This is a genomic window from Paenibacillus pasadenensis DSM 19293 (genome assembly GCF_000422485.1).
Lineage (GTDB): Bacteria > Bacillota > Bacilli > Paenibacillales > Paenibacillaceae > Paenibacillus_O > Paenibacillus_O pasadenensis.
Genome location: NZ_AULW01000030.1, coordinates 1 through 115343, shown reverse-complemented (window position 1 = coordinate 115343; position 115343 = coordinate 1). Strand labels below are relative to the sequence as shown.

General features: G+C 63.9%; 98 protein-coding genes (1 of these 98 running past the window's edge). 16 read left to right on the top strand and 82 right to left on the bottom strand.

Annotated features, from left to right (window positions below):
- The 9 genes from H582_RS0105440 to H582_RS0105395 all read right to left on the bottom strand — a co-directional run.
- A protein-coding gene (locus H582_RS0105440; RefSeq protein WP_028597722.1) for a toxic anion resistance protein crosses the window boundary here: on the bottom strand, positions 1 to 438 show its 5' end (the start). 702 nt of this gene lie to the left of the window's left edge; only the first 438 of its 1140 coding nucleotides appear in the window; it begins with the start codon at positions 436 to 438; its stop codon lies beyond the left edge, outside the window.
- Positions 439 to 480: 42 nt separating this feature from the next.
- Positions 481 to 2166, bottom strand: a complete 1686-nt coding sequence (locus tag H582_RS0105435) for a VWA domain-containing protein (RefSeq protein WP_028597721.1) — start codon at positions 2164 to 2166, stop codon at positions 481 to 483.
- A gap of 12 nt (positions 2167 to 2178) precedes the next feature.
- Positions 2179 to 2907 (bottom strand): hypothetical protein, encoded by a 729-nt coding sequence (locus H582_RS0105430; RefSeq protein WP_028597720.1) that lies wholly within the window; start codon positions 2905 to 2907, stop codon positions 2179 to 2181.
- Between the two features lie 231 nt (positions 2908 to 3138).
- Positions 3139 to 3339, bottom strand: coding sequence for a hypothetical protein (locus H582_RS26115; protein ID WP_043110956.1), 201 nt, complete (start codon positions 3337 to 3339; stop codon positions 3139 to 3141).
- A gap of 279 nt (positions 3340 to 3618) precedes the next feature.
- Positions 3619 to 3801 (bottom strand): hypothetical protein, encoded by a 183-nt coding sequence (locus tag H582_RS0105420; protein ID WP_028597719.1) that lies wholly within the window; start codon positions 3799 to 3801, stop codon positions 3619 to 3621.
- 18 nt (positions 3802 to 3819) lie between these two features.
- Entirely contained in the window at positions 3820 to 5427 is a 1608-nt protein-coding gene (gene aceB / locus H582_RS0105415) for a malate synthase A (protein WP_028597718.1), read from the bottom strand.
- A complete protein-coding gene (gene aceA / locus H582_RS0105410; RefSeq protein ID WP_043110955.1) occupies positions 5424 to 6740 on the bottom strand; it encodes an isocitrate lyase in 1317 nt (438 codons plus the stop codon). Before aceA ends, aceB begins: the two co-directional genes overlap by 4 nt.
- 654 nt (positions 6741 to 7394) lie before the next feature.
- Positions 7395 to 8723, bottom strand: a complete 1329-nt coding sequence (locus H582_RS0105400; protein ID WP_028597715.1) for a DRTGG domain-containing protein — start codon at positions 8721 to 8723, stop codon at positions 7395 to 7397.
- 30 nt (positions 8724 to 8753) lie between these two features.
- On the bottom strand, positions 8754 to 9635 hold the full coding sequence (locus H582_RS0105395; protein ID WP_028597714.1) for a helix-turn-helix transcriptional regulator: 882 nt from the start codon (positions 9633 to 9635) through the stop codon (positions 8754 to 8756).
- Between the two features lie 189 nt (positions 9636 to 9824).
- Here H582_RS0105395 and H582_RS0105390 point away from each other — a divergent pair, with 189 nt between their 5' ends.
- Positions 9825 to 10892, top strand: coding sequence for a Gfo/Idh/MocA family protein (locus H582_RS0105390; protein ID WP_028597713.1), 1068 nt, complete (start codon positions 9825 to 9827; stop codon positions 10890 to 10892).
- Positions 10893 to 11117: 225 nt separating this feature from the next.
- Here H582_RS0105390 and H582_RS0105385 read toward each other — a convergent pair whose 3' ends face one another.
- Positions 11118 to 12056, bottom strand: coding sequence for a tyrosine-type recombinase/integrase (locus H582_RS0105385; protein ID WP_228551860.1), 939 nt, complete (start codon positions 12054 to 12056; stop codon positions 11118 to 11120).
- Positions 12057 to 12168: 112 nt separating this feature from the next.
- Positions 12169 to 12591: an ArsR/SmtB family transcription factor gene (locus H582_RS0105380; RefSeq protein WP_084136675.1), complete on the bottom strand. Its 423-nt coding sequence runs from the start codon at positions 12589 to 12591 to the stop codon at positions 12169 to 12171.
- A 182-nt stretch (positions 12592 to 12773) separates the two neighbouring features.
- Here H582_RS0105380 and H582_RS26110 point away from each other — a divergent pair, with 182 nt between their 5' ends.
- Positions 12774 to 15158, top strand: a complete 2385-nt coding sequence (locus H582_RS26110) for a heavy metal translocating P-type ATPase (protein WP_043110954.1) — start codon at positions 12774 to 12776, stop codon at positions 15156 to 15158.
- A gap of 107 nt (positions 15159 to 15265) precedes the next feature.
- Here H582_RS26110 and H582_RS0105370 read toward each other — a convergent pair whose 3' ends face one another.
- Positions 15266 to 15778, bottom strand: coding sequence for a hypothetical protein (locus H582_RS0105370; protein ID WP_043110953.1), 513 nt, complete (start codon positions 15776 to 15778; stop codon positions 15266 to 15268).
- A 194-nt stretch (positions 15779 to 15972) separates the two neighbouring features.
- Here H582_RS0105370 and H582_RS0105365 point away from each other — a divergent pair, with 194 nt between their 5' ends.
- Both H582_RS0105365 and xerS read left to right on the top strand, forming a co-directional pair.
- Entirely contained in the window at positions 15973 to 17112 is a 1140-nt protein-coding gene (locus tag H582_RS0105365; protein ID WP_028597709.1) for a metallophosphoesterase, read from the top strand.
- Positions 17113 to 17277: 165 nt separating this feature from the next.
- Positions 17278 to 18366: a tyrosine recombinase XerS gene (gene xerS, locus H582_RS0105360; protein ID WP_028597708.1), complete on the top strand. Its 1089-nt coding sequence runs from the start codon at positions 17278 to 17280 to the stop codon at positions 18364 to 18366.
- Positions 18367 to 18473: 107 nt separating this feature from the next.
- Here the strand turns inward: xerS and H582_RS0105355 are convergent, their stop codons facing one another.
- Entirely contained in the window at positions 18474 to 18995 is a 522-nt protein-coding gene (locus H582_RS0105355; RefSeq protein WP_028597707.1) for a hypothetical protein, read from the bottom strand.
- Between the two features lie 167 nt (positions 18996 to 19162).
- Between H582_RS0105355 and H582_RS0105350 the strand changes: the two genes are divergently transcribed.
- A complete protein-coding gene (locus H582_RS0105350; protein WP_028597706.1) occupies positions 19163 to 20140 on the top strand; it encodes a YpdA family putative bacillithiol disulfide reductase in 978 nt (325 codons plus the stop codon).
- A 159-nt stretch (positions 20141 to 20299) separates the two neighbouring features.
- On the opposite strand, the gene H582_RS0105345 is transcribed toward H582_RS0105350, so the two are convergent.
- From H582_RS0105345 to H582_RS31600, 5 genes are all read right to left on the bottom strand, one after another.
- Positions 20300 to 20953 (bottom strand): MOSC domain-containing protein, encoded by a 654-nt coding sequence (locus H582_RS0105345; RefSeq protein ID WP_028597705.1) that lies wholly within the window; start codon positions 20951 to 20953, stop codon positions 20300 to 20302.
- A 173-nt stretch (positions 20954 to 21126) separates the two neighbouring features.
- Positions 21127 to 22746 carry an amino acid permease gene (locus tag H582_RS26105; RefSeq protein WP_043110952.1) on the bottom strand — a complete coding sequence of 540 codons (1620 nt, stop codon included), beginning with the start codon at positions 22744 to 22746 and terminating at the stop codon, positions 21127 to 21129.
- 22 nt (positions 22747 to 22768) lie between these two features.
- Positions 22769 to 23380: a DUF3298 and DUF4163 domain-containing protein gene (locus H582_RS0105330; protein WP_028597703.1), complete on the bottom strand. Its 612-nt coding sequence runs from the start codon at positions 23378 to 23380 to the stop codon at positions 22769 to 22771.
- Positions 23381 to 23456: 76 nt separating this feature from the next.
- Positions 23457 to 24179, bottom strand: a complete 723-nt coding sequence (locus tag H582_RS0105325) for a phosphonate ABC transporter ATP-binding protein (RefSeq protein WP_028597702.1) — start codon at positions 24177 to 24179, stop codon at positions 23457 to 23459.
- A 127-nt stretch (positions 24180 to 24306) separates the two neighbouring features.
- Positions 24307 to 24639: a hypothetical protein gene (locus H582_RS31600; protein ID WP_153783556.1), complete on the bottom strand. Its 333-nt coding sequence runs from the start codon at positions 24637 to 24639 to the stop codon at positions 24307 to 24309.
- 44 nt (positions 24640 to 24683) lie between these two features.
- On the opposite strand from H582_RS31600, the gene H582_RS0105315 reads away from it, so the two are divergent.
- Positions 24684 to 25436 (top strand): HAD family hydrolase, encoded by a 753-nt coding sequence (locus H582_RS0105315; protein WP_028597700.1) that lies wholly within the window; start codon positions 24684 to 24686, stop codon positions 25434 to 25436.
- 97 nt (positions 25437 to 25533) lie between these two features.
- On the opposite strand, the gene H582_RS0105310 is transcribed toward H582_RS0105315, so the two are convergent.
- The gene (locus H582_RS0105310) at positions 25534 to 25728 is read right to left on the bottom strand and encodes a hypothetical protein (protein ID WP_028597699.1); all 195 of its coding nucleotides are present in this window, start codon (positions 25726 to 25728) and stop codon (positions 25534 to 25536) included.
- 204 nt (positions 25729 to 25932) lie between these two features.
- On the opposite strand from H582_RS0105310, the gene H582_RS26100 reads away from it, so the two are divergent.
- Entirely contained in the window at positions 25933 to 27759 is a 1827-nt protein-coding gene (locus H582_RS26100) for an ABC transporter substrate-binding protein (RefSeq protein WP_052332988.1), read from the top strand.
- On the opposite strand, the gene H582_RS0105300 is transcribed toward H582_RS26100, so the two are convergent.
- The 15 genes from H582_RS0105300 to H582_RS0105230 form a co-directional block, all read right to left on the bottom strand.
- Positions 27720 to 30158, bottom strand: a complete 2439-nt coding sequence (locus H582_RS0105300) for a type IA DNA topoisomerase (RefSeq protein WP_028597698.1) — start codon at positions 30156 to 30158, stop codon at positions 27720 to 27722. The genes H582_RS26100 and H582_RS0105300 overlap by 40 nt on opposite strands.
- Positions 30159 to 30222: 64 nt before the next feature.
- Positions 30223 to 31386, bottom strand: a complete 1164-nt coding sequence (locus H582_RS29815) for a glucosaminidase domain-containing protein (protein ID WP_052332987.1) — start codon at positions 31384 to 31386, stop codon at positions 30223 to 30225.
- Positions 31387 to 31621: 235 nt separating this feature from the next.
- Positions 31622 to 32716 (bottom strand): alpha/beta hydrolase, encoded by a 1095-nt coding sequence (locus H582_RS0105290; protein ID WP_240478943.1) that lies wholly within the window; start codon positions 32714 to 32716, stop codon positions 31622 to 31624.
- On the bottom strand, positions 32697 to 33533 hold the full coding sequence (locus H582_RS0105285; protein WP_240478942.1) for a sugar phosphate isomerase/epimerase family protein: 837 nt from the start codon (positions 33531 to 33533) through the stop codon (positions 32697 to 32699). The genes H582_RS0105290 and H582_RS0105285 overlap by 20 nt, the downstream gene beginning before the upstream one ends.
- Positions 33534 to 33543: 10 nt before the next feature.
- Positions 33544 to 34932, bottom strand: coding sequence for an ABC transporter substrate-binding protein (locus H582_RS0105280; RefSeq protein WP_028597695.1), 1389 nt, complete (start codon positions 34930 to 34932; stop codon positions 33544 to 33546).
- Between the two features lie 337 nt (positions 34933 to 35269).
- Complete coding sequence (locus H582_RS0105275) at positions 35270 to 36799, bottom strand: glycoside hydrolase family 43 protein (protein WP_028597694.1); 1530 nt, start codon at positions 36797 to 36799, stop codon at positions 35270 to 35272.
- A 49-nt stretch (positions 36800 to 36848) separates the two neighbouring features.
- A complete protein-coding gene (locus H582_RS0105270; protein WP_028597693.1) occupies positions 36849 to 37796 on the bottom strand; it encodes a carbohydrate ABC transporter permease in 948 nt (315 codons plus the stop codon).
- Between the two features lie 15 nt (positions 37797 to 37811).
- Entirely contained in the window at positions 37812 to 38714 is a 903-nt protein-coding gene (locus H582_RS0105265; protein ID WP_028597692.1) for a carbohydrate ABC transporter permease, read from the bottom strand.
- Positions 38711 to 41260 carry a DUF5696 domain-containing protein gene (locus H582_RS0105260; protein ID WP_028597691.1) on the bottom strand — a complete coding sequence of 850 codons (2550 nt, stop codon included), beginning with the start codon at positions 41258 to 41260 and terminating at the stop codon, positions 38711 to 38713. Before H582_RS0105260 ends, H582_RS0105265 begins: the two co-directional genes overlap by 4 nt.
- A gap of 18 nt (positions 41261 to 41278) precedes the next feature.
- Positions 41279 to 41914 carry a Yip1 family protein gene (locus H582_RS0105255; protein WP_028597690.1) on the bottom strand — a complete coding sequence of 212 codons (636 nt, stop codon included), beginning with the start codon at positions 41912 to 41914 and terminating at the stop codon, positions 41279 to 41281.
- On the bottom strand, positions 41895 to 43358 hold the full coding sequence (locus H582_RS0105250; protein ID WP_028597689.1) for an NHL repeat-containing protein: 1464 nt from the start codon (positions 43356 to 43358) through the stop codon (positions 41895 to 41897). The genes H582_RS0105255 and H582_RS0105250 overlap by 20 nt, the downstream gene beginning before the upstream one ends.
- A gap of 17 nt (positions 43359 to 43375) precedes the next feature.
- Positions 43376 to 44251, bottom strand: a complete 876-nt coding sequence (locus H582_RS0105245) for a carbohydrate ABC transporter permease (protein ID WP_028597688.1) — start codon at positions 44249 to 44251, stop codon at positions 43376 to 43378.
- A 1-nt stretch (position 44252) separates the two neighbouring features.
- Positions 44253 to 45215 carry a carbohydrate ABC transporter permease gene (locus H582_RS0105240; RefSeq protein ID WP_028597687.1) on the bottom strand — a complete coding sequence of 321 codons (963 nt, stop codon included), beginning with the start codon at positions 45213 to 45215 and terminating at the stop codon, positions 44253 to 44255.
- Positions 45216 to 45232: 17 nt separating this feature from the next.
- The gene (locus H582_RS0105235; RefSeq protein ID WP_028597686.1) at positions 45233 to 48130 is read right to left on the bottom strand and encodes an extracellular solute-binding protein; all 2898 of its coding nucleotides are present in this window, start codon (positions 48128 to 48130) and stop codon (positions 45233 to 45235) included.
- Positions 48131 to 48216: 86 nt separating this feature from the next.
- Positions 48217 to 49605, bottom strand: coding sequence for an ABC transporter substrate-binding protein (locus tag H582_RS0105230; protein WP_028597685.1), 1389 nt, complete (start codon positions 49603 to 49605; stop codon positions 48217 to 48219).
- 266 nt (positions 49606 to 49871) lie between these two features.
- Here H582_RS0105230 and H582_RS0105225 point away from each other — a divergent pair, with 266 nt between their 5' ends.
- The gene (locus H582_RS0105225) at positions 49872 to 50627 is read left to right on the top strand and encodes a helix-turn-helix domain-containing protein (RefSeq protein ID WP_028597684.1); all 756 of its coding nucleotides are present in this window, start codon (positions 49872 to 49874) and stop codon (positions 50625 to 50627) included.
- A gap of 126 nt (positions 50628 to 50753) precedes the next feature.
- On the opposite strand, the gene H582_RS0105220 is transcribed toward H582_RS0105225, so the two are convergent.
- From H582_RS0105220 to pdhA, 17 genes are all read right to left on the bottom strand, one after another.
- On the bottom strand, positions 50754 to 51773 hold the full coding sequence (locus H582_RS0105220; protein ID WP_028597683.1) for an endo-1,4-beta-xylanase: 1020 nt from the start codon (positions 51771 to 51773) through the stop codon (positions 50754 to 50756).
- Between the two features lie 52 nt (positions 51774 to 51825).
- Positions 51826 to 52707, bottom strand: coding sequence for an ABC transporter ATP-binding protein (locus tag H582_RS0105215; protein ID WP_028597682.1), 882 nt, complete (start codon positions 52705 to 52707; stop codon positions 51826 to 51828).
- A gap of 3 nt (positions 52708 to 52710) precedes the next feature.
- Entirely contained in the window at positions 52711 to 55566 is a 2856-nt protein-coding gene (locus H582_RS0105210; protein WP_028597681.1) for an ABC transporter permease, read from the bottom strand.
- A gap of 58 nt (positions 55567 to 55624) precedes the next feature.
- Complete coding sequence (locus H582_RS0105205) at positions 55625 to 56680, bottom strand: efflux RND transporter periplasmic adaptor subunit (protein WP_240478941.1); 1056 nt, start codon at positions 56678 to 56680, stop codon at positions 55625 to 55627.
- Positions 56643 to 57371, bottom strand: coding sequence for an ABC transporter ATP-binding protein (locus H582_RS0105200; RefSeq protein ID WP_373864107.1), 729 nt, complete (start codon positions 57369 to 57371; stop codon positions 56643 to 56645). Before H582_RS0105200 ends, H582_RS0105205 begins: the two co-directional genes overlap by 38 nt.
- A 187-nt stretch (positions 57372 to 57558) precedes the next feature.
- Positions 57559 to 59025, bottom strand: coding sequence for a glycoside hydrolase family 43 protein (locus H582_RS26090; protein ID WP_052332985.1), 1467 nt, complete (start codon positions 59023 to 59025; stop codon positions 57559 to 57561).
- A 75-nt stretch (positions 59026 to 59100) separates the two neighbouring features.
- The gene (locus tag H582_RS0105190) at positions 59101 to 60732 is read right to left on the bottom strand and encodes a response regulator transcription factor (protein WP_028597678.1); all 1632 of its coding nucleotides are present in this window, start codon (positions 60730 to 60732) and stop codon (positions 59101 to 59103) included.
- Between the two features lies 1 nt (position 60733).
- Positions 60734 to 62473, bottom strand: coding sequence for a sensor histidine kinase (locus tag H582_RS0105185; protein WP_028597677.1), 1740 nt, complete (start codon positions 62471 to 62473; stop codon positions 60734 to 60736).
- Between the two features lie 78 nt (positions 62474 to 62551).
- Positions 62552 to 62725: a hypothetical protein gene (locus H582_RS32730; protein WP_240478940.1), complete on the bottom strand. Its 174-nt coding sequence runs from the start codon at positions 62723 to 62725 to the stop codon at positions 62552 to 62554.
- Positions 62722 to 64203 (bottom strand): extracellular solute-binding protein, encoded by a 1482-nt coding sequence (locus H582_RS26085; RefSeq protein WP_240478939.1) that lies wholly within the window; start codon positions 64201 to 64203, stop codon positions 62722 to 62724. Before H582_RS26085 ends, H582_RS32730 begins: the two co-directional genes overlap by 4 nt.
- A gap of 179 nt (positions 64204 to 64382) precedes the next feature.
- Entirely contained in the window at positions 64383 to 65870 is a 1488-nt protein-coding gene (locus H582_RS0105175) for a glutamate synthase subunit beta (protein WP_028597676.1), read from the bottom strand.
- Positions 65871 to 66068: 198 nt separating this feature from the next.
- Complete coding sequence (locus H582_RS0105170; RefSeq protein ID WP_240478938.1) at positions 66069 to 66566, bottom strand: dihydrofolate reductase; 498 nt, start codon at positions 66564 to 66566, stop codon at positions 66069 to 66071.
- Positions 66567 to 66574: 8 nt separating this feature from the next.
- A complete protein-coding gene (gene thyA / locus H582_RS0105165) occupies positions 66575 to 67369 on the bottom strand; it encodes a thymidylate synthase (RefSeq protein ID WP_028597674.1) in 795 nt (264 codons plus the stop codon).
- A 1596-nt stretch (positions 67370 to 68965) separates the two neighbouring features.
- The gene (gene lpdA, locus H582_RS0105160) at positions 68966 to 70381 is read right to left on the bottom strand and encodes a dihydrolipoyl dehydrogenase (RefSeq protein ID WP_028597673.1); all 1416 of its coding nucleotides are present in this window, start codon (positions 70379 to 70381) and stop codon (positions 68966 to 68968) included.
- A 4-nt stretch (positions 70382 to 70385) separates the two neighbouring features.
- Positions 70386 to 71720 (bottom strand): dihydrolipoamide acetyltransferase family protein, encoded by a 1335-nt coding sequence (locus tag H582_RS0105155; protein WP_028597672.1) that lies wholly within the window; start codon positions 71718 to 71720, stop codon positions 70386 to 70388.
- A gap of 132 nt (positions 71721 to 71852) precedes the next feature.
- Complete coding sequence (locus tag H582_RS0105150) at positions 71853 to 72830, bottom strand: alpha-ketoacid dehydrogenase subunit beta (protein WP_028597671.1); 978 nt, start codon at positions 72828 to 72830, stop codon at positions 71853 to 71855.
- 69 nt (positions 72831 to 72899) lie between these two features.
- Complete coding sequence (gene pdhA / locus H582_RS0105145; RefSeq protein ID WP_174817673.1) at positions 72900 to 73976, bottom strand: pyruvate dehydrogenase (acetyl-transferring) E1 component subunit alpha; 1077 nt, start codon at positions 73974 to 73976, stop codon at positions 72900 to 72902.
- Positions 73977 to 74276: 300 nt separating this feature from the next.
- Here pdhA and H582_RS0105140 point away from each other — a divergent pair, with 300 nt between their 5' ends.
- Complete coding sequence (locus H582_RS0105140; protein ID WP_028597669.1) at positions 74277 to 75008, top strand: alpha/beta hydrolase; 732 nt, start codon at positions 74277 to 74279, stop codon at positions 75006 to 75008.
- 85 nt (positions 75009 to 75093) lie between these two features.
- Here H582_RS0105140 and H582_RS0105135 read toward each other — a convergent pair whose 3' ends face one another.
- Complete coding sequence (locus H582_RS0105135) at positions 75094 to 75582, bottom strand: arsenate reductase/protein-tyrosine-phosphatase family protein (RefSeq protein WP_028597668.1); 489 nt, start codon at positions 75580 to 75582, stop codon at positions 75094 to 75096.
- On the bottom strand, positions 75582 to 76232 hold the full coding sequence (locus H582_RS0105130) for a trimeric intracellular cation channel family protein (RefSeq protein WP_028597667.1): 651 nt from the start codon (positions 76230 to 76232) through the stop codon (positions 75582 to 75584). The genes H582_RS0105135 and H582_RS0105130 overlap by 1 nt, the downstream gene beginning before the upstream one ends.
- 134 nt (positions 76233 to 76366) lie before the next feature.
- Between H582_RS0105130 and H582_RS0105125 the strand changes: the two genes are divergently transcribed.
- Positions 76367 to 77020 carry a thiamine diphosphokinase gene (locus tag H582_RS0105125; RefSeq protein ID WP_028597666.1) on the top strand — a complete coding sequence of 218 codons (654 nt, stop codon included), beginning with the start codon at positions 76367 to 76369 and terminating at the stop codon, positions 77018 to 77020.
- Between the two features lie 21 nt (positions 77021 to 77041).
- Here H582_RS0105125 and H582_RS32725 read toward each other — a convergent pair whose 3' ends face one another.
- Both H582_RS32725 and H582_RS26080 read right to left on the bottom strand, forming a co-directional pair.
- Entirely contained in the window at positions 77042 to 77605 is a 564-nt protein-coding gene (locus H582_RS32725) for a hypothetical protein (protein ID WP_240478936.1), read from the bottom strand.
- A gap of 85 nt (positions 77606 to 77690) precedes the next feature.
- Complete coding sequence (locus tag H582_RS26080) at positions 77691 to 79082, bottom strand: endonuclease MutS2 (RefSeq protein WP_240478935.1); 1392 nt, start codon at positions 79080 to 79082, stop codon at positions 77691 to 77693.
- Positions 79083 to 79629: 547 nt separating this feature from the next.
- Between H582_RS26080 and H582_RS0105110 the strand changes: the two genes are divergently transcribed.
- A complete protein-coding gene (locus H582_RS0105110; protein ID WP_028597665.1) occupies positions 79630 to 81381 on the top strand; it encodes an ABC transporter ATP-binding protein in 1752 nt (583 codons plus the stop codon).
- A complete protein-coding gene (locus H582_RS26075) occupies positions 81362 to 83233 on the top strand; it encodes an ABC transporter ATP-binding protein (protein WP_084136663.1) in 1872 nt (623 codons plus the stop codon). The genes H582_RS0105110 and H582_RS26075 overlap by 20 nt, the downstream gene beginning before the upstream one ends.
- A 209-nt stretch (positions 83234 to 83442) precedes the next feature.
- On the opposite strand, the gene H582_RS0105100 is transcribed toward H582_RS26075, so the two are convergent.
- Genes H582_RS0105100 through H582_RS0105085 form a run of 4 tightly spaced genes read right to left on the bottom strand, consistent with a single transcriptional unit; the run spans position 83443 to position 86530 of the window.
- The gene (locus H582_RS0105100) at positions 83443 to 84276 is read right to left on the bottom strand and encodes an MBL fold metallo-hydrolase (protein ID WP_028597664.1); all 834 of its coding nucleotides are present in this window, start codon (positions 84274 to 84276) and stop codon (positions 83443 to 83445) included.
- A gap of 2 nt (positions 84277 to 84278) precedes the next feature.
- Positions 84279 to 84947 carry a GNAT family acetyltransferase gene (locus H582_RS0105095; RefSeq protein WP_028597663.1) on the bottom strand — a complete coding sequence of 223 codons (669 nt, stop codon included), beginning with the start codon at positions 84945 to 84947 and terminating at the stop codon, positions 84279 to 84281.
- A 32-nt stretch (positions 84948 to 84979) separates the two neighbouring features.
- Positions 84980 to 85645, bottom strand: a complete 666-nt coding sequence (locus H582_RS0105090) for a GNAT family N-acetyltransferase (protein ID WP_028597662.1) — start codon at positions 85643 to 85645, stop codon at positions 84980 to 84982.
- A gap of 24 nt (positions 85646 to 85669) precedes the next feature.
- Positions 85670 to 86530 (bottom strand): carbon-nitrogen hydrolase family protein, encoded by an 861-nt coding sequence (locus H582_RS0105085; protein ID WP_028597661.1) that lies wholly within the window; start codon positions 86528 to 86530, stop codon positions 85670 to 85672.
- 191 nt (positions 86531 to 86721) lie between these two features.
- Here H582_RS0105085 and H582_RS0105080 point away from each other — a divergent pair, with 191 nt between their 5' ends.
- Complete coding sequence (locus H582_RS0105080; protein WP_028597660.1) at positions 86722 to 87204, top strand: C40 family peptidase; 483 nt, start codon at positions 86722 to 86724, stop codon at positions 87202 to 87204.
- A 193-nt stretch (positions 87205 to 87397) separates the two neighbouring features.
- Here H582_RS0105080 and H582_RS0105075 read toward each other — a convergent pair whose 3' ends face one another.
- The 13 genes from H582_RS0105075 to metH all read right to left on the bottom strand — a co-directional run bounded on the left by H582_RS0105075 (position 87398) and on the right by metH (position 105576).
- Positions 87398 to 88771 carry a HAMP domain-containing sensor histidine kinase gene (locus H582_RS0105075; RefSeq protein WP_028597659.1) on the bottom strand — a complete coding sequence of 458 codons (1374 nt, stop codon included), beginning with the start codon at positions 88769 to 88771 and terminating at the stop codon, positions 87398 to 87400.
- The gene (locus tag H582_RS0105070; protein WP_028597658.1) at positions 88768 to 89466 is read right to left on the bottom strand and encodes a response regulator transcription factor; all 699 of its coding nucleotides are present in this window, start codon (positions 89464 to 89466) and stop codon (positions 88768 to 88770) included. The genes H582_RS0105075 and H582_RS0105070 overlap by 4 nt, the downstream gene beginning before the upstream one ends.
- 32 nt (positions 89467 to 89498) lie before the next feature.
- A complete protein-coding gene (locus H582_RS0105065) occupies positions 89499 to 91055 on the bottom strand; it encodes an ABC-F family ATP-binding cassette domain-containing protein (protein WP_028597657.1) in 1557 nt (518 codons plus the stop codon).
- A gap of 106 nt (positions 91056 to 91161) precedes the next feature.
- Positions 91162 to 92787 (bottom strand): serine/threonine-protein kinase, encoded by a 1626-nt coding sequence (locus H582_RS29810; RefSeq protein WP_052332984.1) that lies wholly within the window; start codon positions 92785 to 92787, stop codon positions 91162 to 91164.
- A gap of 116 nt (positions 92788 to 92903) precedes the next feature.
- Complete coding sequence (locus H582_RS0105055; RefSeq protein WP_028597656.1) at positions 92904 to 93920, bottom strand: SAM-dependent methyltransferase; 1017 nt, start codon at positions 93918 to 93920, stop codon at positions 92904 to 92906.
- A complete protein-coding gene (locus tag H582_RS0105050; RefSeq protein ID WP_043110951.1) occupies positions 93917 to 94708 on the bottom strand; it encodes an ABC transporter ATP-binding protein in 792 nt (263 codons plus the stop codon). The genes H582_RS0105055 and H582_RS0105050 overlap by 4 nt, the downstream gene beginning before the upstream one ends.
- Before the next feature lie 40 nt (positions 94709 to 94748).
- The gene (locus tag H582_RS0105045; RefSeq protein ID WP_028597654.1) at positions 94749 to 95597 is read right to left on the bottom strand and encodes a deoxyribonuclease IV; all 849 of its coding nucleotides are present in this window, start codon (positions 95595 to 95597) and stop codon (positions 94749 to 94751) included.
- 2 nt (positions 95598 to 95599) lie between these two features.
- Positions 95600 to 96418, bottom strand: a complete 819-nt coding sequence (locus tag H582_RS0105040; RefSeq protein WP_028597653.1) for an Fpg/Nei family DNA glycosylase — start codon at positions 96416 to 96418, stop codon at positions 95600 to 95602.
- Between the two features lie 49 nt (positions 96419 to 96467).
- Positions 96468 to 97316 (bottom strand): HAD-IIA family hydrolase, encoded by an 849-nt coding sequence (locus H582_RS0105035; protein WP_052332982.1) that lies wholly within the window; start codon positions 97314 to 97316, stop codon positions 96468 to 96470.
- Positions 97313 to 98632: a ribonuclease H-like domain-containing protein gene (locus tag H582_RS0105030; protein ID WP_028597651.1), complete on the bottom strand. Its 1320-nt coding sequence runs from the start codon at positions 98630 to 98632 to the stop codon at positions 97313 to 97315. Before H582_RS0105030 ends, H582_RS0105035 begins: the two co-directional genes overlap by 4 nt.
- A complete protein-coding gene (locus H582_RS0105025) occupies positions 98629 to 100911 on the bottom strand; it encodes a DEAD/DEAH box helicase (RefSeq protein WP_028597650.1) in 2283 nt (760 codons plus the stop codon). The genes H582_RS0105030 and H582_RS0105025 overlap by 4 nt, the downstream gene beginning before the upstream one ends.
- Before the next feature lie 212 nt (positions 100912 to 101123).
- Positions 101124 to 102074, bottom strand: a complete 951-nt coding sequence (rnz, locus tag H582_RS0105020) for a ribonuclease Z (RefSeq protein WP_028597649.1) — start codon at positions 102072 to 102074, stop codon at positions 101124 to 101126.
- A gap of 61 nt (positions 102075 to 102135) precedes the next feature.
- Positions 102136 to 105576, bottom strand: a complete 3441-nt coding sequence (gene metH, locus H582_RS0105015) for a methionine synthase (RefSeq protein WP_028597648.1) — start codon at positions 105574 to 105576, stop codon at positions 102136 to 102138.
- 156 nt (positions 105577 to 105732) lie between these two features.
- On the opposite strand from metH, the gene H582_RS0105010 reads away from it, so the two are divergent.
- Positions 105733 to 106275: a 1,2-dihydroxy-3-keto-5-methylthiopentene dioxygenase gene (locus H582_RS0105010; protein WP_028597647.1), complete on the top strand. Its 543-nt coding sequence runs from the start codon at positions 105733 to 105735 to the stop codon at positions 106273 to 106275.
- Positions 106276 to 106493: 218 nt separating this feature from the next.
- Here the strand turns inward: H582_RS0105010 and H582_RS0105005 are convergent, their stop codons facing one another.
- The 5 genes from H582_RS0105005 to H582_RS29805 form a co-directional block, all read right to left on the bottom strand.
- Positions 106494 to 107279: an HAD family hydrolase gene (locus H582_RS0105005; protein WP_028597646.1), complete on the bottom strand. Its 786-nt coding sequence runs from the start codon at positions 107277 to 107279 to the stop codon at positions 106494 to 106496.
- Positions 107280 to 107318: 39 nt separating this feature from the next.
- Complete coding sequence (locus H582_RS0105000) at positions 107319 to 107846, bottom strand: hypothetical protein (protein ID WP_028597645.1); 528 nt, start codon at positions 107844 to 107846, stop codon at positions 107319 to 107321.
- 64 nt (positions 107847 to 107910) lie between these two features.
- Complete coding sequence (locus H582_RS0104995) at positions 107911 to 108909, bottom strand: aldo/keto reductase (protein ID WP_028597644.1); 999 nt, start codon at positions 108907 to 108909, stop codon at positions 107911 to 107913.
- 1 nt (position 108910) lies between these two features.
- Positions 108911 to 109105: a DUF896 domain-containing protein gene (locus H582_RS0104990; RefSeq protein WP_028597643.1), complete on the bottom strand. Its 195-nt coding sequence runs from the start codon at positions 109103 to 109105 to the stop codon at positions 108911 to 108913.
- Positions 109106 to 109263: 158 nt separating this feature from the next.
- Positions 109264 to 109746 carry a LysM peptidoglycan-binding domain-containing protein gene (locus H582_RS29805; RefSeq protein ID WP_084136657.1) on the bottom strand — a complete coding sequence of 161 codons (483 nt, stop codon included), beginning with the start codon at positions 109744 to 109746 and terminating at the stop codon, positions 109264 to 109266.
- 207 nt (positions 109747 to 109953) lie between these two features.
- On the opposite strand from H582_RS29805, the gene lexA reads away from it, so the two are divergent.
- Positions 109954 to 110577, top strand: a complete 624-nt coding sequence (gene lexA / locus H582_RS0104980) for a transcriptional repressor LexA (protein WP_028597642.1) — start codon at positions 109954 to 109956, stop codon at positions 110575 to 110577.
- Positions 110578 to 110739: 162 nt separating this feature from the next.
- Here lexA and H582_RS26060 read toward each other — a convergent pair whose 3' ends face one another.
- From H582_RS26060 to H582_RS0104965, 3 genes are all read right to left on the bottom strand, one after another.
- Positions 110740 to 111318 (bottom strand): hypothetical protein, encoded by a 579-nt coding sequence (locus H582_RS26060; protein ID WP_052332980.1) that lies wholly within the window; start codon positions 111316 to 111318, stop codon positions 110740 to 110742.
- 176 nt (positions 111319 to 111494) lie between these two features.
- A complete protein-coding gene (locus tag H582_RS32720; RefSeq protein ID WP_240478946.1) occupies positions 111495 to 111707 on the bottom strand; it encodes a DUF6171 family protein in 213 nt (70 codons plus the stop codon).
- Between the two features lie 63 nt (positions 111708 to 111770).
- Positions 111771 to 113270 carry an alpha-N-arabinofuranosidase gene (locus tag H582_RS0104965; RefSeq protein WP_028597640.1) on the bottom strand — a complete coding sequence of 500 codons (1500 nt, stop codon included), beginning with the start codon at positions 113268 to 113270 and terminating at the stop codon, positions 111771 to 111773.
- Between the two features lie 173 nt (positions 113271 to 113443).
- On the opposite strand from H582_RS0104965, the gene H582_RS0104960 reads away from it, so the two are divergent.
- On the top strand, positions 113444 to 114385 hold the full coding sequence (locus H582_RS0104960; RefSeq protein ID WP_028597639.1) for an ArsR/SmtB family transcription factor: 942 nt from the start codon (positions 113444 to 113446) through the stop codon (positions 114383 to 114385).
- Between the two features lie 113 nt (positions 114386 to 114498).
- Here the strand turns inward: H582_RS0104960 and H582_RS0104955 are convergent, their stop codons facing one another.
- Together H582_RS0104955 and H582_RS26055 are read right to left on the bottom strand one after the other, a co-directional pair.
- Positions 114499 to 114957, bottom strand: coding sequence for a GNAT family N-acetyltransferase (locus H582_RS0104955; RefSeq protein ID WP_028597638.1), 459 nt, complete (start codon positions 114955 to 114957; stop codon positions 114499 to 114501).
- A gap of 164 nt (positions 114958 to 115121) precedes the next feature.
- The coding region (locus H582_RS26055; protein WP_043110950.1) for a hypothetical protein at positions 115122 to 115343 on the bottom strand (222 nt) is incomplete at its 5' end.

Below are 115343 nucleotides of genomic sequence, written 5' to 3'. Positions count from 1 at the left end.
GATATCGGCGATGACCGCATCGGCTTTCTCGAAGCGGAGGAAGTACGCGCGCAGCGGATTGAACAGCTTGCCGAGCAGGCCGGTCTTGGCGAAGTCGACCGCGCTCGGATCGAGATCCTTGAGCTGCGTATGCAGCTCCGCCAGCCCTTTCGCCACCGGCCCGCCCTCGTCGCCGGCTTTGGAGAGGCTGCCGACCGTCACCTGCAGCAGAGCGTTTTTGCCCGACGACGTCTTCATCGTCGCCATGCCGAACTGCTCGATCGTCTGCAGGATCTCCTTGCGCTTCTCGAACGAGTCCAGATCCAGCTCCATGATCGCCGAGACGTTCGACTCGGCCTGCGCCTGCAGCTGCTTCACTTCCTCCGGCACCGGCTTCACTTCCTGCTCGATGGCCGTCTTGATCGCTTCGGGACTCGGGACTTCCAGGGAAAATGCCATGCGTTCATCCTCCTCCAGGGGTATCGGCGCCGCGCGCCGCGATTACATCTGCACGTTGAACAGGTTTCCGATCTTGTACACGACATCGTCGGTATCGGCGTTGATGCTCGCCGCCTCGTTGATGCCGGAAATGCTCTCGAGCGCCTTGATGTTGGCGTTGTAGCCGATCGTATAGATCGGAATCTGATACGCTTCGATCAGATCGCGGATGTCCTTGAGCGAGCTGCCCTTGTTCGTCTCGCCGTCGCTCAGCACGAAGATGAGCGGCCGCGCGTTCGGATCGGTCTGCTTGTAGTCCTCCAGCAGCTTGATCGCCGCCAGGATGCCGTCAAACGTCGCCGTGCCGCCGCTCGCCTGCAGGCTGTCGACCGCGCCGACGAACATCGACTGCTGGTTCGTATCGTACTTGGCGATCGGCAGCCGGATGCTGACGCGGTCGGAATACGAGACGAGCCCGATGCTGTTGTCCTTGCCGAGATACTTCTGGCCTTTGACAAGCGACTCCTTCAGCCGGTTGAGCGGCTCGCCCGCCATGCTGCCGGAGACGTCGGTGACGAACACGGCCGCGATCGGCTTCGCTTCGTTCTTCTTCTCCTTCCACAGCTTCTGCGCGGAGGCCAGCAGCGCACCGTCGACGGCGGGCAGCTCCGGCTGGTAGCTGTCCAGCCCGTTGAAGCCTTTGTCGGACGCCGCCTTCTGCTGCTGGGCGCCGAGGGCGAACTCGGCGAACTTGCGGGCGATCTCCAGCTTCTCCGGGCCGATGTCGCCGAGCGCGTAGAGCGGGCTGTCGTGGCGGACGCCGAACGGCGTGAACACGTAGCCGCTTTTGAAGTCGTCCGCATTGACGAACGTCTGGTATTCCAGCACGAACGCGTCCAGCCGGCCCGACTTGGCCGCCTCCCGCATCTGGATCGTCGTCGAGGCAGTGAACGGCACGTTCGCCTGGAACTTCTGGAACCCTTGGACGGCCGTCTCGCTGAGCAGGTCGGAGCTGTCGAACGTATAGAGCGCGGTCAGCAGGAAGTTCAAGCCCGTCGAGCTGGCGAAAGGATCGGTATAGCCCATCGACAGCTTGTTCTCGGCGATCGCGTCGGTGACGGTCTTGACGTTGACCGCGCCGTAGTCGCCGACGATCTCGTCGTACTTGGCCTTGGCCATGACGATGCCGGGCACGTTGCCCGCCAGCCGCTTGGCGACCAGCTCCGTCTTGACGCCGCTGGCCTTGACCATCTCGCCCCACAGCTCGTTGGACGGCGTGAAGGCGTCCGGCACATGCTTGCCGCTGCGGATATAGTCGGCCGCCGTGCCGGAGGCGATGTTGCGGATCTGCACCGACGCCGGCTTGCCGCCGGCCTGGATGCCGGCCTTGTTGAACGCCTCGCCGACCTCCGTCAGCCAGCCATCGACGCCGCTGCCCGATTTCTCCGTGGAGGAAAAGATCTCCAGGAACGTATCGGTCGTCGGCTCCACGGCGATCGGGAACTTCGAGATGTCCGGCAGCGAGGCCGCGACATCGACCGGATCGAGATCGATCTGGCCTTTGACCGGCGGCTCGGTCGTCACGCCGAGCTTGCCGTACAGCTTGGCAAGCTTCGAGGCGGCGCCCTCGGCGCTCACCTGCTGATCGGTCTTGCCGAGATTGGAGGTGAACTGGATGCCATAGTAGACAAGCGCGAAGACGGCGAGGATGAGGACGATGGATACGAATGCAAAACGGCCTTTTCTCATGGCGGACGCCCCCTATGCGTAGTATTTGGTCGAGCGGATCAAGGCGTCCAGCTCCTGCATGCCCGGCAGCTCGTCGATCGTGCCGGGGTGCTGCTGGTCGAGGCGGGTCAGCTCGAGGAGCAGCTGGTTCAGCTTGAGCAGAATTTCTTCGTTGTGGCCAAGCGTCGCTTTCAGAAACTCATGCTGCTCGCGGATCAGCTCGAGCCGGCGCTGCTGCAGGTCGCGGGAGAGCGAGCGGCTGCCGGACTTCAGCTCCGCCTCCGTCTGCTCGTAGAGGGCGAGCCGGCTGAGCACCGCTCGCAGGTTGCGGCGGAACAGCTCCTCCACTTCCAGGATGACGCCGCTGAACTTGCGGTAGCTCAGCTCCTCGGGCTCGAAGCGCTGCGCGAGCAGCCGATGGAGCGACTGCTTGCGCTTCTCCATCCGGTCCAGCTGCTCCAGCGCCAGCTCCAGCTCGGCCGCGACCGTGCGGACGCGGCGGAACGCGCCAAGCGCGGCGGCGTAATGCTCGACCGTCTCGAGCTTGGCGGGAGCGGCAGGCGCAGGCGGACGTTGAAGCAAGGCATAGGCGCCGTATAGAAGCGCGAGTCCGCTGGCGGCCAGAACGGCCGCTCCGAGGGCGGAGGAGAAGGCGGAGCCTCCGAAGCGGACGTTCATCAAGCCGGGAGAAAAGACCGCGACGTTGGCGGCGGCCACGCCGAGGGTGAGGGCGAATGCCCGGGCGAGCTTGGTTGCGGCCAATGGTTCGACCTCCTGCCTGCAAGGAATTAGGATCGTTTACTACTAAGCGATAAGGTTTCTTTTCCTACGGCGCATCCAGCAGAATGGTTGCAAAGGAATCGAATTCCTTTACAAGCTCCGTCTCCCAAAACGGATGCTTGGCGCCAATTCATGAAAATTATACCATAGCTCCGTCTGCCTGGATGCAGAAAAGTCCCGTCCGCATAGGGCGGACGGGACTTGCGGACGAGCTCAATCGGCGATCACGATGATCAGGGCGGCCACGCTGGCGACGGCAGTGACGATATAAAGCAAGGAGAGCCGCGCCCAGCGGCCGCCGTGCTTGCGGTCGTAGTCCGGATCGGCCTGCCGGTTCTCGCGGGAGAAGCCGACGGCAAGCGTAGCGCCGATCGCGGTCAGGATGACCAGAGCGACTAGAATGTAAGGCAGCATGGAATTCCCCCTCGTGGAAGCGTTTCTATGCCCTCAGTATAGCAGATCGAGACGCCGGAAAGACCCCCTGGCTGTGAAGGCTTCGCGAACAAAGCCGCTTGCCGGCAGGCCGGTCCGACCGGCTGCAAAAACCGGCTTCGGTTGGCCGGCTCGACCGGCCGCAAAAGCCGGTTTTCTTCAGGCCGGCGCGGGCGGCCGCCAAGACCGGCTTGCGGTTGGCCAGAGCGACCAGCCCGGCCGCAAGCCGAAAAAAAGCCGCCCTTAGGGGCGGCTGCGGCTTCAGCGGCTGTAGTAATACTGCTTGATGTAATAGTGGGAGTCGCTCAGCCCCGTCTGCTTGCGGCAGTCGGGACAGATGAGCTCGCCGCGGGCGGGAGCGTTGCTCTCGCAGGAGAAGCACAGCTCCGGCGCCTCCGCAGAGGAAGCGCCTGGGTCGGCTTGGCGGATCGGGTCGGTCGTCATCGTGGATCGTCTCCTTTGTCAGTCGGATTGGTCCTGCAGATGCGGGTAGGCTCTCGTCGTCAAAAATTCAGGCAGCGTCTGCTCCAGCGTCATCTCGCGGAACAGGTCGGCCGCCAGCCGCAGCGACTCGAGCCGTCGCGGCGGCTCAAGCCCGGCCTCGAGCGGCTCCAGCTCCTCGGCCAGCCACCGCTCCAGCAGCTCCGGGGCGAGCCGCCTGCCGTCCGCCAGCTTCGCCTCCGGCAGATGAAGCCATTGCCACAGCTGAGCGCGGGAAATCTCGGCCGTCGCGGCATCCTCCATCAGGCCGCGGATCGGCACGGCTCCGATCCCGTCCAGCCAGGCGGCGACATACTGGACGCCGACCGACAGGTTGGCGCGCACGCCCTCCTCCGTGATCGGGCCTGCCGGAGCCTGCAGCAGCTCGGCCGCCGTCACGTCGCCGCCACCCGGCATCGCGCCGAGCTGGTTCGGCCCCGGCATAAACGCGTCGAATACGTCCCGCGCCACCGTCACGAGCGCCGGATGCGCCACCCAGGTGCCGTCGTGTCCGAGCCGCGCCTCGCGCTGCTTGTCGCGGCGGACCCGCTCCAGCGCCAGCTCGTTGGCCTTTGCGTCGTGCTTGACGGGGATGAACGCCGACATCCCCCCGATGCAGTGCGCGCCGCGCTTATGGCAGGTGCGGATCGCCAGCCGCGCGTAGGCGTCCATGAACGGCGACTCCATCGTCACCAGGCTGCGGTCCGGCAGGATCGCGTCCGGGTGGCGGCGCAGCTTTTTGATATACGAGAAGATATAGTCCCAGCGGCCGCAGTTGAGGCCGTCGACATGCTCTCTCAGCGCATGCAGGATCTCCTCCATCTCGAACGCCGCCGGCAGCGTCTCGATCAGCACCGTCGCCCGGAAGAAGCCGCGCGGCAGGCCGAGCCGCTCCTCCGCATGGACGAAGGCATGCGCCCAAAGCGCCGCTTCCTCCATGCTCTCCAGCTTGGGCAGGTACAGGTAGGCGCCTTCTCCTCTCTGCCGCAGCGCAGGCGCGTTATGCCAGGCGAACAGGCCGAAGTCGAACAGGCTCGCCGAGATCGGCCGGCTGCCGAGCCGCGCATGCTTCTCCTCCATATGCCAGCCGCGCGGCCGCATTTTCAGCACGGCCGGACGCTCCGCCAGCTCCAGCCGCCTGCCGTCCGGCGTCTCGTGGCACAGCGTGCGCGCCAGCGCGTCCCGGATGTTGCGCTGGCCGCCGACGACGTTGCGCCAGGTCGGGGCGTTCGCGTCCTCCAGGTCGCACATGAATACGCTGGCGCCGGAGTTGAGCGCATACAGGACCATCTTGCGGTCGCCCGCCGGGCCGGCGATCTCTACGCGCCGGTCCTGCAGCGCCGGAGGCGGCGGAGAGATCCTCCACGAGCCGGAGCGGATCGGCGCCGTATCGGCGCGAAAATCCGGCTTCGCCCCGCGGTCGAACGCCTCCTGCTTGCGCGCCCGCTCCTCGAGCAGCGCGCGGCGCCGGTCTCCGAACCGCTGCTCCAGCTCGCCGACAAAAGCAAGCGCTTCGGCCGTCAGCATCGCCTGCAGCTCCGGCTTCAGCGGCGGGGCGGCCAGCTGCAGCCGGTTGTCGATCTCCCTCATGCTCCCGCCTCCTCGCTGGCTGCCGCCGCGAACTGCGCCGCCTCGGTCGATCCGGCGAGGGCGGCGGTGCTCGCCGTCCCGCCGCTCACGACGCCCATCACCTCGTCGAAATAGCCGGTGCCGACCTCCCGCTGATGGCGCGTCGCCTCGTAGCCCGCCGGCTCGGCGGCGAATTCGGCCTGCTGCAGCTCGGAGTAGGCGGCCATGCCGCGCTCCCGGTAGTCTCTCGCCAGCGTGAACATGCTGTAATTGAGCGCATGGAAGCCCGCGAGCGTGACGAACTGGAACTTGTAGCCGAGCCGTCCGAGCTCCTGCTGGAAGCGCGCGATTTCCTCGTCGCTCAGCTTCTTCTTCCAGTTGAAGGACGGCGAGCAGTTGTAGGCGAGCGGCTTGCCGGGATGCATCTCGTGGATCGCTTCCGCAAAGCGGCGCGCCTCCTCCAGATCCGGCTCCGACGTCTCGCACCAGACGAGGTCGGCATACGGCGCGTAGGCGAGGCCGCGCGCGATCGCCTGCTCGATGCCCGGCCGCACTTCATGGAATCCTTCCGGCGTGCGGACGCCGGTGCGGAACGGATCGTCGGCCGGATCCGCGTCGCTCGTCAAGAGCCGGGCGGCGTGGGCGTCGGTGCGGGCGATCAGCACCGTGTCGACGCCGAGCACGTCGGCCGCCAGCCGGGCGGAGACGAGATGGCGCACCGCCTGCTGCGTCGGCAGCAGCACCTTGCCGCCGAGATGGCCGCATTTCTTTTCCGAGGAGAGCTGATCCTCCAGATGCACGCCCGACGCGCCGGCCTCGATCATCGCCTTCATCAGCTCGAACACGTTCAGCGCGCCGCCGAAGCCGGCCTCGGCGTCGGCGACGATCGGCAGCAGGAAGTCGATGTCGTCGCGGCCTTCGGCATGCTGGATCTGATCCGCCCGCTGCAGCGCTTGATTGATCCGCTTCACGACGCTCGGCACGCTGTTGGACGGGTACAGGCTCTGATCGGGGTACATCTGTCCGGACAGATTGGCGTCGGCGGCGACCTGCCAGCCGCTCAGGTAGATCGCCTTGAGCCCCGCCTTCGCCTGCTGCACCGCCTGGTTGCCGGTCAAGGCGCCGAGCGCCGGCACATACGGCTCGCTCTGCAGCAGCTCCCACAGCCGGGCGGCGCCGCGCGCGGCCAGCGTATGCTCGACGAGCACGGAGCCGCGCAGCTTCAGCACGTCGTCGGGGCCGTATGGCCGTTGCACTCCCCGATAGCGGGGCGAGCTCCAGCGCTCCAGCAGCCGCTCCCTCTCCTGCTCGATCGTTCGGCTCGGTCCGCTCATGTCCACGCGCCTCCTTCCTCCAGCTCCAGCACGCCGGAGCCCTCGCAGCGCGGGCAGCGCTCGTACGCGCCTTCGGCTGCCTCCTCCGGGCGTCGCCACGCAGATCCTCGCGCCTCAGATTCCTGCGCCTCAGGACCTCGCAGCCGAGGACCTCGCGCCCCTGAGGCGTCCCAGCCTCCTTCGAGCAGCTGGAATTCCAGCTCTCCATGACCTTCGCAATGCGGACAATCCATCCGAGCCATCTCCAATCTGTATGAGTTTGTTTCATGTTCTTGTGGCTATTATATAACAGCAATCAAGAAATGTTCAATACTGTTTTAGACTATTTTTATGTTGTTATAGTACAGTTTGGAGAATGCGTCTTCGCGACTGTTCTTGCTGCCCAGACTTAGCCTCTGCGCGGCACGAGAGAGGGTCGCTGCGAAACGCCCCTGCTCGTTGAATAGGGCCGTCTGAGGCTCATGGAAGGGGAGGACGCCAGCTGCCGCAGGGACGTTTAAAAAGAAAAAACGAGACGAAGCCGCTGCATCGCAGCTTCGTCTCGTTCTCTTAATTGGCGATTCAAGTTGGAATCGTACAAGCTATGGTCCGCAGCGGCGCGGCTCTCTGACGGCATGACGGGATGCTGCCATGCCTCTGCCGCGTCAAGCCGCCTCACGGCTCCATCAGCCTCGCCGTCAGCATCGACTGGGCGACCTTGCGCCCGTCGGCATATACCTGGATCTCGATCTTGCAGAACTTGCGGCTCAGCTCGATCAGCTCCGGGTACAGGCGGAGCGTCTGGTCGATCTCCACCGGCGCGAGGTAGTAGACCGACTGGCTGTCGGCGATCAGGTTGCCGCGCCGATGATCGCGCAGCGCCCGCGCCGCGGCATGATGGACGAGCCCGGCGAGCACGCCTTCCGACAAGTGCCCCATCGGGCTGCTGAACAGCGCTTCGGCCGGCCCTTCGTAATAAAGGCGTCCGTCCGCTTCCTGCCCGGAGACGAAGCGGCGGCGGATCTGGTCCTCCAGCGTCTCGCCGTTCTGCGGCTGATGCTGGATCTGCTGCATCGCCTGCAGCACGTCCTTGCGGCTGATGACGCCGCTCAGCCTCCCTTCCGCATCGACGACCGGCAGCAGCTCGATCGACTCTGCGACCATGCGGTGCCCCGCCGTCGCGACCGACGTCTGCGGCGTGCATGTCTTCGGCTGAGGCGTCATCCGCTCGGCGATCGGCTCGGCGGGCGAAGCGCCGATGAGATCCTTCGTCGTCACCATGCCAACCGGGCGCCGCTCGCGGTCGACGACCGGGAAGCGGTTGTGGTTCGTCTGCTCGATGACGGCCATCGCGTCGGCGACGGTCGCTTCTTCCGGCAGCGACGCGACGGGCTCGTCCGCATTCATGATGTCCGCGACGAGCACGATCTGCTTTTTGATCAGCCGGTCGTAGATCGCGCGGTTGATGAGCGCGGCGACCGTGAACGTATCGTACGCGCTGCTCAGGATCGGCAGCTCCAGCCGGTCGGCGAGCGCGACGGCTTCCGGCGTCGCGCCGAAGCCGCCCGTCACGAGCACCCCGGCTCCGAGCGAGAGTGCGCTCAAATGCGCCTTTTCGCGATTGCCGACGATGAGCAGGTTGTCCGGCTCGATATAGCCCATCATCGCCTCGAGCTGCATCGCGCCGATGACGAACTTGCTGAGCGGCTTGCCGAGGCCCGCCTCGCCGCCGAGCACCTGGCCGTCGACGATCGCGACGATCTCTCCGAACGTCAGCCGGTCGATCTTCTCGCGCTTGCTGCTGTCGACGCGCACCGTGCCGGTCCGCAGCTTCGTGCTGACGATGCCGCGCGCCTCGGCGTCCTTGATCGCCCGATAGGCGGTGCCCTCGCTGACGTCCATCGCCTGGGCGATCTTCCGCACCGAGACGCGCGCGCCGACCTCCAGCTTTTCCATATAGGCGATCAGCTGCTCATGCTTGGTGGAAAAATCCGCTTCTGCCATGCCCGCTTCCCTCCGCATCGTTGGTGCTGCTCACGGCTGCCCGCCGCCGGGTCCGAGCTTTTTCGCTTCCGACGGCGTCATGCCGTTGTACCGCTTGAACAGCTTGGTGAAATAGTTCGCGTTGCCGCAGCCGACGCGCTCCGCCGCCTCGGCGACGCTGCAGTCCTCCTGGCGAAGCAGCCGCATCGCCTCCTGCATGCGCACCTGGTTCACATAGTCGATGTACGTGCTGCCCGTCAGCTTCTTGAACACTTTGCAAAAATGGAACGGATCCATCCGCACGCGCGCCGCCGCGTCCTCGATCGTATGCTTGTCCGCGCAGCTCGCCTCCACATGGCGGAGCAGCTGCTTGAAGCGCTCCTGCCGCAGCTGCGCCTCTCGCGGCCTCGCCGGCGCGGGAGCGGGCTGCGCGGCCGCCGCGCGCGCCAGCAGCAGCAGCAGGCCGGTCCGCGCTAGCAGCCGCCCGCCCGCCGTGCCGGCGGCGATGTCGGCGATGACGCGCTCCGCGAGCTCCGTCTCCCCGCTCGCGCCGAGCGGGTGAAGCCGCCCTTGGCCGTCCAGATAAGGCTGGAGCAGCTCCGCATAGCCGGGATCGCCGCTCCAGTCGCGCAGCAGCGCGCCGCTGAACACGACCGATACGTATTCGGCCGCTCCGCCGAAGCGGCTGTAGCCGGCATGCAGGTCGCCCGCCTGCACGAGCAGCACGGTTCCCGGCTCCGCCTCGAACGGCTCGCTGTTCAGATGGAAGACCGCCTTGCCCCGCCGCATGGCGATCAGCTCGAAATGCTCATGCCAATGCAGGAACAAAATATTCTGTCCCGGAGCCGTATCCTCGGCACGGTTGACGTAGACCTTGGCCGGAAACAGCGGATCGAGCGGATTGCGCTCCCGCAGCCGGATTCCATCCTTCATGCGATGCACCGCCAAGATAAGAGTGGTATTCCCCAAGATCGGCTAGAGCCGCGCCGATTGACAGCGCTTATACTAAGCCTGATTGAGTTCATCATAAACCAACATCGGCACGGTCAGCAAGGCAGATCGTTCTCGGTCCGCTGCTGCCCTGGCCGACAACCGGATTCCCTAGAGGAGGCTCTCATCCCCATGAACCGAACCTTATCTTCCCCGCGCCGCCGGATCGTCGTCGCCGGCTGCGGCGGCATGGCCCATACCTGGGTCGAGTATGCTTTGACCCGCGACGACGCCGACATCGTCGGCCTTGTCGACGTCCGCCTCGAGGCGGCAGAGGGCATGCGGGACAAGCACGGCCTGAGCTGCGGCGTCTACACGGACCTGGAGCAGGCGATTGCGGAAAGCGGCGCCGATCTCGTCTTCGACGTGACCATTCCGGCGAGCCATCATGTCATCAGCCAGACGGCGATGCGGCTCGGCTGCGACGTCTTCACCGAAAAGCCGCTGGCCGAAAGCTGGGAAGCCTGCCTCGACGTCGTCCGGACCGCCTCCGAGACGGGCCGCATGCATGCCGTCATGCAGAACCGGCGCTTCGACCCGCGCATCCGCGCCTTCCGCAAGCTGATCGCCGGCGGCGCGATCGGCACGCCGGGCTTCGCCGGAGCGGACTTTTTCATCGGCGCCCACTTCGGCGGCTTCCGCGACCTGATGGACAGCCCGCTCATCCTCGACATGGCGATCCATACGTTCGACCAGGCGCGGCTGCTGCTCGGCGCCGATCCCGTGTCCGTCTACTGCCAGGAGTTCAACCCGCCCGGCTCCTGGTACAAGGGCGCGGCTTCGGCGCTGTGCATCTTCGAGATGTCGGACGGCAGCGTATTCAGCTACCGGGGCTCCTGGTGCTCGGAAGGAGCTCCGACCTCCTGGGAAGCCCAGTGGCGCGTCATCGGCTCGACCGGAACGGCGCTCTGGGACGGCGAAGGCTCGCCTTACGCGGAAGTCGTCGATCCCGCCGGCCAGGAGCAGGCGTTCATCCGCAGCTCGCAGCGCATCGACACGTCTCCTGACGAGGCGGGCGAGCCGTGGCATCACCGCTGCATCGCCGAGATGTTCGACGCGCTGCATGGCGGCCGTCCCTCGGAGACGGACTGCCGCGACAACCTGCTCAGCATGGCGATGGTGTTCGGCGCGATCCGCAGCTCCGCCGAAGGCCGCAAGGTGGCCATCTCCGAGCTGCTGCCGAGCGGATCGCTCGGTTGACAAGCGCTTCAACGACAGACAGGTCCGGCCTCAGCCGAACCTGTCTTTTTAATTCGCCTCATCTACTTTCCCGTTCCTGTCTCTTCGCACTCTTCCTTTGAACACGAAAACGTCCTCCTCGACAGAGCGGAAACCGCTATAACCGAAGTCTCCCCCCGGCACGCCCATTACGCCTTTCCGGTTTTTCGCTGTCATGCCCCGTCCATCCGGCAAGCCTTGGCCCGCTCAGCGAGGACGGCCCTCCCGCAGCTCCGGCAGCTTGGCGGACATGCGCTCCATCGCCGTCTTCATCTGCGCGTTGTCGATATGCGTGTAGATCTGCGTCGTCTCGATGCTCGCATGGCCGAGCAGCTCCTGCAGCGTGCGGATGTCCGTGCCGCTGCGGATCTGCATCGTCGCGAAGCTGTGGCGCAGCTTGTGGCTCGACAGCTTCTTCATCGCCAGCTCCGGCCGCTCGCCCTGCAGCCGCTCCAGCGTGCGGTCCGCGATCGTCTGGATCATGCGGACCGACAGGCGGCGTCCGAGCTGGCTGACGAACATCGGCTGCTCCTTGCCTTGCCGCATCCGGCCGCGGCTGTCGTCCTCCAGGCGCCGCAGCAGCCGGGCGAGACTGTCCGGCAGCGGCAGATAGCGCCATTTCCGTCCTTTGCCGAGCACCGACAGCGTCCCGTCCGGCTTGAGATCGAACGAGTTGAGCCGATGGATCTCCCCGACCCGCAGTCCGGCGTACGCCATGAGCAGCAGGATCGACAGATTCCGTTCCTGGTGCTTGCCTCCGACATGCCCGAACAGCTCCTGCAGCTGCTCCTCGTCCAAATAGACCGGCATGCGGTTTTTCTGCTGGCGCGACTTGGGCGTGAGCGCGGCCGGATTGGCCTGCAGCCGGTCCATCTCGTTGAGCGCCCGATAGAACGCCCGCAGGGAGCTCAGCTTGCGGTTGCGCGCCTCGTCTCCCGCTCCCCGCTCGCGGCTCGCGGACAGATAGCGCATGATGTCCAGCTTGCCGCTGCGCTCGAGCGCTTCGGGATACAAGGACGCGAGATAGAGACGCACGTCGGCGACATACGCCCGTTCCGTCGACAGCGTCATGCCCTGGTTCTTCATCCAGATGCGGAACAGCTCCAGCTCCTCGCCATAGGCCTCTTGCAGCTCATGCACCGTCACGGACAACCTTCCCCACTCCTTCTCGTTCCTGCTAAAAGTCTCTTAAAATCGAAGTTGCGTAAAATATGTATTTCACGCAACTTTTGAGCCGGGAAAAACGGCATTCCTGAGCTCAGGAATGCCGGACATGCTCGAGCGTCTGTCGGAACACTTGTTCGACGTGATCGTCGTCGAGCGAATAGTACACCGTCTTGCCTTCCTTGCGGCGCTTCACGATCCGCATGTTGCGCAAATAGCGCAGCTGATGGGAGACGGCGGATTGGTTCATTCCGAGCAGCACGGTCAGATCATGCACGCACAGCTCGCTGTGCATGAGCGCGTCGACGAGCTTGACCCTTGTCGGATCGCTCAGCGCCTTGAGCCAGTCGGCCAGCTGCAGCGCGGAGCGGTCGTCGAGCATCGCCGCCTTGACCGCGCTTAGATCGCGGGGCTGCTCGGGCGCCGCGTGCTCGCCCTCCAGCTCGGACGGCTCGTCCTCGCGCCAAGCGGCCTCCTCCACCTCGGCCCCTGCCTGGCTTTTCGCATCCGTATTCATCCGCCTCTGCCTCCGATCCGTATCCATTGACCTTCATTATACCAATCGCCGGCATTAAACGGAAGTTTTACGGACATCATTAATTTTTAGGGATAATTGTCCCAATCGGTTGACCATTCCAGCAAACAATCATATCATATGAGCAAGTATTCATGCGTATGGTCAAGGAAGGAAGATGCCCCTTGCTGGAATATCGGGTAAAAGGACTCAGCTGCGGCAACTGCGCCGCCGATCTGGAGCGGCAGATCCGCAAGCTTCCTCATGGCGATACGGCCGCGCTTCATTTTTCATCCGCGCGCCTCGTCATGGATGAACGCGTGCCTATGGACAAGGTGCGCAAAATACTGAAGACCGACGGCGCTTCGATCCTCGCGGAACGATCGGCTTCGGCCGTTCCAGAAGAAGCCCCCGCCTCCTGCTGCGGGGCGGGACACTCTCATGAGCATGGCCACGATGCAGATGCCCACGATGGGGTCCATGATGATGACAGCAATGATGCACATGGCCACGCTCACGGGCACGGTCACGCTGGAGTCCATCATGATGTTGACAGCAGGCACGAACATAGCCACGGCCAAGCGGACCTTCGCAAGCATGTCGCCCAAGCGCAGGAGCAAGACCAGGCAAGCGCTCCTGGACACGCGCACGGTCATGATCATGACCACGATCACGACCATGCCTCCGGTCGCGGCATCTACGCGCAGCTCGGCATCAGCCTCGCGCTGCTGCTGGCCGCCGTCCTGCTCGGCGACCGCGTGCCGTCCGCCGTCTCCATCCCGCTCTATCTCGGCGCGATCGCGCTCAGCGGCTGGCGGACGTTCTGGAAAGGGCTGCGCAATCTGGCGAGCCTCCGCTTCACGATCGACACGCTCATGACCGTCGCGCTCATCGGCGCCGTCGCCATCGAGGAGTGGAAGGAAGCAGCGCTCGTCGCGATCCTGTTCGGCGTCAACGAGCTGCTCGAAGGGCTCGGCATGAACCGCGCCCGCGAGTCGATGGACCGCCTGCTCGAAGCGGCGCCGAAGGAAGCGATGCTGCTGGAGGACGGCGCGACGCGGCGTATTCCCGTGTCCCGCCTGTCCGCCGGCCAGACGGTGCTGGTCGCCGCAGGCTCGCAAATCCCTTCCGACGGCGTCATCGTCACCGGCAGCAGCTCCGTCAACGAAGCCGCCATCACCGGCGAGCCGATCCCGGTCGACAAGAAGCCCGGCGACGCCGTATTCGGCGGCAGCCTCAACCAGGAGGGCAGCCTGACGGTCCGGATCGAAAAATCGTACTCGGAGTCCTCCCTGGCGAAAATTCTCCAGCTCGTCCAGGAGGCGCAGGAGTCCAAGACGCCGACCGAGCTGTTCATCAACCGCTTTTCCCGCTACTATACGCCGGCGATCATGATCATCGCCGTGCTGGTCATGCTCGTCCCGCCGCTGCTGCTCGGCGGCGAGTGGCGCCACTGGCTGTACGAAGGACTCGCCGTGCTCATCGTCGGCTGCCCGTGTGCGCTCATCCTCTCCTCGCCGGTCGCGATCCTCGCCGGCATTACGCGCCTCGCGCGGGAAGGCATCCTGGTCAAAGGCGGCGCCCATCTCGAGCAGCTCGGCCGCATCCGCATCATCGCCTTTGACAAGACCGGCACGCTGACGAAGGGGCATCCGCATGTGGCCGAGGCGGCGAGCTGGGACGACCGCTTCCTCCCGGTCGCGGCCGCGATGGAAAGCGGCTCCGCCCATCCGCTCGCCAAGGCGGTGCTCGCCTACATCGAGGAGCGCGGCATCGCCTACGAGACGGCGGAAACGACGGCCGTACCCGGCAAAGGGCTCGCTGCCGCGCTCGGCGGCACGAAGTACTCGCTCGGCAGCCCCGCTGCGCTGGAGGAGCTCGGCATCCTCCCGCATGCGGAGGCGGCCGAGGCGCTCCGAGCGTACCGCGAGCAGGGCTTGACGCTCGTCGCGCTGGCGGACGAGAGCCGGCTGCTCGGCCTGTTCGGCATCTCCGACGAGCTGCGGCCGGAGACGCCCGGCGTCGTCCGCGAGCTGCGCCGCGCCGGCATCGCCCGCACCGTCATGCTGACCGGCGACCATGAAGCCGCCGCCCGCCGCATGGCCGCGGCAGCCGGCGTCGACGAGACGGCAGCCGGACTGCTGCCCGCGGACAAGGTCGAGCGCGTCAACCGGCTCAAAGCCGCAGGCAAGGTCGCGATGATCGGCGACGGCATCAACGACGCGCCGGCGCTCGCCGCCTCCGATCTCGGCATCGCCATGGGCAAAGGCACGGACAGCGCGATCGAGACGGCCGATCTCGTGCTCATGCAGGATCATCTCGGCAAGCTGCCCGAGGCGATCCGCACCGCCAAGCGCACGAACCGGATCATCCGCTTCAATCTTGCGGTCGCGCTCGGCCTCAAGCTCGTCGCTCTGCTGCTGACGATCCCGGGCTGGCTCACGCTCTGGATCGCCATCCTGTCGGATATGGGCGCGACGATCTTCGTCTCGCTCGTCAGCCTGCTGCTGCTCGTCCCTTCCCGCCGCTCGGCGGAAGAGCCGGCGTCTGCACCAGCCGTCGCGGAATGAGGATGGAATGAGCGCAGAAAATAAAAATCCTTCGGCCGCTTGAGGGCCGAAGGATTTTTTGATTAAACTGGTCGAGCGATGCATCAGCCGATGCTCCATGGGGTGCATCAAGGAATGAACTGCTGCACGATCTTCGTCACGACGCCGTCCTTGACCGTCAGATGATACGGGAAGTCGGCGAGGTCGAGCACGTCGTTCTTGGCATACAGCTTGGCGAACTCGTCGAGAGCGACCGGCTCGTTCCACTGCGTCTCCAGCTCGGCCGGGTCTCCCGTGCGGTCATACAGCTGCATGAGCACGGCTGCATCCGGCGAGATCTCGTACGTAGTCGCCGTCGTATCGTCATTGACGATATAATAGCCGTCCGGAGCGCCGTCCAGGCCGCTGTCCGGCTCATGCTTCAGGAACTGCTCGTCGGCTTCCTTGCCTTCGTACCATTCGATCGGATCGACCGTTATGTACCATTTGCCTTCTTTATGGGTGATGGATTCGATATAGTCGGTTTGGGTGTCGGCCGTCTTTTGCACCGGCTGATAGTCTCCGCCTACGGCATTGGCCGTGGAGATGAAATAGAACAGGATCGAGGCGGTGGCGAGAATGCTGATGAGACTTTTTTTCATGTGGCTCGTCTCCCTTTCGCAAAGCTAGGACTTGTGACAAGAGCTTGACGTTCATTACCCTTGCTCGCAAGGGGTGAATCAGCTGTTGGTACCATTATAAACGGGCCGGCTGCGAGATAAGTTGCAACAAAGTTACAAAACCAGTTACGCTAGTCTACGAAGCCCGATTGACAGCCAAAAAGGAGAATGCCCGCATGAGCCGCAGATGGCTTGCCCTCGTATCCGTCATCGTGATCTACGCCGCCCTGATCTATTATATCGGGTGGAATCTCTCGCTATTCCTCGCCAGCCAAGGCTTGTCGCCGGGAATCGGCATGTGGACGGCCGTCGTGCTCGCGTCCGTCTCGTACTTCCTCGCGATGGCGCTCGTCCGCTTCTGGGGAGCGCTGCCGGCGCGCTTGTTCAAAGCCGCCGCCTCCTACTCCATCGCCGCGCTGGAATACCTCATCCTGCTGCTGCCGCTCGCCGATCTCGGCTGGCTCGCCGCCCGCGCTGCAGGCGTCTCGTTCGACGCTTATGCCGGCGCCGCCGGCTGGACCGTGCTGCTGCTCCTGCTCGTCCTGCTCGCCTGGGGCACGCGCAACGCGTTCAGCCCGATCGTGCGGCGCCACAGCGTGCAGGTGGACAAGCCGATGGCGGATCGGGACAGCGTGACGCTGCTCGTCGCGTCCGACATCCATCTCGGCGACATCGTCGGCAAGCGCCATCTGAGAAAGCTTGTCCGCATCAGCCAGGAGCTGCGGCCGGACTTGATCCTGCTGCCGGGCGACGTGCTCGACGACAGCGTCAAGCCTTTCCTCCATCTGCGCATGGCGGAGGTCATCTCGCAGCTGAAGGCGCCGCTCGGCACGTACGCGGTGCTCGGCAACCACGAATATTATGGCGGAGACATCCCCGCCTACGTCGGGGCGATGAAGCAGGCGGGCATTCCGGTGCTGCAGGACGAATGGATCGATGCGGGAGGCATCGTCATCGCCGGCCGCAAGGACCGCACCGCCGAGTCGCTGCCCGGCGCAGGCCGGCTGCCGACAGCCGAGCTGCTGCGCGATATCGACTCCTCGGCGCCGATCGTGCTGCTGGACCATCAGCCGTACGGCTTCGCCGAAGCGGCCGCGGCCGGCGCGGACGTCCTGCTGTGCGGCCATACGCATCGCGGCCAGTTCGCCCCCAACCATCTCGTCACGCGCCGCCTGTTCGAGCTCGATTGGGGCTACATGCGCAAGTCGCTCACGCATGTGTTCGTCTCCTCCGGCTTCGGCAGCTGGGGACCGCCGGTCCGGCTGTTCAGCCGCAGCGAGGCGCTGCTCATTACGTTGACGTTCCGTTCATCCTGATCGATCATCTTGGTTTGGTCTGACCGCCCGGTTTTACCGAGCGGTTTTTTAAATGCCGTTAAAGGTTTACATAACTATCCTTAGAAAGTAAGCATGCCGCACGGAAGCTTGTCGGGGGAAACGGCAGTTGCTACAATACGGAGGAAAAGATTGGAGGAGCCGCTCATGAACATCTTGAAGGTGAAGGACCGCATGGAGCTGGATCGGCGCGTTCCCTCCATGCCGTGGTATATCGAGAAATTCATCAACTACAAGCTGCCCGACCTCTCCCCCTCCTCGCTGCTCGAATACGTGCGGGACTATGAGGCCTTCCTCGGCTGGCTGATCGCCGAAGGCTTGGCGGAAGGCCCCGCCCTGTCCGATGTAAAGCTCGAGGAGCTCGAGAAGCTGCGCATGGACAGCATCGACGGCTACCGCATGTTCCTGGCGTCCAAGCCGCTGCACGCCAACAGCCGCACGACCGTCTCGCGCAAGCTCAGCTCCCTCCGCTCGCTCTTTCATTATTTGAGCCAGATCGCCGAGGACGAGGACTTCTATCCGCTGCTCAAGCGCAACGTGATGGCCAAGGTCGCGATCAAGCGCACGCATAAGCCCAAGGATACGGCCGCCAAGCTCGAGGGCAAGCTGCTGCAGGAGGAGGAGCTCGACGAATTCCTCCGCTTCGTCAAGTCCGAGTACGGCCAGGATCCCGCGCTCAGCAAGCAGGCGCTGCACGCCTTCGAGAAAAATTCGACGCGCGACTGCTGCATCGTCAGCCTCATCCTCCACTCCGGCCTGCGCGTCTCCGAGGTCGTCAACCTGAACGTCGACGATCTTGATCTCAAAAAAAAGCTCGTCTATGCGTACCGCAAGGGCAGCAACGACGATACGTTCAAGACGCCGGTCTATTTCCGCCAGCAGGCGGTGGAGGACCTGCAGGCCTACCTGCAGCTGCGGGACAGCCGCTACGCCGCTCCCCGCAAGGAGAAGGCGCTGTTCCTCGCCGTCGCCAACGGCAAGACGGAAGGCTCGCGCATGACAAAAAGGGCCATCCAGGAGATGGTCCTCAAGTACGCCAAGCGGTTCGGCAAGCCGTATCTGTCCGTGCACAAGCTGCGGCATTCGTTCGCGACGGATTATTATTTGCGCAACGACCTGTACAAGACGCAGGAGCAGCTCGGTCACGCTTCGCCGGACACGACCCAGATCTATGCCCATCTGACGGACAAGACGATGCAGGAAGCGATCGACCGCGAACGGAACCGGGAAGGCTAGCCTCCCGGTCCCGCCGGATTCGCGGCGAAGCCGCAGCCTGGCGGTCGAACAGCTGCGCCAAAGCCGCAGTTCCTAGCGGTCTAGCAGCTGCGCTGAAGCCGCAGTTCCTAGTGGTCGAACAGCTGAGGCTGCGCGCCTTCTTCGACCGCGTAGTCGAAGTCCTCGATGTCGAATACCTGCACCGGCACCTCCGCCTCGATCAGCCGATCCTGGAACTCGTATTGATCCGACAGGATCGGAATATCGAACTTGGAGGCCGTCAGCAGCAGCTCTGTCTCCACCGGATCGAAATATTCTCCATAATGCGCATTGTCCACCGCGTTCACGACCGTAAACTGGATGCGGTCGTTCAGGATGAGCGGAGAGCTCTCCCTCCACGGCACCGTCAAAGCGCGCTCGATCTTCTTGCGGTTGAGCGAATCCTCGAAAAATAGGATCAGCTCGCCGATCTTGCCCCGCACGAAAGCGTCCTCGGTCGGATCGTCCATGACGGGCTCCGGGCTGTCCTTCATCTCGTATAGCTCCAGAACCGTGGAGTAAGGCAGCACGAAGTCAACCGGCAGGCTCGGAACGAGCAGCTGTCCATAAGTCGCCACCATGACCGCTTCAATCACAAATCTCCGCTGCATTCCAGATCCCCCTCTATAAGCCACATAACCGTGTTAGTGAATCCATTATACATGAAATCCCCTCTGCGCCATAGAGAAAGCCTGCGGTTGCCTCCAAAATCAGGCGAAGGTACAATAGCTAGTACAGCAGGCGCCGGCAAGGCGTCCGAACGGAGGTTGAAGGTACGTTGCAGCAGGAACAAGTCATCATCATCGGCGCCGGACCATGCGGCCTGGCCGCGGCTCTCGAGCTGCGAGCCCGCGGCATCGACGCGCTCATCATCGAAAAAGAGAATCTCGTCCACTCCATTTCCCAGTACCCGACCTACCTGAGCTTCTTCAGCTCCCCGGAGCTGCTGGAGATCGGCGGCGTGCCGTTCACGACCGCGCAGGAGAAGCCGACGCGGCTGGAGGCGCTCAACTACTACCGCACCGTCGCGCTGCGCGGCGGCGTCCGCGTCCACGCCTACGAGAAGGTCGAGTCCGTCGTGCCGCAGCCGGACGGCTTCGCGCTGAGCACGCGGACGAGGCATGGCGAGGAGCGGGCCTACCGCTGCGCGGCGGTCGTCGTCGCCACCGGCTACTTCGATCATCCGAACCGGATCGGCATTCCCGGCGAGGACTTGCCCAAGGTCAGCCACTTTTTCCGCGAAGCCCATCCGTATACCGGCATGGACGTCGCGATCATCGGCGGCAGCAACTCGGCCATCGACGCCGCGCTGGAGCTTGAGCGGGCCGGGGCCAAGGTGACGGTCGTCTACCGCAAGCCGGCTTATTCCCCATCGATCAAGCCGTGGGTGCTGCCCGTGTTCGAGAGCCTCGTCCGCAAAGAGCGAATCCGCATGCTGTTCCACTCCCGCGTCGTCGAGATCGCGCCCGCGAGCATCGTCGTGCAGAGCGAGGACGGCGAGCAGGCCAAGCTGCCGAACGATTTCGTGCTCGCGCTGACCGGCTTCCATCCGGATCGCGACTTCCTCCGCTCCATCGGCGTGGCAATCGAGCCGGAGGGCTATCCATACTTCGACTCCGACACGATGCAGACGAACGTGCCGGGCGTCTACCTCGCCGGCGTCGTCGCCTCTCGGCATGAAGCGAACGAGATCTTCATCGAGACGGGACGCTTCCACGGCGTCAAGATCGCCGATCATCTGCTCGCAAGAGCATGATCGAAGCCAATTCTGGACCGGTCCGCGCTCGCGGCCGGTCTTTTTCGGTTTCGGCCGTCTTTTAGTTAAGAGGATTAATGGTTTACATAATTCGACTTACAAAGGTAACGCCTCCGTAAAATGGCCCTTATCCAAAAGGGCCCTCTGAACCCGGCTTCGTCAAAGCGATTCGAGCCGGGAGGACAAGACCGTCCGCCAGCTGTCGGCCAGCTCCGGCACGACCAGCAGCTCGCGGATCGCCTGCGCGTCCTTCTTGGCCGTGTAGTAGATGCGGTTCGCCTCGGCGACGGTCATGCCGTGCGCGGGGCGATGCTCCAGCGACAGCTCCATGCCGGCTGCGGCCTCTCCTTCTTCGACGACGCGGAAATAATAGCCGGTCCGCCCGCTCTGCTGGACCCATAGCGTCAGCTGCGGCTCCTCATGCCTCAGCCCGAGCTTGAAGCAAGGCTGACGAGGCTGGCTGACCTCCAGCAGCGCCTGTCCGCAGCGATAGCGGTCGCCGATGACGACCGCTTCCTCATCCATCCCGCTCAGCGTCAGGTTCTCGCCGAAAGCTCCCCAGCCGAGCTGCCGCTCCAGCCGCTGCTCCCACTCCGGGTAATGATGTCCGGAATAGGCGCAGACTGCCTTGTCCGGCCCGCCGTGATGCTTGAGGTCGGCTTGTCCGTCCCCATCCGGCCCGGTCCTTCCGAGCCGCACCGCGCCTTCGCTCGGATATTTGAAGATGCCGGTCATGACCGTCTGGCTGCCGTGGCGGACAGCCGCCGGCAAGCCGACATTGACCGAAACGATCTTGCGCTCCTTATGCTCCACCTGCTTCCGCCTCCCTTTCCGGCCCATTATAAAAGAAGCGGGCGCCCTCCGGCAACCCGCCCCCTCTTCTCGACACCGAAAGCCGTCTTTGCGACAGGGCGTGTCGAAACTTTTTTAATCGTGTTGCATTCTGCGCTTCCCCGGGAAATAGTCAGGCCCAACATTTCCCGAGCCTATTGGGGATGGGAGCGCTCCAGCTGCAGCAGCTCCTGGCGGCTCGGCAGGCTGCGGCTGTCCGCCGCTCCTGCGGCGGCAAGCGGCCGTGAAGCGAGCAGCGCCGCCGCGAGCCAGACCAGCGCCGCGGCCAGGGCGGCCGGGCTGATGGCGGCCGCGGCCGCCGCGACAACGGCCAGGACGGCGGCCGCTGTCCAGCGCAGCAGCCCGCGCGCGGGCCCGGGCGACCAGAGCGGAGCCAGCGCCGGATGCTCCTGCCCCCGACGCAGCCGCAGCAGGCCGGAGAGCGGAAGCAGCAGCGCTCCATGATGCAGCATGACGCCGAGCGCGAGCAGGAAGGCCGTCTGCGCGCCGCCGGAAGCCGGCAGCAGCGCCGAGCCTGCGGCAAGCGCCGCTGCCGCCAGGACGGCCAGCATGGCGGCTCCGTCGTAGGTGCGCCGCTTGACGGCAACCCGCGCGAGCCGGGCCAGGGCGGGATGGCTGCTGTCGCGGGCGAGCGCGCCGGCAAGCCTCGTCGAGGCGAACAGCAGCGAGAGCGAGCCGCCCAGCAGGCTGACCGCGACCAGCGCGTCAAGCGCCAGCACCGCGCCCGGCGAGCTCGCAATGGCCGAGCTGACGGGGTGGAGCCACGCGCCGGCTGCGCCGCCGAGCGGCCGGGACGCGGCGTACATGGCGGCCAGCGCCAGCAGCACGTAGCCGCCCGTGTATAGATAAGCCGCCGACTGGAACTGTCCCCAGGGCAGGCGCATCCGCGGCTCCACCGTCTCCTCGGCCGCGGCTTCCGCCGCTCCGCCGGACAGGAACAGCCTCCACAGCAGCAGCGCGCCGAGCGCCCAGTCGGCGTTCAGCGGAACGGCGCCCGTCCCCGCGCCTTGACCGAGCGGCGGCAAGATCGACGGCAGCGAGTAGTTCGGCCACAGCGCCCCGGCGAGCAGCGCCAGCAGCAGCAGGCAGCAGCCGATCTGGACGGCGGCGACCGCCCGCTGCACGAAGCCGAAGCAGCCGTTGCCGGCCAGGCAAACGAGTCCTTGCAGCGCCAGCGCGAACGCCAGCGCGACTGCCGCGACCGCGGCGGCTGATCCGCCGAGCCAGCCCTGCCAGGACTGGCCGAGCCAGCGGGCCGCCTCCAGGCTCATCCAGGCCGCGAGCGCCCACTGGCCGCCGAGCCGCAGCAAGCCGCTCGCTCTGCCGGCCGCCTTCCCGGCCAGCCATTCGGCCGCGTGGGACGTTCCTTTGGCCGTCGGCACGGCGGACATCAGCTCCGCCGACACCGCATGCACGGCCAGCGCACCCAGGCCGAGCAGCGGCCAGGCCCACAGGATAAGCCCGCCGGCCGCCCCCGGTCCGGCGACATGCAGGAACAGCGCTCCGCCGCCGAGCAGCGCCATCGCGTTGAACGGCAGCGCGAACGCGGCGAACGGCCCGAACGCCCTTTTCAGCCGCTGCGCATATCCGTATCGGTTCAGCTCGCTCTTGTCCTGCATGAACTGGATGTAGGCCGCGTACTTCGTCAGCGACTGGTATCCGCCGAGCTGGCGCCGCCGCTCCGCCGCCGCGAACACGGCAAGCCATGCCAGCGCCGCCGCTCCGTACATGCCGAATCCGATCCAGATCCACATGCCCTCGTCCCCCTTCGCTCCCTTAATCGTTGACGTCCATGACGCCGAGCGGACCGTCCTCGCGGATCAGGTCGGTCAGGTCGTAGACGGAAATCGGAAAATAAGGAAAACCGAACACGTAAGGGGTGATCTCGTACACGCTGAACCAGATGACGAGCGCGCGGTCGGCGATGTAGTAATCCTGGTCGGGCCGGATGCCCTCGAACGGCTGCAGCGTCTGGATGTCCCGCTGCTTGATCTGGCGCGCCACCAGCTCCGACAGCCGCTTGCGGTAGTCGGAGCCCGGCTTGAACAGCCCGGACAGCGGAATCGGCTTGCCTTCGTCGTTCAGGAAGGTGAGCGAGCGCTGCAGCGTCAGGCCGTGCGCTCCGCCGGTATAGGCGTAGTTGAAGAGCGAGAGGCTGAGCACGCCCTTCTGGTTGTTCTTGAGCTCGTAAAAGCCGAGCATCTCGGAGCGGGGATCGTCCAGCGAGCCCTGCTCCTCCATCAGCATCCGCGCCGCCGAGCGGATCGAGCCGTTGATCGCGGCTGTCGCCTCCTCCTCGCCTGCGATCGAGACGACCGGCAGCAGCAGCTCGGTCTTGGGCCTGACGACGCGGCTCGTGTGTACGGAAGCCGGTTGCACGAACGGCATGATTCTCCACCTGCCATATCCATAGAATCGATCATTCCGATTGTATGAAGGGAGGGCGGAAAATCATGCCGCTTGGTCAAAGCAAGTTCTTTTCGCGCTCGGTCAGCCTGCGGCCGTTCACCTGCAGCGCGACTTTGCCGCTGTTCAGCCCGATGATGCGGTCGGCGTAGCGCTCGGCCCAGTCGCCCTGATGGAGCACGGCGATCACGATCAGCCCCTGCTCCTTGCACAGCCGCTTGAGATCGCCGAGCACCTTCTCCGCCGCGTGAGGGTCGAGTCCGGACACCGGCTCGTCCGCGAGCAGCACCTTGGCGCCGTGGACGAGCGCTCGGGCGATGGCGACGCGCTGCCGCTCGCCGCCGCTCAGCTTGTCCGCCTTGCTGTGGGCTTTGTCGAGCAGGCCGAGCTTCTCGATCGTGTCCATCGCGCCCATGTAGTCGTCGCTGCGGACCATGCCGGTCAGCCGCCGGAAGACGGATGCCTGCGCCGCCGAGCCGACGAGCACGTTCTTGAGCGCGGTGCGGCCGGGATGAAGCGACGGCTTCTCCTCGATCAGCGCGACCTGGCGGCGGATCCGATAGCGGCCCGACCAGGTCGTCGGCACTTCCTTGCCGTCCAGCTTGTACGTTCCGGAGGTCCAGCTTTCGTGAAGCGCGAGGCATTTGAGCAGCATCGACTTCCCGCTGCCGCTCGCTCCCTTGATGGCGATGAATTCCCCGTCGTCCGCCCGGAAGCTGATGTCGTCGAGCACGGTCGGGCCGGCGGGCAACTGTTTCTTGAGATGGGCGATATGGATCATGGCGCTGCTGCACTCCTTCTGGCGGTCCGGCATGAATTCGCTGCCGGCCTGCAATCGTTGTCATCCTTATTCCACCAGTGTACGGGATTGAAAAAACACTTTCCACGCGAACAAATGTTTGCTATAATCAAAACAGGAACAAACGTTCCTCCATTCCTTGATCTGGAGCGTGATCGAGATGAATTGCAACCACCTTCGATTTGTCGAACGCCACCGCCCCTTCCGCGATCTGACCTTCAAATTCTACGATGACGGCCGGCTGACGATTATCGACAACGGCTCCCGTTCCTCCGTGACTCCTTCGGAGCTCAAGGGCGAGAGCCGCGATTTCTATGTCCGGCAGCGCATCGCCTTCATCAAGAAGAATCTCGCCGCCAAGACGCAGCGATACGCATAGATCGGCTGCGGCGCCGACGCGACCGTTTGACGGATGTTCCCCGGTGCAGTAGATTGGAGTCAAAAGCTTGACTGCTCCAGTCAGACCAGAAGGGACAACGACCGCTTATGGCCAAGCCTACGCCGCAGACCATCCTGTTCGATCTGGATGACACGCTCATCCACTGCAACAAATATTTCAATCTGGTCATCGACCAGTTCGTCGACGCCATGCTGACCTGGTTTCACGCCTATCCCGAGCTGACGGAGGCTGTCATCCGCCGCAAGCAGCAGGAGATCGACATCGCCGGCGTCCATGCGATCGGCTTCAAGAGCGACCATTTCCCGCAATCCTTCCTGGACACCTACATCGACTTGTCCCGACTTACCGGACGCGAGGAAGGCTCCGATGAGATCGACCTGCTGTGGAGCATGGGACAGAGCGTCTACGAGCAAGAGGCGGAGCCCTACCCCGATATGGAGAGCACGCTCGAGGAGCTGGCCGAGGCCGGCCATCGGCTGCATCTGTATACGGGCGGCGAGCCGCTGATCCAGCAGCGCAAGGTCGATCGGCTCGGCCTGCAGCGGTATTTCGGAGACCGGATCTATATCCGCCAGCACAAAAATACCGCCGCGCTGGAGGACATCCTCCGCTCGGGCGGATTCGACCGCTCCCAGACGTGGATGGTCGGCAATTCCATCCGCACCGACGTCGTGCCGGCGCTTTCGACCGGCATCCATGCGATCCACGTGGAGCCGTTCACCGAGTGGGAGTACAATATCGTGACGATCGATGTCGAGCCCCAAGGGGCGTTCCTGCAGCTGAAGCATCTGCGGGATGTTCCGCAGGGCATCGCCTCGTACCGCGGCCGAATTTCCTAACAGCCTGAACCAAAAAGCGAAGGGCATGAGAGGTTCCGGATTTCCGGTCCTTCTCATGCCCTTCGCTTTTGTCCTTTTTTGACTGCGGCGCCGCGGCTCATTTGCGCAAGCCCGTGAAGACGATCATCGCGTGCAGCGGCTTCCAGATCTGACGGCTCATACGGCCTCTATAATCGGAATTGTTCGCTTTCGGCGTCAGCTCGTTCACGGCGTTAAACAGCCTTCTGTGGGTGGCGGAGCTTCGATGATGGCGCTGGATCTCCATCTCATGTCGATAAATCGTTTCGTACATCGGTTCATATCTCCTCGCGGGCTGGATTGGATTCGTTCTTTGTTCTTCTTTTTGCCCTGAACCAAGTATCTCATGACATAACAGGAACAAAAAGTGTACAATTAAATCCGAATGCTTCCTCTTTTTCAGGAAAGAAAACGCTGCCCTTGGCCCGCATCGCTTGTCCCGGATGCGATGAGCCAAAAAAAGGAGAAAGGAACTGTCATGCTTAGCGCCGAGAGGTATTTGCTGCTGCTCGACCATTACCGCGTCATGGACCCCGATACGATCGTCGAGGTGTCGCTCGAGGAGCTGGCCGAGCTGTTCCACTGCACCGAGCGCAACGTCAAGCTGATCATCCGCAAGCTGGAGGAGGAGAACTGGCTGCGCTGGCATGCCGGCCGCGGCCGCGGCGTCCGCTCGCGCATCGAGTTCCTCATGAGCCGCGAGCAGTTCCTGCTCGATACGGCCAAGCAGATGGCCGGCAACGGCGATTATCAGAAGGCGTTCAGACTGATGAAGCATCATGGCGACCGGACCGCGGCCCGAGACCGCTTCGTCGACTTCCTGAACGGCCACTTCGGCTCCGACCGGATCGCCGAGGGCCTCTTGGACCAGCGGGACATCTTCCGGCTGCCGGTCTATCGGCCCCCCGTGTCGCTCGATCCCGCCCGGATGTTCTTTTCGTTCGACTCCCATCTGATCCATCAGATTTTCGACCGCCTGCTCAACTTCGACGCGCGCGAGGGCAAGCTGCTCCCCTCCCTCGCCCATCACTGGGAATGCAGCGACGATGCGCGCGTCTGGGTGTTCCATCTGCGCAAAGGGATCCGTTTCCACCACGGCACGGAGATGACCTCCGAGGATGTATGCTTCACGCTCAACCGGCTGGCGGACGGCCAGCCGAACCGGTTCCTGCTGGAGACGATGATCGCCGCCGTGCCGCTCGACAACCGGACGGTCCGGCTGTCGCTGCGCCAGCCGAACCGGCTGCTGCCGCGGCTGCTCTGCTCCGCGGTCGCCTCCATCCTGCCGGCCGATCTCGTGCGGGAGGATCCGGAGCGCTTCTGGCAGCTGCCTTCCGGCACCGGGCCGTTCCGGCTTGCCCGCTGGACGCCGGAGCGGATCGACCTGTCGGTGCATGAGCATTATTTCCAAGGACGCGCTTATCTCGACGAAGTGCAGATCGCCGTCATGCCGGAGGACATCCCGACCGAGACGCGGCAAAAATGGGGCCAGATCATGGCGAGCGACAGCCGCCTGACCGTCCGGCCCGAGCAGAAATGGGGCCAGATCCGCACGCTCAACAAAGGGTGCAGCCTGATCTCGTGGAACCGGAGGAAGTCCGGTCCGCAGCGCTCCGTCGTCTTCCGGCAGGCGGTCGAGCTGGCCGTCGACCGCTGGGGACTCAGCCGCGCGGTCGGGGACGCCTGCCGGCCAGCCCACAGCTACATGCCGGCGATGCCCGATTTTCCGATCCTGGAACGGTACGAGCCGGAGACGGCGAGACGCCTCCTGGAGGAGCATGGCTACGACGGGAGCCCGATCGTCCTGCTCACCAGCCCCGCCTACCGGAGCGAAGCGTACTGGCTGCAGGAGCGCCTGGCCGAAATCGGCATTCCGCTCGAGCTGCGCTTCGAGTCCCATTCGTCGATCTACCCTCCCGAGCTCGTCATGGAGGCCGATTGCATCCTGCAAAATCTCGTCATCGCCGAGGACGAGGTGTGCGAGCTGGAAAACTACCTGCAGGACTCCAGCTACATGCGCCAGCATATGGATGAATCGCTGCTGCACTGGGTCAGGCGCAACCTCGATCATCTGTTCTCCGCCGAGCTGCCGGAACAGCGAAAAGCGCTGCTTCGGCAAATCGAGCAGCGCTTGCTGAACGAGCATCAGATCCTGCCCCTCATCCACCGGGCGATGAACACGTACGTGCATCCTTCCGTCCGCGGCATCGACATCAACAAGCTTGGATGGATGGATTTCAAGGATGTGTGGCTCGTGTCGGAAGCTCAGGAGCGCTCCAGGGAAAGCCTCGTCTCTCCGGTGTAGGGAGGCGCCAGCTCGAGACGGCCCTTGCGGCTTTGTCCGTCCTCGCCCTTGAACGCCAGCACGCCCGTTTTGCCTTTGGCGAGCAGCGCGCCGAGCATCGTCACGCTCAGCTTCTTGCCGTGCTGCTCCTTCCAGACGACGAAGCGGCAGCCTTCCCGGAAGCGCGAGCAGCCGTAGCCGCGGCTGCCTTCGATGACGGCTCCGCCGCAAAGAGGGCAGGCGCCAAGCGCCTGTCGCTCCCGCACGCCCGACAAGACATCGGAGGCGGAAGGCTGTCCGGAGCTCGCCGCCGAGGCGCGCAGGGCGCTCGTCCCCGGCCGCTGCTTGCCCGCCGCTGCGGCAGCGGGACCGGCGCCGGCGCTCGCCCCCGATCGCTTGGCCGGAGCGGCGCCGGCTCTCGTCCCCTCCCGCTTGGCTGGGGCGGCCGGCGAGCTTGAGCCGGCTCCGGACCTGCGGCCGGACGGACCTGCCGCCGCCGAAGCCGGCTGCGAGCGGCCGCCGGCCGCTCGGGCAGCGCCTTTGCGTCCGCCTTTGCGCTCGGGCTCTTGGAAGGTGCCCGCCGGGGCGGGCGGCTGCTGCCGCACCTTGTCGACGATGGAGCGGGCGAACAGCTTGACTTTGTCCATGAACGCCTCGTCCGAGGCTTCTCCGCGCGCGATCTGCACGAGCCTCCGCTCCCACTGTCCGGTCATGACCGGCGAGGCGAGCAGCTCGACTCCCGCTCCGCGGATGAGCTCGATCGCGGAGGCGCCCTTCGGCTCGATCTCCAGCTTCTTGCCTGCCGTCCGGATGTAGCCGACCTGCTTGAGCCGCTCGATCGTAGCGGCGCGCGTCGCCGGCGTGCCGAGGCCGCTGTCCTTCATCGTCTCCCGCAGCTCCTCGTCCTCCATCGCCTTGCCGGCGCTCTCCATCGCCTTGAGCAGCGTGCCCTCCGTGTAGGGCTTGGGCGGCTGCGTCGCCTTCTCCTCCGCCTTGGCGGACTTGCAGCGCGACGGCGCCTCGGGATCGACGGCGAACTCGCCGTCCGTGAGCGTCTCCTCGTCCGCTTCGTCCTCGGCCGCTCCTTTGGAGCGGCTTTTTTTCTTGTCGCCCGGCTCCGCCTCGGCTTGGGTCACCTTCCAGCCCGGGTCGAGCAGCTGCTTGACCCGCGTCCGGAACGTCTCCTCCTCCACGACGGTCATGACCGTATGGTTGCGGTAGACGGCAGGTCCGTAATAATGGGACAAGAACCGGCGCACGATAAGATCGTAAATCTTCTTCTCGTCCGCGCTCAGCGAGCCGGGACGCTTGGGCGTCGGCAGGATGGCATGATGATCCTCGACCTTGGCCGGGTTGCAGACGGCCTTGTTCCCTTTATGTACCTTCCCGCGGTCCGCTCCGGCGGCAAGCTCGCCGTATTCGGTTCCTCGCAGCATGTCGAGCGCCTTGGCCATGACGGGGATCGTCTCTTCCGTGACATAGTTGGAGCTCGTCCGCGGATAGGTGATGACTTTATGCTTCTCGTACAGCGCCTGCGCCACGTCGAGCGTCTTTTTGGCGGGGAAGCCGTAGCGGCCGTTCGCCTCTCGCTGCAGCAGCGTCAGGTCATGCAGGCGGAACGGATACTCCTTGGACTCCGCCTTCTCGTAGCTGGCGATCGTTCCGGTCTTGCCCTTGACCTTGTCCGCGATCGCGGCGGCCTTGGCTCCGTCCGTCAGGCGATCCCCCTGCCAGATTCCTTTGTACTTGGCCCCCGGCTGCTCGAACGACGCCTCGATCCGGTAGTACGTCTCCGGACGGAACGCCTCGATCTCCCGGTGGCGGTCATACAGCAGCGCGAGCACGGGCGTCTGCACCCGGCCTACGGTCAGCAGCGCGCGATGGCGGATCGTGAACGCGCGCGAGGCGTTCATCCCGATCAGCCAGTCCGCCTCGCTGCGCGCCTGGGCGGCCCGCGTCAGCGGCGCATATTTGTCGTCGCTCGCGAGCTGCTCGAAGCCGCGGCGGATCGTCTCCGGCGTCAGATCGGAGATCCAGAGCCGGTCGACCGGCTGCGTCAGCTTGAGATGGCGGCGGATGAAATGGAAGATCAGCTGGCCTTCCCGCCCGGCATCGCAAGCATTGACGATCCGGCCGCATTTGCGCGCGAGCTCGCCGATCACCTTGAGCTGGTCCTTCGTCCGCGGGTTCGGGGACAGCTTGAACACGTCCGGAATGATCGGCAGGTCGCTGTCCTTCCATTTTTTGTAGCGCGGGTCGTAGTCGTCGGGCTCGGCGAGACCGACGAGATGACCGATAGCCCAAGTGACGACGAACCGCTCGCCCTCGAGATGAGTGCGGCGGTTTTGCGCCTTGGGCTCCATGACGGCCGCGATGTTGCGGCCCATATCGGGTTTTTCGGCGATGATCAGCGTCTTCAGCTGCACCGGCTCCTCTCCGTCGGCGAAAGAGGCTCCATACGCCAGCCCGGCCGCGGGCCATCCGTCAGGCCGCGATCTCCTCCAGCATGTCCAGGATGCTCTGGACGCCCTTGGACCAGTTTTTGTCCTCCGCATACTTGCGGTTGATCCAGACGATCGCGTCGCGGTCCTCGGGACGGTTTTTGCTGAGGTTGACGACCGTTTTGGCTGCGATCATGGACGATTCCTCGATCGTCGTATTGAAGTTCTGCCAGCTGTAATGCACATTGAACGGATTGTTGGCCATCTGCTTGGCCCGCTTATGGTCGTCGGGCACGAAGCTCTGTTCCTGTCCCGTTATGGCGAACAGCAGCAAGGGATGAATATTGTAATGGCGCGCCGCGTCGAGAATCGCGTCCATGTAGCGCGATCCGGCCAGCATCGAGGAGCGGCTCTCCAAAAAGCGCTGCAGCGCGGCCTCGTCGATATCGGCATATTGCAGCGATTGCGGAAGATCGTTGTCCATCCTCGGGCTTGGCTCGGCTGCCGGGGCCGCGGCGGGCTCGGCCGCCGCATGCTTCGGCTGCGCCGCCTGGGAGGCCGCCTCCGGCTGCTCCAGCGCAGCCGCCGACACGACCGCCATGCCCGCCGTTTCGGAACGGTCATGGAGCAGCGACACGACGTACACGAGCATGCCTCCCATGATCATGACGCATCCAATGGCAGCCGTCAAGATGCGCATGCTCGGCATTCCGGCGAGCCAGGACGACCCGGCCCGCTGCTCCTCCATCGGTTCGGACGCACCCGGCGAGGAGGCGTCCAGCTCCTTGGCGATGCGGCCCAGCAGCGCCTCGCTTTCGCGCTCCGAGCGCACAGGCTTGACCAGACGCAGCACGCGCTGCAGCTCCCGGTCCTCGACCGTGACGTCCAGCTTGCGCTCGATCCATTCGCGCAGCGGCCGGACGATCCGCTGGTCGCGGATGTCGAGCTCCAGACAGGCTTCGACGACATCGTCGCGGCGGACGAAGCCTTTCTGGACGAGCTTGCGGCGCACGAGCCGAGAAGCCAGCTCTTTTTTGATGCCCTCTGCGAAGTCGGGCAGCTGATGGAAGATGACGCGGCGGATCGCTTCCGCGACCAGCTCGCTTTTTTCGTTCTGGGGCTTCCCCGGATATTTATCGTCGATAAAGGTTCTGATATGGCGGATATCCGAAGGAGTAACAATCGCGGCGCCTTCTGGCATGTTCACGTGACATCTCTCCTTAATATGAATGAGGTTCAAAAGACAATAGGCCGATTGTACCATAATTCATAGAAAGAGAGCCGAAAAAGGTTTTGGACATATCGCCGCTTCTCTCCTGCATGCCCAGCATTCTCCACCGACCGTTCGGATATGCCGCGACACCGGATCGCCGCTGCGTACGCGAGCGGACGGCAAAAAAAGCAGCGTCGCTCTCCGTAGAAAGCGACGCTGCTCGGAAGCTTCAAGCTCCGGTCGAGCCGGATGTTCCAAAAGCGGCGAGCAGAAACCGGTACGCCGCGTACGTCCAAACGCCGAAGTCATGCTTGCCGCCCGGCACGATCTCGCGCAGCAGCGAGCCTAGCCGCTCGCCCGCCGCTTCCTCCAGCCCGTCGAGCGCCTCCTCGAAGCTCGACTGGACGAGCAGGTCCTCGTCGCCGCATACGAGCATAAGCTGGCGGACCGCGAACCCTGCGGCGCGGATGCTCGCCCCGAGCCTCTGCCCGCCGCTTGACGTAGGCGCATTGGAAAAAGCGCCGACAGCCGAGAACAGGTCGGTCATGCCCGGAGCCGGCACGGTCGGCACGAGTCCGTTGCCGTAGCGGCTCGCGCCGCCTGCGAATACGGCCGAATCGTGGCGGAAGCCGCCGAGCCCGAGATTGAGCGCCTGCATCCCGCCCATGGACAGGCCGGCCAGCGCGCGATGGCTCCGTCCGCCCTGCCCGTCACCGCCCGGCACGCCGCTTGCCGCCGCGGCTTTGGTCCGGTAGCGGGCGTCGATGAAGGGGATCAGGTCATGCCGAAGCTCATAGTCGAAATAATAAAAGCCGAGCATGTTGGTCCCCTCCGTGTTGAAGGAGCGGTCTGTCCAATCGACCGCGCTGCGTCCGTTGGGAAAGACGACGATCGTCGGCGGGATATCTCCTGCCGCGATCAGACGGTCGAGAATCGCGGCGAGCAGCGGACGCCCGCCTGTTTGGCCGCTGCCGTCCAGCCACTCGCGATGGTCGCCGCCTACGCCATGCAGCAAATAGAGGACGTCGCAGCGGGCGTCCGCAGGCGCTGCTTCATAACCCGCGGGCAAATAGAGGCTGCAGCGCTTGCGGATCGGCTTTCCGCGCACGACCTCCCTGCCGGCTTCCGCCGGATCGACGAGGCTGGAGGAGACGAGCTGGCGGTCCGCATTAATGTAATGGTGCGCATCATAATCGATCTCCTGGATCGAGCCCTGCCGATCCGCCGGCAGCGGCTGCGTCAGCCCGTCCGGCACACCCGGCCGCTGCCCGTCCGGCCGCTCCCGGCCGCTCGCTTCCATCCGCCTACGACCAGTCGATTCCATGGGCCTCCAGCTCCTTTTTGAGCGCGCGGCTGGCGATGACGAACCGCTCCGCTCCGCTCTTTCCTTCCCACTCTCCACGGGCCGGCAGATGAGGCTCGAGCGACAGGAAGCCGGCATAGCCTTGCCCGCACAGCCGGGCGAGCAGCTCGCTCCACTGGCCGTCGCCTTCGCCGACAGGCGTCACCTGCCCGCTGCCCATCACGGCGTCTTTGACATGCACATAAGCGATATAGCCGCTCAGCAGCGGGTAGGCGTCGTCCATCGGCCTGACGCCGCATTGCACGAAGTTCGCCGGATCGAACGCGGCCCGCAGGCGGTCCGAAGCGGCGCTCTCCAGCAGCTCGAGGCAGCGCTCCGCGGTGTCGCCGTAAATATGGCTTTCATTTTCATGCACCATCACGACGCCGGCCGACTCGGCCAGCTCGGCCAGCCGCTTCATCCGGCGCAGCGCCTCCTCGCGATGCTGCTCATGCTCTCCCTTCGGAATATAGAAGGAAAAGATGCGGACAAACGGAGCCTCGAAAAACCGCGCCAGCTCGACCGCGCGCCGAGCCCGCTGAACATGCGGCTCGAACGCCTCCCCGATGCCGATCTTGCCGAGCGGGGAGCCGATCGAGGACACGCCGAACCGTCGCTGCTGCAGCCGCTTCTTCACTCGCTCCGCTTCCTCGTCCGTCAGATCCAGCACGTTTTTGCCCAGAACCCCGCGCAGCTCGAGATAGCGGATCGATTCCGACTCCAGCACGTCCAGCTGCTCCTCCAAATCCGATGAGATCTCATCGGCGAATCCGGTCAACGTCATCCTTGCGATGTTCATCGCCCCCAGTCTACTTTTTCCAAACCTCGTTGATGGCGGCCTGGAACGGCTCCTTGTACTTCTCGATCGCCGTCGATACGGATACGCCCTGCATCAGCTCGTCGACGAACTCATAGTACGGCATGCTCGGATAACCGTCCTTGCCGTCGACGACATTGATGCTTTCGCCGGCGATCTTCGCGTTGTTGATGTCGTCCTCGCTGCTGAACCAGGTTTCGAGCGAGGATTGCTTCGGATAGTCGTAGACGGAGTCGATGTCGTTCATCTTTTCATAGAGGTAGACCAGCTGCTCGGGATGCTCGACTCCGCTCGGGATCGTCAAGTAGTTCGGAATCGTCAGATGCGAATGGTACGCGGTCGCGCTCGGCCCTTTCGGGAACGGCAGGAAGCCGATGTCGTCCGTCATGTCCTTCTTGAAGCCGTCCATCTCATAGTCGGCGCCGGCGACCATCAGCGTATTGCCCTGGCGGAAAAACTGACCCGGCTCGGTCCAGTCCCCGCCCTCGGTCGGACGCGGGACCTTCTCCGTCACAAGCTTCGAGATGAAGTCGAAGGTTTCCTTCGATTTCGGATCCTCGAGGTTCTGCTTGTCGTCGATGACCAGGTTCGCCTCGTTCGCCGCCAGCGCCTGAATGACCATCGAGGCGCTGGCCAGCCCCCATGTATCCAGCTTTCCGTCATTGTTCGTGTCCTTGTTGCCTTGCTTGGCGACGTCGATGAACGTGTCCCAGTTCCAGTTGTCCTCGTCAACGTATTCTTGCAGCGGCTTGAGGCCGAGCTTGTTCATGAGCGTGCGGTTGTAGAAAATGCCTCCGGCGGCGCCCGCGCCTCCCGCCCGGAAGCCGTAGCCTCTGCCCTCGAAGCTCGAATACACATTCGTGTATTGCGGGAGGAACACGCTTTCATTTTTCGTGTACTCGTCGACCGGCGTGAACAGCTCCTGCTGCACCAGCGTCGGAATCATCCATGGCCTGGCCACGCGGACGATGTCGCCGATCGGCTCGCCGGCGAGCAGCGACGCCGTCACTTTATTCGAATATTCGCCGTAATCGACCGTCACATATTCGATCTTGAAATTGTGCTTGGCCATCAGCTCGTCGAGCTTCTTCTTGCGCTCGATATTGTCCGGATTGTCTTCCTTGATCGACTCGTCGTACCACGACGCCCACTTGATCGTGCGGCCGCCCATGTCGAAGTCCATCTCGGCCGTGCCGGACGGCTCCTCGGCCGCGGCATTTTCCGCCGGCCCGCTTGGCGCCGGACTCGCAGCCGGCGCATTCGTGGCTCCGCCTGCCTGGCCGCCGTTTCCATTGCCCGAGCCGCTGCTGCAGGCGGACATGAGCGCGAGCAGCAGGCAGCTCGCAGACAGCATCATCTTGCGATTGTAATTGTTGACCATGAACAATCCCCCTTTTGAATCGGCTGCATCTCCGATGCAGCGCTTTCAATACCCCTTGCGAAGACAGCTTTTCTTCATTTTTCGGGTCAGATTTCATTCTTTTAGGTTGGCTTCCAGCCTATTCAAGCCTTGGGGCGCCGTCTATGTTCCGGAAGGCAGCGTCCGGGAAGCCTGCACGTTCAAGGTAACGCCGATGCATGCCTATCCGTTACACTTTTTTGGGCCGCGCCGCATCATGCCATTCACCTCCCCTTCAAGCCGGTGACCCGCAATGCCGTCACGCCGGAAATTCTCGGCTACGTCCGCGACTTCAACCAGGAACGGCCTGGCGCCGGCATCAGCCATCAGCCGCCGTCCGCCCGCTGACCTTGCGATAGCGGAAATAATCCAGGTCGGCGAAGCCTCCCGCATGCTCGGTCGCATAGCAGAACAGCCCGAAGCGGTAGCCCATGAAATGATGGAGCGTATACGCCATCTCCAGCGGCGGGCCAAGCCGCTCCCATGCCGCTCCATCCTCCGAATAGAAAAATTCCGCGATATCCTCTCCCTCCTCGAAGCGGCAGTCAAGCCGCAGGAAGATGCAGTCCTTGGCGTAAGGACGGCTCTCCCGCACAAGCTCCCCTCCGTCCTCGCCCTTCACTGCCATGACGACGCTTCGTTTCCCGTCCGCCTCCGCCCGCAGGCCGATCAGGCCGAACTGCGACGACAGTGCGGCCAGTCCCGCCCGATCGCCGGGCAGCAGGCCGGCGGCGTCGAGCAGCACGCTCGCGCTGCAGGCCGGTCCTTCGGTCCGCTGCGTCAGCGTATTGCGGGCGTATTCGACGCTGCTGGCGAGCATGCCGGTCCGCAGCCGCAAATAGCCCGGCCGCTCGGTCACCGACCAGAGCCGCGGATCGGGATTATGGTTCCATTGCCAGAAAAGTCCGAGCCGGTCCGAGCCGTAGTCGAACTCGTCGCTTGCGGCAAGCGGCTGCGGCGCCGATGCGGGCAGCCCCGTCGCATAGGACAGCGGCGCCTTGGCATCGACGCCGAAGACCGGCCAGTCGTCCTCCCAGGTCACCGGCACGACGCACGGAACGCGGCCGACCGCGCCATGATCCTGGAACAGCACGGCATGCCAGCCGCCAAGGCCGTCGTCCACGATGCCGCCTTGGGCGACGCCGTTGTTGCGATAGCCGAGATCGTCGTCCAGCAGCTCGCGCCGCTCGTACGGTCCGAGCAGCCGCTGCGAGCGGTAGACGAGCTGGCGGCGCCGGCGATTTCCCGTGCGCGGCCATTCGATGAAGAACAGGTAATAGAAGCCGTTCCTCTGGAAAGCATGGCAGCCCTCGCAGCACAGCCCGATGCCCTCGGTCTCCGTCGCGAGCAGCAGCCGGTCGACGCCTCCCGGCAGCCGCGCCGTCGCATCGGCCGTCAGCTCCGTGATGCGGATGTCGCCGTTGCCGTGGATGACATAGACGCGCCCGTCGTCGAACAGCAGGCTCGGATCATGCAGCAGGCCGGGCATGACATGGCGCTCCCACGGACCGCGCTCGATGTCGCGCGTCCGGTACATGTAGAAGCGGTCCATGTCGTTGCTGGAAAAGCAGACATGGAACCAGCCGCCATGCTGCCTGAGGCAAGCCGCCCAGGAGCCTTTTCCGTAGATGCCCCGGCCGTCCTGCAGGCGATGGGCCTCGTTGTCCTCAAGCGTATCGTAGACGTAGCCGATCAGCTCCCAGTCCCGCAGGTTGACGGACTTCAGGATCGGACAGCCGGGCATCGAGTGCATGCTCGTGCTGACCATGTAAAAGGCGGAGCCGACGCGGATGACGCACGGATCCGGCACATCGGCCCACACAATCGGATTCGAGATGACTGCGCTCATAAGGATGCCTCCACGAAAATCGAATTCAACAAGCCGTCGATGCGCCGCGCTAGCCGACGATGCCGGTCCGCTCGATGCTCTCGACGAAGTAGCGCTGCACGAACAGATAAAGGACGATGAGCGGCAGGATCGCCAGCAGGATGCCCGTATCCTGGACCATGCTCAGATAGAACGGATCCGCCTGCGAAGCATCCCCGTCCTGCAGGAAGATGGCCAGGTTGTAGGGCAGCGACGAGAGCTGCGTCGACAAGACCTTGCTCGAGGTCAGGTAGGTCGTCGTGAAGAAGCTGTCGTTCCACTGCCAGACGAACGAGAACAGCGTGACGGTGACGATGGACGGGACGGCGTTCGGCAGCATGATGCGCAGGAACGTCTGCACGACGCCCGCGCCGTCGATGTAGGCCGCTTCCTCGACCTCCTTGGGCACGCCTCGGAAAAATTGCCGGAAAATGAAGATGTACAGGCCGGCCTTCAACGAATTCGCCGTGATGCTCGTCAGGATGAACGGCCAATACGTGTTGAGCAGATTGACCGACTTCCCGGTCAGCAGCGGGATGATGCCCATCAGCGTGAAGTCCTTCAGATTGAGGTAGATCGGAATCAGGATCGTCGTTGGCGGCACCATGATCGTCAGGATGACGCCGGCGAACAGCAGGCCGCTGCCCTTGAACTTGAGCCGGGCGAAGCCGTAGCCGGCCAGCGCGCACGAGGCTGCGGTCAGCACCGTCGTCAGCAGCGACAGCGAGAAGGTGTTGAGCAGCGTATGCCAGTAATCCATGATCGAGATGGCCTGCTTGAAGTTGTTCCAGGAATAGGTTTCGGGTATCCACACGACGATCGGCGAATACAAGTCTTTTTTGTCCTTGATCGCGGTCGAGATCTTTTGAAGGATCGGATACAGGATGACGAACGACAGGCCGACGATGAGCGTCAGCCGGACGATGGACCATGACCAGCGCTTCCAGCTTTCCAGCGAAAACAAGCGGGCGGTTGTCACTTGGCTCTCACTCCCCTACTCTTGATAGAAGACCCGCTTGGAGACGATGTAGACGCTGAGCAGCAGAATGAGCAGGATCGAGGCGAAGTAGATCCATGCCATCGCCGAGCTCAGGCCGAAGTTGAAGGTCGTGAAGCCGGTCTCGCGGATCAGGTCGGTCATATTGTTCCTGGCGAAGGAGTCGATGATCGTATAGACCAGGTTCACCAGGATGAGCGGGCTGACCATCGGAAACGTAATCTTCCAGAACGCTTCGTAGCCCGTCGCGCCCTCCATCTTGGACGCCTCGTACAGCTGCGGCGAGATCGACTGGATGCCGGCGAGAAAGATCAGGATCTGCACGCCCGACTGGCTGACGATCTCATAGATGCGCCCGACCGCTTCCGTCAAATAAAGGACGATCGTCTCGTTGACGCCCGAGCGCATCATCAGCCGCGCGAGCTCGTAGGCTCCGAACGAGTTCATCAGTCCTCCGGACCCGGCCGCCTGATCGTTGACCGCCTGCACGAGGCTGCTCGACTCCAGCGTCATGATGACGCCGGACGACAGGATGACCGGCAGGAAGAAGATCGAGCGCGCGATCGACCGGCCGAGGAACTTCTGGTTCAGCAGGACGGCCAGGAACAGGCTGAAGATGATGATGAGCGGCACGTTGACGACCATGTTCACGATCGACTCCGTCAGGATGCGGTTGAAGCTCGTATGGACGGTCAGCGCGTTGACATAGTTGGCGAAGCCGGCATAGGTGACGATGATGCCCTTGGAGTTGGCCTCGATCGTGCTGAGGCTGTAGCGGAACGACGTCAGGAACGGCAGCAGGAAGAAAAAGATGAATCCGAGCAGCCAGGGAAGCACGAACAGAAACCCCCACATCGCCTTTTGCTGCGCATAGGAACGCGTCCTCCATCCGATCCTCATGCCTGTCCGCCCCCTGTCGCATAGCTTCGCGCCTCGATCGTCCTGCCTTCGGCCTGCACCGGATGCGCGTTGTAGTTCACGATGACGGCCAGGCCGCTGCCGTACTCCGTCCGATATACGCCGTCCGCCAGCTTTTCATGGCCGACGATCGGGCTTTGGCCGGCCGGCCCGAGCGCCTCGTTCACTTCCTTGTACATCGCGGCGGCCTTGTCGAGCCACATGCCGTAGTTGACCGCGTACAGCCGGTGATAGTCACTGTCCTTGACGCTGCTGTTCGGCGCATAGATCCACTCGAACGATACGCCCGCGCCGTACTCGATGCAGCGCAGCACATACAGGCGGTCATCCGTGTACGAGGACAGGTTGAACGGCCGGCCGGCGTAGCGGACCGAGCCGCGCACGACCATCTGGTAGAACGGAATCTCCTCGTCCTCCAGCTTGAAGCTGCTGTTGCCCATCGGCGCATGCGTCACGTCGGTCAAATACGGCAGCGCGTAAACGTTGCCTCCCTCGCCCATCATGCTCAGTCCGCGCTCCCGGAATTGCTGCAGCGCATCCAGCGAATAGTGCTCCGACTCGGTGCGGTCGATCTGATCCCGCTTGCGGTAATCGCTGTTCAGCTGGCTGGCCAGATCGGTCAGCGCGACGCCTCCGGCTCCGCTGTCCTTCAGGCTGTCGGCAAGCGTGCCCGCATAGCTCGGCGCGAACCGAGGCGAGACGACGTAGGACGGCTCCTGAGTGCGGTCGCGCCGATTCAGCGCGAGGTCGAGCGGATAGACGCGGGCCGGCACCGCGCGCAGCGTCCGGGCGGCGTCATCCGACTCGTCGAAGCCTTTGGTCGTGCGGGCGACAAGCAGCGCGGCGGCCGGATACAGCTCGATCCCCTTGGCCTTGGCGAAGGCCGCGAAGCTCTCCAGTCCCTTGGCTCCGCCGACGGCCCGGTCGACCGAAACGCTCGACGGCACCTTATGGTCGAGACCGCCGTTGAACCAGCCGTCGTACTTCAGCCTGATCGAGCTGATGCGGCGCTCCTGCAGCCGCTCCACGATGTCCTCCGCCTGCTTGAACGTCGTCAGCGGCACCTGCGCCTCATAAGGAATGCCGAGGAGATGCTTCTTCTTGGAGATGCTGCCGACCAGCTGCAGGTAGAACGGCATGTCCTCGGCCTTCGCTTCGGCCGGCTTCGCCAGCGCGCCGCCGTCCAGCAGATAGCTGCGGTAATACCGCGCCATGCCTTCATAGGAGGCGTCCTCGCCGCTCAAAAAGACGTACCGCACCTTGAAGTCGCTTTTCATCGGCGCTTCCTGGAATTTCGGCAGCGAGCGCTGCTGTCCGTTCGCGTCGAGCGTCACTTCTCCCTTGTTGATCACATAGAAGCTCGGATAGACGTTGTTGTAGCTGTTCAGCCGTCCGCTTACGTCCGCCTTGACGGCCGCGGCCGCAGCGCCTTCCTCGATGATGCCGAGGAACGCCCCTTTCTCCTTGATCAGGCCGAATACCGGCAGGCGGACCGGCTGCTCGCGGGCGTCGTCCTCGATCCGGTCCATCGTCTGATCCGAGCCGTACACCATCTGCTGGTATGCCGGGTATTTGGCCTTTCCGTTGTTGAAATGGATCAGCGAGCCGGAGCCGTCCGGCACGAAGATCGAGCCCTGCTCCCGGGCGCTCCCCGCTCCGAAAAAGCTCAGCACGGAAATCGTATTCACCGGATAGGCCGCCGGAAACTGGATCTCGCCGACCGGCACATGCACGAGCAGCGAGCCCTCCTCCAGCGTATAGTTCACCGTCGCCTGGAAGACGCGCGGCGCGGCCTTCTCCTGCGTGAAGCCCAGCTCGGCCATGTCCTGCTCGAGCAGCTCCGGCGTATAGCCGGCCGTCTCCAGCGCCTGCAGCGCGCGCGTGAGCTGCAGGCCGTTCAAGGCGTCGTCGTTCCGTTCGAACACCGCCGTCTCCTTGTTTTCCGTATAGGCGATCTTCAGGGCGCGCTTGCCGGTATTGTCCAGCTTGGCGCTCAGCTCCTCCATCCGCTTGGCGCTCAGCCGCAGCGGCACGTCCTCCGCTGTTTTCTGAGCGGTGCCGAACTGGTAGGTGACGCTGACGCCGCCGTCGATCTTCTCCATCCGGAGCTGCTTGTGCTTGACGCTGTCCGTGAACGAGTTGATCGAGCTGATCTGGCCGAAGCTGTTGTAGAAATCAAGCTGCAGCTGCGAAGACAGCAGCTCCTTGTTGATGCCGGAGGCGAGCGGATCGGCGTCCGCCTCGGCCGGATTGCTGCGCCAGATCTCTCCCGACGCCTGATCGAGGACGGCGATCTCGCCCGTCTCGTCGTTCGCCAGCAGGCGCAGCCTGCCGTTCTCGGCGACGCCCTTCATCCCGCTCAGCCGGCTGTCGGCGAAGGACGCCTGCAGCGGCTTGCCCTTCGCGAACGCCTCCACAGCCGGCGCTTCCTGCCCCGCTCCGGCATCCGCGCCTTCGCCGGAGCAGCCTGCCGCCAGCAGGGCGGCCGCGATCGCGCCGGCAAGCAGCGCTTTTTGGATCTTGCTCATGTCCACCCCTCCTCTCTCTCAGCCGCGAAGCGCGATCTCTTGATAGATGATGCTGACGAACGACACGATCTGCTGGATCAGGCTGAAGAACAGCAGACAGAGGAACGCCATGAAGCCCATCGCGACGAGCGTCAGGATGATCATGCCGATCGTTTTCATCGGCGAATATTGATGCACGGTCATATTTCCGACGAACAGCAGGAACGCCGACCAGAGCAGCGCCACGCTCGTGGAGAACCGATAGAACGGGACCTCCTGCAAGGAGATGACGTTGCTCAGCCAGATCCACGGGAAATGAATGACGACGAGCGGCGCCAGCGCGAAGCAGGTCGAGGCGAAGATGTCGCGGAATTTTCCTTCGCCGTCCATGAGGGTCGTCAGCGACCAGTTGGCGACGCACCAGAACAGCACGGGGACAAAGACGTAGACGATCTCCATCAGGCTGTTGATGCTGTCCGGATAGACGAGGTTCACGACAAAGCCGCTGTACTGCGTCTGCAGGATGTTCGTGAGCGCCAGCAGGCACAGGATGGCGAGCGACAGGATCAGGTTCAGCCTCCGGCTTCGCTCGTACTTGAGGTCCCAGTAGCCGTTGAACGGATGCAGGATGACATAAAACGGATAGCGCAGCGCTTCACGATTCCATTGCCGCAACCTTTCCCCCTCCTTTCGCCTTGCGGTATTTGCGGAATATGGCATACCCGGCCGCCAGCGCGAGCACGACGCTCATGATCGTCGCGAAGTGGCTGCGCAGCACCTGCTTGCGGTACAGCAGGAAGCTTTTGGAGTAGCCCTCCTGGTCCATGCTCTGCTTGAAGTAGGCCATCGACTCCCGGTAATCCCCTTGCCGCAGCAGCGCCTTGCCGATGCCGGAGTAGGCGAACTCGAGATTGGCGTTCATCTGGATCGTCTGGCGGTACTTCTCGTACGCCTGCTCCTCGTCGCCGCGATAATAGCTGCGCACCGCCTCGTTCAGCGTGCGCCCGTATTCCGTCGTGCGGAATACGGTCAGCTCGCCGAGCGCTTTGTCGAGTACGAGAAAGTCCTCGCCGAGCCGATCGACGGCGGTCGGGTTTTTGAACTCCCCGAGCTGGTTGCCGATCCCGCCGAACACATACATGAAATGGCCGTCGCCGTTGTAGGTGAAGATCCGTCCGCGGCTCGCATCGAGGATGGAGTACATCTCGCTGTCGCCGACGTCGATGTCGACGAGACGGGCCGGCCCGTCCTCGATCGTGTAGTAGATGTCGCCCTCCGGGGCGAAGTAGCCCTCCCGGCGCAGGATGTCCGTCCCTTGCGCGTTCAGCTTGCGCACGCTGTCGGTCACCTGGCCGTTCGTCGCGTACAGGAAGCCTTCCTCGTCGATGTCGAGGTTCGTATATTCGGTCGGCGTGAACATGACCATCTGGCTGCGCTGCGCCTTGGTGGACAGCATTTTCCAGAGATGGTCCATCGGGTTGAAATAAACGCGGTTGGCGCCGATGAACGACGTGAAGTCTCCGCTCGAGCTGAATTCCATGAAGCCGTCGAACACGCCGGCCGCCATCACGTACATCCGCTGCGCCTTGTCGACGACGACACGCACCGGGGAGAAGGAGAACCCTTCGGCGAGAAACTCGGAGGTCGGATTTTCGACGACCTGCCGCAGCCCGCCCTCGCGGTCGAGCCGAACGACCCGCTTGTGGCCCGTATCGGCGACGACAAGCTCCTTGTCGTCCGTGACGAACAGCCCCTGCGGATTCGAGAACGTCTCGCGCTTACCGTCCCGCTCGAACGAGTCGATCACCCGGTCGAGCTTGAAGCCGGGACCGAGCACGAGCACCCGGTTGTTGCCGGAGTCCAGCAGGTAGATCTCTCCGTCATCGGTCACATGCAAATCGCTCGGCTCCTTCAGAGCACCGGCGCCGAGATCGTCTCCGCCGAGCAGCTCCGTCGCCTGATAGGCGGCCGGCGCCGACACCGTGTCTCCCCAGAAGGAATAATTGTAGGAGCCCGCCGTATCTTCCGCTCCTGCGATCCCGCCGCCGAGGCTGGTCCCCAGCAGGCAGGCCGCGGCGATCAGAAGATGGCTCTTGGTCCTTCGTAGCAATGCCAGCATCGCGCAACGGCTCCTTTCTATTCTTTCATCCCGGAGGTCGCCATCGTCTGGATGACGCTGCTCTGGGAGAGGATGAACAGCGTGATCGGCACGATCATGAGGATCAAGGCGACCGCCGCTCCGACGCCCGCCCGCGCGATCCCGCCCTGCGTGATTTGGCCGAGCGCGTAGTGAAGCGTCTTCAAGTTTTCGCTGTAAATGAAGCTGCCGCCGTCGGTGCCCCACAGCATCGGGAACTGCAGGATCATGAGCGTCAGCCAGGCCGGCTTGACGTTCGGCATGACGATCGTCCAGTAGATCCGGTACTCGTTCGCTCCGTCGATCTTGGCCGCCTCGATGAGCGCGTCGGGAATCTGCTCCATGAACTGCTTCATCAGGAACAATCCGAGCGGAAAGGCGAGCGCCGGCACGATGATCGACGCATGCGTGTTGATCCAGCCGAGCCACGACATGACCATGTAGTTCGGAATCGCCGTGACGTGGCCCGAGAACATCAGCGACAGGACGACGATGGAGAACAGCGTCTTGCCGCCGGGCATCTTGTACTTGGCGAGCGGATAGGCGGCGGCGGACGCGAGCAGGATATGTCCGGCCGTGCCGACAAGCGTGATGAGCAGCGTATTGCCGATATAGCGGGACAACGGCACCCACGAGCTGCCCATCAGGGCGACCAGATCGTAGAAATTGTCGAAGGTCGGATTGCTGACGAGGACACGCGGCGGGAAGATGAACAGCTCGTCGAGCGGCTTGAAGGCGTTGTTGATCGCGTAGACGAGCGGCAGCGCCATGAAGGCGCCGAACACGGCCAGCAGCGCGAACAGAAGGAAGCTGACCGTCAAGGAGCGGTTCAGCCTTTTCGGCGCCCGCAGCGCCGGGATCATTTTCATGCTCATCTCACTCCCCTACCTTGCGCAGCAGTTTTTGCGTCAGCATGTTCGTGCCGATCATGATCCCGAACAGCACGGTCGCGATCGCGGACGCGTAGCCCATCTCGAAGCGGATCGTGCCGTAGTCCATCAGATGCGTCACGACGGTATGCGCCGCGTAGTTGACGCTTGGGAAGCCGGCCAGCGCGATCGAGATGTCGGCGACCGCGAACGAGGACGTGATCTGCAGCACCGCCCCGAACAGCAGCTGCGGCCGCATCGACGGCAGCGTGATGAACCACAGCTCCTGCCAGCGGTTGCGGATGCCGTCGACCGCCCCCGCCTCGATCAGCGACTTGTCGATCGTCTGCAGGCCGGCGATGAAGGCGAGGAAGCTCGTGCCGAGGCTCAGCCACAGCTGCACGAGGATGACGATCGGCAGGATGTAGTTCTCGTTGGTCAGCCACTGGATCGGCTCCAGGATGAAGCCGTATTTGATGAGGAAGCCGTTCAGATAGCCGTAGCTGTCGCCCGAGAACACGATCAGCCAGATGAAGAACACGTTGCCCGAGATCGACGGCGCGTAGAAGACGAGCGTCATGACCGCCCGCACCTTCGGCGACAGCTCGTTGATGATCCAGGCGAACAGGAAGCAGGCGACATAGCTGACCGGCCCGGTGATGACGGCGAACAGGAAGGTGTTCTTGAGCGCGATCATGAAGACGTCGTCGTTCAGCAGCAGGCGCGAGTAGTTCTGCCAGCCGACGAACCGCGGAAACTCCAGCATGTTGAAGTAGAAGAAGCTGAGGAGCAGCGAGAAGACGACGGGAATGACGGTGAAGAGGAAAAAAAGGATCATGTACGGACCCATGAGGATGTAGGCATGCTTGTGCTTGCCTATTTCCTTGAGCGCGGGGCCGAGCCTGGACTTCTTCTCCGCCTTCCGGGCCAGGCCAGGCACGGCCCCGCTCGGTGTAGTCTCGGCTTGCATCGGACGTCGCCTCCTGACTAATACGGAAGGTTGAATTCCTTCCGCTTGATCTCGATTTCATCGTTGATGTAGAGCAGGTAGTCCGACAGCGCCTCGCGCGGGTTTTCCGCCTGGTTCACGACTTTGCGGAAGGCGTTGTCCAGATGGCGGCCCGTGAAGTAGCCGCCGGGCACCTGCGGGATGCCGCGCACCCACTCCCACTGGCTTTCCAGGTTGCGGTAGTCCTTGACCGGCCACGGAAGCTCCTCGAGAGCAGCGATGTTCGCGGTCGGATAACGGGCGGCCTCGCCCATCAGCCCTTCCATCTCGCGGCCGTAGGCGACCTGCGTCTCCTTGCCGGTCCACCATTTCATGAACGACCAGGAGGCGTCCTTGTCCTTGGCGTTCTGCAGCATCATGACGCCGGTCGTATGGCTCGCGACCTCATGGCTGACGCTGCCGTCCTCTTGCACCGAGCCCGGCACCATCGTGAAGTCCCACAGCCCCTTGATCTCCGGCGCCATGACCGTCAGCGAGTTGTAGGTCGTGTAGTCGGCGATGCCGATCGGCATCTCGCCCGTGCGGAACCGGTTCGGGAAGTCCGCGAGCAGCGGGAACTTGTAGTTCGTATAAAACTTCGTCCACGTCTTGAACGCGTCCATCGAGATGTCGGAGTCGAGCCCGCTCCGCTTGTCGTCGTCGCGGTAAAACTCGCCGCCATGCTGGAACAGCATCATCGAGAACGTCGCGTTCGGGACGAGCGTCGAGTTGTTGTTCACCGAGTCGATCGGCAGCCAGAACTCCATGTTGCTCTTCTGCAGCACCGAGATCAGGTTGTACACGTCCTGCCAGGTTTTGGGCGGCTCCAGCCCGAGGCTGCCGAGGATGTCCTTGCGGTAGAACAGCATCGGGAACGTCTGCTGCTCCGGCAGCGCGTAGAAGCCGTCCTGGAACGCATATGGGGTCAGAGCACTGTCCCGAAAGCGGGAGGCGACCTGCTCGAAGTCGGCGAACTGCGTCAGATCGGCCGCTGCCGCGCGCATCGCATAGTTGACTGGCAGGTCCTCTCCGATCTGCATCGCGACATCCGGCCCTTCATCGGCCAGCGTGGCCGGCAGCAGGATGTTCGGCGGCACGAGCCGCAGCTTGACCGAGATGCCCGTGTCGGGCGTGAAGCTGTCGTCGATCAGGCTTTTCAGCACTTGCGCCTGGTCGCGTCCGGTCGTGATCCATACCGTGATCGACCGGCCGGAGTCGCCCGTATTGCCGATGCTGTCGTAATCCTCGGTGTACGAGGCGACGAATCCGCCCAGCTCATGCCTCGCCTTGTCCAGCAAGGTCGCCGCCGCATCCGGCAGCTTGCGGTCAGGCGAGCTGACGACGAGATAGTCGAGCGACAGCGGCTGCTCTCGCACGGTGAGGATCCAGGTGCCGAGGCCGCCGACATTGATCTTGTAGGAGCTCAGCCTGCGCGCGACCGTCTCCGGCTCGCTCTCCATCTCGCGAAGCTGGCGCACCATCGTATGGAGCACCGCGACCTTGTCGCTGACCTCGCCGGTCATCTCCTCGAGGTAGTCGGCGACGCTCTCGATCGTGTCCGCCTGCTTGCGGAACACCTCCGTCATTTCCGGAATGCGCTTCTCGAGCTGATAGTCCCGGTACGGGTCGGGCGTATTGGAGGTGATGACGAGAATCTTGCGATAGATCTCGTTCAGCTGCAGCACGCTCGACTCGATCGTCTCGAGCAGCGGCGCCATCTGTCCGAGCGATACGGTCAGGCGGATGCGGTGCTTGCCTGCCGTCAGATGGAACAGGTACGGCTCCTCGGCGCCAAGCACCTGCATGCGCCAGTCCATGTCGAAGGGAAACGCGATCTCCTTCATTTCCTTGAATGGAACCTCGCCGTCGATCGTCAGGCTGCGCGTGCTGTAGACGCCGCGCAGCTGGTCCTGCTTGCGCTTGAGGGCGATCTGGTACAACCCTTCCGCCGGCACGTCGACCTCCCACTCGATCCATTGTCCCGGCAGCTTCCAGTTCAGGCCGCCGATCGCATTGACGCGGATCTTGGACACATCGTACGGCTCGACCGAAGGGCTCGAGCGGTCGGACAGCGGATACAGCGTCGGCGACGACTTGAGCACGGCATGCTCGGCCTGGATCTTCAGCTGCCGATCCTTCGCTTCGGCCAGCCCTTTCTCGGCGTACTCCTGCTTGAGCTCCGCATAGGTTTTGAGCGGCTGCTCCTGAGAGAGCTCGATATAGTCGATGGCCATCGGCTCGCGCGCGGCGGTCAGCGTGAGCGTCTGCTCTCCTTGCTTGAAATAGAACCGGTACGGCTCATCCTCATAGCCCTCGCCGTCCTGGAGCGGCTCGAGCTGCCAGGCGGCCTTCTCGACCTGGCGCGGCCTCAGGTCGTTGCCCCGGTCGTCCCGGCGGACCGCTTCCTCGCGATTGCCCCAGATCCGGTACAGCGACAGCTTCTCCGCGCCGCGGAACGGCAGCTCGCCGCCTAGCGTCAGCTGCCGCTCGATCGCCGAGCTTTTGCCCTCGACCGGGAAATAATGGATCCGAATCTGGTAAAGGCCCGCTTTGTTCACGTTCACATTCCAGCTGATCGAACCCGTCTCGGGCGTGACGACCGCCGTCCCGTCCAAGCCTTCATATCCTTGCTCGACCGTAAACCTGCCGCCCGCGGCATGCGAGAAGCTCTCGCCTTCGATCCGGATCGTCGCGTCCGGCCTCTCGTCCGAGGCGTGGCGCTCCAGATAGCGGCCGTAGCTCGCCTCATCCTGCTTGCCGACGATCGCCTCGAAGTCGCTCATCGCCTTCACGCTCGCCAGGCCGCTGCGGTCCGACGGGGCGAGCAGCCCGATCGAGACGGCCGCGACGATCAGCGCCAGCACGGCGATTCCGTATCTCTTTCGTTTCCGGGACATGATCTCTCCTCCTGTTGCGGCATCAGCCGAAGCGCGGACCGTCCCCTCCGCTTGGAAAGGAGACGGCCCGCGATCGGGCGGCTCGATCAGTTTTGGTACACTTCGTCGATCGCGGCCTGGAAAGCCGCCTTGTACTTCTCGACGACGGTCGAGACCGACGTGCCGGCGTTCAGCTCGCCGACGAAATCGTAATACTTGAGGTTCGGGAACGTGTTGTGATCGAGCACGATCATGTTCGGGGCGACCATCTTGGCGTTCTCGATGTCTTCCTCGGTCGTGAAGTTCGTCTCATACGAGCCCTGGTCGGGATAGTCGTAGACGGACTCGATGTCGTGGATCTTTTCCCAGATGTACAGCAGCTGCTCCGGATGCTCGACCGCCTTCGGAATCGTCAGCGACTGGAACAGCGCCTCGGCCGAGTGGTAGCTCGTCGCGCTCGGGCCTTTCGGGAACGGCACGTAGCCCAGCTCGTAATCGGCCATGTCGGTCTTGAAGCCGCCGAATTCCCAGAGCGCGCCTGCGTACATCAGCGTGTTGCCCTGGCGGAAAAACTGCCCCGGCTCCGTCCAGTCGCCGCCTTCCGTCGGGCGGGCCAGCTTTTCGGTGGCGAGCCGGGAGATGAAGTTCAGCGACTCCAGCGTCTTCGGATCGTCGAGGTTCTGCTTCTCGCCCAGCGTGAGCGCCGCTTCGTTCGAATACAGCGCGTGGTCCATCAGGTTCGAGTTGGCGAGCCCCCATGTATCGAGCTTGCCGTCGTTGTTCGTATCCTTGTTGGAGTCCTTGATCACCTGGATGAACGCATCCCAGTTCCACGCGTCCTCGTTCACATAGTCCTGGAGAGGCTTCAGGCCGAGCTGGTTCATCAACGTCTTGTTGTAAAAGACGCCCTGCACGAGATTCGCCTGATTGTCCGTGAAGCCGTACCCTCTGCCCTCGTACTGCATGTACTCGTCCGTCACCTTTTGATTGAACGCCCGGGAGTTTTTCGTGTACTCGTCGACCGGCCAGAGCAGATCCTGCTTGACCAGCGTCGGGATCGTATACGTCTTGCCGAGCCGGACGATATCGCCGATCGGCTCGCCGGCCAGCAGCGAGGCGACGACCTTCTGCTGGTACTCTCCGTAGTCGATCGCGACGTATTCGACCTTGAAGTTATGCTTCTTCATCAGCTCGTCGAGATTTTTCTTTTTCTGGATGTTGTCCGGATTGTCTTCCGGAATCGTCATGTCCCACCAGGAGACAATCTTGATCGTGCGGCCGCCCATGTCGAAGTCCATCTCCGGCGTCGCAAGCTCCTCCGCCTCGGCTGCGCCTTCGTTTGCCGCCGGCGAGTTGGCGCCGGCCTCGTTGACGCCTGCATTCGCGCTTTCGGAGGCCGAATTCGCCGCGCCTCCGTTCGGGCTCGAGCTGCAGGCGGTCATGGATCCTGCGATGATGAGGCTGAGAAGCAGCGGCGTCCACTTGCTTGCTTTCATGTCCATCCCCCTCGGATTTAGGATTACACAGCAAAGTGTAGCGCTTACATTTGGAGCCATCAACCTGCCTCCCTGCAGGCCCGTCACCTGCCGAACTATAGGTTTCCCGTCCCCGCGCGGCCGCTCGGAATCCGCCTCGGGAAAAAAGTAAAGGATTGGTGAGCGTCCAAAGAAATGCACGTTGTCTGCGTTCGCGGATCGCGGCCATAATAGAACCATCCTTCATGGACGCTTGAAGAATATCGCCAGAAAGCGAGGTTCTTATCGTGGTTCAGGTACTGCTTTTGGATTCCAATGCCCGCTCGAGCCAGGCCTGCAGCAGCCTGCTGGACTGGAGTCAGTACGGCCTTGAATTGAAAGCGCTTCAGCTGCCGACGGTCGAAGCGATGATGGACGCCGTCGATCCGCTGTCCTGCTCGCTGATCCTGATCGGCATGGGCAACCCCGATTTCGGGATGGAGCTGTGCGAGCGGATCCGCCGCATCAGCCGCGTCCCGATCATCCTGCTCGGCGGAAGAGGCGATTTTCCGCTCATGCGCCGCGCGCTGGCGCTGCAGGTGAGCGACTGCATCCTGCATCCCGTGCAGGCCCGCGACCTGCACGACAGTTTGAAAGCGCTGACAAAGCGGCTCGGCCTCACGGCCGGCCCAGCCGCCGCTGACGGCGCGAGCGGCGAGCATGGCGTGTCGTCCGCAGAGCCGATCATCGAGACGGTGAAGCAGTATGTGGAGCAGGAGCTGCATCACAACATCACCCTCAAGAAAATCTCCGCCCTGCTGCATTTCAACTGCGCCTATCTCGGCCAGAAGTTCAAATGCCATGTCCACATGTCCTTCAACGAATATCTGCTGCAGCAGCGGATGGAAAAGGCCAAGGCGCTGCTGGAGAAGACCGACATGCGCATCTATGAAATCGCCAAGCGGGTCGGCTACACCGAGATCGACTGGTTCTACAAGAAATTCAAGGCGTATACCGGCGCGAGCGCCAACGAATACCGCAAGCAGCTGATCGATTCGGCCTGACAGCGCTGCGAAATCGCCCGGAGCAGGCCGCCGCGCGCAGCGCCGGAACGCGGAAGAACGAGCAAGGGGGCAGCGCGGCCAGGTCCGATCGACCTGGCCGCGCTGCCCCCTTCGCCTCCTGAACCCTCAAGTCCGATCCGTGCCGAGCACGGCGCGCAGCGCCGCCTTCGGCCGCTGCCGCTCGTCGAACAGCAGCGGCCAGTTTTTGCGCCCCCGTACCGGAAAATCGTCCAGCCACGTATAGTCGTCGGCCGCCCCCCAGAACGTGACGCCGGTGATCGTGCCGCTGTACTCGCGGAACAGGTCGAAAAACTGGCGGTACCGCTGCTCCTGCAGCCGCAGCATTTCCGCGGTCGGCTCCGCGAGATCCGCGCGCCGGTCCTGGAACGCAAATACCGATACGTCCATCTCCGTAATCTGCAGCTGCAGGCCGAGCGCGGCATAGGCTTCGATCGCGGCCCGAATGTCGTCGAGCGGCGGATCCTGCACATTCCAGTGCGCCTGCAGGCCGATGCCGTGGATCGGCGCCCCCTCGTCCAGCAGGCTGCGGACGAGCCGGCAGATCTTGTCGCGCTTGCCCGGATTGCATTCGTTGTAGTCGTTGTAGAACAGCAGCGCGTTCGGGTCCGCCGCATGCGCGAAGCGGAACGCCTGCGCGATGTAGTCCTCTCCGATGCCCTTCAGCCAGCGCGACGGGCGCAGCAGCGCCTCGCCTTCGTCCGTCACCGCTTCATTGACGACATCCCAGCCATAGACCGTTGCCGAATAGCGGCCCACGACCTTCTCGATATGGGCTTGCATGCGCTCCAGCAGCAGCTCCCGTCCGGCCTCGCCGCCCTGCCCGTCCTCGAACACCCAGTCCGGCGTCTGGTTGTGCCAGACGAGCGTATGTCCGCGCAGCTTCATTCCATGCTCGCGGGCGAAGTCCGCGATCCGGTCGGCCTCCTCGAACGTGTACGTCCGCTCCTGCGGGTGCACGCTTGCGAACTTCATTTCATTTTCAGCCGTCAAGCTGTTGTACTGCCCGATCAGCAGCTCCTTCTGGCTGACGATCGTGCGCGAGCTGACGGCCGCGCCGATATAAAAGTCCTTTTCGAACGCGCGGGCGAGCGAGCCCTCCGCGATGTTCCTCTCCGTGCCGGCCATGGCTGGATTCCACCTTTCTTCGATTGGGCGCGCCGGTTTCAGGCGCCATCCGTCATTCCGCCTCATCCGGCGGGTAAAGCACGATCCGTCCCTCTTCCAGCTCGACGCGCACCTTGCCGCAGTCCTTGAAGCCGTCCGCCTCCAGCAAGCCTGTCGGTATCTGCAGGCGGCCGGCCTTGTCGAGCACGGCATACTCCGTATGGCTGTCCTCCTCCGCCCCGCCCGCGCTCAGCAGCGCCGGCTCCTCGGCATAGGATGCCTTCCGGATCATCTCCGCCGACGTCTTGCCGTCCCGGATCTGCACGACCCGGTCTACCTTGCGGGCAAGCGCCGGGTCATGGGTGACGATGACGATCGTGATGCCGAGCGAGCGGTTGAGCGAGCGGAACAAGTCGAGCACCTGCTCGGACGTCCTGCTGTCGAGCGAGCCCGTCGGCTCGTCGGCGAGCAGCAGCTTCGGCTCGTTAGCCAGCGCGATCGCGATCGCGACGCGCTGCTGCTCTCCTCCGGACAGCTCGCTGAGCCGGTTTTTCACCCGATGGCCGAGGCCGACCGCCTCCAGCAGCCCGAGCGCGCGCTCGCGCCGCCGCTTGCCGCGAAGCAGGATCGGCAGCTCGACATTTTCCAGCGTCGTCAAATAAGGAATGAGATTGCGGGCATTGTTCTGCCAGACGAATCCGACCGTCTCCCGCTTGTACTTCACCAGCTCCTTCTCGCCGCAGGACAGCAGCGGCCGGCCGGCGACGAGCAGCTTGCCGGCGGACGGCTTGTCGAGCCCTCCCAGCATGTTGAGCAGCGTCGATTTGCCGCTTCCCGAGTTGCCGATGATCGCCATCAGCTCCCCTTGCTCGACGATCAGGTCGAGGCCTTGCAGCGCCACGACCTCGAGGTCGGCGGTCTTGAAGATCTTGACCAGTCCTTCGCAATGGATCATCGCTTACTCCTCTCCCAGCTTGAGCGCCTGCGCGATCCGGATCCGCGACAGACGCCAGCCCAGCACGAGCAGGCCGACGGCCAGCGTGATGCCGACGAGGCTGTACAGCTGCAAGTAATCGGCGAGCCGGTAGACGACCGTGAACGGAGGCACCTGCGCCGTCGTCGCGAACGACATCTCGAACATCGGGACGAACAGCTCGCTGGACCAGCCTCCGATGAGCACTCCGATCACCGCCGCCGCCCCCGAGGTGAGCAGCTGCTCGCTGACGAGCATGAGGATGATCTGCCGGAACGGGATGCCCATCGCCCCGAGCACGCCGTACTGGAGCGTGCGGCCCGACAGCGTGAGCAGCCAGAACAGGAGGAAGCCGAAGAAGCAGATCAGCATCGAGATGACGAAGCCGAGCGTCATGACGCCGTTGATCGCGAGCCGGAACGGATCGTTGTTCGAGACGGCCAGCTGCCGGTTCGCGTCGATCAGTCCGGAGATGCTCAGCTTCTGCGCGGCAAGCTCGTCGTAGATGTCCTGGCTGGCCGCTCCGTCGGCCAGCTTGAGCCACACCTCGTACGGCTCGACGGCCAGCCGGTTCTGGATCGCGCTCAGATGGCCCACGACCAGATAGGGAAGCTCCTCCTTGCCGGGCTCTCCGCTTTTAAGCGGACTCCAGCTCGGCCAGTAGTCGACGATGCCGTACACCGTGAACGCCGCCTGGTCGAGCCCGTCCCAGGAGAGGCGGATCGCATCGCCCGGCTTCGCCTTCGCCTTGTCGGCGAGCGAGCGGGAGATGAGCACCGCCTTCGGATTCGGCGCGATCAGGTTCAGGTAGCTGTTGATCGGATGCTCCAGCAATCCGTCCTTCATCCACGCCGTCTCGCCGAACGACTTCGTCTCGATGCCCATCAGCGTCGTTTTCCCGCTCGTCTTTCCGGCGGCGAAGCGCGCCTTGTCGCTCCGGAACACCTTGGCGGCCGATGCGGCTCCTTCCAGATCGGCGAACGGCTCGAACGGCGGCTCCGTATACTGGACTCTGCGGTCCGTCCCGGAGCTGGCCTCCGCTTCCGGTCCCGGCTCCGCTCCGGCCATCGCCGGCGGCGGGGCGTCGCTTGCCCAGCGGGTCGACAGCGCGATATCGGCGCCTGCCGCATAGCGGATCTTGCTTTCCATATTGTCGTTGATCGTACGGGCCGCATTGGCGCTGAACAGTCCGGTCGACACCGTCATGATGAGGAACACCTGGATCGTCAAGTATTGGCCGGAGGAGCGGCTGATCTGCACGAGCGTATGGTATAGCGACGGCGGCCACCAGCGGCGGCCGGCCCGATAGAGCAGGTGGAGGAGCCAAGGATAGACGCGCAGCAGCAGCAGCCCCCCGCCAAGCGCGAACATCGCCGGCATCAGGAACAGCAGCGGATCGATCTGGAGCGCGTCCTGGTCAAGCGCGAGCCGCTTCAGATCCTCCTGACGCTTGCCGAAGTTGTAGAGCAGGTACCCCGCCAGAGCGATCAGCACGAGATCGATGCCGGTCTTGTGCCAGAACGACATCCGCGGTTGGCGGGCGCTGCGCTGCTTGTGCGCCACGATATCGACGCGGGTCGCCAGAAAGGCGGGAAAAAGCACGAGCAGGATCGCCCCGCCGACGGCAAGCGCCGCGATCCGGTAGCTGCCGCTCGTCAGGCTGACCTCCAGCGCCGAGCGCTGCACGAACTCGAGGAATCCGCCCGACGCCCCGAGCAGCTTGGTGAATCCGACGCCGACGAACGGTCCGACCGCCAGCGCGGCCGCGCCGAGCAGCATGTTCTCCGCCGCATAGGCGGCCATGATCTGCGCGCGGCTGGCGCCGCGGCTGCGCAGGACGGCGATCTCGGTCTTCTGCCGGCCGATGACGAGGTTCGCCGCCATGTAGAGGTAAAAGGCGAGCATGAGCATGACCGGCGAATAAAGCGACAGCATCGTCACGTCCAGCCGGGCCTGCTTGCCGGCATACGAAGCGACGGTCGCGGTCGCCGGCACGTTCACCTCCTCGGCGCCGAGACGACCGCGGAAGTAGCGCTTGATGTCGGTCGCCGCTTCGAGGAAGCGGTCGATCCCGCCGATCGACAGCTGCGCATAGTCGAGGGCGTAGCGCCACTCCAGCTCCGCGACCCGCACCTTGCCGCCTGCGGTGAACTCGCGCTCGAACGTCTCGAACGGAAGGAGCAGGCTGTTCTCGGCCTGTTCCGTCAAGTAGGGAAGATAGGGATCCGCGTCGGCCGACGTCGCCACGAGCCCGACCGGCACGACCCGCAGCGGCGTCTTGTCCGGCGCCTCCGCGATCAGCTCCTCCCCCAGGCTCCGCTTGACCGAGTTCAGGAACCTCTCCGTCACCAGCGCCTCGAACGCGCCATCCTGCCGGTCCGCCGGAAGGCGTCCTTCGACGATCCGCACCCGCTGCTCCAGGCCGGACAGCGAGGCGAACGCCCCCGCCGTCTTTTGCGTCTTTTTCTCCTGCTCGGACGCATCCGCGCCGTATACCTTCAGCTTGGGCGTGAACCGCTGCTCGTAAAACGCCTGCGCGGGCAGCCCCGTCCGCTCCGGGATCGTCCGCACGAAGCGGTCGGCGCGGCCGATCGCCTGGATCGTCTTGTCGTCCATCTTCGTGGACGAGACGGTAGTCCGGATGCGGACATAGCCCGGATACGCCGAGCTCTCGCCCTGCACGAGCTGCAGCTCCCGCTGCAGCGTCCGCTGCAGAATCGCGTCCGAGTACAGCGGCATGGAGCTGAACAGCGCGACGCACAGCGTCAGCCCGAACCACAGGTTCAGCTGCAGCCATTTGTTGCTTGCCATCTTGCGAAGGATCATCGTCCCTAGTGCCATCCGCGCCACCTCGTCTTCGAAGCCCTCCGCCGAGCCGCAGCCAGCCGCGCAGGAGCCATCAATTGTTCAGGATGACCTGCTGGCCATCCTGCAGCCCTTTGACGATCTCGACTTCCGTCGGCGTCATGAGGCCCACCTCGACGTCCACTTCCTTGCGGCGCTCCCCTTCCGCGACCTGCACGTAGAAGCGGTTCATATAGGTGCGGAGCGCCGCGCGCGGCAGCACGATCGCGTTGTCGCGCTTCTGCAGCTGGATCTCGAGCTGCGCGCTGTGCCCGACCTGAATGCCCGCCGGCGGATCGTCGATGCCGATGTAGAGCGTGACGGCGTTTTTCTCCGCCTTGGCCGGATCGGTTCCGGCCGGCACGTTGCCCGGCGCCTGCAGCACCTTGCCGGTGTAGCTCTTGCCCTTGTAGGTCAGCGAGACCGGCATGCCGGTCTCGACGGCCGCGACATCCTTGCTGCTGGACGCGGAGTACGTCAGCTGCATGTCGGCCTGGTCCGCGACGGTCAGGATCGGCTGATAGCCGTTCACCCGGTCGCCGGTCTGGAGCGTCTCCGCGAAAATGATCGTGCCGGCGATCGGCGCGAGCAGCTTCGACTTGCCGAGCCTTTCTTCCATCGCCTCCAGCGACAGCCGCTCGCGCTCCAGATCGATCTCGCGCAGGCGCAGGTCGGTCGAGCTGGCCTGCGAGGCGCGAGCCTGGCTGTAGAGCAGCTCGGCCCGCTCGACGTTCAGGCGCTGCAGCCGCGTCTGCAGCTCCAGGTCGCCGGTCTCGAGCTCGGCGAGCAGCTCGCCGGCCTTCACCTGCTGGCCGAGCTTGACCGCGATCGACCTCAGCGTGCCGGCGTCCTTGAACGACAGCGCTTTCGTGTCCGCGGACACGAACGTCGCGTTGCCCTTGAGCGAGGTCTGGATGCTGCCGCGGGCCGCTTCGACGAGATCGAGCGCTTCCTCGGCCGGCTGCACGAGCGGCGGCTGAAGCGTCGTCTCCTCGACCGGAAGCAGCGAGCAGCCGGACAGGGCGAGCGCCGACAGCAGCCCGAGCGCGGCAATCCGCTGCCGCGGCGAGCGCTCAGGCTTGGCGGGCTTGACGGGCCGTTTTCGAATCAATTCGACCATCCTCCAATGCAATGACATCATCGACGAGCTCCATCATGCCGGGATCATGCGTCGTCATGAGGATCGTCATCCCGGAGCGGCGGACGAGATCCCGGAAAACCTGCATCACCTGCAGGCCCATCACGCTGTCAAGCTCCGCCGTCGGCTCGTCGGCGATCAGCAGGCTCGGCTTGTGGGCGATCGCCCTGGCGATCGCGACACGCTGCTGCTCTCCGCCGGACAGCTCGGTCGGGCGATGCTTCATCCGCTCCTTCAATCCGACCCGCTCCAGCGCCTGCTCCGCCGCCTCTTTGTTCCCGGCCTTGGGCGCGCCGGCGATGCGGAGTCCGAACTCGACGTTCTCATACGCGGACATGAGCGGGATCAGGCCGAACGACTGGAAGACGAGCCCGATCTCCTTGCGGCGGACCGCGCTTCGCTCGGCTCCCGAGAGCCCGGTCAGCTCCCGATCCCGCAGGAATACCTTGCCCTCGGTCGGCTCGTCGAGCGAGCCTAAAATATTGAGCAGCGTCGTCTTGCCGGAGCCCGAGCGCCCCCGCAGCGCCACCATCGATCCTTCTCGCAGCTCCAGATCGATGTCCGCCAGCGCCGTGAACGCCTGAGCCCCTTTGCCGAACACCCGCTTGATGCCCTCCGCGCGCAGGATCGGCGCTCCTGCCGCCGGCAGCGATTCGTTCTGCATCGGCATACTCCCTCAAGTTGGATTCAACCGAATCGGCTGGGATGTTCCTCTTCGAGTGTAGACCGGCTCCTCCTGCCCGACAATCGGTCAATGGACAGCGAAAGACCTTACGGATTATAGAAGTTGGGCCGCGTCACGCCGCAAAAAAAACAAGGAAGCGCTGCGCGCCTCCTTGGTCCAGGTCGAATCATTCGCTGAATTGCCAATCCAGCAGCTGCAGCAGCGGCGCATCCGGTTCGCCGCGGAATACGAGATACAAATCATGCACGCCGTCCGCTCCCGCAACGGCCGTCGACCGCACGCTCCACTCCCCCTCTTCCTCTTCCTCTGCCGGCACTTCCAGCCGGCCGATCAGCGCGCCGTCCGGCTGATCCAGCCGCAGCTCGATCGTTCCGGCCGCGCCATCGCTGCGTACGGTCGCGGCGAAGGCGGACGCCCCTGCGCCGAAGTCGGCGCCGGCAAGCCCGATCCAGCCGCCATCCTCGCTGGCGGCGGCCGCTCTCGCTCCGGCGAGGCGAGGAGCGGGTCCGATCGAGACGCCTGCCGTCCAGGCTGACGTGACTCCGCTCGTGCGGACATACGGATTCAGCGCCTTGACTGCCGGCACGCCGGCAAGATCGGCCTGAATCTCGCGGATGGCTCCATTCTCGTCGAACTCCACCCGATTCAAATGCGTCGAGCGATAGCCCAGCGGCACGCCCATCGCCTTGGACAGCGTCTGCGCATGGTAGGCCATATACCAGCTGCCTGCGAACTCGAACATCGCGTGATGGTTGTTGCCGCCGACGCCGAAAAACGCCGACGGGTTTCGGAGGATCGAGCGCTCGTACGTCCAAGGACCGGTCGGGCTGCCGCTCGTCATGTAGGCGATCTCTCCGGCAGGAGGGCTGCCCTCCTCGCGCTCTCCCGGATGGAAGTTCGAGCAGTAGGAGAAATAATAGACGCCGCCGCGCTTGTTGATGCCCGCATCCTCGAACAGATACGGCGCCCGGATCGGCTGCGCCGTGCCGACGACGCTCGTCATGTCGTCGCCGAGCTTCATGACCCGCGCCGTATCGGGCCACTGTGCCCGCCCTTCGGGGATGCCTCCGCCAAAATAGATATAGGCGCTTCCATCCTCCTCCACCAGTACGGCCGGATCGAACAGCCAGGTCACGTCCTCCACGCCTGGCGTCGAGCGGGCGATCAGCGCCTCGCCGAGCGGATCGGTCCACGGGCCGGTCGGCGAATCGCCCTCCAGCACGCCGATGCCGCTCGCATTGTTCGCAAAATAAAGGAAGAAGCGTTCCTTGCCGCCGATCATCTTGCACGCTGCGGCCGGCGCCCACGACTGGGTGGCCCAGACGGCGGCTCCGTCCTTGCCGGCGACGTGGACCTCCCCATGATCGGTCCAGTTGACCAGATCGTCGGAGGAAAGGATGCCGATCCGGTCGATCCGTCCATACGTATTGTCCTTCGCGTTTCCCTGCTCGTCGCGTTCCAGGACATCGTTGGTCATGTACAAATAGACCCGTCCGCCATGGACAAGCGCATACGGATCCGCTCCGAAGCGATGGGCGACGAGCGGATTGCCGTTCGGCGGCGTCTTGCCGACCGCCTGCGCAAGCGGCCTCCGAGCGGATCGCTCCGCTCGTTTCGTTTCCGATTGACTCATGCTGGACCTCCTTTGAATGTGGACCTGCTGCTGCTCCTGCTTGAAAAATTGCGCCTCGCCTGCAAGCGGCTCCGCTCAGCGGGCCTGCAGGCTGTCGCGGTATTCCTGCGGCGTCAGTCCGGTCGATTTTTTGAAGAAGCGCGTGAACGAGTGGGCGGCTTCATAGCCGACCGAGCCGGCGACCTCGCGGATTTTGAGCTCGCCGTTCCGCAGCAGCTCCTTCGCTTTTTTCAGCCGGCAGCCGTCGATGTACTCGGACAGGTTCATCCCGCTCTCCTGCTTGAAGAAGCGGGACAGATACGATGGGTTGAAATAGTTGATCTCGGCCAGCCGGACGAGCGACAGATCCTCCTCCAGATGCGTCTCGATGTAGCGGCAGATGCGGTCGATGACGCTGGAGGCGCGGGCGATCTCGCTGCGATGCTTCAGCTCGAACAGGCGGCCGGCCAGCTCGCGCAAGTACGCGGCCGCCTCCTTCATCGACGCATGCTCATCGAGCCGCAGCAGCTTGCGGCAGTCGCCGATGTCGCGCCCGAGTCCCCAGCGCTGGATTGCCGCATGCAGCAGGAGGGCGACCGAATAGTAGCCCTCGACGGCGCGCTCGACCTGGATCTGCGCATCCAGCAGGCCGTCCGCAAGCTCGTGAAACGCTTCAAAAAAAGGCTCCCTGCGCCCGGCTTCCAAATGGGCCGCGAGCAGCTCCGTCCACTGCGGCAGCTTGAGACCGTCCTTGCCGCCGTCGGCTTCATCCGGCTCGAAGCGGTCGATCAGCACAGCCGCCATGCGACCGGACAGCTTGACCTGGAGCAGCTGGCGCAGCCGGGCCGCCTGCGGCGTGACCGACCGCCACTCCGATGGACTGCCGCCCAGCGCAAAAGCGGCCGTCAAGCCGAGCTGCTTCTGGCAGGCTTCCTGGATCAGCTCCAGCATCCCTTCCAGATAACGCGCGAAGTAGCCGTCGAACTGGCGCTCGAGCGGAACGGCAGGCTGCAGCAGCCAGACCAGCTCGCCCTGCTTCTCGACGATGCCCGCGCGGCGGCTCTGCTCCGCCAGGAACGAGTCCCAGATCCGCTCCGCCGTGCGCAGCAGGCCGCTGCGGACGCAGTATCCGCTATCGTCCGGATACGCCAGCTGCCCGACCACCACATAGACCTGCTGCTGCGGATCGAGCCTGAGCCCCGCCTTGCGGAGCTCCGCGGCGAACGCCTCGCGGTCGCTCGCATGCGCGCCGGAGTCCTGGAGCAGATGGCGGATGAACTCGGCCTGCTCCATCACCTCGAGCGCATAGAGCTGCTCGCGCGACAGCTCGACGAGCGAGCCGATCTGGCTGCTCTCTTCGACTTCGGCGACCACCTCCTCGACGACCTCGATCACCTTGCCGAATCCCTCGGTCTTGAGCAAGTAGCGGGCGCGCGGCATCTGGATCGCCTTGTAGGCGTAGTCGAATTCGCTGTAGCCGGTCAGAAAGACGATCCGGCAGCGCGGCCAGTACAGCTGGATCTCCTCCGACAGCTCCAGGCCGCTCATGCCGGGCATGCTGATGTCCGTCATCACGATGTCGAAACGCGTCCTTTTCAGCCACTCCAGCGCCTCCTTGCCGGAATACGCCTTGCATACGTCCAGGCGGTCCGGCATCCGCATGCGGAACACCTCGTACAAGCCGTCAGTGATGATCTCTTCGTCGTCTACGATCAGCAGCCTAAGCATTTCATACCGTCTCCTTCAGCCTGATGCGGATCGCAACCTTCAGTCCGCCCAGCTCGCTTCGCGACAGGCTGAGGCCGCTGCCTTCCCCGTAGGTGAGCAGGATCCGCCGGTGGATGTTGATCATGCCGGTCATTTCATACGAGTCCGAAGAGCTGCCGAGCCGCCGGCGCAGCTCCTCGAGCAGGCTCTCCCCGATCGGCTCGCCGTTGTTCTCGACGACGATGCGCGCCTCGTCCTCTTCCCGCTCGAACGATACGCGCAGCAGCCCCTCCTCGGTCACCTTCTCCAGGCTGTGCTCGTACGCATTTTCAATGATCGGCTGGATGATCAGCCGCGGCACGCTGATCGTCCGCATCGTCTCCGGCAGCTCGCCGAACTCGACCGCGATCCGCCTGGAGAAGCGCAGCTCCTGGATCTCGGTATACATGCGGGAATGCCGCGTCTCCTCGGCCAGCGGCACAAGATCCGCTCCGCTGCGCGTGATGAAGCGGAAGTATTCGCCCAGCATGTTCGTGAACTGCTCGATCCGGTCCGTATCTCCCGTGCGCGCGAGCGAGTTGAGGATGAAAAAGCTGTTGTAGAGGAAATGCGGATTGATCTGCGACTGCAGCTGCTTGAGCTCCGCCTTCTGCATCATCAGCTTCTGCTTGAAATCCTGATCGATCAGCATCTGCAGCTTTTTCAGCATGTGGTTGAACCGATGGTACAGATAGCCGAACTCATCTTTCTGCTCATGCTCGATCGGACTGTCCAAGGCACCGCCCTCCATCCTTCTGAAGCTCTGTACGAGAAGCAGCAACGGCTTGTGCACGAATCGATAGGTGGAATAGGCGTAAATGAGGATCGTCATCAGCGTTGCCGCCGCGAACAGCCAGGCCCAGACCTCGAATTTGCTCAGCGGCTTGGCGACCGTCTCGGCGGGCATATAGATGAAGCCCGTCAGCCCCAGCTTGGCGGAGCTGACTTTGTTGAACTGGTACTCCTTCCCGTCCAGCTCGAGCCGGAACGCGCTTGCGGACGAGCTTCGGGCGAGCGCGGCGGATTGCCTCATCATCTCGCTCGAGCCGGGATCGCTCGCGATCGCGAACGAAGATCTGTCGTCCATGACGAACGAGCCGCTCTCTTCGTAGGAATTGAGCTGTTTCATCGACTCCTTCAGACGCTCGGCATCAAGCACGATCTGGACGATGAACAGCGGCTTGCCCCCCGCTTCTCCGCTGGCCTTCGACGCCCGCAGATGGAAGGTCTGCTGCCAGGTGATGAGCCTCGTCTTCTCCTTGCCGAGCGAGGCTAGCAGATCGTCGAAGCTGCCCTGCTGGAACTCGTACACATCATGCGCTGCGGACACCGTCTTGCGGATCGAATGCAGATGGACGTACACGTCCTTGATGTACGGACTGCTGTTCTTGATCGAGGTCAGGCGCTGGATCAAATAGTTCATGCCCGCCGTCCGCTCCACGCCGTTCATCTTTTCCCAGGCGACGGCCAGCTGGTTCAGCTCGTTGTCCTGGACGAGATCGTACTGCTGGATTTCAAGCCACTCGATCTCGCGGTTCAAGTCTTCCATATAATAGGACAGCTGCGTCGTTGTCGCCCGCGAGATTTCCTCGCGGGCATTTTTCGCGCTCCAGTGGTACAGGTAGACGCCGAGCGCCAGAATGGGCAGGATGACGGACAGATAAGTCAGGACGAGCCGGATGAAGATGGAGTTGCGGATGGAGTTGACCGGGAATCGAAACAAGCTGAACCCTCCGTTGCGGCCGCTCCGCCAGCAGGGCGGCCAGTCTGATTGACGGCGACATGTCCTTGGGCGGCCGGTTCAAGGCGCGTTCGATTGCCGGAGCCACTCGTTTACTTCCCTCGTCATCCTCTCTCCCCCCAGGCTGTTCCAATCCTGGACGAACCGATCGAACTCCTCGATCGGGCGGCCCAGGATGATGTTCGCATACGTCTCGATCTGCAAGTTGTACAGCACGGACTGCTTTTCGATCATCGTCGATGTCTGCGGTCGAGAAAACGCTCGTACAGCAGCTGGTCGTTCCGGATATACTGCTCCAGGATCGAAAAGGCGCCGTCCGGCCCGTACGTCTTTTTCCAACCCCAGCCCGCATCGCGGTTTTCCTTGCCCGCTTCGTAGATCTCGATATACTTCTGGATCGCTTTCGCTTCCGCCTTTAGGACGGAGCGGTCTCCCGTGCTGCGGAACTGCTCCAGCTGCCGGAAAGCCTCGAGATTTTTGAGCGCCGGGTACGGCGTGACGGGCGACAGCTTCCATACCGGCTGCGGCGTGCTGTAATACTTCTCATATTCGGCCGTCTCGCCCCAGTTTTTCTCCAGATGAAGGTTGAGCAGCTTGATCAGCGCTTCCGGATGGGGGTAGTCCTTGCGTACGGCCAAGTATTGATAGGTGCCTAGCGGAAGCGGCACCCGGACCGGCTCGCTCGTCGCCGATACGATCGGGTAGGCTTGCCAGTCCGAGTCCCGCTCCTTGGAGCGGCTCGCCTGCGCGAGGAACGAGCCCCACTGCTCGCCATAAAACAGGCCGATCTTGCCGTCTGCGATCAGCTTCTCTTCCTGCACGCTGTTTTTGAAGCCGAACTCCGGATCGATCTGCCCGTCCTTGTACAGCCGCTGCAGCACCAGGAGCGCTTCCCGCATTTGCGGCTGGATGCCGCCGTAGACGAGCTGGCCGTCCTTGTCCTCGAGCCACATCGTCGGATAGGCCTCATAGCCGGCCAGCAGTCCGCTGATTCCCATCAGAGGCGCCAGCAGGCTGCGGGTCAGGGCGATGCCGTACGTATCGTCGCGGCCGTTTCCGTCCGGATCTCTTTCTGTAAACGCTTTCGATATTTCCAGCAGATCGTTCATCGTTCGCGGCGGATCCAGCTCCAGCCGATCCAGCCAGTCCTTGCGGATCCAGATGTATTTCGCGCCCTCGATCGACGAGCCCGTAGCCGGGATCGCCATCAGCTTGCCGTCGATCGTCGCCCGTTGGAACGGGGCGCTGCCTTCCTGGTTCAGAATCGTTTTGGTGAATGGCGAGGCATATTGGTCATAGACCTCCGTCAGCTCCTGGATCAAGCCTTCGTTGTGGAGCGTCCGCAGCTGCTCCGCATTGACCTTGACGACATCCGGAATCGCTCCGGAAGCGAGCGCACCTCCCAGCTTCTGGTCATAGAGATCTCCTTTGGATACCCATTCGTAGCGGATGCGTATGCCTAGCTCGTCTTCATACAAACGGGTCCAGCGGTTGTCCTCGAGCGTTTCTCCCGGCAGCTTCAGGATCAGGTCGTCCTCGGTCATGCGGACGAAGCTCAGCTCGATCGGAAGCGGCTCGCTCCCTTCCGTCGGCTCTTCCGAAGCGACAGGCTTTACGGTTCCATTCGAATTGGCGTCGCATGACAGCAACACCTGAAGCAGCGCAAGCGCAGCCAGTCCCAGCTTTCCTTTGCTCCGACTCGCGACCTTCACCTGCTGCAGCCCCTTTCAAGGAAGAATGGACAGAGATCTGCCTTTATTATCCGAGCCCTTTCGGCCCGCAACAACATCCATCTCTTGTTTTCGTTACCCGTTCTTTACCTGAAAGCGATTCCTCGCCGGAACGGGAAAAAGCGCCCGATCGCTCAGGCGCTTGCAGAATAGGCTCCGAATCAAGGAAGCATGCTGCTTCCCATCAAATACTTGTCGACCTCGCGAGCCGCCTCGCGCCCCTCGTTGATCGCCCAGACGACAAGGCTCTGGCCGCGGCGCATATCCCCGGCGGCGAACACCTTGTCGACGCTCGTCCGGTATTCACCGTAGCGGGCTTTGACGTTCGTGCGGCGGTCCTGCTCGACCTCGAACGCCTGCACAAGCGTGTTCTCCGGCCCTTCGAAGCCGACCGCGATGAACACGAGATCCGCCGGCCAGACCTTTTCCGTGCCGGGAATCTCTTTGTAGATCTTGCGGCCGGTCTCGTCGACGATCCGTTCGATCTGGACGGTGTGGAGCTCCTTGAGCTGGCCGTTCTCGTCGCCGACGAACTTCTTGGTCAGGACGGAGAACGCGCGCGGGTCTTCGCCGTACAGCGCCTTCGCTTCTTCGTGGGCATAGTCCAGCGTGTACACGTTCGGGAACTGCGGCCACGGATTCGTGATCGAATCGCGCTGCAGCGGGGCCTTGGCATGCGTGCCGAACTGCGTGACCGACTTGCAGCCGTGGCGCAGAGCCGTCGCGACGCAGTCCGTGCCGGTATCGCCGCCGCCGATGACGATGACGTCCTTGTCCTTGGCGGAGATGTAGTTGCCGTCCTCCAGGCCGGAGTCGAGGTAGCTCTTGATCGTGCCGTTCAGGTAGTCCATCGCCATATGCACGCCGTTCAGATCGGAGCCTTCGATGTCGACGCCGCGGGCTTTCGTCGCGCCGCCGCACAGGACGATCGCGTCGAAGCCTGCCAGCAGCTCCTCGGCCGCGATATCCTTGCCGATCTCCGTATTCGTCACGAAGTCGACGCCCTCGGCTTCGAGCAGGTCGACTCGCCGCTGCACGATCCCCTTGTCGAGCTTCATCGTCGGGATGCCGTACGTCAGCAAGCCGCCGATGCGGTCCGCGCGCTCGTACACCGTCACCGTGTGGCCGGCCTTGTTGAGCTGCGCGGCGCAAGCCATGCCGGCAGGTCCGGAGCCGACGACGGCGACCTTTTTGCCCGTGCGGAGCTGAGGCGGCTGCGGTACGACCCAGCCCTCGTCGAAGCCGCGGTCGATGATTGCCTGCTCGATCGTCTTGATCGTGACGGCATCGCCGATGAGGCCGACCGTGCACGAGCCCTCGCATGGCGCCGGACAGACGCGTCCGGTGAATTCCGGGAAATTGTTCGTCTTGTGCAGGCGCTCCAGCGCCTCGCGCCACAAGCCGCGATAGATGAGGTTGTTCCACTCGGGAATCAGGTTGTTGACCGGGCAGCCCGACGCCCCTCCGGCCAGCTCCATGCCCGTATGGCAATACGGGGTGCCGCAGTCCATGCAGCGGGAGCCTTGCGTCCGAAGCTGATCGTCCGGCAAATGCTTGTGGAACTCGTCCCAATCCTTGATTCTTTCCAGCGGACTGCGGTCTGCCGGCAGCTCGCGTTTATATTCCATGAACCCAGTTGGTGTCGACATCTTTCCCCATTCCTCCATCCTTTAGGTCCCGCTCCGTCTCTCTGTCACCGTTCTTCGGATGCAAGACCCGATGCGTCGCTACATAATATTGCATTCCAGCGCATACTTTGTACAACATCGTAGCATTGTTTCACAACTTAGCATAATGGAGTATGCGTACAATCATTTGCACTTTGTCGCATAACAGCGGCATAGAGATTACGAATTGCGCGCAGGCGCTGTTCGAATATACGTTTGGAAGGCGTAGGTCTCGCCTGCCGGTCCTTTTTCGAGACCGGCCGCGGAATCCGCGAGCTCCCACTCGCCGTCCGGCAGCTCAGGGAAGTAAGCGTCGCCGCCTCCGTAGGAGCGGTCGATCTCCGTCAGCAGCAGACGGTCCGCGCGGCCGAGCAGCAGACGGTAGATCTGCTCGCCGCCGATGACCATCAGCTCCTGCTCGCCGGCGACGGCTTGCAGCGCCTCCTCCGGCGTCCGGAACAGCTCCACGCCATCCGGTGCCTCGCCGCCGCCGCGGGTCAGCAGCAGATTGCGCCTGCCCTTCAGCGGACGGCTGCCGAACGACTCGAACGTCTTGCGTCCCATCAGCACCGGCTTGCCCATCGTCTGCTCCTTGAAAAAGCGCATGTCCTCCGGCAGCTTCCACGGCAGGTCGTTGCCGCGCCCGATCAGCCGATCGCGGTCCATGCACGCGATCATCGTGATCCTCATACCGACACCTCGGCCTTGATCGTCGGATGATGCTCGTAGCCGACGATCTCGAAGTCCTCGTAGCGGTAGTCGAAGATGCTCGCCGGCTTGCGCTTCAGCACGAGCTGCGGCAGCGGATGCGGCTCGCGCGTCAGCTGCAGCTTGACCTGCTCGAGATGATTCGCATAAATATGCACGTCGCCTCCGGAATAAATGAGCTCTCCGGGCTCCAGATCGCATTGCTGCGCGATCATATGCGTCAGCATCGCATACTGGGCGATGTTGAACGGCAAGCCGAGGAACGTGTCCGAGGAGCGCATCGTGAACATGCAGTTCAGCTTGCCTCCGCTGACCTGGAACTGGAACACGAAATGGCAAGGCGGCAGCTTCATGCCGTCGACTTCGCCGACGTTCCAGGCGCTCACCATATGGCGGCGCGAGTCCGGATTCGTGCGAATCGACTCGACGACCGCAGCGATCTGGTCATGGACGCGGCCGTCCTTGCCTTCCCATGCGCGCCACTGCGAGCCGTATACCGGACCGAGGTCACCGTTCTCGTCCGCCCACTCGTTCCAGATGCGGACGCCGTTTTCCTGCAGGTACTTCACGTTCGTCTCACCGCTCAGAAACCAGAGCAGCTCGTGGATGATCGATTTGACATGTACCCGCTTCGTCGTGACGAGCGGAAAGCCCTTGGACAAGTCGAACCGCAGCTGCCGACCGAATACGGCGATCGTGCCGGTTCCCGTTCGATCGGAACGCTCCGTCCCGTTGTCCAGGATATCCTGCAGCAGCTCCAAATAATTTTTCATCGGTTACCCCCTAGCTCAGGACCGGCCGAACGGCCTGATGCCCCTCTATCTCGCGAACCTTTCTGTTAGTTTACCATCTTAAAGGCTCGTTTGTCTCTTATTTGTCTCTTCGTGCGGAACAAAATCAGCGATCCTCGGGATGACGGAACCGGAATCCGAATCCGCTTCGCGTAGCGCAGAACGGAAACTGCTATCGCTTTGCTGAATGGAAACTGAAACCGGCATCCACTTCGCGGAGCGGGGGCTCGTTCCGATCTCCCTGAAGCCCAGATTCCTTTGAATGTACTCTTCCGAAGCGGAAGGAATCCGGCCTTCAAGGGAACCGCTGACGCTTCTCCACGAGCCCCCGTCCGTCTTCGCTCTTTGGTTTCACTCTTTAAGTTCGCTCGGTGCCTTCGCTCATCACCACTAGGCCCGTCACCAATAAAATCAGTTAGATGCTAATGCCGAACCCACCCTCGCTCCGCTTCGTAGTGACTCGTTCCGATCTCGATGCCCCCAGGATTTCTTTTATCGCATTTTCCAGAACCTTCGAAAGCTTCTATAACGAGCTGGAAAAACTGCAACCCGAATAAATCGGGTTAGAGTTTCTCGCAAGATCGTTAGGCCCTAACCGGAATAAATCGGGTTACAGCGACTCGACAGCCCGTATTTCAAACTGCAACCCGAATAAATCGGGTTAGAGCTTCTCGCAAGCCCGTATTTCAGACTCTAACCCGATTAAATCGGGTTACAACTGCTCGAACACCCGTCTTTCAAGCTCCAACCCGAATAAATCGGCTTACAGTTACTCACATGCCCGTCTTTTAGGCTGTAACCCGAACAAATCGGGTTACAGCCGCTTGCAAGCCCGTCTTTTAGACTCTAACCGATACGCCTGCCTGCCGGAGTTACTTGAATTGACCTCACAGCTCCGACCGCTTCGGCCTACGCTTGACCGAGTTACTCGGTTTTTCCGTGCAACTCCTTCTGGTTCCGCCCCTGCTTGCTCGAGTTACTCGGTTTTTCCGCGCAACTCCGACCGGTTGATCCTCCATTCGTCGAGACGAGGGAGTCAAACGTTCTTCGGATCGGGCGAGCGATTTCGATATGCGACCAAGTCGTTACAGCCTGGGGCACTTCCAGCAAGCTGAGAGCTGCTTGCTGACTCTTTCCGCAGCGCCCGTTCATGCTGCCGAGTGCCGAGTATGCGGGAAAGGCGAAGCTGATGGACAAGGCGAAGCGGAGCGAGACGATGCCTTTCGGAGAAGCGGCAGCGGTCCTCTTGAAAGACGGATGGCCTCCGCCTAGGAGGTCGGGCAATCCGGGCATCCGGCTTCCAGTGGAATCGGAGAAAGGCTCGGATCGCGCAGCGATGCGCCTGTCCCTAGCCCGCTTTCCGACTCCCGGTCGAGAAAGGCTCGGCTCGCACAGCGATGCGCCTATCCCTGGCCCGCTTTCCGGCTCCCGGTCGAGAAAGGCTCGGATCGCGCAGCGGTTCGCCTGTCCAAAAGCCCCCCTTCTCTGGACGGAGAACGAATGGCACGGCTCGCTGAGCCGCTAGACGGCCCATAAAAAAAGCCGGCCCCAGAAAGGGCCGGCCTGAAAAGCGCGATCTTACTTGACAAACGTATGGATCGGATGGCCGAGCGCGACTTCCGCCGCGTCCAGCGTGATCTCGCCAAGCGTCGGATGCGCGTGGATCGTCAGCGCGATGTCCTCGAGCGTAGCGCCCATCTCGATCGCGAGGCCGAGCTCGGAGATCATGTTGGACGCTTCGATGCCCGCGATGTGGGCGCCGAGCACGAGGCCGCTGTCTTTGTCGGCGACGAGCTTCACGAAGCCTTCCGTCGCGTTGAGGGACAGGGCGCGGCCGTTGGCGACAAACGGGAACTTGCCGACCTTGACGTTGTAGCCTTTGTCCTTCGCTTCCTTCTCCGTCAGACCGACGCTGGCGCACTCCGGATCGGAGAAGCAGACGGCCGGCATGCACTTGTAGTCGACTTTGCTCGGCTGTCCGCCGATGACTTCAGCCGCGACACGGCCTTCGTACATCGCCTTGTGCGCGAGCGCAGGGCCGGCAACGATGTCGCCGATCGCGAAGATATGCGGGATGCTCGTGCGTCCTTCGTCGTTGACTTCGACGAGGCCGCGGTCCGTCATCTTGATGTTGATCAGGTCGAGGCCGAGCTCTCCGTCCGTATTCGGACGGCGTCCGACCGTGACGAGCAGGTAATCAGCCGTCACCGTCTGTTCCTTGCCGTCGACCGTGTACGTCACGGTGACGTCCTTGTCGGTCTGCTCGGCGCTCTTCGCTTGCGCGTTCGTGATGATTTCCGCGCCTTTGGCTTTGAGCTTCTTGGCCACGAGCTGGGACATGTCCTTGTCGAAGCCGGCCAGGATCGAGTCGAGGCCTTCGATGATCGTCACCTTCGTGCCGAACTTGCTGTACATCTGGCTCAGCTCGACGCCGATGTAGCCGCCGCCGATGACGGCCAGGCTCTTCGGAATCTCAGGCAGCGACAGCGCGCCCGTGGAGGAGACGATGCGTCCGCCGAACGGGAATGCCTTCAGCTCGATCGGGCGGGAGCCCGTCGCGATGATGCAGTTCTTGAAGCGGTAGCGCGGAGCTTCCTGATCGTTGAAGACACGCGCTTCGTTTTCGTTGATGAACATCACTTCGCCGGCGAAGTATTGCACCTTGTTGGCTTTGAGCAGGCTGGCTACGCCGCCTGTCAGCTTTTTCACGACTCCGCCCTTGAAGTCCTGGATCTTGCTCCAGTCGACCTTGACGTCGCCTGCCGTGATGCCGATCGCTTCGGCATGGCTGACGGTGTCATATTGATGGGAAGCGGAGATGAGGGCTTTGGAAGGAATGCAGCCGACGTTCAGGCACACGCCGCCGACATGCTCCTTCTCCACGCAAAGCACGCTTTGGCCAAGCTGGGCTGCGCGAATCGCAGCCACATATCCGCCGGGACCGGCGCCGATGACCAGTGTATCGATATCGAGAGATGCGTCTCCTACTACCATGAGCTTATACCTCCATGATTAGCAGCTGCGGGTCGGCCAGAAGCTGCTTGATGTAGTTCAGGAAATTCTGAGCCGTCGCACCGTCGATGAGACGGTGGTCGAAGCTGAGGGACAGGGCCATGACGGAAGCGGCGACGATCTCGCCGTTCTTGACGACCGGCTTGTCGGCGATGCGGCCGACGCCGAGGATGGCCACTTCAGGGAAGTTGATGATCGGCGTGAAGAACATGCCGCCGGCGGAGCCGATGTTCGTGATGGAAATCGTGCTGCCTTTGAGCTCGGCGCCGGACAGCTTGCCGTCGCGGCCGCGAGCGGCGAGGTCGCTGATGGAGCTGGCGATCGTCCAGACGTTCTTGCGGTCCGCATGCTCGATGACCGGCACGATCAGGCCGTTGTCGGTATCGGTCGCGATGCCGATGTTGTAGTACTTGCGCAGAACGATCTCCTGCGCTTCCTCGTCGAGCATCGAGTTCATGATCGGGAACTCGCGCACGGCGGCGACGAGCGCCTTGACGATGAACGGCAGGTAGGTCAGCTTGACGCCTTTCTTCTCGGCGACCGGCTTCGCTTTTTTGCGCAGCTCGACGAGCGCGGTCACGTCCACTTCGTCCATCAGCGTCACGTGAGGAGCGGTGTACGCCGACTTCGTCATCGCGTTGGAAATGATCTTGCGGATGCCCTTGAACGGCAGGCGCTCTTCCGGACGGTCTCCGCCTTGGCTGGCGACCGGAGCGGACTTGGCTTCGCCGGCGCCTTTTGCCGCGACAGCGGCATTGTCGGAAGCGGCTGCCGCCGGAGCGGATGCGCCGCCTGCGGCTGCCTTCTCGATGTCCTCGCGAGTGATGCGGCCGTTTTTGCCAGTGCCTTGCACGGACGCAATGTCCACGCCTTTTTCGCGGGAGAACTTGCGCACGCTAGGCGTAGCGAGCACTTGGCCTTTGGCGGCCGGAGCCGCTGCAGGAGCGGATGCCGGAGCCGCGTCCTTCGCCGTCACTTCGGCGTCGGCCTTGACTGCGCCCGGAGCGACGTTCTGCGCTTCGTCCTTGGCGACTTCCTTCGCGCTGTCCTCGCTCGGAGCGGCGCCTTCCGGCAGATCGCCCTCGGCGTCGATGACGGCTACGACGTCGCCGACATGGCATACCTGGCCGTCCTTGGCAAGAACCTCGAGCACCGTGCCGTTGACCGGGCAAGGAACCTCTACGACGGCCTTGTCGTTCTGCACTTCCATAATGATGTCGTCGTCGGTGACCTTGTCTCCGACCTTGATGTGGATCTTGATGATTTCGCCTTCATGAAGGCCTTCGCCCAGCTCTGGGAACCGGTATTCAAACTTGGCCACGAGGTGAACCTCCTTTTGCATCTGGAGCTGAACCGACCGGGAGCGGACAAGCTGCGGTCCAAGAGGACGCGCAGCCCGCCGCGGCGGCTGCAGGGGTGAAAAGCGTGCAAGCAAATTCCGTTCGGAACGGAATTAGAATTCGAGGACTTTCTTGACGTTCGCGACGACGCGCGCCGGGGACGGGAGCCATTGGTCTTCGATCTGGGCGAACGGATACACCGTGTCCGGACCTGCGACGCGAAGCACCGGCGCCTCCAGGTGAAGGATCGCCTTTTCGTTGATCTGGGCGATGATCTCGGCCGCCGCGCCGGAAGTCTTCTGAGCTTCCTGCACGACGATCGCGCGGTTCGTCTTTTTGATCGACTCGACGATCGTGTCGATGTCGAGCGGCATGAGCGTGCGGATGTCGATCACTTCGACGCTTACGCCTTCCTTTTCCAGCTCTTCAGCAGCCTTGACGGACGTATGGACCATCATGCCGTACGTCACGATCGTGACGTCGGAGCCTTCGCGGACGACGTTCGCCTTGCCGAGCTCGACGGTGTACTCTTCCTCCGGCACTTCGGCGCGGAAGGCGCGGTACAGGTTGAGATGCTCCATGAAGAACACGGGATCGTTGTCGCGGATCGCCGCGATCATGAGGCCTTTGGCGTCATAAGGATTGGAAGGAATGACGACCTTGATGCCCGGCGTCTGCAGCGCCAGACCTTCGAGCGAGTCGGTGTGCAGCTCGGCCGCCTTGACGCCGCCGCCGAAAGGCGTGCGGAATACGATCGGCGAGTTGTAGCGTCCGCCGGAGCGGTAGCGCATGCGGGCTGCCTGGATGAACATCTGGTCCATCGCCTCGTAGATGAAGCCGACGAACTGGATCTCGGCGACCGGACGGAAGCCTTGCACGCCGAGGCCGACCGCCATGCCGGCGATCGCGGATTCCGCCAGCGGCGTATCGAAGACGCGCTCCTCGCCGAATTCCTTCTGAAGACCTTCGGTGACGCGGAATACGCCGCCGGTGTGGCCGACGTCCTCTCCGAAGAGCATTACGTTCTCATCCCGCTTCAGCTCGGTGCGAAGAGCGTCGCGGATTGCTTCCAACATGTTCATTTGAGCCATGATTAACAGGTTCCTCCTTAGGGGGAGCGGCGCGCGCCGCCCCGGACTCATCGATCGCTTGGGTTCGGATCAGAAATCGGCTTTTTGCTCTTCCAGGTGGGCGGGCGTATGCTCGAACATCGTGTCGATCAAGCCGGCGACCGTCATCTTCTCGGTCGCTTCCGCCTTCTTGATGGCTTCGTTGACGGCGGCTTTCGCCTCGTCCTTCACGCGAGCCGTATCCTCTTCCGTCCAAAGGCCCTTCTTCTCCAGGAACTTGCCGAAGCGGATGATCGGATCCTTGAGCGACCATTCGCCCTCTTCGTCCTTCGTGCGGTACTTGGTCGTGTCGTCCGCCATGGAGTGGGGACGGAACCGGTACGTGAGCAGCTCGAGCAGCGTCGCGCCTTCGCCGCTGCGGCCGCGCTCAGCGGCTTCGGAGACGGCTTTGTAGACCGCGAGGACGTCCATGCCGTCGACCTGCACGCCTTTGATGCCGGCGGCGAGCGCCTTGTGGGCGATCGACTGGGCGGCCGTCTGCTTCTCGTACGGCGTCGTGATCGCGTAGCGGTTGTTCTGGACCGTGTAGATCACCGGCAGCTTGTAGGCGCCGGCGAAGTTCAGCCCTTCGTAGAAATCGCCCTCGGAGGAGCCGCCGTCGCCCGTATACGTGATGGCGACGCGCTTCTCGCCGCGCTTCTTGAACGCCATCGCGACGCCGGTCGCATGCAGGATCTGCGCGCCGATGATGATCTGCGGCATCAGCACATGCACGTCCTCCGGAATCTGGCCGCCGTGCTGGTGGCCGCGGGAGTACAGGAACGCCTGGTACATCGGCAGTCCGTGCCAGACGAGCTGCGGCATGTCGCGGTAGCCCGGGCAGATGAAGTCGTCCTTGTTCAGCGCGAACTCGCTGCCGATCATCGACGCTTCCTGGCCGGATACCGGCGCGTAGAAGCCGAGGCGGCCCTGGCGGCCGAGGTTGACGGCGCGCTCGTCCCAGGTGCGGGTGAACACCATGCGGTACATCAGTTCCTTCAGCTGGTCGTCGCTGAGGTCAGGCATGAGGTCGGGATTGACGACTTCGCCTTCGGGGGAAAGAATCGTAAGCGGCGTTACGTCCTCGCTATGCACTTCGTAAGAATGCTTGTTCAGCAGCTTGCTCATCAGAGAGGTTCACCTCGATTTGTTATTTGAAACTTGCCTGCTTCTGTTATAGAATTATTATAAACCTGTTGCGCTGAAACGGTCAAAGCAAAAAAGGAAAAAACGTTGTTTTTTCATTACTTTCACGGGTTTTTAACGTTTTGTGTATGTGTAACAGCTAACCGTGACATATATAACAGGATAGTACAAGAGCGGTTACATTCAACGGAGTCTCCGCCGCTCCGCTCGGCTCGGAGCGGACATCTCCTTATTGTTTACCCCGACCTACGCCGTCCCATGCAGCCAAGGAGGAAGAGAACGATGCCAGACGACATTTATTTGAAAAGAACGATCCTCAAGGAGACGGTGCCGAGCCGCCATCTCGAGGAGGGCTCGCGCGAGCTGCGCGTCTACCTGCCGCCCGGCTACAACGAAGTGCTCAGCTATCCGGTCGTCTACGGCCAGGACGGCGAGGACCTGTTCAACTTCGGCCGCGCGGCGACGCTGGCCAACCGCCTCATCATCGACGGCGAGCTCGAGCCGTTCATCCTCGTCGGCGTCGACGTCGACAAGAAGAAGCGGACGAGCGAATACTCCCCGGACGGCGCCCGCCATGAGGCGTACACGCGTTTTTTCGCCGAGGAGATGCTGCCGTTCATCGAGGAGAAGTATCCCGTCCGGCGGGAGCGCCGCGAGCGGCTGCTGATCGGGGATTCGCTCGGCGGCACCGTATCGCTCCATCTCGCGCTCCGCTATCCGGAGCTGTGGAACCGCGTCTTCTCGCTGTCGGGCGCCTTTTACGGCGCCTCCCAGGCGATCGCGGCCAAGCAGGGCGACCTGTCCTGGCTGCAGCTTTATCTGTATGTCGGCCTCCAGGAGACCGACTTCGAGACGGATACGGGCGTCTACGACTTCGTCAAGCTGAACCGCGAGATGGACGCCCTGCTCGCCGACCGCGGCGCCGACATCCATTATGTCGAGAAGGACGGCAAGCATCAATGGGGATCGTGGCAGCGCGAGATCCCGGACGGCCTGAAGCATTTCCTGGACTAAAGCGCCAGCCTCGGAGCTGAAACGAAAAGCGGGACGAAAGCCGAATGGTTCGGCTATCGTCCCGCTTTTTTTGCCGCAGCTTGATCTAGGCGGAAAGCTCGCGCTCGATCCGGTCGAGCAGCGCCTCGCAGCCCGCGGCGACGAGCCTCCGGGTCTGCTCGAAGTCTCCCGTATAATACGGATCGGGCACGCCGTCGAGCTCCTCGTCCGGCAGCAGCTCCATGAAGCGGAGCAGCCTGCCCTGCGGCACGATGCCCCCGGCTCGGATCAGCTCCCGCACGTCGCGCTCGTTGGCGCGGTCCATGACGACGATATAGTCGGCCCGCTCGAGATCGTCGCGGTCGACGAGCCGCGCCCGCATCCCTTCATAAGAGATGCCCGCGCGGTCGAGCTCGCGGCGCGTCCCTTCATGCGGAACGGCTCCGAGATGCCAGTCGCCCGTTCCGGCGCTGTCCACCACGACCGCCTGCTTCAGTCCGCGCCGCGCGGCCAGATGGCGCAGCACCGCCTCCGCCATCGGCGAGCGGCAGATGTTGCCCAGGCAGACGAACACGACGTTCACCTTGCGCGCCATCAGAACATTCCTCCTTCCCTGCGGTCGGCCGACGCCGTCCGCAGCGACCGGCGGGGCAGCCGCCATTTGAAGATGACGGACAGCATCCGCATGACGATGATGAGCCCGAACAGCACGAGCAGCATCGCCGTCCCTTTGAACCATCCCAGCCCGATCGCCGCCCCGCCGAGAATCGCCCAGACGGCATAGATCTCGTCCCGCAGCACGAGCGGCTTGCGCCCGGCCAGCAGGTCGCGGATGATGCCGCCGCCGATGCCGGTCAGCGTCGCGGCCACTAGCACGGCGCTGAGCGGATGCTTCATCTCCGTGGCGTAGAGCGCCCCCTGGATGGCGAAGGCCGACAGCCCGATCGCGTCGAACAGCGCCTCCGCCTTGCGCCAGTGCTGGATCCAGCTGACCGGCAGCAGGAAGATGATCGTCATCGAGGCGAGCGCGATCTTGATGAGCAGCCCCTGCGTCCAGAGCGTCGTCACCGGGATGCCGATGAGCAGATTGCGGATGACGCCGCCTCCGAACGCCGTGACCAGCCCCAGCACGAACACGCCGAGGATGTCGTACTCCTCCTCCATGGCGACGATCGCGCCGCTGACCGCGAAGGCGATCGTGCCGATGATGCTGAATACCGCGAAAATCTCTGTGTACAAGTCGATTACGCCCCCGTATCTATGATGCCGCAACTATCCTACCTATAATAGCCGGGGGAGGGCTATCCCGCAACCGGATTGCGGCTGCACGTTCCCCGCGCTATAATGGGCCGCAGTACATACAGGAAGGAATGAGCCCTATGCCGCAGCAGCTGCAGCGGGTCGCCATCGTAACGGGCGGCAGCCTCGGACCGTGGACGGCCGGCCTGCTTCGACCCGGCGACTATATCATCGGCGCCGACGCGGGAGCGCTGTTCCTCATCCGCTCGGGCATCCGGCCGGATTTGTCGCTCGGGGATTTCGACTCCGTGCAGGAGGACGAGCTGGCCGAAATCGAGGCGGGAAGCGCCGAGCTGGCCTCGTTCGATCCGATCGACAAAAACTATACCGACACCGAGCTCGCCCTGAGGCGCGCGCTCGACCTCGATCCGGCGTCCATCCTGATCGTCGGCGCGCTCGGCAGCCGCTTCGACCATTCGCTCGCCAACGTGCATCTGCTTCGGCTCGCGGCGGAGCGCGGCGTCGAGACGACGATCGAGGACGAGACAAACCGCATCCGCCTGATGCGCGGAGGACAGTCGCTGCATCTGCAACGCAGCCGCTTCCCCCATGTCTCGCTGCTGCCGCTCGGCGAGACGGCCTCCGGCATCACTTTGGAAGGATTCCGCTATCCGCTGCGCGAAGCCGAGCTGCGAATCGGGCAGTCGCTCGGCATCAGCAACGCGCTGGACGGTCAGACGGGCAGCGTGTCGCTGCGCCAAGGCTGGCTGCTCGTCATGGAGACATCCGGCTGAACCGATCGCCAGCGCATCCGATCACTCGTCGCCGCCCGGCGTCTCGATCTGCAGCCCGGGCACATGCTTGCGCGACATCCGATGCCTCGCCTTGCGGTTCTCCTTGCTGTCGAACACGATGTCCATATCGTAATCCTCGCCCGGATAGAGGCTGTCCCTGCCAATATAGAGGGACAGCCTTTTGCGGTTGAACGTCCTTTTTTCCTGCTTCACCTGCACGACCACCTCCCCTCTCGCATCCGCTTCCCGGTACACGATCCCCGTCCGCTTGAGCGGATGGATCCACACGCAATCCCCGACCGTGAATTCCTTGGGCTTCGGAGCAGGCTTGGAGCCGCGCAGCGGCTCCGGCTCGCGCGCATTGCCGCCCGCCTTCGGCGCATGGAGGTCCGATCCGGCAGCAGGCGTCCCCTGCACGGCGTCCGGCTGCCCGCCTCGCTCTGGCCGGCGCTCCTCGCGAGACGCCGCTGGCTTGCGGCCGTTGTCCGCCTGGGATTGTGGACGCTCCCCTCCGGACGCCGCCGCATCCGGCCGAGCTCCGCCGCGCTTCAGCTCCTCCGCCCTCGCGAGCAGGCTTTCCGGCAAGCCGTACCGCCTCGCAATCGACAGCGCATAGCTGTCTCCCGCCTCGCCCGGCTCGAGCCGGTACAGCGGCCGCAGCGTCTCGGCGTCAAAACGCCATCCGCGCGTTCATGCAGCGCGGCGTCCGCGAAGCGTAGGCCTTGATTTCGTTGAAATGAGTCGTTACGGCGACCTTCGTCCCTCTCGCTCCCAGCTCCTCAAGCACCGCGACCGACAGCGCGATGCCTTCCTCCGGATCGGTGCCGGCGGCGAGCTCGTCGAGCAGGACGAGCGTGGAGCTTCCTGCCGCCGCGAGGATCTCGGCCAGGATGGCCAGATGCGACGAGAACGTGCTGAGCGACTGCTCGATGCTTTGCCCGTCTCCGACGTCGGCGAGAATGTCGTCGAACCGCCCGAACTCGCTGCCTTCCTCCGCCGGCAGGAGCAGCCCCGCCTGCGCCATGAGCGCGAACAGGCCGATCGTCTTCAGCGCGAGCGTCTTGCCGCCGGTATTCGGTCCGGTGATGCAAAGCTGGTCCCAGCCGCCGCCGAGCTCCGCGTCGATCGGCACCGCTTGCGCTCCGAGCTTCGGATGGCGTCCGCCGCGCAGCCGGACGATCGGCTCGGACCGCAGCCGCGGCCGAGTGCCGTCATAGGAGCGGGACAGCTTGCCGCGCGCAAGAATGAAGTCGAACAGCGCCATCGCCTCCAGATTGACCGTCAGCGGCTCGGCATGGCTTTCGGCCATCGACGACAGCACGGAGAGGATGCGCGTGCGCTCCCGCTCCTCCTCCTGCTTCCACATCGCCAGCTCCGCCTGCAGGTCGGCGACGTCTGACGGCTCGATGAACAGCGTCTGTCCGCTCGCCGATTCGTCCCACACCGTTCCCGGCACGAGCCGGCGCTGATCCCTGCGGACCGAAAGCACGAAACGGTCGCCCCTGCGGCTGACGATCGCGTCCTGCAGGCTGCTCTTGTACTTGACGAGAGCCGCGTCGAGCTTGCGGCGGATGCGGTCCTCGGCTACTTGGGAGCTGCGGCGGATCCGCGACAGCTCGGGCGAAGCATGGTCGAGCAGCCAGCCGCCGCGGATGCAGCGGTCGATCTCCTCCTTGAGGACAGGACAGTCGCGCATTGAGTCGGCATAACCCGACAGCCGCGGAGCGAGCTCGCGCTTGGCGGCCATGTACCGCTTCATCTGCGCGATGGAGCCGAGCCAGGACGACAGGCCGGACAGCTCCTTTTCGTCATAGATCCGTCCCTTGCCGAGCAGCGCCAGGAACGAGCCGATGCCCTCCATCGCAGACAGCGGCACGCTGGAGCCGGCGCGCAGCAGCGCGTCGGCCTCCGCCGTCTCCTCCTGCCACGCTTCCGCCTGACGGAGCGAAGCCGTCGGGACATGCCGCTCCGCCAACCGGCGGCCAGGCTCGGATACGGCGAGGTCAAGCAATTGTTGCTGAATGAAGCTATAGTCAAGGCGCATCATCGATGCGTGGTTCATAGGAATTGGCCTCCTCGAAGCAAAAATAGGGACATTCGATGGGTAAAACGGACTTCCGAAGGTTGGACAAGCCGATTCCGTCCGCCTCATCCTCTCGCCGGAACGCAAAAAAGACAGGAACGGAACGCAGAAGCGCTCCATTCCTGTCTCGCAGCGGATGGCCGTCCGCGCGCCGCCCGCTGAAAGAAGCAGGCGGCGGAATCGGACGGAATATCCGTCTATGGTCAGGGAGGATCCTTCGGTTCAGAGCTCGATCATGGACCGCTTCGAAAAAGCCTGCGGAAAGACGGCGCTTGCGCCGGCAGGCAAATCGAAGGCAGTCCTATGAAATTACGAGATCTGAACACCCTGGGTCATCAATAGCTCCCCTTTTCGGAAAAGTGGATAAAAGGCGAACGGAATCGGCCTTCCCTTATCCTACCTAGGTTCTCGGGCAAAAGTCAACCTTTGCTTCCCAGGCACTATTTTGGTACTAAAATGTTCTGCGCGGCTCGGTTGGAGGTATAATGAAGGCGAGGAAACCTTATCCCGAGGAGGAATGCCTAGGATGAAGGAACGCCTGCTGCGCCCGTATCTGGCCGCCAAGGCGCCGCTGTACGGCGCGGCGCTGCTGGCCATCGCGCTCGGCAACATCGTCCAGTCGCTGTACCCTCGCGTGCTCGGCGAATTCACCGACCGGCTGCAGCAGGAGGCGCTGACGCCGGTGCTGATCAGCCGCTCCGCGCTGATGCTCGCCGGCATCGCCCTGCTCTACAGCTCGCTCGCCGGCTCCGGCCAATACCTCATCATGAGGCTTGGACGAAACTTCGAGCGGCTGACGCGCAAGAGGCTGTTCAAGCAGTTCACGCGCCTCAGCGAGGCGTATTATGCCAAGCACGGCGTCGGCAGCATGCTCAGCTACGTGCTGAACGACGTCAAGTCGGTGCGGGAGGCGATCTCCGCCGGCTTCAACCAGACGGCCAACGCCGTCATCCTGCTCGGCAGCGCCGTCGTCATGATGGCGCTGTCGGGCTTGCCGCTCGGGCTCGTCGCGGTCTGCGTCTCTCCGCTGCTGCTCATCCCCCCGATCGTCGTCTACTTCGGCCCGCGCATCCGCGAGCGCTCGCGGCACGCCCAAGAGGAGCTCGCCGCCATGACCGAATCCGCGGAGGAGCAGATCGGCGGCATGCGCGTCACGCAAAAGTTCGCCGTGGAGCCGATGATGGAAGCCCGCTTCGGCGCCCGCGTCGACGGCGTCTACGGCAGCCAGCTGAAGCTCGTGCGGCTGAGCTCGCTGTTCCAGGCGCTGCTGCCGTTTCTCGGCTCCGCGTCGCTCGTCGTGACGCTAGCCGCCGGCGGCTACCATGCGCTCTCCGGCGGCATCACCGTCGGCATGTACGTCTCGCTGACGCTGTACGTGCGGCTCATGATCAATCCGCTCCAGCAGATCGGCAACGTCATCAACACGATGCAGCGCTCGCGCGCCAGCCTCGAGCGCATCCAGGAGCTGCTCGCGAGCCGGCCGGACATCGAGGATTCGCCGCAGGCCGTCGAGCTGCCGCAGCGGGCGGACATCGCCGTCCGCGGCCTGACGTACCGCTATCCCGGCTCCTCGCGGCCGGCGCTCGACCGCGTCGACCTCGACATCCGGCACGGCCGCACGACGGCTCTCATCGGGCGCACCGGCAGCGGCAAGACGACGCTCGCCAAGCTGCTGCTGCGCATGATGGAGCCTCCCGCAGGCGCGATCCGGATCGGCGAGGCCGACATCCGGGACGTGACGCTGCGCTCGCTGCGCGGCTCGATCGCCTACGTGCCGCAGGACGGGTTCCTGTTCAGCACGACGCTCGGGGACAATATCGCCTTTTCCAAGCGGGACGCCACCGAGTCCGAAATCGAGAGCGCTTCCCGCCAGGCGATGATCTACGAGCAGGCGCGGCAGTTCAAGGAAGGCTTCGGCACGCGGCTCGGCGAGCGCGGCGTGACGCTGTCGGGCGGGCAGCGCCAGCGCGCCAGCCTGGCGAGAGGACTCGTCAAGGAAGCGCCGCTGCTCATCCTCGACGACAGCGTGAGCGCCGTCGACGCGGAGACGGAATCGGCCATCGTGTCGAGCATCCGCCGCGTGCGCGCAGGCCGGACGACGCTCGTCATCGCCCATCGCATCAGCGCGATCCAGCATGCCGACGAGATCGTCGTGCTGGACGAAGGTCGCGTCGTCCAGCGCGGCACGCATGAGCAGCTGCTGCGCGAAGACGGCTGGTATGCCGAGCTGGCGTCGCTGCAGAAAGGAGGAATGGACCATGGCGGACAAGGCGCCTGAGCCGGACGCGGAGGAGCGCAGGCAGGAGCGCAGGCAGGACCGGCAGGATTCCCCGCCTGCCTCCGGCTCCGCGCCGGATGGAGCCGAGCGGACCGCCTGGCGCGGCCTGCTCTCCTATGCGAAGCCGTACCGCAAGACGTTCGCCGGCGTCGTCGCCTGCACCGTCATCGCGATCTCCGCGGATCTGCTGCAGCCGTTCCTCGTGAAAATCGCGATCGACGACCATCTGATGGGCGGCAGCGGCGAGCTCGGCCCCGTCCTGCTGCTGGCCGGGCTGTACCTGGCGCTGTCGCTGCTCGCCCTCGCCTTCAGCTACTGGCAGAGCCTGCTCGTCCAGCGGGCCGGGCAAGGCATCGTCTCCAAGCTGCGCAAGGATCTGTTCCGCCATCTGTCGCGCCTTTCGCCGTCCTTTTACGACCGCATGTCCAGCGGCAGCCTCGTCACGCATATGTCGGGCGATACGGAGACGGTAAGCCAGTTTTTCACGCAGGTATGCCTCAGCCTGTTCCGCGACGGGCTGACGCTCGTCTTCATCCTGTTCCTCATGTTCCAGCTCGATCCAGTGCTGGCCGGCTACAGCCTGCTGCTGCTGCCGCTGATCGCGCTGATCGCGGCCGGATTCCGCGGCTACATGCGCCGGACGTACCAGCAGTCGCGCACCCGGCTGTCGCGGCTCATCGCCTTCACGGCGGAGAATCTGAGCGGCATGAACCTCGTGCAGGCGTTCCGCCAGGAGCGCGAGCAGCAGCGGCAGTTCGAGGAGCGCAACGGCTCGTATTACGAGGCCAACCTGCGGGAGATCCGCACGAACGTGCTGTTCAACCGCTCGTTCGACCTGCTCGGCAACCTGTCGGTCGCTTTCGTCACCTGGCTCGGCGGCCGGGCCGTCTACGGGGAAGGGCTTGAGTTCGGCGTCCTGTACGCGTTCATCACGTACATCCGCCAGTTTTTCCAGCCGATCAACTCGATCACCCAGCAGTGGAACACGCTGCAGGCCGCCTCCGTCTCGATGGACCGCATCTGGAAGCTGTTCCAGACCCGCTCGGCGCTGCCGGAAGACGCATCCGCGGACGCCGCCGAGCTCGAGCGGATCGGTCCCGGAGCGGTGCGCTTCCAGGACGTCGAGTTCGGCTACGATCCGCAGCAGCCCGTGCTGCGGGGCGTCAGCCTCGACGTCGCCCCCGGCGAGACGATCGGCATCGTCGGCACGACCGGAGCCGGCAAGAGCTCGCTCATCAGCCTGCTCTGCCGCTTCTATGACGTGCAGCGAGGCTCCGTTTCGATCGACGGCGTCGACGTGCGCCATATCCCGCTCGCGCGCCTGCAGCGCATCGTCGGGCTCGTGCAGCAGGAGCCGTATCTGTTCTCCGGATCGATTCTCGACAACGTGCGCTTGTTCGATCCGTCGATTTCCGAGGAGGAGGCGCGCGAGGCATGCCGCTTCGTCGGCGCCGACCGCCTCATCCGACGGCTGCCGGACGGCTACGGGACGATGCTGAGCGAAAAAGGCAGCGGCCTGTCGGCCGGAGAGCGCCAGCTGATCAGCTTCGCCCGCATCGTCGTCTTCCGCCCGTCGATCCTCATTCTCGACGAAGCGACGGCGAACCTCGACTCCAGCACCGAGCAGATGGTGCAGCGGGCGCTCGCCGCCGTCTCCGCAGGACGGACGACGCTCGTCATCGCGCATCGGCTGTCGACGATCATGAACGCCGACCGCATCCTCGTCATGCGCAGCGGCAGCATCGTCGAGTCCGGCTCGCATGGCGAGCTGCTCGGCAAAGGCGGCTACTACGCGCGCCTGTACCGCCATTCGCAAGGCCAGCCGGACTCCGGCCGGCAGCCGGCCGGCTGATTCTCCTCGGGACCGCCGCGCCTACAGGCGGCAAGCGAGGGTCCGAACCGGCTGCCGGGCCTAAGCCCGCCCTATCGGCGGAAGGCCGCATTATCCGGACCGGCCGCCTGCAAGCTGCGTCCATGCAAAGAGCCCATCCGCCGGCTGCGGATGGGCTCTTTGCCTATTCAACTCCAGCGCGGAACGGCCGCGGGCGCATGGGGCGCCGCCTACTCCGGCTTCGCCGATCCTCCGAGCCGTCTCGTCAAGCCGGTCTCGGCGAACGCCATTCCTGCCGGCAAGCCGTAGTCGCGCATCAGGTCGATGTCATGCGAGAGATGGGTCAGCAGCAGCTCGCCGGGACGCAGCTCCCGCTGCAGCTCGATCGCCTCCTTCACGTCGTAGACGGAGCGCGTCTCGTACGGATGAGGCTCCTCGTAGAAATTCGTGCCGAGGATGACGAGCCGGCAGCCGCGAAGCGGAGCCTTCATGCCGTCGTCGAGGCCGATCGCATCGGAGCAGTACGCCCAGCTTGTTGCCGTCTCCTCCTGGTCGAAGCGGTAGGCGTAGGAATAGCCGTTGTAGCCGTGATGGACGCGCCAGCAGCGGATCGTCCAGCTGCCGAGGCGCAGCGGCTCGTCGCAAGGCATGAAGTCGATCCAGCGCTCCAGCCACGGAAAGCGGTCGAGGATCGTCAGGATGACCTCTGCCGGTGCGTAGGCCGTGCCTTTTCGGCCCTCGTAGCGGCAGGCGTCCGCCCACTCGACGAGCCCGCCGATGTGATCGAAATGCGCGTGCGTGATCAGAATGCGGCGCACCGAGCGAAGTCCGGCGGCCTCCATCTGCCGTCCCCAATCGGGACCGCAGTCGATCAGCGTCGCTCCTCCGTCCGCATCGAGTCCGTCCAGCAGCAGCGACGAGCGCAGCCGGCGGTTGAAGCCCGTCTCGCGGGCCTCCTTGCAGACCGTGCAGCTGCAATAAACGCGCGGCACGCCCATCGAGTCGCTCGTGCCGAGAAAACGGAGCTCGAGCGGGCCCGGAGCCCCGGCTTCGGTCGCGCCCATCGCTACAGCGGGAGCAGGGCGACGCGCTCTTGCCGCTTCAGCCCCGCCACCATGTCGTACCACTCCGCCGGCTTGGCCTCGATCGCCGAATAGTAGGTCTCGAGGAACTGCGCCGCCAGCGCGCCGGAGATGCCGTCCAGCTCCTCGTCCTTCGGAAGGAAGCCGAGGTCGAGGCCGCTCACCGCCCCGCCCTGCAGATCCCAGGAAGGATGCACGTAGTCGAGCTCCAGCCGCTTGTAGCCGATATGGGACAGCACCTCGCGGCGCACGATCGGATTCATCGGATCGGCTCCGCCAAAGCCATGCTCCGTGCGGTACGGATCGTAGATCTCCGCGAACATGCCGATCGGCTCCGTGCCGGATTCGGCCGCCAGGCGGGCGAGCTCCTTTTCCCGGCTGCGCAGCAGGAACCGTCCGACGCCGAGGCCGGGACGGCCGATGATCGTGAAATCGGTCATCGCGACGCGCAGCTGAGGATAATAGCGGTATTCGGTCGCGCCTACGGCCTCCCCGTCATGCAGGGCGACGCAGACGTGGATGCCCGGATCCTGAAGCGGCTCCGCCCACAGCTCGTAGGCGAGCACCTCCTCCGGCGGGAACACGTCCTGCAGCAGGCGGTGCAGCTTGGGGAAGTTCTCGTCCTCGATCGACGTGATGCGGTAGTAGTCCATGTCATCGCTCTCCTTGTTCGTCAAGTTCGTCTTCATCTGCGGGAATAGAACGGATTGCGCCATTCCATCATCGCGGCATAGCCGCATGATTCCTCGTCGTCCAAATAATTCGCGGCGACGCCGGCCGGCGTCCGCCCGCAGCGCAGCAGGAAGCTCATCACCGGATCCTGCAGCTCTCCGCGCAGGACGGCGTCGACATAGGCTTCGGCGCTCATCTCCGCCGCATGGCGGTGATAGCCCGGCAGGCGGCCGCCGCCGAGCAGCCGCTCCAGGCCGAGATGGACGACCGTCTCGCACATCGTCTGCATGAGCCATCGGCCGATGCCGCTCTTGCGGTACTCCGGCACGACGCAGATGTCGACGACATACAGCGTCTCGCCATCCGGCTCATGGGTCGAGAGGCTGCCGTCCCCGGTCGCCTCCGCCCAGCTGCGATGCTCGCCGCTCGCGGCATGAAGCCTCATCCCGGTCATCGAGCCGACGATGACGCCGCCGACCTCGGCGCACAGCGCCCCTTCCGGGAAACGGCGGACATGCTCGGCGAGCTGCGGGCGCGTCCAGAGCAGCTCCTGCGGATAAGGCGGCGGAAAGCTCAGCCGCTGCGCCTCGATCAGCCCTTCGGCATCCTCGAGCCGATAGCGGCGGATGGCCGTCTCGACCGGCTTGCCCTCGTGAAGGACGTAAAGCGTCTTGTTCATGTCGCGTCAGCCGCTCCTTTCAGGTCAGAACCAGTCCGGATAAAGATCGGTGCGACGGTCGCGCCACGTCGTCACCGAGCCGGCCCGGCGCACGTCCTCCAGCAGCTGCAGGTCGAGATCGGCGACGATCAGCATGTCCTGATTGTCGTCGCCCTCGCACAGGATGCCCCGCGGCGGGAACGGAATGTCGTTGGGCGTAAGGACGGCGGCCTGTCCGTAGTTGGCGCGCATGAAGTCGACGCGGCGCAGCGAGCCGGTCGTGCCGGTCGTGACGATGTACACCTGGTTCTCCACCGCCCGCGCATGCGCGCAGTAGCGGACGCGGTAGAAGCCGTGGCGGTCGTCGGTGCAGGACGGGCAGTAGATGACGTCGGCGCCCTTGGCCCGCGCCATGCGCACGATTTCCGGAAACTCGATGTCGTAGCAGGTCAGCATCGCGATCGTGCCGAAAGGCGTCTCGAACACCTCCAGCCCGTCGCCCGGAGCCATGTTCCATTCCTCGACCTCGGTCGGCGTCAGATGGAGCTTGGCCTGCGTGCGGATGCCGCCGTCCGGGTAGAACAGATAAGCGGTGTTGCGCAGCTTGCCGTCGTCCGAGCGGACGACATGCGTGCCGCCGACGATGTGCATGCCGTACTCGGCCGCCAGTCCCTGGAACAGCTGCTCGTAGCGCTCGGTGAACTCCGGCAGGCGGCCGATGCCGAGCGGCCTTCCCTGCTCGTCTCCGATCGACAGCAGCTGGGTCGTCAGAAACTCCGGAAACAGCAGCATCTGCACGCCATATTCCGAAGCATTGCGCACGTAATGCGTCGCCTGGGCGGCGAATTCCTCGAAGCTGCCGATATCCTCCAAGCGGTATTGAACCGCCGAAACTCTCACTTTCACCGCAAATCGCCTCCTTGAAACGCCTTCATGAGAAGATTCTCACGAAGTTCTCATATTGACGGGGGAATCGCGCCAGAACAGGAATCCTGCTCTTACTGGCAGAAATTAGGCTGCTCCCCGTATGGTATAGTAGCCTCAGTCGAAAAACACCCTAGTACACCGTACACCATGATGGAGGGACACCACAAGATATGCGCAAGAGCAACTGGAAAAAAACGATCGCCCGCCTCAGCCTCTGTGCTGCTATCGGCGTGGCTGGCATCCATATCGGATCGCTTCAAACGGCTTCGGCCGCTACGCCCGAGTCGGAGAAGCTTCTCGATTACGGCAAGCAGTACCTTGGCGTTCCTTACCGGCTCGGAGCCCCGAGCGGCGTCACCTACGCGTTCGACTGCTCCTCGTTCACTCAATACGTCTTCGAGAAAAACGGGATCACGCTCCCCCGCACGTCGTCGCAGCAAGCACAAAAGGGCGATAAGGTCGCCCGCGGCTACCTGAGCAAAGGCGATCTCGTATTCTTCACGAACAGCAACGGCAAAGGCATCGGCCATGTGGCCATCTACGCCGGCTCGAACAAGATCCTGCATACATACGGCAAGACGGGCGTCACCGTCTCCAGTCTCGGCACCTCGTACTGGAACAAGCATTATGTGACCGCCAAACGCGTGCTGTAATTCGCATCGAAGACTTCGCATCGAAGCCTCCGGGCGCCCAGCTTTTGCAAGCTGGCGCCCGGAGGCTTTTTGCGTGCGCCGAGACGTCTTGGACATCAGGCGCTCAGGCGCCAGGCGTTTGGGCGTTTTGGGCATCAGGCGTTTCTGGGCACCAGGCGTTCAGGCGCCGGCGCAAAAAAACACGTCTGGCCGCTCAGCGGCCGGACGTGTTTTTGAGCGTCTGCGGAAATTGCAGCGTAATCGTCGTGCCCTTGCCGGGCTTGCTGAACACGTCGATCTGGCCTTCATGCAGGTCGACGATGCGCTTGGCGATCGACAGGCCGAGTCCGACGCCGCCGGTCGTGCGGCGGCGCGCGCCGTCGACGCGGTAGAAGCGCTCGAACAGATGCGGAATCTCGTTCTCCTCGATGCCGATGCCCTTGTCGGTCACATGAATGCGCACCGACTGCTTGACCGAGCTGACCGTGACGTCGATCGGCTCCTTGCTGTACTTGATCGCGTTGTCGAGCAGGATGACGAGCAGCTGGCGGATCTTGTCCTTGTCCCCGGACATCCGCAGCCCTCCGGCGGACGTATGGACGCGGATCTGGCGCTGGAACGTCAGCTGCAGCATCGAAGCCAGCTCGTCCACCATCTGCACGACGTCGAACGTCTGCAGGCTGAGCCAGTCCTCCTGCTCCGCCTCGGCGAGCATGAGCATCGACTTCGTCAGGTTCTGCAGCCGCTCCGACTCCTTGGCGATCGCCTCGATCGCCTCGTCGCGGATCTTCACGTCGTCGCGGCCCCAGCGCTTGAGCATGCCGGCGTAGCTGCTGATGACGGTCAGCGGCGTCTTGAGCTCATGCGAGGCGTCGGCGACGAATTGCTTTTGACGGGCGAACGTGCGGTCGAGCCGCTCGATCATCTGGTTGAAGGCGCGGATGAGCTGCAGCAGTTCCGCCGACTCCTCCTTGTCGCCGATCTCGATCTTGCGCAGCTTGCCGCTGCGGTCGATCTCGCGCATCGTCTGCACCATGTGCTGGATCGGCGCCGTCAGGCGCGAGGTGAACCAGAATGTGCCGAAGATCGCGAACAGGATCGCCCCGATGCTCGTCACCGACAGCGCGGCGACGAGCACCTTCATGTAGCTGTCCTGCAGGTTCAGCTTGCGCTCGATCTCGAGCATGCCGATGATCTCCGAATCCTCGTACAGCGGCACCTTCATGTACAGGACGCGCGTGCTGCCGACGAACATCTCCCCCTGCACATGGTACGGCTCGAACTTGACCGGCAGCGCGAGCAGGTCGGTGTCGGAGCCCTGCAGGTTGACCGTCTTGCCGTCGGGCGTGATGATGCGGATCAGCTCGTTGACGTTGTAGAATTCCCGCAGCAGGCCTTCGTCGGACAGATGGTCCTTGTCCATGATCTTGTTGTTCTCGAGGATCAGGTTGACCTTGTTCGTCATGACCTGCTGCTCGCTGCGGGTCGTGATCTTGGTCATGAACAGATAGACGAAGATGTTGAACAGGATCAGGATGAAGATGAGCCAAAAGATGGTGAAAAGCGTGAATCGCTTGCGGAGGGTCATGCCTCCGGCTCCTTCATCATATAGCCGACGCCGCGCACCGTATGGATCAGCTTGTGGCGGAAGCCCTTGTCGAGCTTCTGGCGCAAGTAGCGGATGTAGACGTCGACGAGATTCGTCTCGCCCATGAAGTCGTAGCCCCACACCTCGGAGAGGATCTCCTCGCGGGATTTCTCCTCGTTTTTATGCTGGGCGAGATAGACGAGCAGCTCGAACTCCCGCGGCGTCAGGTCGATCGCGAGCTCCTTGCGGAACACCTTGCGGGTGCGGAGCTCGACCGTCAGATCGCCGATCTTGAGCAGGTCGGAGCCTTCGGATTCCTTGGGATTCTGCTGGAAAATGCGGAGCAGGTTGCGCACGCGCGCGAGCAGCTCCTCCATGGCGAAGGGCTTGGTCACGTAGTCGTTCGCTCCGTGCTCAAAGCCGCTTACCTTGTCGGGAACCGTATCGCGGGCCGTGATGAGAATGACGGGAATGGGATTGCCGGCCTGCCGCAGCCTGCGCAGCACCTCGATGCCGTTGAGCTCTGGCAGCATGACGTCGAGCAGGACGAGGTCCCACTCGCCGGAGGTCGCCTGCATGAAGCCGCTGCGGCCGTCCGCGGCATGTCCGACCTCATAGCCTTCATGCTCCAGCTCGAGCTGGAGGATGCGGGCGATGCTCTCTTCGTCTTCGATTACCAGGACGCGTTCATTCATTCTTGGATGTCACCTGCTTTCCGGTTGGATAGCTAGCTTTGAGCCTGCTTGAGCGACCACGATTCGACGTCCCACGTCTTGGTCACCCAGCTCTCGTAGAAATCCGGTTCATGCGAGACGAGCACGACCGTGCCGCGATACCCTTCGAGGGCGCGCTTCAGCTCGGCCTTGGCGACGACGTCAAGATGGTTCGTCGGCTCGTCGAACAGAATCCAGTTGCTCTCGCGCAGCATCAGCTTGCACAGCCGGACCTTGGCCTGCTCGCCGCCGCTCAGCTGGTTGAGGGCGCGGGTAATATGCTCGTTCTTGAGGCCGCAGCGGGCGAGCGCCGCGCGCACCTCATGCTGGTTCATGCCCGAGAACTCGTTCCAGACGTCGTCGAGCGGCGTCATCGTCGGAGCTTTGGCCTCCTGCTCGAAGTAGGCCGGCAGCAGGTAGTCGCCCCGATACACCTCGCCGCCGAGCGGCTCGATGCGGCCGAGAATCGTCTTGAGCAGCGTCGACTTGCCGACGCCGTTGCAGCCGACGATAGCGATCTTGTCGCCGCGCTCGATCAGCATGTCCATCTCCGGCAGCAGCTGCTTCGTGTAGCCGATGCGCAGCCCCTTGGCCTCGAAGATCGTCTTGCCGCTCGTGCGCCCTTCGTTGAACTTGAACGTCGGCTTGGCGGCCTCCTCCGGCTTGTCGATGCGCTCGATCCGGTCGAGCTGCTTCTCCCGGCTCTTGGCCCGGCCCGAGGTGGACGCGCGGGCTTTGTTGCGCTGGATGAAGTCCTCCTGCTTCTTGATGAAGTCCTGCTGCTTTTCGTATGCGCCCAGATGCTGGGCTTTATTCAGCTCGGCCATCTCGAGGAACTTCTCGTAGTTGCCCGTATAGCGGGTCAGCCGCGCGAACTCCAGATGATAGATGACGCTGACGACCGAGTTCATGAAGCCCGTATCGTGAGAAATCAGGAGGAAGGCGTTGGGATAGTTGCGCAGATAGCCCGCCAGCCAGGTGATATGCTCCTCGTCCAAATAGTTCGTCGGCTCGTCGAGCAGTAGGACCGTCGGCTTCTCGAGCAGCAGCTTGGCGAGCAGCACCTTGGTGCGCTGGCCGCCGCTCAGCGCCGTGACGTCGCGGTCGAGGCCGATCGCGTTCAGTCCGAGGCCGTTGGCCATTTCCTCGACCTTGACGTCGAGCATGTAGTAGTCGCCGATCTCCAGCTCCTCCTGGATCTCGCCCATGCGCTCCAGCAGCGCGTCCAGGTCGGCGTCCGGCTCGCCCATGGCGGCCGTCACCTCGGACAGCTCCTGCTCCAGCACGAGCAGCGGCGCGAAGGCGTCGCGCAGCACGTCGCGGATCGTCTTGCCGGCTTCGAGCTTCGTATGCTGATCGAGGTAGCCGTAGCGGATTTTCGGCGTCCACTCCACGCGGCCCTCGTCTTTGAGCTGCTTGCCGGTCAGGATGTTCATCAGCGTCGACTTGCCCGCGCCGTTGGCGCCGACCAGGCCGACCCGCTCGCCTGCGAGCAGGCGGAAGGAGACCTCCTTGAACAGGATGCGGTCTCCGAATGTATGCGATAAATTTTCTACGGTGAGTAAGCTCATGAGTGGTTGATTTCTCCATTCCTTTGAAATGCGAAGGAAACCGGATCAGCGGCCCCTAATAGGTGATTGTACCATAAACCGCCCCTTCTTGGCTCCCCCTCCCGAGCTAAAAGTGCAGCTTCGCGGCGAGACGCTCCAGAAGCGGCGACAAAGCTCCGCGCACCGCCGCTGCCGCCGCTCCGCGCCGCGGCAGCGGGAAGCCCTGCCAGAGCAGCTCGTACCACGATTCCGGCTCCAGGAACGGCAGCTGGGCGTCCGGCCGAGCCGGCAGCAGGTCGAGCCACTCGCGCCTTCCCGCGAAGCGGACGTCCTTGTTGGCGACCCAGCGCATGCGGTCCGGTCCGAGCCGGGCGGCCAGCTCCTCCAGCCGCTGCAGGCGCTCGCGGCTCCAGCGGGACGGATCGGGATCGGCGACGACGATGACGGCCGCCGAGGCGGCGACGGTTCGCAGCGCTTCGTCCCCGGTCCACCCGGAAGACCAGTCGAGCAGCTGCAGCGCCCCGGCGCGGCTTCTCAGCATGAGGTCGAGCCTCGCCGCCGCCTCGTCCCGCTCCAGCCCTGGTGCGGCAGCCAGCCGCGGCAGCCATTCGACGCCGTCCTGCAGCCAGCGGCCGAAACGCGGATCGAGCGCGGCGGGCAGCGGCTCCGGCGCTCCGAGCAGCGTCCGCCAATGAGGACGGACGCCGTCGAGCTCGGCCGCCTGCACCGGCCAGCCGCGCTCGGCGGCGAGCCGCGCCAGCATGAGGCAGACGAACGTCGCTCCGCTGCCCGGAGACAGCGACAGCACGGAGAGCCTGCCCGGCGCCGCGACGCGCGGCAGCCCCGCCGGGAAGGCGGCTGTCGGCGCGGCGAACGACGGCAGGCCGCCGGCCGCCGGCGCCTCTCCCTCCGCCTCCAGCCAGCTGCGGATCGCCGCCTCCGCCTCGCGCATGCTGGCGTAGCGGCGGCCGCGCTCCTCCTCCAGCAGCCGCGTCAGCCAGTACGGCAGCTCCCTCGCCCGCCCCTCGTGTCCGCGCCGTCCAGGGAGCGCACCGCGCATGAGGCGCACGAGCAGGCAGCCGAGCCCGTACATGTCGGTGCGGGCATCGCTCTGCTCGCCGGCGAGCTGCTCCGGCGCCGCATAGCCGGGCGTGCCGAGCTGCGTCGTGTCGGACGCCGCTTCGGGCGAGAAGCGGCGGGAGATGCCGAAGTCGATCAGCATGAGCTTCCCGGAGCGCGCGGCCATCACGTTGGCCGGCTTGAGGTCGCGATGGATGATCGGCGGACGCTGCTCGTGCAGGTAGGCGAGCGCGGAGCACAGCTGCAGCGCCGCGGCGGCCGCCTCTAGCGCCGTATAGCCGTCCGGCCTGGCCCGCGCCTCCTCCTCCAGCGTGCAGCCTTCGATATAATCCATGACGAGCATTTCCGGCTGTCCTCCCTCCGCAGGGAAATAATCGTACAGCCGCGGCAGATGCGGATGCTCCAGCTTCATCTGCAGCCTCGCCTCGTCGGCGCTCGGACGCTCGCTCCAGCTTCCGGCCGGCTTCAGCTTGAGCGCCCGCAGCGCGCCCCCGAGGCGCAGATCCTCGGCCGCATACACTTCCCCCATGCCTCCTTTGCCGAGCAGGCTGAGGATGCGGTAGCGGCCTCCCTGCACGTCGCCGGGCTGCAGCCAGCCGTCTTCCTCCCGCTGGCCGAGCGCCTCCGTCTCCGCCGCCAGCCCCGTCCGTCTTCCGTCTTTCTTCCGCAGCATGCCGTTTCCCCTTTCCCGAATGAAAAAAAGCATCCCGCCGCAGGCAGACTTCTCCCCATAGAGAGTCTGCCGGCATGCGGGATGCTTTCCCGTTTGAATGATGCCGTTCTTATTATTTATCGTTTCGTCATGCAGAGGGTCATTTCCTCCCGGTTGTGGAAAAGCTGGCGCGCGCCGACGATCTCGAACGCCTCGCCGAAGCGCTGCATCACCTCGCGGATCGTCTGCAGCGGCTTGCGGTGCATAAGCTTGATCGTGACGATCGCCGTGCCTCCGCTTTGCAGCGCCGGCGCGAGATCGAGCACGAGCCGGCACATCTGCATCGGGCTCCAGCTCATGTCGCAGACGAGCAGATCGAAGCTGCCCGGGGCGAACTTGACCTCGGAGGCGTTTTTGCGCAGCACGGTCAGCGTCCGGTACGCCTGCAGCGAGGGATGGAGCTCGGCGGGGTCGACCGCCGTCACCTTGAGCCCGCGCTCGAGCAGCAGCGACGTCCAGCCGCCCGGCGCCGCGCCGATGTCGAGCGCCCGCGAGTATCGCGAGTAGTCGAGCCCGAATTCGCGCTCGGCCTCGAGCAGCTTGAACTTGGCCCGCGAAATCTGGCCGTCCTCGCGCTGGAAGCGGACGGCTCCGCCCGGCCAGTCGCTCAGCATCTCCTGCGGCGTGCCGATGCCCGCATACAGCGTATCGCGCGCCGCGTAGACGGCGACGAGCGCATCCGGCTGCTTGTGCGCCGGCTCCGCTCCCGCCTCGGCCAGCACGGCGTCGAGCACGGCTCGCGCGTCGGCGGCGGAGTAAGGGAACGGGCTGCCCTCCGCCTTGCGGATATGGACGCCGACCCGCTGGCCGGCGAGCTGGCCGCGCGCGAGCCGCAGCCAGTCGCTCAGCCAGTCGAGGTCGTCGGCGTCGAGCGACATCGCGCGCGACGCGTCGACCGGCTGCAGATGGCGCAGGAAGATCGGCTTGCGGGCCTGGATCGACTCCAGCACCTCATCGCGCCCTTGCGGCAGCTGCATCAGAAACGTCTCGCCCGGCGACAGCTGCGAGAGCGACATGCCCTCGAACTGCCGGCGGAGCTCCTCCATCGCATAGGAGGCGTATTGCTTGTTGGCGGTACCTATCCAAACGGTCAATTCTCTACACCATCCGCTCTTACTTTTATCCATGGCCTGCCGTAATCCCAATCCACCTCGATCGGCGCCTCATACGCCTGCGAGAGCACGTCGCTCCGCAGCACCTGCTCCTTGGGGCCTGCATGAAGCAGGCTGCCCTCGTGCAGCAGCGCCACATGGGTGAACAGCGGCAGGATCTCTTCCATATGGTGAGTCACATACAGCACGGTCATCCGCTCGTCCGTCAGCCGGGCGATCGACGCCAGCAGCTTCTCCCGCTCATGCAGATCGAGACCGGAGCACGGCTCGTCGAGAATGAGCAGCTCCGGCGAGCTCATGAGGGCGCGGGCGAGCAGCACCTTCTTGCGCTCGCCCTGGGACAGCGTGCCGAGCGGCTGCTCGGCGGCATGGGCGAGCCCCGCCCGCTCGAGCTGGGCGAGCGCCTTGCTTTTGACAGCGGGGTCGATCTCCTGATAAAAGCGCAGGAAAGCGTATTCGCCCGTCGCCACGACTTCCCAGACGGGATCGGCGAGCGCCAGCTTCTCGAGCAGCGACTGGCTGATATAGCCGATCCGCTTGCGGACCTCGCGCACGTCGCATTCCCCATAGCGGAAGCCGAGCACGTCGAGCGTGCCGCTCGTCGGGAACAGATAGCCGGTCATCATCTCGAGCAGCGTCGTCTTGCCCGAGCCGTTGCGGCCGAGCAGCACCCACTGCTCGCCGCGGCCGATCCGCAGGCTGACCTCGTTCAAAATCGTCCGCTGGTCCCGCTGCAGATGCAGCCGGTCCAGCTCCATGACGGCCGTCATGGGCATCCCTCCTCGAGGTCGATCTTCTTGCCGCAGCGGTTCATCGCCGGCCCTCCGCTTCCGCGCCGAGCAGCCGCTCCAGCTGGCCCTCGTAGCCGCCGCCGTCGTCCTGGCTCGTCTCCAGCACGGCAGGCACGCCGGGAAAATGGCGCAGCAGCCAGCCGAGCCCGGCCAGTCCGAGCTCGCCCTCGCCGATCCGGGCATGCCGGTCCTTGCGCGAGCCGGACGGGTAGACCGAGCCGTTGAGATGAAGCGCTCGCACCTGCCCCCGCGCCGCGGCTCCGGCCGCGGAGACCGACCATGCCGGCTGCTCGCCGCCATCCCAGACGCCGCTCGCGAACAGATGGCAGCTGTCGATGCAGATGCCGAGCTTGTCCGGCTCGCGGCACAGCGCCAGCACCTGCGCCAGCTCCTCCATCGTCATGCCCATGAAGCCGTGGTTGCCCGCCTGATTCTCGATCAGCAGCCGGCAGCGGCCGTCCCAGCGCTCGGTGATGAAGTCGAGCGTGCGGATCATCAGCTTGTACCCTTCCAGCGGGTCGCCGTCCTTGTAGACGCCGAAATGCACGACGACGCCCGAGGATCCGCAGCTTTCGGCGATGTCGAGATCGTTCAGCAGCGAGAGCGCCGTCCGCTCGCGGGTGCCGGCATCCGCCGAAGCCAAATTGCACGGATACGGCGAATGGGCGATCGACTCGATGCCCCGCTCGACGCAAAACTCGCGGCAGCGGCCTGCATCGCCGCGATCGAACGCCTTGACGCCGAGCGAGCGCGGATTTTTGGGGAAATACTGGAACGAGCCGCAGCCGATCGCCGCGGCCCGTTCGGCCGCCGCACGGTAGCCGCCGCGCGTGCTCACATGGCAGCCGAGCCTGCCGAAGCGGCTCATCGTCAATGCTCCTTCTGGCAGCTCGGACAGAAGAACACCTTGCGCGACGACTGCTCCTCCTGCACGATCTTGGTGCCGCAGCGCAGGCAAGGCTCGCCCGGCCGGTCGTACACCTTGCACTGGCTGTTGTAGCCGCCCGTCGTCTCGTCGCCGACGCGGAACGGATGCTCCATGTAGCCGCCGAGCGTCTTGGCCTCGGTCAGCACGGCCTGCGTCGACGCGTAGAGCCTCGACAGCGTCGCCGGCTCCAGCGAGCCGATGCGCGCGCCCGGCCGCACTTCCGCCTGCCAGGCGATCTCGTCGGCGTAGCAGTTGCCGATGCCGGCCAGCACGCTCTGGTCGACGAGCGCCGACTTGAGCGCGCTTCGCTTTTTGGCGAGCAGCCGCTGCGCGAACCGCTCCTCCGTCAGCTTCGGATCGAGCGGCTCCGGACCGAGCTCGGCGAGCCTCGCCTCCGCCTCGCGCGCGCTCAGCAGATGCAGATAGCCGAGCCGCAGCCCGATGAAGTACAGATTCCCGCGCTCGAAGCCGAGCCGCACCTGCACCGTCCGGTCCGGCTTTTCCTCCTCCGAGCCGTAGAACATCCAGCCGCCCAGCATCAGATGCGCGAGCAGGCGCTCGCCGCTGTCCAGATGCAGCAGCAGATGCTTGCCCCGGCGCTCGACGAACCAGACCGCGCGTCCTTGCACGCGGCGGATGAACTCATCGGCGGGAACATTCAGCGATTTTTCGCGGCCGACCTCGGCGGAGACGATCTTCTGCCCCGCCAAGGCGTCCGACAGCAGCACGCGGTATCGATCCATCTCGGGATATTCCGGCATGGTTGGCTTCGCATCCTTCCTCATGGTGTAGGGACTTCGCGTCCCGTTCTTATGTCCCGTTCCCGCGCGTTATATACGCGGACAGCTCGGCGAGCCCCTCGCAGGAGGCGAACGGCAGGACGCCCGCCGCCTCGGCGTAGCGCGCATAGCTCTCGGCATCCGTAAGCCCCGTCAGGACGAGGATCGTCCGGCAGCCCGAGCTTTCGCCCGAAGCGATGTCGGTCGCAAGATTGTCGCCGACGACCCACACTTCGTCCGCGGGCCGTCCAAGCCGCTCCAGCGCGTAGTCCATCAGCACCGGAGACGGCTTGCCGATCAGCACCGGCTCCACGCCGGACGCGGCGCGCAGCATCGCGCCGATCGAGCCCGCTCCGGGAAACAGGCCGCCCTTGGAAGGCAGCAGCAGGTCGGGATTGGTCATGATATAGCCTGCCCCGCCGAGCAGCTCGCGCACGGCGGCAGCCGCCTTGCCGTATGTAAAGTCGCGGTCGATGCCCTGCACGACCACGTCCGCGCCCTCGTCCGCGAGCGTCAGTCCGGCCGCCAGCAGCGCCTCGGACAAGCCGCTCTCGCCGATCAGGAACACGCGGCCGCCCGGATACAGCTCCGCCGCATGCGCGGCCGCCGCCTGGGCGGAGGTGCACACCTCGTCCGCCTCGGCGGGAATGCCCATCCGGCGCAGCCGCTCGGCTACGTCCTCGGGGCTGGCCGAGGAATTGTTCGTCACGTACAAATAAGGAATGCGCGCGGCGCGGAGCGATCCGATCAGCTCCGGCGCCCCTTCGATCGCCTCGTCTCCGCGGTAGATCGTGCCGTCCAGATCCAGCAGCAAGCCGGATATCGGCCGGTCCGGCCGGCGCAGTCCGGGAAGCTCCAGCTTCGCCGTCTCGTTCGTCATGCTTCCGCCCCCCTGTCTGATGCCGCCCCCGCCTTGCGGAGCAGGCGGTCCCGGCGCTTGCGCAGCTCCTCGAGCTCCGCTCGGCGCCGGGAATCGCGCCTCTGGAGCGGATGCGCGGAGGCGAGGCCGAGCGCCTCCTCCGCCAGCAGCAGCGCAGCCAGGCTGTCCTTGGCCTTGTGCTCGTAGTACATGGCCAGCTCGACATGCGGGCGCCAGTCGGGCACGGCTCTCGCCGCGCCCACGGCCGCGGCTCGTTGCCACAATACCACAGCGCGTTCCCAATTGCCAGCCTTCTTGTCCCTCATCGCGAGCCCGTGCAGCACGTCCGGGGAGGCGCCGAGGCGGGCGAGCCGCCCGTACAGCCGCTCCGCCTCCTCGGCCTCGCCCATCCGCTCCAGCCAAAGGCCGGTCCGCAGCAGCTCCTCGCCGGCGTCCGGCATCGGAAAAGCCGCTCCGGCCTCGCCGGCGAGCAGCCGGCCGAAGCGGATGCCGAGGCAGGCCAGCGTCACCATGTCCTGCTCGTTGTGGCGGAACACGCCTTCGAGCACGGAGGGGTCATCTTCCGCCAAATAGCGGAAGTACAGCGTCGGAGCCATCGAGCCCGGCACGTCGTCCTCGCGGAAGATGCCGAGCCGCTCCTCCTCCACATGGCTCAGCCGGCAGGAGGCGAGGGTGTTTTTCCAGATGCTGCGCGACGGATGGAGGAAGTCGAGATGCAGCAGCTCCGGCAGCGAGCGGCCGAGGCCGTTCAAAATGAGGCGCGTCTGCACGAGCGGCCAGTCGAACGAGCGGCCGTTGTACGTGGCCAGCCAGCGGAAGCGCGGCAGCAGCGCCTCCAGCTCGGCGAGCATCGCCCGCTCCTCCGCCGGATGGCGGATCAGGAATTGCCGCACGACATAACGGTCCGCCTCGAAGTAGCCGAGCCCCGTCATGAACGGCACGTTGCCGGTCCCGCCGCCGAGCCCGGTCGTCTCGAGGTCGAGGAACAGCACGTCGCCCGGCAGCGGCGCCGCCCCCGCCTCCGGATGAAAAGCGGCCAGCCGGGCGCAGGCATCGGTCCACTCCTGCAGCCGGTGATGGCCGCTGCGATGCGTCAGCGGCAGCCGCAGGCGGCGCTCAAGGCATTCGCCGGATTCATTGACATGCAGCCGCACGCCGAGCTCCGCCCAGCCCGGGCCCGCATCGCCCTCTTCGTAGTGGGCAGCGGCCAGGCACTCCGCCGCCGCTTCCTGCTCCGACCGGCCGGGCGATGCTTCCTGCTCCTCCGCCGGCTTGACGCCGCGCAGCCGGTTCATCCGATCCCGCAGCGAGCTCATGGGCGCACCGCCTGTCCGATGAGCTGCAGCGCCTGCCGCTTGCCGAGCAGCCCGACCTCCTCGATCGGCCCGACGCAGGCCGGACAGCCGCTCAGGCAGCCGCATGAGGCGATCAATCCGCTGGCGCGGGCCAGCAGCTCGTCATGCACCGCGTACAGCCGCTCCGCGAGGCCGATGCCGCCCGGATAGCGGTCGTAGAAATAGATCGTCGGCAGCTGCGTATGCACCGCCTTGACCTGCGGCACGACGCGGATGTCGAGCGGATCGCACATCAGATAGAGCGGGGCGATATGCACGAGCACGTTCGCCAGGCCGAGCAGCGCGAACTGCATGTCGTTCGCGTTCATCCCTTCCGCCGCCTCCGGGCTGAAGCTGAACCAGTAGGCGCTCGTGTGCAGCTCCTCCTCGGGCAGATGGATCGGACCGGAGCCGATGTTCTCGTGCGTCCGCAGCCGGATCTTCTTGAAGATCGTCGGCTTGGCGTTGACCGTCACCTCTCCGTACTGCAGCCGCAGCCGGCCGCTCGTCCGCTCCTTGTCCGCATGGAGCACCTTGAGCTCCACCGCGAGGCTCGCATCCGTATAGTAGTCGACGTCGACGCGGCGCACATAGGCTTTCTTTTCCGGAAAGTCGAGCTTCTCCACCTGGTACTGCACGCCCTCGTGGATGTAGATCGCCTCCTCGTGCACGAGCGTCGGCGCGCTGAAGCGGTCGACCTCGCCGAGCACGCGGCTGCCCTCGCTGAGGTCGATGATGACGACGTTCTCCTGCGCGGCGGAGCGCAGCGAGATGCCGTGCGCGGGAAAGCTCTGCTCCATCCAGTACCAGCGGTCCTTGACGTGATGCAGCACCTTTTCCTCCGTGAGGAACTCGAGCATGTCCTCGAGCCGCTCGCCGCCGAACGTGTCGCCCGCGCGGAACGGGAGCTCGTAGGCGGCGCATTTGACATGGTCGATGAGGATGAGCAGGTTGTCGGGATGGATGAGCGCGCGCTCCGGCGGAGCGCTGAAGAAGAAGTCCGGATGCTGGACCATGTACTGGTCGAGCGGATTGCTGCTGGCGACGAGGAACGTCACCGAGCTCGTCTGCCTGCGCCCGGCGCGCCCCGACTGCTGCCAGGTGCTCGCCACCGTGCCGGGATAGCCGTTCATGACGCAAGCCTGCAGCTGGCCGATGTCGATGCCGAGCTCCAGCGCGTTCGTGCTGACGACGCCGCGGATCTCTCCCGTGCGCAGTCCCTTTTCGATCTCGCGCCGCAGCTTGGGCAGATAGCCGCCGCGGTAGCCGCGGATCGTCCGGTCGTCCAGCTTGCCGCGCACCGCGTCCTGCAAATACGTCAGCAGCAGCTCGACCCGCACGCGGCTGCGCGCGAACACGATCGTCTGCACGCCCTGCTGGAGCAGGCGCGCCGCCAGCTTGCGCGTCTCGAGCACGCTGCTGCGGCGGATGCCGAGCTGCTGATTGACGACCGGCGGGTTGTAGAAGATGAAGTGCTTCTCTCCCATTGGCGCGCCGTTGTCGTCGACGAGCGCGACCGGACAGCCGAGCAGCCGCTCGGCATGCTCCTGCGGATTGTCGATCGTCGCCGAGGCGCAGATGAACTGCGGCTCCGAGCCGTAGAAGCGGCAGATGCGGAGCAGCCGGCGGATGACGTTGGCGACATGGCTGCCGAACACGCCGCGGTAGGCGTGCAGCTCGTCGATGACGATGTAGCGGATGTTCTCGAACAGCTTGACCCACTTCGTATGATGCGGCAGGATCGCCGAATGCAGCATGTCGGGATTCGTCACGACGATATGGCCGGCATTGCGGATCGCCTGGCGCACCTGCGGCGGCGTGTCCCCGTCATACGTATGCGTCTTGAGCTCGACCTCCATCCGGTCGGCGAGCTGCTGCAGCTCCGCCACCTGATCCTGCGCCAGCGCTTTTGTCGGGAACAAGTAGAGCGCCCGTCCCGCATCGTCCTCGAGCAGCGACTGCAGCACCGGCAGGTTGTAGCACATCGTCTTGCCGGAGGCCGTCGGCGTCACGGCGACGACATGCCTGCCCGCGCGCACATGCCGGTAAGCGTCATGCTGATGGGTGAACAGCGCTTCGATGCCCTTGCACCGCAGCGCCTCGGCGAGCTTCGGATGCAGCTCGTCCGGGAACGGACGCGTCCGCGCCTCGCGCGCCGGAATCGTCTGCCAATGGGTCACATGCTCCATGATTTCGGGGTCATCCCGAAGCTCCAGCAGCCAGTCGTCCAGGCTGTCCGCTCTTCCCGTCCATCGGTTCATGGTCTTCCCTCCGCTCTTTGCTTCAAGTCTTTCTATTGTACAGAATGCATGTTCGGCCCGCAATCCTTTCCTCGGCATCGAATTAATCCCATCCAATTTTAACGAGGTTAATGATTAACGGGGTTCGAACGGAGGAAAGGCAAAAAAATCGGCTCCCCGAAGGAAGCCGACATCAATCGCTTCAAGCTGCGCCGCAAGGCCGGAAGGCTCGCTCAGCAGGTCCCGTCCGTCTCCGGCTCCCCGGGCCTCGGCACTTCGATCGCAAGCAGATCCGCTCCCGCATAGCTTTCCGGGAACAGCGTCCGCGCCTCGGCGACGAGGCCGTCCATGTCCTCGTCGCGGTAGCGGCTGCTGAAATGCGTCATGTACAGCCGCTTCGCCCCGGCCTGCCGCGCCGCCTCCGCCGCCTGCAGCGTCGTCGAATGCCCGTAGGCGGCGGCTTTCTCGGCCATGTCGCCCTGGAACGTCGCCTCGTGCACGAGCAGGTCGGCGTTCGCCGCGAGCCGCGCGATGTTATCGCAGGGCACCGTGTCGCCGAGGATCGTGATGACCCGGCCTTTGCGGTCGGGAGCCGTGACGTCCGAGCTGCGCACGGTCCGCCCGTCCGGCAGGCGGACGTCGCGGCCGTTTTTGAGCTGGCCGAGCAGCGGGCCGAACGGGACGCCGAGCGCGCGCGCCTTCTCGGCGTCCAGCGCTCCCGGGCGGTCTTTTTCCGTAAGGCGGTAGCCCCAGCAAGGAACCCGATGCTGCAGCGGATACGCCTCTACCGTGTAATCGTCCTCTTCATAAACGACGCCTTCGACCAGCTCGGTTACGATCAGCTCGTACTCCAGATGCGAGTAGGTCGCGCTGAAGACGGCCTCGAGATAGGCCTTGAGCCCCGTCGGCCCGAACAGGCGCAGCGGGCCGGCCCCGGGATGGTAGGAGCGGCTGCTCAGCAGGCCGGGCAAGCCGTTTACATGATCGCCGTGCAGATGCGTGATGAACACGGCTTCGATCCGGCTGATCTTGATCGGCGTGTTCATGAGCTGATGCTGTGTCGCCTCCCCGCAATCGAACAGCCATGCCGAGCAGCGAGGCGGAGGCAGCGTCAGCGCCATGGCGGTGACGTTGCGCTGCCGCGACGGCCTTCCCGCCCCCGTGCCTAGAAACGTCAGCTCCATCGCTCCCTCCTCCTTTCCTTCCCTCCGGATGCGTCCGCAAGCGGCTCGCCTTGGTTTCGGCTCAAGCTTTGTCTACGTTGAAGTACTGCGCTTCCGGATGCGCGAACACCATGGCGGAAACCGAAGCCTCCGGCTCCATCATGAAGCCTTCGGTCAGCTCGACGCCGATATCCTCCGGATGCATCAGCTCGAACAGCGGCCCTTGATCCTCGAGATTCGGACAAGCCGGATAGCCGAACGACACGCGGATGCCCTGGTAGCGCGCTCCATGCCGCTGCTTCATCGTCATCTCCGGCGAATCGGGGTAGCCCCAGACGTCGCGCATCATGTGATGGACGCGTTCGGCGAGTCCCTCGGCCACCTCGAGCGCCACCGCCTGCAGCGCATGGGAGCGCAGGTAGTCGCCCTTGTCCTTCCACTCGCCCGCCAAATCCCGCACGCCCGCTCCCGCCGTCACGACGAGGAAGCCGACGTAGTCCATCTCGCCGCTCTCGACGCTGCGCAAATAGTCGGCGAGGCAAAGATGAGGCTCCACCTGCTGGCGCGGGAAGCTGAAGCGCTTCAGCACCTTCGCTTGGTCCTGAGGATCGTAGACGACGATATCGTTTCCGTCCGATTGCGCCGGGAAGAACCGGTACATGCCATGCGCCTGGATGATGCCGTCCCGCGCCGCTTCGGCGAGAATGCCGTCGACGGTCTCCTTGAGCGCGACGACCTTTTCGTCCCGCTGCGCGAGCAGCTCCTCGACCTTGCCGCGCACGCCGAGATGGTGGCCGAGCAGCATCTGCATGTTCACATACGGCACGATCTGCGGAATCGGCACGCTGCGGAGGATATGGCGCTCCAGATCCGGCGGCACGAATACCGGCGCGTCCTGCGAAATCTTGCTGCGGACCGCGCGCGTCAGCTGCGGCAGCTGCGGCTTTTCCTCGACGGCGACCGCTCCGGACGCCTTCTGCTCCGCATGCTCGGCTTCGAGCGCCGCGCGGTGATCCTTGTTCATCAGCTTGTTGGCGATGTCGAGGCCGTCCATCGCATCCTTGGCATACAGGACGAGGCCGTCGTACTCCGGTCCGATCCGGGTTTTCGTGAACTTGCGGGTCAGCGCCGCGCCGCCGACAAGGATCGGCACGTCGATCTCCGCATTCCGGAGATCCTGCGCGGTGACGACCATCTGCTGAGCCGACTTGACGAGCAGGCCGGAGAGGCCGATCGCATCGGCCTTTTCCCGGCGCTGCGCTTCGATCAGCTGCTCCGGCGGCACCTTGATGCCCAGGTTTACGATATGATACCCGTTATTGGCAAGAATAATCTCGACGAGGTTCTTGCCGATGTCGTGCACGTCGCCCTTGACGGTCGCCAGGATGATCTTGCCCTTGACCGACGACTCGTTCTTCTCCATGAACGGCTCCAGATGGGCGACCGACGCCTTCATCACCTCCGCGCTCTGCAGCACCTCGGCTACGATCAGCTCGTTGTTGTTGAACAGCCGGCCGACCTCGTCCATGCCCTTCATGAGCGGACCGTTGATGATCTCGAGCGGAGCCTGCGCGAGCAGCGCTTCGTCGAGGTCGGCGAACAGCCCTTCCTTCGTCCCCTCCACCACATAGGACGCGAGGCGCTCGTCGAGCGGCAGGCTCGATTTCTTCTCCTTCCGCTCGACCTTCTTCTCGCGGAAGGCGGCGACGAAGGCGGCGAGCGTCTCGTCGTTCGTCCGGTAGATGAGATCCTCCGCCAGCTTGCGCTCATGCTCGGGGATCGAAGCGTAGCGCTCGAGCTTCTCCGTGTTGACGATCGCGTAGTCGAGGCCCGCCTTGGTGCATTCGTACAGGTAGACGGAGTTCAGCACCTCGCGGCCGGCCTCCGGCAAGCCGAAGCTGATGTTGCTGATGCCGAGGATCGTATGGCAGCGCGGCATCGCCTGCTTGATGAGCCGGATGCCCTCGACCGTCTCCTCGGCGGAGCCGATGTACTGCTCGTCGCCGGTGCCGACCGGGAACATGAGCGGATCGAAAATGATGTCCTCCGGCTGCAGCCCGTACTTGCCGACGAGCAGGTCGTAGGAGCGCTGCGCGACCGCCAGCTTGTCCTCCCGCTTGATCGCCTGGCCGCGCTCGTCGATCGTGCCGACGACGACGGCGCCGCCGTACTTGTGCAGGATCGGCACGACCGCCTCGAACTTCTCTTCCCCGTCCTCCAGGTTGATCGAGTTGATGATCGCCTTGCCCTGCGAGTACTTGAGCGACAGCTCGATGACGGCAGGATCGGTCGTGTCGATGACGAGCGGCGCCTTGACGAGCTTGACGACGATTTCCAGGAAGCGCCGCATGTCCTCGCTTTCGTCGCGATCCGGGTCCTGCAGGCAGACGTCGATGACATGCGCGCCTTTCTTGACCTGGGCGCGGGCGATTTCCGCCGCCTCCTCGTACTTGCCCTCGACGATCAGCCGCTTGAACTTGCGGGAGCCGAGCACGTTCGTGCGTTCGCCGACCATGTAGGGCCGGTTGTCCGGCTCGATGTAGACCGTCTCGATGCCGGACACGGCCGGGGCGTGCGAGCCTTTCCGCTGCCGGGGGGCGTAGCCGGCCATCGTCTCCGCCAGCGCGCGGATATGGGCCGGCGTCGTGCCGCAGCAGCCGCCGGCGATGTTGAGCCAGCCGCGCTCGGCGAAGGCGCCCATCTTGAGCGCGAGCGACTGCGGCGATTCATGGTACTGGCCGTTCTCGTCCGGCAGGCCGGCGTTCGGATAGCAGCTGATCGCCGCATGGGCGATGTCGCTCAGCGTACGGATATGGTCGCGCATGAACTCCGGTCCGGTCGCGCAGTTGAGGCCGATCGAGATCGGCTCCAGATGCTCCAGCGAGATGTAGAACGACTCGATGTTCTGACCGGCCAGCGTCGTGCCCATCGGCTCGATCGTGCCCGAGATCATGAGCGGCAGCTTCACGCCCGCCAGCTCGTACGCTTCGCGGATGGCGATGCTGCCGGCCTTGACGTTGAGCGTATCCTGGCTCGTCTCCAGCAGCATCGCGTCGACGCCGCCTTCGATCAGCGCGAGCGCCTGCTCGCGGTAGCTCTCGACGAGGCCGTCGAAGGTGACGCCGCCGGTCACCGACAGCGTTTTCGTCGTCGGCCCGATCGCGCCGACGACGAAGCGAGGATGCTCCGGCGTGCTGAAGCGATCCGCCGCCTGGCGGGCGATCCGGGCGGCGGCCAGATTGATCTCGCGCGCCTTTTCGGGAATGTCGTACTCGGCCAGCACGATGCTGGCTCCGCCGAACGTGTTCGTCTCGATCAGATCCGCGCCCGCCTCGAGGTACTGCTCATGGATGGATCTGATGACGTCCGGACGCGTCAGCACGAGCATCTCGTTGCAGCCGTCGAGCTCCTCGCCGCCAAAATCCTCGGGACGGAGATCCGCCTGCTGGATCATCGTGCCCATCGCTCCGTCCATGATCAGGATGCGCTTTTCCAGCATTTCATGCAAAGTCGGCTTCGACAATTCTCTACACCCTTCCCCCCAAAAATCATTACCGTTTAGTGTAGCAGAAGAAGAGCCGAGTGAAAAGAACTCTCATCGACAAGCTGTGCAAGTTGATTTATAATAGAGGGTATAAGCTTATCCAATACATGCCCATAGGAAAAGAGGGAATTAGCCATGGCTGAAATTCGCATCCGCAATACGGACGAGCGCATCTCCGGCGAGGAGCAGGTCAAAGCATTTTTGGATTCGCAGGAAGTGCTGTACGAGCATTGGAATCCGGACAAGCTGGACGAATCGCTGCGCGAGAAGTTCGTCCTGACCGATGAGGAGAAAGCCCGCATCCTCGAGACGTACGATGCCGAGATCCGCGATCTGGCAAGCCGCCGCGGCTATCAGATCTGGGACATCATCACGCTGTCCGAGGCGACGCCGAACATCGAGGAGCTGCTCGCCAAGTTCGAGAACGTCCATACGCATACCGAGGACGAGATCCGCGCCATTACAGCCGGACGCGGCATCTTCATCATCAAGGGCACGGACGATGTCGGCTACTTCGACGTCGAGCTCGAGGCGGGCGATGTCATCTCCGTACCGGAGAACAAGCCCCATTTCTTCACGCTGATGGACAACCGCAAGATCGTCGCCGTGCGCCTGTTCATCGAGAAGGACGGCTGGATCGCGCATGACTACTCCGATCCGGAGTTTCAAAAGGCCTGATTCCATTCCTGCGGCACAACGATGAAAAAGCGCCTGCTCCCTTGCGGAGCAGGCGCTTTTGCTGTGCGATGGAATCGGCCGGCGCGGAGGGCACACCGCCGCGGCCGCATGAGTCCCGCCGACCGCCGCGGCCGCATGAGTCCCGCCGGCCCATGCGGCCCATTGGACTCATGCGGTCGAACGGCATTGCGGACCCGCGGGTCCGCATGGCACTTCCCTCAGCCGAGCAGCTGAAGCAGCTGGTCGAGCCGCGAGATCTCATGCTGCGGCACGATTTCGTCCGAGCGCGTCTTGCCGTCGCGATTGACCCAGATGCTCGTCATGCCGATCGTATTGGCGCCGAGGATATCCGTCGTCAGCTTGTCGCCGACCATGACCGCATCCTCGGGCTGCACGCCGATGAGCTCCAGCGCATGGCGGAACAGGCTGGCGTCCGGCTTGCCGATGCCATAGTTGCCGCTGATGACGATCTCGTCGAAATAAGGAGTCAGCTCCGGCACGCCGAGCAGCTTCTCCTCCTGCAGATCCGGCGTGCCGTTCGTCAGCAGCAGCAGCTTGTACTTGCCTTTGAGCGCGTCCAGCACCTCGAACGTCTCCTCATACACGATCGGGCGCTTGCGCCGCTCCTCGGGGAACTTCTCCGCCAGCTCGGCTCCGAGCTCCGGATCGTCCACGCCGAGCGCGGCCAGACCGCGCGTCCACGATTCCCGACGGTAGCCCGGCGCGAGCTGCTCCAGCTTGCGGAACGACTCATGCTCGCCGCCGCTGAAGCGCGCCCAGAGCCCCTCGAACGGGTTGATGCCGATGCTTTTGGTAAACTCAAACGTCTCAAAGGAGCTGTACAGCTCCCGCGCCGCCTCGCGAACCGCCCGCTCCAGGCTGGCGGGATCGACTCCCCGCTTCGCCTCGGCGAGCTCGCATGTGGCGCGGAAGGCCTCCTCCACGCTGCGCTCGTCCCAGAGCAGCGTATCGTCCAAATCGAATAGAACCGCTTGTTTCGCCATGTTCCCGTCTCCCCCCGGCACTCGTCCGAATTGTCTAGGCTAGCTTTTTTGGAAAGGAATGCCGTGCGCCGCAGCCAGCTTCTCCAGCCGTTCGCCCATCTGCTCGACCGGATAGCGGTTCATCAAGCGCGAGAACACCCAGTTGCCGCCTTTTGCCGGCTGGATGACGACATATCCCTTTTGCACCATGATGCTTTTGATCTCATCCTTGCCAAGACGTTTGTCCCCCATCATGCGGCGAGTCTGCACATGATCCGCTCCGACCTGCAGGTACGGGCGCCGCACGAAGAACATCAGCGCGAGGAACGCGTATGCGGCGACGACGAACCAACTCAACGTCTGGCTCGTGCCGTCTTCCTGAACCTGCATCGGCATCAGCAGCGTATAGGCGCCGACGAACAGCAGCAGCAGGATCGGCGAGATGAAGTTGCGGCCCTTGAAGCGCGTCGTCGCGCTCGAGCTGGCGGCAGAGCTTTTCGCCGCGATCGGATCGATGCCTCTTTTTTTCAAATTCTTGTTGAGCTGCGCCGAATTCCGGCGCACCTTGCGTTCCCAGGAGCGTGACAAATCGGATGACCTCCATCTAGAATTCTTTTCTACTCGTTGAAGCGGGCCGCGCGCGGCCCGCACGTCATTCGGCCGGGATCAGGCCGCGGTCGAACTTGCGGATGAAGCGCGTCGGATAATCGTCCGGCAGGCGGCTCGCCTCGTCCAGCTCCGCCCAGGCGTCCTGCTGCAGCGTCCAGCCCGCGGCGCCCATGTTGTCGCGGAACTGCTCCAGCGTGCTGGCGCCGAAGATCGGCGAGACGACGCCGGGCGCCTGGATAAGCCAGCGCAGCGCCGTCTGGGCCGGGGTCCGCCCCGCCGCCTCGGCGATCTCCTGAAGCTTGTCCAGGATGGCGAAGTTGCGGTCGGTCGCCCGCAGCTCCCATGCGCTCTCTCCCGACGGACGGGACAGCCGGCCTTCCGTCGGCTTGTCCTTGCCGTAGCGGCCGGTCAGGAAGCCCCCTGCAAGCGGCGCCCACGGAATGATGCCGACATTCTCCTCCAGGCTGAGCGACACCAGCTCGCGCTCGATGTCCCGGCAGGCGAGGCTGTATTGAGGCTGCACGCTTACGAAGCGCGACCAGCCCCTCGCATCGCTGATGGAGAGCGCCTTCATCATCTGCCAGGCGAGATAGTTGGAGCAGCCGATGTAGCGCACCTTGCCGGCGGCCACGAGATCGTCGAGCGCGCGCAGCGTCTCGTCGAGCGGAGTGAGGCGGTCCCACACATGCACCTGATAAAGATCGATATAGTCCGTGCCGAGCCGCTTCAAGCTTGCCTCTACGTTCTGCACGATATGCTTGCGGGACAAGCCGACGCCGTTGACATGGGGCTCGGTGCGCATCCGCACCTTCGTCGCGAGCACGATCTCGTCCCGATACGGCTTGATCGCGCGTCCGACGATCTCCTCCGAGCGGCCCTGCACATATACGTTCGCGGTATCGAGGAAGTTCCCGCCCTGCTCGCGGAATTCCTCGATCATGCGCGCGCTGTCGGATTCCGACGCGGTATGGCCGAACGTCATCGTCCCGAGGCACAGCTCCGAGACGACGAGGCCGCTGCGGCCAAGAAGACGGTATTCCATGCTATTCCTCCTTCTCCTTCTCCGGTCCGTCCGTCCATTCGATGCTGTCCAGCTGCTGCCTGAAATTGCGCTTGAAATTGTCCAGGTATTCCTTGCGCAGGCGGGTGCGCTCTATGACTTCATCGGGCGTGAGTCCGATCGTCTTATCCTTGCGGGACAGCTCGTTGATCCGGTTGATCAGCGCATTGATATCCACTTCCGATTCCTCCCCCCTCGACCGAAAAATGCTTTTCCTTCTCACTTTGAACGATGAGGGAAGACATGTCAAGAAAGCAGCCCGGCCCTCAGGCGGAGGCCGGAGGGCTGAATGGGGAGTCTCTCATTATGGGGGGAGGCCGCAGCATAGGCCGAAGGTCAGCGGGTGGCCGGAATGATGAGCGTGTCGCCTGGCTCGATCGACGGGGAAGCGAGGCCGTTGCGCTTCTGAAGGCGATAGACGCCCTCCCGGGTATCGGCGGCGATGGCGTGAGCGGAGGCGATCGACCAGAGCGTATCGCCGGCGGTCACGACTACGGTTCCTTCGTCCGGTCCAGCCGGAGCGATCTCGGCTCCCTCGGCTCCGCCGACGCCCCAGAGGCTGACGAGAAGCAGGACAAGCAGCAGCGCCGAGACCGTCCACGGCAGCAGGCGGCGGACCGTCCATGAGGAAGCCGGCCGGAACGAAGCCCGCTCGCGGCTCGCGGCGGCACGCCGCGGCCCGGCGCCGGCACGGGCAGAGGATGCGCGGCGGAGCTGGCTCGCGGCGCGGTCCATATCGGAGGTCATGGGCGAGAGCCCGCCGTCGTACGGCGAAGATGCGGCTTGTCTTGGACTGCTGTATCCCGATAATGTCAACATGAAATCCACTCCCCAAACATTTGTTCTGGCTTCAGATTAGCACGAACGCTTGTTTCCGTCAACGGCATTTTGGAACATTTGTTCCCTTCCCTGCGATCGATCGGGCGAACAGCTGTTTCTCGAACTTATGTTTGTACGAACTCGGGTTCTGTGGTATACTTTTGAAAACGCGTATGGTCTACTATACCTATTCTTGGAGTGAGTGCGATGTCTAAAGTGTCCAACCGCCAGCAGGCGATTCTCGACTTCATCAAAAACGAAGTCCGCGACAAGGGATACCCGCCTTCGGTCCGCGAGATCGGCGAAGCGGTAGGGCTGGCATCCAGCTCGACCGTCCACGGCCATCTCGACCGCCTGGAGAAGAAAGGCCTGATCCGCCGCGACCCGACCAAGCCGCGCGCGATCGAGATCCTTGACGGCGATTCCCCGACGGAGCTGCCCTTCCCGACCGCGGTCAGCAAGATTCCGGTCGTCGGCAAGGTCACGGCCGGCATGCCGATCACCGCTACGGAGAACATCGAGGAGTACTTCCCCCTCCCGGCCCATTTCGTCGGCGACCATGACGTGTTCATGCTCAGCGTCATCGGCGACAGCATGATCGAGGCCGGCATACATAGCGGCGATTACGTCATCGTCCGCCAGCAGTCCTCCGCGACCAACGGCGACATCGTCGTCGCGATGACGGAGGATGACGAGGCCACCGTCAAGACCTTCTACAAAGAGAAGGACCACATCCGCCTGCAGCCCGAAAATGCCTCGATGGAGCCGATCCGGCTCAAAAATGTCAGCATCCTCGGCAAGGTGATCGGATTGTTCCGCGACATCCACTGAGCTTGTCCGCCCTTTTCCGGCCGCTCGTCCCGAGAGGCCTGACGGCGCCGAGTTTCCTTCATTACCCAGCCGCTTCCGCCCTTATTCAACGAAGCGCGCACTCCGACAGAGTGCGCGCTTTTTTGTCAAAGGTTCTCGTTTTTCGCGATGCCGAGGCGGCGTTCAACGAAGCTTCTCCTGGAAAAATTCATTCACATAGACGAGGCGGCTTCCCGGCAGCTTGAAGCTCATATAAAAGCCCGCGCTCTCGATATGGATGCCGGCAAGATAGCGGCTTCGGGCATAAGGCAGCACGAGGCGCTTCAGCCTCCCCTCGTCGCTGCGGCTGACCGCCAGCGCGACCAGCCGCGCATAGGCCGGATTCGACGACAGCCTCCGATAAAGCGGCAGGATCGCACGGCTGATGAGCCGCAGCGCTTCCGGCTGAAAGGTGAACTGCGCCATGCCGGGCACGATCGTCGTCGCGTTGGTATAATGCCCGAACGGCTCCGCGACCCGCACATCCGCGAAAAAGCCGATGCCGTTCGTGCTGAACGATTGGATGTCCCGGCGCGGCACGAACCGGCCGAGCAGCTTCAGCAGCGTGTCGAGATCCGCCTCGCGCACCGCTTCGCACCAGCGTTCGGCGAACTTCCTGCTGCGCAGGAACTCCCGGTACAGCGGCAGCATGACGCCGGCCGTTCGGGATAGCGCCGATGGCGGCAGCGGTCCGGGCGGGACCCGCCTGCGGGACGAGCTCATGCATGTCACTCCCTTCCGTTGCCGATTCTCTCGGACTCAGCATATGCGGACGTCGAGAGCGATAGACCGGAAGGACGGCAGCAAAAAAAACGGCTCCGCAGCCGAACCGGCGATCCTGCCCGATCGCCCGGTCCAAGCTGCCGGAGCCGTTCCTCCCGTCTAACTGCCCGTCGCCGCTATGGCTCGCTCGCCCAGCGCCGCTGCCCCGGCAAAGGACATTCGCGCGCTCGCAGCCAGGCGACAACGGGCATGATGCAGCCGCAGGCCCGGCAAGTGACTCCATCCTCCAGCTTCGCGCACGATCGGCAGGCCTCGAGGCGGCGCTCATAGGTCGCCGCCTCGACCCGCTTGTCCGGGGCGAATGCCGACGTCGCAAGCAGCCTCTGCATCTGCGCCTCGGTCACCCGGTAGCCTTCCCGGCAGCCCTTGCAGTCGGTATCGGCCATGCTGCGTCAGGCTTGGGCCGGCGCGCTCAGCTTCAGCGTCACGACCGACATCGGCGGCAGCGTCACGACCAGCTCCTCGCCCTGCCGCTTGAAGCCGTCGAACGCCTCCGGACGCAAGCGCTCCGGATGCTCGAACGTGTTGTGCGCGTCGATGCTGTCTCCGGCGAGCACGAGGCCCGACCAGCTGCCGCCATCCTGCAGGCCGCGCAGAGACAGCGTCGTCTCTGCCGAAGCATGAGGATCGAGATGGCAGAGGCTGATGTGGACGTTCCCTTCCTGGTCGCGGGTCGCCGTTCCGCTGACCGCCGGAATCTCTTCCTCGCCGAAGCGATAGCTGCCGCTCGTCAGCTGCAGATCCAGCCGCTCGGCATCCTGATGAACCTTGTACATGTCGAACACATGATAAGTCGGCGTCAGCAGCGCCTTGTCTCCCTCCGTCAGTACGACCGCCTGCAGCACGTTGACCGTCTGCGCGATGTTCGCCATCCGCACGCGGCGATTATGCTCGTGGAAAATATGGAACGTCAGCGATGCGACCAGCGCGTCGCGGATCGTGTTCTGCTGATACAGGAAGCCCGGGTTCGTGCCCGGCTCGACGTTGTACCAGGTTCCCCATTCGTCGACGATGAGCGCCACTCGGGCATCCGGATCATATTGATCCATGATCGCGCTGTGGCGCGTGATCAGCTCGTCCATGCGGAGCGACTTCCGGAGCGTGGAGAACCACTCCGCCTCGTCGAAGCCGGTCGCGTCGCCCTTGTCCTGCCAGCTGTCGCGCGGCAGCGTGTAGTAATGAAGCGTCAGCGCGTCCATGAATCGTCCCGCCTCGCGCATGAGCACCTCGGTCCAGCGATAGTCGTCGGAATTCGCGCCGCAAGCGATGCGCTCGATCCGGTTGCCGCCGTAGTTGCGGACATAGGTCTGGTAGCGGCGGTACAGATCGGCATAATACTCCGGCCGCATGTTGCCTCCGCAGCCCCAGTTCTCGTTGCCGACGCCGAAGTACGCCACCTTCCACGGCTCCTCGCGGCCGTTTTCCGCGCGCAGCTCCGCCATCGGGGAGACGCCCTCGAAGGTCAGGTACTCCACCCATTCGGCCATCTCCTGCACCGTGCCGCTGCCGACGTTGCCGTTGATGTAAGGCTCGCAGCCGATCTGCCGGCACAGCTCCATGAATTCATGCGTCCCGAAATGGTTGTTCTCGACAACGCCGCCCCAATGCGTGTTGATCATGCGCTTGCGCTTCTCGCGCGAGCCGATGCCGTCCTTCCAATGGTACTCGTCCGCGAAGCAGCCTCCCGGCCAGCGCAGCACCGGAACCCGGATCTGTTTAAGCGCTTCCACGACATCGTTGCGGATGCCGTTCGTATTCGGAATGGGCGAGTCCTCGCCGACCCAGAGGCCCTCGTAGATGCAGCGGCCCAGATGCTCCGAAAAATGCCCGTATACATTTCGGTCGATCTTGCCTTTTTGGATGTCCAGATTCAAAATGCCTTTTGCGGTCATGGTTGACGCTCCTTTAATTAATGTTATTATTAATCTAGTAATAGCTACGCGAATAGTATACGGAACGTCTTTCCATCCGTCAACGTGTTTTGCACAGCGGCAAGGCCTTGCTTGTATTTCATCCGCCGCTTCCTTACGATGAAGACAAAATGACTTGAAAAGGATTCGATTCCATGGAACAAGATCTCTCGCTTGACCTGACCGAGGCTTCCTTGCCTGTCTACGAGGCGCTGGCCAGTCCGGTCCGGCTGCGCATCCTGCGGCTGCTTCAGGACAAGCCGATGAACGTCAAGGAGCTGGCGGCCGCCTGCAGCCTGTCCAGCGCCATCATGACGATGCATGTGCGCAAGCTTGCCGAAGCGGGACTGCTCCGTTACGAGCTCGTTCCAGGCAAAAGCGGCGTGCAGAAAATATGCCAGCCTGCCGCCCGCTCCTTGCAGGTCCGGTTTGCCGACGACCTGCCTCCCGTCCGCCGCAAGAGCCACCGGATCGAGCTGCCGGTCGGACATTACTCGGACTTCCGCATCGAGCCGACATGCGGCCTCGCCACGACGGAAAGCGTCATCGGCAGCTTCGACGATCCGCGCTACTTCTGGGAGCCGGGCCGCATCTCCGCCGCGATCCTCTGGTTCGGCGGCAAGGGCTTTGTCGAATACAAAGCGCCGAACTATCTGCTGTCCAGCCAAAGGCCGCTTGAGCTCACGCTGACGCTCGAGGTCGCTTCGGAGGCGCCCTCGACGAACAACCACTTCCCTTCGGACATCACCTTCACGCTGAACGGCGTCAAGCTGTGCACCTGGACAAGCCCCGGCGATTACGGCGATCGGCCCGGCAAGTTCACGCCCGAATGGTGGTCGCCGTTCACGAATCAATACGGCTTGCTCAAGCAGCTGCGCGTCACCGGCGACGGGACGTTCATGGACGGACTCAAGCTGTCCGAGGTGCGGCTGCAGGATATCGAGCTGCGCCGCCGCGAATGGACGCTGCGTCTGTCCGTCGAAGAGGATGCCGTCCATCGCGGAGGCATGACGCTGTTCGGCAAAGGCTTCGGCAATTATGACGAAAACATGGCGCTGGAGGTCGTCTATGAGGACGGCGAGCCTTCCGCTCCTTGAGCAAAGCCAAAAAAGAGCGTTGTCCGCAAAAGGGACAACGCTCTTTTTTATCATGCTGAACCGCTTGCTTCAAGCATCGCGGCTGGCTGACGCAAGCGCGCAGCCGAGTCCGCCTACGCCAGCTCCTTGGTCATGAACAGGCTGTTCGGGTCCAGTACATAGCTCGCGAACGGACCGCATTCGACGAATCCGAACGAAGCATAAAGCCTCTGGGCCGGGAAGAAAGACTCCATCGAGCCGGTCTCCAGGCTGAGCCGCTCGTAGCCGCGGCGGCGCGCTTCGCCGATGATATGCTCCACGAGCGCCCGCGCCACGCCCTTGCGCAGATGACGGGATGCCGTCCGCATCGACTTCAGCTCTCCGTGACGGGCATCGAGCTGCTTGAGCGCTCCGCAGCCGAGCAGCTCGCCGTCCTCCCACACGCTCCAAAAGGTGACCTCCGGCTTTTTCAAGCCGCTCAGATCGAGCGCATGGACGCTCTCCGGCGGAGAGCTGTCCGCCATGTCGCGCAGATGCTCGGCGATCAGCGCCTGGATCTCGGGGCCGTTCAAATCGTCGATGATGATCTTCATCTTGCTAAGCCCTCATCAATACAGCGTCAGGTACTGATCGCGCTCCCACTCATGCACTTGCGTCTTGTTTATATTCTACAGGTGCAGAGTGGGTCAAATCAATGCTTCTTTGGCGCCAATGCTAACTTCTTTGCGGCTGGGTTTTCAAAGTCGATCAAAGCTTTTCACACATCGGGGGGCGTTAGGGGGGCGAATTGGGGGGCGTAGGTCAATCGATAACGGCCGGATTCAGTAACAGCGTCAACGTCTGCCGGTAATTCCACCTCATGCGCCAGCAACGTGGCCAATGCCCATAACTCCATCGATTCACGACCGGGATCGTTTGTAAAAACAACTTCATGTCTCATGCCATGTCCCCCTGCGATGTAGTATAATTTGGAAAGCAT

Excerpts from the sequence above, each read along its gene's own strand:
- H582_RS0105435 (WP_028597721.1), bottom strand. The coding sequence starts at position 2,166 with ATGAGAAAAGGCCGTTTTGCATTCGTATCCATCGTCCTCATCCTCGCC.
- H582_RS26115 (WP_043110956.1), bottom strand. The coding sequence starts at position 3,339 with ATGCTGCCTTACATTCTAGTCGCTCTGGTCATCCTGACCGCGATCGGC.
- H582_RS0105420 (WP_028597719.1), bottom strand. The coding sequence starts at position 3,801 with ATGACGACCGACCCGATCCGCCAAGCCGACCCAGGCGCTTCCTCTGCG.
- aceB (WP_028597718.1), bottom strand. The coding sequence starts at position 5,427 with ATGAGGGAGATCGACAACCGGCTGCAGCTGGCCGCCCCGCCGCTGAAG.
- aceA (WP_043110955.1), bottom strand. The coding sequence starts at position 6,740 with ATGAGCGGACCGAGCCGAACGATCGAGCAGGAGAGGGAGCGGCTGCTG.
- H582_RS0105400 (WP_028597715.1), bottom strand. The coding sequence starts at position 8,723 with ATGGCAGAAGCGGATTTTTCCACCAAGCATGAGCAGCTGATCGCCTAT.
- H582_RS0105395 (WP_028597714.1), bottom strand. The coding sequence starts at position 9,635 with ATGAAGGATGGAATCCGGCTGCGGGAGCGCAATCCGCTCGATCCGCTG.
- H582_RS0105390 (WP_028597713.1), top strand. The coding sequence starts at position 9,825 with ATGAACCGAACCTTATCTTCCCCGCGCCGCCGGATCGTCGTCGCCGGC.
- H582_RS0105380 (WP_084136675.1), bottom strand. The coding sequence starts at position 12,591 with ATGAATACGGATGCGAAAAGCCAGGCAGGGGCCGAGGTGGAGGAGGCC.
- H582_RS0105370 (WP_043110953.1), bottom strand. The coding sequence starts at position 15,778 with ATGAAAAAAAGTCTCATCAGCATTCTCGCCACCGCCTCGATCCTGTTC.
- H582_RS0105365 (WP_028597709.1), top strand. The coding sequence starts at position 15,973 with ATGAGCCGCAGATGGCTTGCCCTCGTATCCGTCATCGTGATCTACGCC.
- xerS (WP_028597708.1), top strand. The coding sequence starts at position 17,278 with ATGAACATCTTGAAGGTGAAGGACCGCATGGAGCTGGATCGGCGCGTT.
- H582_RS0105355 (WP_028597707.1), bottom strand. The coding sequence starts at position 18,995 with ATGCAGCGGAGATTTGTGATTGAAGCGGTCATGGTGGCGACTTATGGA.
- H582_RS26105 (WP_043110952.1), bottom strand. The coding sequence starts at position 22,746 with ATGTGGATCTGGATCGGATTCGGCATGTACGGAGCGGCGGCGCTGGCA.
- H582_RS0105330 (WP_028597703.1), bottom strand. The coding sequence starts at position 23,380 with ATGCCGTTCGTGCAACCGGCTTCCGTACACACGAGCCGCGTCGTCAGG.
- H582_RS0105325 (WP_028597702.1), bottom strand. The coding sequence starts at position 24,179 with ATGATCCATATCGCCCATCTCAAGAAACAGTTGCCCGCCGGCCCGACC.
- H582_RS0105315 (WP_028597700.1), top strand. The coding sequence starts at position 24,684 with ATGGCCAAGCCTACGCCGCAGACCATCCTGTTCGATCTGGATGACACG.
- H582_RS0105310 (WP_028597699.1), bottom strand. The coding sequence starts at position 25,728 with ATGTACGAAACGATTTATCGACATGAGATGGAGATCCAGCGCCATCAT.
- H582_RS26100 (WP_052332988.1), top strand. The coding sequence starts at position 25,933 with ATGCTTAGCGCCGAGAGGTATTTGCTGCTGCTCGACCATTACCGCGTC.
- H582_RS0105290 (WP_240478943.1), bottom strand. The coding sequence starts at position 32,716 with ATGGAATCGACTGGTCGTAGGCGGATGGAAGCGAGCGGCCGGGAGCGG.
- H582_RS0105285 (WP_240478942.1), bottom strand. The coding sequence starts at position 33,533 with ATGAACATCGCAAGGATGACGTTGACCGGATTCGCCGATGAGATCTCA.
- H582_RS0105280 (WP_028597695.1), bottom strand. The coding sequence starts at position 34,932 with ATGGTCAACAATTACAATCGCAAGATGATGCTGTCTGCGAGCTGCCTG.
- H582_RS0105275 (WP_028597694.1), bottom strand. The coding sequence starts at position 36,799 with ATGAGCGCAGTCATCTCGAATCCGATTGTGTGGGCCGATGTGCCGGAT.
- H582_RS0105265 (WP_028597692.1), bottom strand. The coding sequence starts at position 38,714 with ATGAGGATCGGATGGAGGACGCGTTCCTATGCGCAGCAAAAGGCGATG.
- H582_RS0105260 (WP_028597691.1), bottom strand. The coding sequence starts at position 41,260 with ATGAGCAAGATCCAAAAAGCGCTGCTTGCCGGCGCGATCGCGGCCGCC.
- H582_RS0105250 (WP_028597689.1), bottom strand. The coding sequence starts at position 43,358 with ATGCTGGCATTGCTACGAAGGACCAAGAGCCATCTTCTGATCGCCGCG.
- H582_RS0105245 (WP_028597688.1), bottom strand. The coding sequence starts at position 44,251 with ATGAGCATGAAAATGATCCCGGCGCTGCGGGCGCCGAAAAGGCTGAAC.
- H582_RS0105240 (WP_028597687.1), bottom strand. The coding sequence starts at position 45,215 with ATGCAAGCCGAGACTACACCGAGCGGGGCCGTGCCTGGCCTGGCCCGG.
- H582_RS0105235 (WP_028597686.1), bottom strand. The coding sequence starts at position 48,130 with ATGTCCCGGAAACGAAAGAGATACGGAATCGCCGTGCTGGCGCTGATC.
- H582_RS0105230 (WP_028597685.1), bottom strand. The coding sequence starts at position 49,605 with ATGAAAGCAAGCAAGTGGACGCCGCTGCTTCTCAGCCTCATCATCGCA.
- H582_RS0105220 (WP_028597683.1), bottom strand. The coding sequence starts at position 51,773 with ATGGCCGGCACGGAGAGGAACATCGCGGAGGGCTCGCTCGCCCGCGCG.
- H582_RS0105215 (WP_028597682.1), bottom strand. The coding sequence starts at position 52,707 with ATGATCCATTGCGAAGGACTGGTCAAGATCTTCAAGACCGCCGACCTC.
- H582_RS0105210 (WP_028597681.1), bottom strand. The coding sequence starts at position 55,566 with ATGGCACTAGGGACGATGATCCTTCGCAAGATGGCAAGCAACAAATGG.
- H582_RS0105200 (WP_373864107.1), bottom strand. The coding sequence starts at position 57,371 with ATGCAGAACGAATCGCTGCCGGCGGCAGGAGCGCCGATCCTGCGCGCG.
- H582_RS26090 (WP_052332985.1), bottom strand. The coding sequence starts at position 59,025 with ATGAGTCAATCGGAAACGAAACGAGCGGAGCGATCCGCTCGGAGGCCG.
- H582_RS0105190 (WP_028597678.1), bottom strand. The coding sequence starts at position 60,732 with ATGCTTAGGCTGCTGATCGTAGACGACGAAGAGATCATCACTGACGGC.
- H582_RS32730 (WP_240478940.1), bottom strand. The coding sequence starts at position 62,725 with ATGATCGAAAAGCAGTCCGTGCTGTACAACTTGCAGATCGAGACGTAT.
- H582_RS0105175 (WP_028597676.1), bottom strand. The coding sequence starts at position 65,870 with ATGTCGACACCAACTGGGTTCATGGAATATAAACGCGAGCTGCCGGCA.
- H582_RS0105170 (WP_240478938.1), bottom strand. The coding sequence starts at position 66,566 with ATGATCGCGTGCATGGACCGCGATCGGCTGATCGGGCGCGGCAACGAC.
- thyA (WP_028597674.1), bottom strand. The coding sequence starts at position 67,369 with ATGAAAAATTATTTGGAGCTGCTGCAGGATATCCTGGACAACGGGACG.
- lpdA (WP_028597673.1), bottom strand. The coding sequence starts at position 70,381 with ATGGTAGTAGGAGACGCATCTCTCGATATCGATACACTGGTCATCGGC.
- H582_RS0105150 (WP_028597671.1), bottom strand. The coding sequence starts at position 72,830 with ATGGCTCAAATGAACATGTTGGAAGCAATCCGCGACGCTCTTCGCACC.
- pdhA (WP_174817673.1), bottom strand. The coding sequence starts at position 73,976 with ATGAGCAAGCTGCTGAACAAGCATTCTTACGAAGTGCATAGCGAGGAC.
- H582_RS0105140 (WP_028597669.1), top strand. The coding sequence starts at position 74,277 with ATGCCAGACGACATTTATTTGAAAAGAACGATCCTCAAGGAGACGGTG.
- H582_RS0105135 (WP_028597668.1), bottom strand. The coding sequence starts at position 75,582 with ATGGCGCGCAAGGTGAACGTCGTGTTCGTCTGCCTGGGCAACATCTGC.
- H582_RS0105125 (WP_028597666.1), top strand. The coding sequence starts at position 76,367 with ATGCCGCAGCAGCTGCAGCGGGTCGCCATCGTAACGGGCGGCAGCCTC.
- H582_RS26080 (WP_240478935.1), bottom strand. The coding sequence starts at position 79,082 with ATGAACCACGCATCGATGATGCGCCTTGACTATAGCTTCATTCAGCAA.
- H582_RS0105110 (WP_028597665.1), top strand. The coding sequence starts at position 79,630 with ATGAAGGAACGCCTGCTGCGCCCGTATCTGGCCGCCAAGGCGCCGCTG.
- H582_RS26075 (WP_084136663.1), top strand. The coding sequence starts at position 81,362 with ATGGCGGACAAGGCGCCTGAGCCGGACGCGGAGGAGCGCAGGCAGGAG.
- H582_RS0105100 (WP_028597664.1), bottom strand. The coding sequence starts at position 84,276 with ATGGGCGCGACCGAAGCCGGGGCTCCGGGCCCGCTCGAGCTCCGTTTT.
- H582_RS0105095 (WP_028597663.1), bottom strand. The coding sequence starts at position 84,947 with ATGGACTACTACCGCATCACGTCGATCGAGGACGAGAACTTCCCCAAG.
- H582_RS0105090 (WP_028597662.1), bottom strand. The coding sequence starts at position 85,645 with ATGAACAAGACGCTTTACGTCCTTCACGAGGGCAAGCCGGTCGAGACG.
- H582_RS0105080 (WP_028597660.1), top strand. The coding sequence starts at position 86,722 with ATGCGCAAGAGCAACTGGAAAAAAACGATCGCCCGCCTCAGCCTCTGT.
- H582_RS0105075 (WP_028597659.1), bottom strand. The coding sequence starts at position 88,771 with ATGACCCTCCGCAAGCGATTCACGCTTTTCACCATCTTTTGGCTCATC.
- H582_RS0105070 (WP_028597658.1), bottom strand. The coding sequence starts at position 89,466 with ATGAATGAACGCGTCCTGGTAATCGAAGACGAAGAGAGCATCGCCCGC.
- H582_RS0105065 (WP_028597657.1), bottom strand. The coding sequence starts at position 91,055 with ATGAGCTTACTCACCGTAGAAAATTTATCGCATACATTCGGAGACCGC.
- H582_RS29810 (WP_052332984.1), bottom strand. The coding sequence starts at position 92,787 with ATGCTGCGGAAGAAAGACGGAAGACGGACGGGGCTGGCGGCGGAGACG.
- H582_RS0105050 (WP_043110951.1), bottom strand. The coding sequence starts at position 94,708 with ATGACGGCCGTCATGGAGCTGGACCGGCTGCATCTGCAGCGGGACCAG.
- H582_RS0105045 (WP_028597654.1), bottom strand. The coding sequence starts at position 95,597 with ATGAGCCGCTTCGGCAGGCTCGGCTGCCATGTGAGCACGCGCGGCGGC.
- H582_RS0105040 (WP_028597653.1), bottom strand. The coding sequence starts at position 96,418 with ATGCCGGAATATCCCGAGATGGATCGATACCGCGTGCTGCTGTCGGAC.
- H582_RS0105035 (WP_052332982.1), bottom strand. The coding sequence starts at position 97,316 with ATGACGAACGAGACGGCGAAGCTGGAGCTTCCCGGACTGCGCCGGCCG.
- H582_RS0105030 (WP_028597651.1), bottom strand. The coding sequence starts at position 98,632 with ATGAGCTCGCTGCGGGATCGGATGAACCGGCTGCGCGGCGTCAAGCCG.
- H582_RS0105025 (WP_028597650.1), bottom strand. The coding sequence starts at position 100,911 with ATGAACCGATGGACGGGAAGAGCGGACAGCCTGGACGACTGGCTGCTG.
- rnz (WP_028597649.1), bottom strand. The coding sequence starts at position 102,074 with ATGGAGCTGACGTTTCTAGGCACGGGGGCGGGAAGGCCGTCGCGGCAG.
- H582_RS0105010 (WP_028597647.1), top strand. The coding sequence starts at position 105,733 with ATGGCTGAAATTCGCATCCGCAATACGGACGAGCGCATCTCCGGCGAG.
- H582_RS0105005 (WP_028597646.1), bottom strand. The coding sequence starts at position 107,279 with ATGGCGAAACAAGCGGTTCTATTCGATTTGGACGATACGCTGCTCTGG.
- H582_RS0104995 (WP_028597644.1), bottom strand. The coding sequence starts at position 108,909 with ATGGAATACCGTCTTCTTGGCCGCAGCGGCCTCGTCGTCTCGGAGCTG.
- H582_RS29805 (WP_084136657.1), bottom strand. The coding sequence starts at position 109,746 with ATGTTGACATTATCGGGATACAGCAGTCCAAGACAAGCCGCATCTTCG.
- lexA (WP_028597642.1), top strand. The coding sequence starts at position 109,954 with ATGTCTAAAGTGTCCAACCGCCAGCAGGCGATTCTCGACTTCATCAAA.
- H582_RS26060 (WP_052332980.1), bottom strand. The coding sequence starts at position 111,318 with ATGAGCTCGTCCCGCAGGCGGGTCCCGCCCGGACCGCTGCCGCCATCG.
- H582_RS32720 (WP_240478946.1), bottom strand. The coding sequence starts at position 111,707 with ATGCAGAGGCTGCTTGCGACGTCGGCATTCGCCCCGGACAAGCGGGTC.
- H582_RS0104965 (WP_028597640.1), bottom strand. The coding sequence starts at position 113,270 with ATGACCGCAAAAGGCATTTTGAATCTGGACATCCAAAAAGGCAAGATC.
- H582_RS0104960 (WP_028597639.1), top strand. The coding sequence starts at position 113,444 with ATGGAACAAGATCTCTCGCTTGACCTGACCGAGGCTTCCTTGCCTGTC.
- H582_RS0104955 (WP_028597638.1), bottom strand. The coding sequence starts at position 114,957 with ATGAAGATCATCATCGACGATTTGAACGGCCCCGAGATCCAGGCGCTG.